Genomic DNA, 112,410 nt, shown 5'->3' on the forward strand with positions numbered 1-112,410 from the left:
AGATTAAAAGTGATTATTCTGTCCCAGAAGAATTGTTGCACAAAGTAACAATTGAAGATATAAAAGCGTGTAAAAGATCAAGTATTATAGAATTAGTCAAAAATATTTATAAAAAAAAGAATGAGTCAGTCGATATTGATAACAAAATTAGTGAGTCATCACTCTTGCCATCGTTATATTTCTCTGTAGGTTTAACTCCTAAAAATGGTGGGACATTGAGCGATATCAGCCTTAGAGAAATGGATTATAACGCTAGTATTAGTGTGAATGTGCCGTTGAGCGATTTTTTTTCATCATTCAACAGTAAAAAAACAAATGCAATTAATTCAATGAAAAACAATATTGATAACCTTAATGATTTTAGAGAGCTTGAATTGTTACGTTTTGATATCAATAACAAACTTCATATCATAAAGAATAAAATTCCGATTCTTAAAAATAATTTATATATAAAAAACAAAGAGCTAAACTATATTTCTGAAAGAGTAAAAAATAAGAAAGAAAGTGTACTTACGTATTACTCACTACAGGATGATATTTATGAAATTGAGCTTAATATCAAAAGAAATGAAAATGAACTTATGTATTATGAACTTTATCTTGATTTTCTTGGTTAGTTTTTTTTCTCCACAAGCCTTTTGTGATGTTTACTATGGCGTCTTACATGGGAATAAAATCATGCATTTTAAGAGCCCATACTCTGGAATTGTGAAATTATCGGATATGGAAGAAGGCGAAATAAAACAGAACGTCACATTATTTGATGTGTTGAATTATGAGTATAATTCCAAGATTCTTTTAATTGAAAAAAAACTACAGGCTGAATGTAAAAAAAAACGTAGACTTCATAATGACTATAAAGAGAGTAAGCATTCCTATGAGTTGGGATATATATCCAAAGATGAATTACTTGACATAGAAGATAAAATAAATGATTCGAACATGGCTATTATAAATCTGAATATAGAGAAAAATAATATTACTAATATATTAAAACTTGCAAAACCGTTGGTATCATCGCCTTTTATCATAAGGAATATTGCTGTAAGCAATGAGCAATATGTCAATTCAGGAGACGATATCGTAGATATTGAACTTCTGGATAAGTTTTTCATTGATGTTAAAATTGATCCTGTGTCTGAACAAGGAAATATCAAAGAAAAAAAGATAAGATATCGCTCTTTGGTCAATGGATTATCCGGTTTAGCATCTGTAGTCCGCATCACCCGTACCTTCGAAAATGGCCAGGATGATAAAAGTTCTGGTTTGAGGGTTGTAACATTGGCCATTGATGGTGATCATAAAAAACTCGCTGAATTACTCGATACTGCTTTTGAGATTGAAATAAAGTGATTAAATTAGATATTTATGAAAAACAGTTCAAGGATAAAAAAATCCTTAGTTCTATATCTGTTAATGTTGAAAAAGGTTCATTTCATGTTATTACAGGGCCTTCCGGGGTCGGAAAGAGTTCACTGTTAAACATACTTGGTTTGTTGGATAGTGAATTTGATGGGAATTATGAGTTTTGTGGTAAAAATATTAATCCGAAGGATTACAATAAAACTTCTAGTATAAGGAAGGAGTATTTTGGTTTTATATTTCAAGATTCTCTCATTAATGAAAAACAAAGTGTACTACGTAACATTCTATGCTCCGTAGATTATCCTTATTTAAAATTCGCAGAGAAAAATGCGCATACCATGCTTGAAATCGTTGGACTCCCTATGCCTGATATGAAGGTTATGAACCTTTCAGGGGGAGAAAAACAGCGTCTTGCTCTTGCAAGAGCTTTAATAAAAAAACCTAAAATTCTTTTGGCCGATGAACCCACCGCGAGTCTGGATAAAAATAATAAAAGGATTATTATGAATATTTTATCCGAATATAATAAAGATGGTGGAAGTGTCGTCATGGTGACACATGATCTTGAACTAATCACAAGCGACATGAGTTTAATTAAATTAGAGAACAACTAGCCAACAAGATGTTTTTGCATATTTTATTATTTATCTTCTTGCTTTGTTATTATCTGATTTCTAAAGGTAATATTAAGTTATTTTTATTTTTCGTATTAATATATTCTTTTGGTTTGTCATTTGAAATGGTTAATGAATATTTTTTTTCGTTAACTCCAACAGTTTATTTCAATTCGATTATTTTATTATATGTTGCTTTATGTAATATCCTGATATTTACCCTATATTACAAGTTATCAAAGAACGGTATTTTGGGATGTGCGATATACGCCGCTGCGATTACCGCTATTTCAGCGATAAAAATATCAATCCCATTAAACCCAATAATATTATATTATAAATACAACCTATTTATTCTACCGCAAACAAATTCTCCCTTGCTTAATCTGTATGTTATAAATTTATTACCAGCATTATTTTTTTGTTGTGATTTTAAAAAAATAATGCTGGTAATTCTATGCTATTTGGCTATGATATTACCCTGTCGCATGCTAATTTCAGATAAAATACCAAAGAGTAATATCGCTGTTATTCAAGTTGGTCTTTATTATAAAAATGGAGGAACACCTGAAAGGTTTTATAATGACATGGCGAAATTTATAAAAGAAAACAGTGTTGACCTTATTGTTTTTTCTGAGAATGTTTACTTTGGTTATAAAAATGAAGTTATTAAAAAAAATACGGATGATTTGTTACTAAAGATTAAAACTGATTCAACACTTAAGCAAAAAGCATTTTTATTTAATTTTTTTGGATACAAAAAGTTTAATAATGTTATATCCATGTTCTTGCATGTGGATAATTTGCAATTACATCAGAAAACAGCATTAATTCCTTTTATAGAAAAAAGAGGCGTATTCAATGCTCCAGAAAAGCTTTCATCAGAATATCTAAATATCGATAAAAAAATAAAAAATAATAATACATTTAAGCTTCATGGCTTAAGTTATAGCATATATATATGCTATGAAGCACTGTTTCCTGAAAAATATGTACACAACGGGGTCGTAATAACACAATCTGATTACATAAGACTTAATAACGGTAGGGGATATAAGACTACATTGGTTAACGGTAGCTTACTTGCAAAGTTTTCCGTTGCACCAAACACCAAGTTAATAAATGTCCAGAATTATGGTGGAACTATTGTTTTTAATAATGATTGGGAAATTGACTGGGATATTTATAACAAATCCAAAAAAGAACATTTTTTTGTGGTTACTTTATAATACAGCGAGGGAGTGTTGTTGAAATTTTTGTGAGCTATTTACGCGCCCACATATTATTCAAGTCTTGCATATATATGCTGAGTAATTAAATTCCCCTGTGCTATGCCAGTTACTCCATTCGCTTCTAAGTAGCTGATCCTAATACCGCTACACTTTAGCCAGCCCATGCTTTCCACCGGGGAATGGGCTGACGGTATCCATAAAGTGACGAACCTTTTTCAACAGTTGCCACATTGAACGGCACTGGTGATTTCGGGTTATTGTTTCATGAAGCGCCTGCCACAACCGTTCGACATGATTGACCCATGGCGAGTAAATTGGCTGATAAATCACCCTGAACTTTGGGTTTGCTTTCAGCCAGCGCAACGTTTCACAGCTTTTGTGGGTGATGTAGTTATCGACAATGAGCGTAATCTTTTTTGCCCGTCAGTATGTCTCCTTCAGATGTTTTAACAGCCTGATAAATAAGGATGAACCTTTACTGTTTCCACCCACGTAGCTGACTTTGCCCGTACCACTGTGCAGCGCACCGGCAAGATAGTACTTTTCATTCCGGCCCGGCGTAACAACGCGCTTTTGCTGCCCGCGTAACTGCCAGTCTGCGCCGATTTTGGGATTGAGGTGGATCTCCACTTCATCTTCGTAAAACACAGGGTGTTCTATGCTACAACTGGCTAACGCTACATTAATCGCTGCCATTTTTTCTTCCTTATTCGGGCCCCGGATACGCAGTGTTGGTGCTGCTCTGCGCCATACCAGTTCGGCTGCAGGTAACCATCGCCGGGAGAATGCTTAACAAGCTCACGCAGCAATGCGCAAATATGCTCGAACGGCCAGCGCCTCTCACGTCCTGACGGCAATGACTTCAGGCCTTCAACACCCGACAGCGTGAACCAGTTAATCCAGCGACCAATCGATGAGCGAGCACAGCAGAGTGTTCTGGCAGCATGACTGACGGTGTCACCACGATGCAGCATCAGCATGGCTGTGAGCCGCCGGGCGTGGTTTTTTGTCCTTTGTTTTATGGATCGTTTTCTGGATCAGGCGTCGTTCAGTTCTGGGTATTGGTGCTATGATCGGCACTGCTCCGTCCGGTTGGTGATTTGGGATATTCAGCGATTGATCAGATCGCATAATCGACTCTGTAACAGCCTGAACGGTGTCGGGGTGGTAACATAGATTAGGAAACAGGGTGCGGATGCCATCATGGCGCGGGTCATCAGTCCACTAACGACGCCGGATATATGGCAGCAAATCAGTGGTTGTATATTGAACAACTATAATAGCGTCAGATCTCACCATTATAACGGTGGGCTGACACCGAAAAAATTAGAGAACAGATAACGTTCTTAGCGTAAAACGGTGGTCAATATTACTTGACTACTACAAGCAATGGTTGCTGGCTAACCACAGTAAGGGTTATCCATTAATCGTGTTGACAAAGCGTTATGAGTTGTTTTCCTCTTATCTGCCATTGCACAGCAAATATCTCGTTCTCCCAACAAATAATGATCCGCTGTTTATTCCAGTTCACTATCTGATAATCCAGAAAACCTTGATCTGTCTGTAACTTGCTTGCCTTAAACGCACTCTCTTTCGCTGAAAACGCCAGTGTAAGCACCACAGAAAAGGGTAAATTGCTGACCACAAGCAGCTCGTATTCTGCTGGTGTCATAATGCTGTCTTTCAACTCTTCCGCTGCTTGTGCAGAGAAGATCTCTTCGATATCAATACCCATTGGTTGATGGGATACCACCGCTAATGCCGTAGCCTGGCAGTGACTAATACTGCCGTATAACCCGGCAGGCCAAAGTGGCTGGCGACGTTCACCGACAGGGGGGACGTACTTAAAGCCAAATTCCCGTAAAGCATGAACAGCAGCAATCCGTCCGGCTAAATGTTCGGCTTTGCGTTTCCGTCCGGCATGTTGCAGTTGCGCATAATGCGGCAGCCAGAGTAAATCCTGCTCGCGAAAACTCACCGGATCGAACTCAACAAAATGCAGCGTATGTCCGGCAAAGGGGAGGGAGGTATGCGTAGTTTTCATGTCGACCATATTAGAGACTGATGACAAACGCAAAACTGCCTGATGCGCTACGCTTATCAGGCCTACGTGATCCTGCAATATATTGAATTGGCAAGATTTTGTAGGCCGGATAAGGCGTTCACGCCGCATCCGGCATGAACGACGCGCACTTTGTCAACAATCTGACGTTAGCATCAGAAGTGAGTGTTTACGCTCATATACCACGTACGTCCCGGTTCGTTATAGGTATACGCCCCGGCACCGGCAATATAGTTGGCTCCTGCCAAATCACCTGTGGTCTGGGCATTACCCGCACGCCACAAACGCTTGTCGAACAGGTTGTCCACGCCGCCGGTCAGACTGACGTTCTTCGTCACATCCCAGGTCGCGCTCAGGCCAACAATGCTGTACGGACTGATTTCTTTGGTTTCCGGCCCAACCGCTGGCTGGCCTTTGTAGTTGTACTTCTTCGGTTGCTGCTTGCCGTACCAGGTGAAGGTTGTTTGCATCGACAAATCTTCCCGCGCCTGCCAGCTCAGCGTTGAGTTCAACGTATATTCCGGGATGATCGACAAACGGTCGCCCGTGGTTTTGTTTTCACTCTTCAGCATATAAGTGATGTTGTTGGTCCACATCACCGTTTCGCTAACCGGTACGTTTAACGATCCTTCCAGACCTTCAACCACCGCTTTCGGCACGTTATCCCACTGATAGAGATCGGTGCCGACTGCGTTTTGCCCTACAGCCACATAGCCCGCTTCAATCTTATTGCGATAATCGTTACGGAACCAGGTGACGCCCGCCAGCCAGCCGTCGCGTTTGAACTCCAGACCAATCTCTTTGTTGATGCTGGTTTCCGCTTTCAGGTCATCATTACCTTGCAGATAGCAGCCGCCCGCGCTGGCATAGCAGCCCTGACCTTTACTGTAGAGAATGTAGTTCGGGTTAGTCTGGTACAGGCTCGGCGCTTTATAAGCACGGGCAATGCCCATTTTCAGCGTGAAGTCATCGCCTAAACCTTGCGATATGTTCAGCGCCGGGCTCCAGTTATTGCCGACAATACTGTGATGATCGAAACGCAGCCCCGGCGTTACGATGGTGCTGTCAGTCAGCTCCATGTTGTTTTCGGCAAACAGCGAGAAAATTTCTGCTTTTGAATACGGGCTACGGTCGGTGGCACTCACGCCATCAATAGCGCCACCGGTATTCGTTCCGGTCAGTGCCTGGGTGTTGGAACTTAAGTCCTTCATCCGTTGCTGATTCCACTCCGTACCCAGCGTCAGCGTTTGGTTAACGAGGAAATCAATCGGCAGGTTAACTTCGCTGTGCAGCATCACGTCATCAAGATCGATATCGACGAAATCCTGTGTCGCTTTTTCGTTAAATTTCCCTTCGGTACCACCCGCCAGACCTTCCGGAATACGCGAGTTACGGGTGTGTTCGTACTGCACCCAGTTGCTGGTGGTCACGCCGTTATCCCAGCCACCGTTCCAGGTCAGCGAGTAGTTCTGGCGATACAGACGGTTGGTTTCATCGCCGTATTTAGAGCGGGTATAAGCGTCGGAGTTGGTGTTCTGGGTATCGCCTGCATACAGGTTGCCCTGGCGGCTGTAACCCGCTTCCAGTTCCAGCGATTGCAGAGGCGCGAAGTCCCAACGAACTACGCCGTTAATATCTTTGTTGATCACCCCTTCGCGCCCGGCTGGTAGGGTAGTTGCATAGGTTCCGGCACGCGCGGACTGATGACCCTGGTTAATATCCCACGCATCGGCCTGGGTTTTGTCGAGATTGCCATACAAGCGGAAGCTGAATTCGTCGCCCAGCGGACCGGTCAGGCTGAAGTTGGTGCGTTTGGTGGCACCTTCCTCTTTATGTTCTGGCGCATTGAAATAAGCGTCCCAGGAACCGTGCCACTCACCACTGCCTTTTTTGGTAATGATGTTAACCACGCCGCCCGCCGCGCCGTTGCCATAACGTGCAGCCGCCGGACCACGCAGAACTTCAATTCGTTCAATCATCTCCGGCGGCACCCAGGAGGTATCACCACGGGTATCGCGCTCGCCGCGCCAGCCCTGACGCACCGAGTTACGGCTGCTGACCGGTTTGCCGTCAATTAAAATCAGCGTGTTTTCCGGCCCCATGCCGCGAATATCAATCTGGCGGTTATTACCGCGCTGACCACTGGTGGAGTTACCGGTCAGGTTAACGCCTGGCATGGTACGGATGATCTCCGATACATCGCGGGCAACCGGATTTTTGCGGATTTCATCTGCGGTGATGGTCGAAACGCCAGGCGCCTGCAAGTTCTGCTCGGCGGCGGTAACGACAATGGTATCGTCATGTGAAACAGGGGGATCGTTTGGCTCTTGTGCCTGCGCTACCCCATAAATCCCCAGGTTGACCAACAAGGCCAGGGAATGAATCTTCTTGTTCATTGTTTTATTCCTGCATTTTTGCCACGAATTGCAACTGTCGGGCATGGTCGTCATCAGCATGACGCATCCCGCTACCGCGAAAACCTTTGATCCTGAAAGACACGCAGTGCAGTTGGTTAATTAATGTCCGCGCTTGACATGGCGCGCCAATACGCTATTGCAAATGCAAATAGTTATCAATAATATTATCAATATATTTCTGCAATCAATGAAAAATTGCACAGTAAACATGGGGTTATGGTGTGACGGTGTTAAATGTGGGAAATGAGAGCTGGTGGCAGTCGAAACATGGCCCGGAATGGCAGCGTCTGAATGACGAAATGTTTGAGGTCACTTTCTGGTGGCGTGATCCCCAAGGTTCTGAAGACCGCTCGACGGTGAAGCGCGTATGGGTTTACATCACTGGCGTTACCGATCACCATCAGAACAGCCAGCCCCAGTCGATGCAGCGCATTGCAGGCACCGACGTCTGGCAGTGGACGACACAACTCAATGCTAACTGGCGCGGCAGTTACTGTTTTATTCCCACCGAACGCGATGACATTTTTTCTGCACCATCACCCGATCGCCTCGAATTACGCGAAGGTTGGCGAAAACTATTACCCCAGGCGATAGCCGATCCGCTGAATCCGCAAAGCTGGAAAGGAGGGCGAGGGCACGCTGTTTCCGCACTCGAAATGCCGCAAGCGCCGCAGCAACCCGGCTGGGATTGTCCGCAAGCCCCCGCTAACTCAGCGAAAGAAATAACCTGGAAAAGTGAACGGTTGGGAAATTCACGTCGTGTATGGATTTTTACCACCGGCGATACGCCAGTCGAGGAGCGTCCGTTAGCTATTCTGCTCGATGGTGAATTTTGGGCGCAAAGTATGCCCGTCTGGCCTGCGTTGACTTCGCTGACCCGTCGTCAGCAGCTTCCTCCCGCCGTGTATGTGTTGATTGACGCCATCGACACCGCGCACCGTGCCCGCGAACTGCCGTGTAATGCGGATTTCTGGCTGGCAGTACAGCAAGAGTTACTGCCGCTGGTGAAAACGATCGCCCCTTTTAGCGATCGCGCCGATCGCACCGTGGTCGCCGGGCAGAGTTTTGGTGGGCTTTCCGCGCTGTATGCCGGACTGCACTGGCCTGAACGCTTTGGCTGTGTATTAAGCCAGTCAGGATCGTACTGGTGGCCGCATCGGGGCGGGCAGCAAGAGGGCGTGTTACTTGAAAAGCTAAAAGCTGGTGGAGTTAGCGCCGAAGGTCTGCGCATTGTTCTGGAGGCGGGGATTCGTGAGCCGCTGATCATGCGAGCCAATCAGGCGCTGTATGCGCAACTATATCCCATAAAAGAATCCATTTTCTGGCGTCAGGTTGACGGCGGACATGATGCGCTTTGTTGGCGCGGTGGCTTGATGCAGGGGCTAATTGACCTCTGGCAACCGCTTTTCCATGACAGGAGTTGAATATGGCATTCAGTAATCCCTTCGATGATCCGCAGGGCGTGTTTTACATTTTGCGCAATGCGCAGGGGCAATTCAGTCTGTGGCCGCAACAGTGCGCGTTACCGGCAGGCTGGGACGTTGTGTGTCAGCCGCAGTCACAGGCGTCCTGCCAGCAGTGGCTGGAAGCCCACTGGCGTACTCTGACACCGGCGAATTTTACCCAGCAGCAGGAGGCGCAATGAGCCAACATTTACCTTTGGTCGCCGCACAGCCCGGCATCTGGATGGCAGAAAAACTGTCAGATTTACCTTCCAGCTGGAGCGTGGCGCATTACGTTGAGTTAACCGGAGAGGTTGATGCGCCATTACTGGCTCGCGCGGTGGTTGCCGGATTAGCACAAGCGGATACGCTACGGATGCGTTTTACGGAAGATAACGGCGAAGTCTGGCAATGGGTCGATGATGCGTTGACGTTCGAACAGCCAGAAATTATCGACCTGCGTACCAACATTGATCCACACGGAACTGCGCAGGCATTAATGCAAACTGATTTGCAACAAAATCTGCGTGTCGATAACGGTAACCCACTGGTCTTTCATCAGCTGATACAGGTGGCGGATAACCGCTGGTACTGGTATCAGCGTTATCATCATTTGCTGGTTGATGGTTTCAGTTTTCCGGCAATTACCCGCCAGATCGCCAATATTTACTGTGCATGGCTGCGTGGCGAACCAACGCCTGCTTCGCCGTTTACGCCTTTCGCTGAAGTGGTGGAAGAGTACCAGCAGTATCGGGAAAGCGAGGCCTGGCAGCGTGATGCGGCATTCTGGGCGGAACAGCGTCGCCAACTGCCGCCGCCTGCGTCACTTTCTTCTGCACCTTTAGCGGGGCGCGGCGCCTCGGCAGATATTCTGCGCCTGAAACTGGAATTTACCGATGGGGAATTTCGGCAGTTGGCAGCACAACTGCCGACCGTACAACGTACCGATTTAGCTCTCGCGCTGGCGACCTTATGGCTGGGGCGATTGTGCAACCGCATGGACTACGCTGCCGGATTTATCTTTATGCGTCGAATGGGGTCGGCGGCGCTTACGGCGACCGGTCCCGTGCTCAATGTTTTGCCGTTGGGTATTCACATTGAGGCGCAAGAGACGCTGCCTCAGTTGGCAATCCGCCTGGCGGCTCAACTAAAAAAAATGCGCCGTCATCAACGCTACGATGCCGAACAGATTGTCCGTGACAGCGGGCGAGCGGCAGGTGATGAACCGCTGTTTGGTCCGGTACTCAATATCAAGGTATTTGATTACCAACTGGATATTCCTGGTGTTCAGGCGCAAACCCATACACTGGCAACCGGTCCGGTTAATGACCTTGAACTGGCGCTGTTCCCGGATGAACACGGTGGTTTGAGTATTGAGATTCTCGCCAATAAACAGCGTTACGATGAGCCAACGTTAATTCAGCACGCCGAACGGCTGAAAATGCTGATTGCGCAGTTCGCCGCGAATCCGGCGCTGTTGTGCGGCGATGTCGATATTATGCTGCCAGGTGAGTATGCACAGTTGGCGCAGATCAACGCCACACAGGTAGAAATCCCTGAAACCACGCTGAGCGCGCTGGTGGCAGAACAAGCGGCAAAAGCACCGGATGCACCGGCGCTGGCAGATGCGCATTACCAGTTCAGCTATCGGGAAATGCGCGAGCAGGTGGTGGCGCTGGCGAATCTGCTGCGTGAGCGCGGCGTTAAACCTGGCGACAGCGTGGCGGTGGCGCTACCGCGCTCGGTCTTTTTGACCCTGGCACTACATGCGATTGTTGAAGCAGGTGCGGCCTGGCTACCACTGGATACGGGTTATCCGGACGATCGTCTGAAAATGATGCTGGAAGATGCGCGTCCGTCGCTGTTAATCACCACCGACGATCAACTGCCGCGCTTTAGCGATGTTCCCAATTTAATAAGCCTTTGCTATAACGCCCCGCTTACTCCACAGGGCAGTGCGCCGCTGCAACTTTCACAACCGCACCATACGGCTTATATCATCTTCACCTCTGGTTCCACCGGCAGGCCGAAAGGGGTGATGGTCGGGCAGACGGCTATCGTTAACCGCCTGCTGTGGATGCAAAATCATTATCCGCTTACAGGCGAAGATGTCGTTGCCCAAAAAACACCGTGCAGTTTTGATGTCTCGGTGTGGGAGTTTTTCTGGCCATTTATTGCGGGGGCGAAACTGGTGATGGCTGAACCAGAGGCGCACCGCGATCCGCTCGCTATGCAGCAATTCTTTGCCGAATATGGCGTAACGACCACGCACTTTGTTCCCTCAATGCTGGCGGCATTTGTTGCTTCGCTGACGCCGGAAACCGCTCGCCAGAGTTGCGCGACGTTGAAACAGGTTTTCTGTAGTGGTGAGGCCTTACCGGCTGATTTATGCCGCGAATGGCAACAGTTAACCGGTGCGCCGTTACATAATCTGTATGGCCCGACGGAAGCTGCGGTGGACGTTAGCTGGTATCCGGCTTTTGGCGAGGAACTGGCACAGGTACGCGGCAGCAGTGTGCCGATTGGCTACCCGGTGTGGAACACGGGGCTGCGTATTCTTGATGCGATGATGCATCCGGTGCCGCTGGGGGTGGCGGGTGATCTCTATCTCACCGGCATTCAACTGGCGCAGGGGTATCTGGGACGACCCGATCTGACAGCCAGCCGCTTTATTGCCGACCCTTTCGCCCCCGGTGAGCGGATGTACCGTACCGGAGACGTTGCCCGCTGGCTGGATAACGGCGCGGTGGAGTACCTCGGGCGCAGTGACGATCAGCTAAAAATTCGCGGGCAGCGTATCGAACTGGGCGAAATCGATCGCGTGATGCAGGCGCTGCCGGATGTCGAACAAGCCGTTACCCATGCCTGTGTGATTAACCAGGCGGCAGCAACCGGCGGCGACGCTCGCCAGTTGGTAGGATATCTGGTGTCGCAATCAGGCTTACCGCTGGATACCAGCGCATTGCAGGCGCAGTTGCGCGAAACCTTGCCACCGCATATGGTGCCCGTGGTTCTGCTACAACTTCCACAGTTGCCACTTAGCGCCAATGGTAAGTTGGATCGCAAAGCCTTACCGTTGCCTGAACTGAAGACACAAGCGCCGGGGCGTGCGCCGAAAGCGGGCAGCGAAATGATTATCGCCAGGGCGTTCTCGTCATTGCTGGGCTGTGATGTGCAGGATGCCGACGCTGATTTCTTCGCTCTTGGCGGTCATTCGCTACTGGCAATGAAACTGGCAGCGCAGTTAAGTCGGCAGTTTGCCCGCCAGGTGACGCCGGGGCAGGTGATGGTTGCGTCAACCGTCGCCAAACTGGCAACGATTATTGATGGTAAAGAAGACAGCACCCGGCGCATGGGATTCGAAACCATTCTGCCGTTGCGTGAAGGCAATGGCCCGACGCTGTTTTGTTTCCATCCGGCGTCCGGTTTTGCCTGGCAGTTTAGCGTGCTCTCGCGTTATCTCGATCCACAATGGTCGATTATTGGCATTCAGTCGCCGCGCCCTCATGGAGCTATGCAGACGGCGGCAAACCTGGATGAAGTCTGTGAAGCGCATCTGGCCACGTTACTTGAACAACAACCTCACGGCCCTTATTACCTGCTGGGTTATTCGCTGGGCGGTACGCTGGCGCAGGGGATTGCGGCGCGGTTGCGTGCCCGTGGCGAACAGGTGGCATTTCTTGGCTTGCTGGATACCTGGCCGCCAGAAACGCAAAACTGGCAGGAAAAAGAAGCTAACGGTCTGGACCCGGAAGTGCTGGCGGAGATTAACCGCGAGCGCGAAGCCTTCCTGGCGGCTCAGCAAGGGAGTGCGTCGACGGAGCTGTTTACCACTATTGAAGGCAACTACGCTGATGCAGTGCGCTTGTTGACCACTGCCCATAGCGTACCGTTTGATGGCAAAGCGACGCTGTTTGTTGCCGAACGTACACTTCAGGAAGGTATGAGTCCTGAACGCGCCTGGTCGCCATGGATAGCTGAGCTGGATATTTATCGTTTAGATTGTGCGCATGTGGATATTATCTCGCCGATGGCGTTTGAAAAAATCGGGCCAATTATTTTGGCGACGCTAAATAAATAACTTTATCTTAAATAAAATCCATAATTACTGTAAATGATTGTGGATTTTATTATTTATTATTATGATGAATCCTCAGTTGCTTCTCTGAAAACACGCTTAATGTTGTGTTCGGTGAGGGGAATTTACAAAGTTCAGCTTCGGATAATTCTTGCTAACTGATAAAGTGAGCGCCGTGGAGATTTAATCTTATTGGACTCATTTCAGGTCATATCGCATGTCATCACTGAATATTAAGCAGGGAAGCGATTCTCATTTTCCCGATTATCATCTGGCGTCGCCCAGTAATAATGAAATTGATTTACTTAAACTTATCGAAGTTTTGTGGTACGCAAAAACGCGGGTAATAGCGGTGGCTTTAGCCTTTGCCTGTATTGGGTTACTGGTGTCTTTCATTTTGCCGCAAAAATGGACCAGCTCGGCAGTTATCACGCCCGCAGAGGCTGTCCAGTGGCAAGATCTGGAGAAGGTCTTCACCAAACTCCGCGTGCTGGATCTGGATGCCAATATCGATCGCAACGGTGTGTTTAACCTGTTTATCAAGAAATTTCAGTCTGTGAGTTTATTGGAAGACTATCTGCGTTCATCACCTTATGTCATGGATCAATTAAAAGAGGCGAAGATTGATGAACAGGAGCTGCATCGCGCTATTGTTACATTGAGCGAAAAAATGAAAGCGGTTGATGACAACGCCAGTAAGAAAAAAGATGAGCCTGCGTTGTATACCTCCTGGACATTAAGTTTCACCGCACCCACCAGTGAAGAAGCGCAGACAGTATTGGCAGGGTATATCGATTATATCTCTGCTATCGTGGTGAAAGAGTCGATTGAAAATGTGCGTAATAAACTGGAAATCAGAACCCAGTTTGAAAAAGAAAAACTGGCTCAGGATCGTATTAAAACGAAAAACCAGCTTGATGCAAATATTCAGCGCCTCAATTATTCACTGGATATTGCCAATGCGGCAGGAATTAAAAAGCCTGTTTACAGTAATGGTCAGGCCGTTAAAGACGACCCTGATTTTTCTATTTCTCTCGGCGCAGACGGTATTGAACGCAAACTTGAAATTGAAAAAGCGGTCACCGATGTTGCGGAACTGAACGGTGAGTTACGTAATCGTCAATATTTTGTCAATCAGTTAACAAAAGCAAATGTCAACGATGTAAATTTTACGCCGTTTAAATATCAGTTGCGTCCGACTTTGCCGGTGAAAAAAGACGGTCCGGGCAAAGCAATTATCGTGATCCTTTCCGCGTTGATCGGCGGTATGGTTGCTTGTGGCAGTGTGCTCTTGCATCATGCAATGGCATCCAGAAAACAGGATGCCATGATGGAAGATCGGTTAGTTTAAATCACGGCGGTTGACGGTGCCGTTCGTCCGAGCGGCACCACTAACGGTGTTCCTGCTACCGGATCATCAATAATCATGCAGCGCAAACCGTAAATACGCTCGATCAGTTCAGCAGTGACAATCTCTTTCGGCGCTCCCTGAGCGACAATTTTTCCTTCCCGCAGCGCAATCAAATGGCTGGCGTAGCGACAGGCCTGATTAAGATCGTGCAGCACCGCCGCCAGCGTATAGCCTTTCTCGCGGTTCAGTTCGCTCAATAATTCCAGTAGATCAATCTGATGACTGATATCCAGCCAGGTGGTCGGCTCGTCGAGCAGCATAATTGCCGTTTCCTGTGCCAGCACCATGGCAATCCACGCTCGCTGCCGTTGCCCACCGGAAAGGGTGTCCACGCTTTGATTCGCCAGATGAGTAATGCCCGTGGCCTGCATCGCTTTCATTACCGCTTCTTCATCTTCTTTGCGCCAGCGGGTAAACAGCGGTTGATGCGGGTAACGCCCACGCGCCACCAGCTCCTGCACGGTGATATCGCCCGGCGTGGTGGCATTTTGCGCCAGCAAGCCAATCCGGCGTGCGACCTCTTTACTGGCGTAATGTTGAATGTGCTCGCCATCCAGCCAGACATGCCCGTGAGCAGGCGTCATCAGGCGGCTTAAGGTACGCAGTAACGTGGATTTACCGCAGCCATTTGGCCCGATAATTGCCGTGAAGTGACCGTCAGGAATTTCTACAGTAAGATTTTCCGCGACGGTATATTTGCCATATCCCAGGGTTAACTGTTCGCCGCGCAAACGGGCTACTGATTCGGTCATTTTTTGCGAGACTCCTGAATTAACAAGACGATAAGGTAAATACCGCCGAGACTGACGGTAACGACGCCAACCGGAAGTTGATACGGCATAAACAGTTGCTGAGCGCAGAGATCGGCCACCAGCAGTAACAACGCCCCGCACAGCGCCGCCTGAGTTAGCCCCCAGCGAGCAGTGCCGCTAATGCGTCGGGCAATGTGCGGTGCAACCAGCGCGATAAAGGAAATTGGCCCCGCCAGGGCAGTGGCAGCTGCGGTAAGTATTACGGCGACCAGCATCATTAACAGACGCGAGCGTTCGACGCTGACGCCCAGTGCGCAGGCGGTGTCATCGCCCATCTCCAGCAAGCGCATCCGCCTTACCAGCAAGGCGGCGGCAATGAGCATCAATATAATAATGGGTGCGGAGGGCGAGGTTTTTGCCCACGTCAGGCCATTGAGCGATCCGGCATTCCACAACCCCGCTGTTAGCGCCGTTTCTAAAGACGCTTTCAGCAGCAGCCAGGTATTAAAGGCCACCAGCATGGCGCGAACGCCGATGCCGATAATAATCAATCGAAAGGTGTCGATGCCGTTACGCCAGGCAAGCAGCCAGACCAGTAGAGAAGTGGCAATGCCGCCCGCCATTGCTGCCAGCGCGATAGCTGTCAGATCCTGACCAAACAGTACCATCGCCACCAGTACGCCGCTCCACGCCCCGGTGTTAAAGCCCATCACATCCGGACTGCCGAGCGGGTTACGCATCAGCGACTGAAAAATCGCGCCGCTGACGCCCAGCGCCGCGCCAATCAACAGCGCCATCAGCACGCGTGGTAAACGCCATTCGGTGACCACCATCGTCATACTGCGCGGCGCATCGCCCATCAGCGCGGCGAATACCTGCGAGGTTTCCAGCGTGACGGCACCGCTGCGTAATCCCCAGATACCTGCAACCACACAGGTGGAAATCAGCAGCAAACAGGTGATGAGTAATCGGCGAGAGACGTAAATCATGCGGCACCTCGCATTTTACGTCGGACAAGAAAGATCAACACTGGTGCGCCAATAAAGGCGCTGACCACAGAAACGCGCAGCTCGCCGGGCACAATCACACGCCCGATGATATCGGCAAACAGCAGCAGGGCAGGGGTAGCAAGTAGCGTGACGGGGAGTGACCAGCGATGATCGGCACCCACCAGCCAGCGCGCCATGTGCGGCATCATCAGGCCAATAAAGGCAATTGGGCCAACTACCGCCGTCGCACTTCCGCAAAGCACGGTAATCGCCAGCAGACCAATTAACTGTGTGCGCGCCACGCGACTGCCCAGCGCCGTCGCGGTGTCGCTACCGAGGCTTAAACTGTTCAGTGCGCGGCTCAGTAATAGCGCGGTTGCTCCGGCGATCAGCACCGGGATCAGCACCACTTTTAAGGTATGTAGATTGCGAATATCCAGCGAACCGGCTTGCCAGAAACGCAGTTGATCGTAGACGTCAGGATTAAGCAGGGCGATGCCGCTGGTCAGCCCTTCCAGCACCGCCGCCAGCGCCACGCCCGCCAGGGTTAAACGCACCGGACTTAACTGCCCGCCGCCCTGGCTGCCGGTAAAGGCAACAATCAACGAGGCCACCAGCGCCCCGGCGAAGGCCATCGCCAGTTGTTCCTGTGCGGAAGAGTAACCAAACAGCGCCGCACCCAGCACAATGGCAAAGCTGGCTCCGGCGTTCACGCCAAGCAAGCCGGGGTCGGCAAGTGGATTTCGGGTGAGGGTTTGCATCAACGCCCCGGCAAGGCCAAGCGCGCCGCCTGCAAGTAAACCGGCAAGGGTGCGCGGCAGTCGCGCGTCGAGCACGATGGTGCAGTCGGCGCTCTGACAGGTGCCGGAGAGGGCCTCCAGCACTACGGAAGCGGGGAGTGATTTTGCCCCAATGAGCAGGCTTAATGCCGTCGCGATAATCAGTAATAACAGCAATCCGGGCACGGCAATGGCGCGTGTCACGGCAACAGAACCAGACATACGAACTTCCATGATAATGAAATTAATTATCGTTATCGATCTTATTTGGATATGTTAGCATGTGCAGCCTAAGAATAGGTATTTAAAATATTTGATGGCAAGGCATTGTAATGAATAAACAATCCTGGCTGCTTAACCTCAGCCTGTTGAAAACGCACCCGGCGTTTCGCGCAGTATTCCTCGCTCGTTTTATCTCAATTGTGTCTCTGGGTTTGCTCGGCGTCGCGGTGCCGGTGCAGATCCAGATGATGACGCATTCTACCTGGCAGGTGGGGCTTTCGGTGACGCTGACCGGCGGCGCGATGTTTGTTGGCCTGATGGTTGGCGGCGTGCTGGCGGATCGCTATGAGCGCAAAAAAGTGATTTTGCTGGCGCGCGGCACCTGTGGCATTGGCTTCATTGGACTGTGCCTGAACGCGCTGCTGCCGGAGCCGTCATTGCTGGCAATCTATTTACTTGGTTTATGGGATGGTTTTTTCGCATCGCTTGGCGTTACGGCGCTACTGGCGGCGACACCTGCACTGGTAGGGCGTGAAAACCTAATGCAGGCCGGGGCGATCACCATGTTGACCGTGCGTCTGGGATCGGTGATTTCGCCCATGATTGGCGGTTTACTGCTGGCGACTGGCGGCGTAGCCTGGAACTACGGGCTGGCGGCGGCGGGCACGTTTATTACCTTGCTACCGTTGTTAAGCCTTCCGGCGTTGCCACCGCCACCGCAGCCGCGTGAGCATCCGTTGAAATCATTACTGGCAGGATTTCGTTTTCTGCTCGCCAGCCCGCTGGTAGGAGGGATTGCGCTGCTGGGTGGTTTATTGACGATGGCGAGCGCGGTGCGGGTACTGTATCCGGCGCTGGCTGACAACTGGCAGATGTCGGCGGCACAGATTGGTTTTCTCTATGCGGCGATCCCGCTCGGTGCGGCTATTGGCGCGTTAACCAGCGGGAAGCTGGCACATAGCGCGCGACCAGGGTTATTGATGCTGCTCTCCACGCTGGGATCGTTCCTCGCCATTGGTCTGTTTGGCCTGATGCCGATGTGGATTTTAGGCGTGGTTTGTCTGGCGCTGTTCGGCTGGCTGAGCGCGGTTAGTTCGTTGCTGCAATATACAATGCTGCAAACGCAAACCCCGGAAGCGATGTTAGGGCGGATTAACGGTTTGTGGACGGCGCAAAACGTGACGGGAGATGCCATAGGCGCGGCGCTGCTGGGCGGTTTGGGAGCGATGATGACACCGGTTGCTTCCGCAAGCGCGAGCGGTTTTGGTTTGTTGATTATCGGCGTGTTGTTGTTGCTGGTGCTGGTGGAGTTGCGACGTTTTCGCCAGACGCCGCCGCAGGTGACAGCGTCCGACAGTTAGCTAAAGGTGCATTTTCCCCTCACCCTAACCCTCTCCCCAAAGGGGCGAGGGGACTGTTAGTGCTCTAATTGTATGTTTTATCAATCTTTTTTAAACAGCGCCTTAAGTCGTTCCAGCACTTGCATGGCGCTGTAGTAATCCAGACGGAACGTCTCGGTTCCCAGCGCATAAACCTGCTTGTTTTGTACTGCGGGCAGGTGCGCGAGCAGCGGATTAGCATAAATAGCATCGGCATCTTTCTGATCACCGGCAAACAGGAATAGTGACTCGCCATTTAACCCTGCAGCCAGATTTTCCCCACCAAGCTGAATGATGTCATGGCGTTTGCCCTGGCTTTGGCTGGCGTTTAAGCCTGCGGGCAACTTCGCCAGCGTAAAGCCGAGTTGTTCCAGCATTTGCCCTTGTGCTGATTCCGGCGTCCAGAGATTGGCACTGTGTGCAGCGGCAGTATAGACAATGGCAGTGACCGGCTGCGGCGGTAATTTGATTTGCTCTTTCGCCGCCGCCAGTTGCTTATCAAACTGTGCAATCCGCTCTGCCGCTTGTTTCTCATGCCCGGTAATTTCGCCAAGCTGCGTTAACAGCGACTGCCAGCTTTTGTCGTCGTAATTGATGATTAATGTCGGGGCGATGGTGGAAAGCTGATCGTACAGCGCCAGCGCCGAATCACCGCCGGTTGCGCTAATTAAAATCAGATCCGGCATTTGCGCGGCAACGGCTTCGGCGCTCGGTTCGCCGATATAGAGCCGTTGCAGTTTGCGTTCTTTCGCCACCTTGCTCCACTGGCGTAAAAAGCCCTGGTCATCCGCTACGCGGTTATTCGGCGTGGTCGCGCCGCTGGCAATCACTGGAGCATCGATCGCCAGCAGTGAGCCGGTCAGGGTGACGCTGGTGGAAACAATACGCTGCGGCTGGCTTTCCAGGGTATGAGTGCCACGGCTGTCAGTAATCTGACGCGGCCAGTTGGCGGCCTGAACTGCGGCTATTCCTGAAAGCAAAAAACCTGAAAGCAAAAGTCCTGTTAATAGAAGGGCGTTGCGGTAGAGCGGGGCGAGTCTCACAAATCAGCTTCCTGTTATTAATAAGGTTAAGGGCGTAATGACAAATTCGACAAAGCGCACAATCCGTCCCCTCGCCCCTTTGGGGCGAGGGTTAGGGTGAGGGGAACAGCCAGCACTGGTGCGAACACTGACCCTCACCCCAGCCCTCTCCCTGGAAGGGAGAGGGGGCAGAACGGCGCAGGACATCACATTGCGCTTATGCGAATCCATCAATAATGCTTCTCATTTTCATTGTAACCACAACCAGATGCAACCCCGAGTTGTAGATTGCGTTGCCTCAAGAGTTGACATAGTGCGCGTTTGCTTTTAGGTTAGCGACCGAAAATATAAATGATAATCATTATTAAAGCCTTTATCATTTTATGGAGGATGATATGGATACGTCACTGGCTGAGGAAGTACAGCAGACCATGGCAACACTTGCGCCCAATCGCTTTTTCTTTATGTCGCCGTACCGCAGTTTTACGACGTCAGGATGTTTCGCCCGCTTCGATGAACCTGCTGTGAACGGGGATTCGCCCGACAGTCCCTTCCAGCAAAAACTCGCCGCGCTGTTTGCTGATGCCAAAGCGCAGGGCATCAAAAATCCGGTGATGGTCGGGGCGATTCCCTTCGATCCACGTCAGCCTTCGTCGCTGTATATTCCCGAATCCTGGCAGCCATTCTCCCGTAAAGAAAAACAAGCTTCCGCGCGCCGTTTCACCCGCAGCCAGGCGCTGAACGTGGTAGAACGTCAGGCAATTCCGGAGCAAGCTACTTTTGAACAGATGGTCGCCCGCGCCGCTGCACTCACTGCCACGCCGCAGGTCGACAAAGTGGTGTTATCACGGTTGATTGATATCACCACCGACGCCGCCATTGACAGCGGTGTACTACTGGAACGGTTGATCGCGCAAAATCCGGTTAGTTACAACTTCCATGTCCCGCTGTCCGATGGTGGAGTTCTGCTCGGTGCCAGCCCGGAACTGCTGCTGCGCAAAGACGGCGAGCGTTTTAGCTCCATTCCGTTAGCCGGTTCCGCGCGCCGTCAGCCGGATGAAGTGCTCGATCGCGAAGCAGGTAATCGTCTACTGGCGTCAGAAAAAGACCGCCATGAACATGAACTGGTGACTCAGGCGATGAAAGAGGTACTGCGCGAACGCAGTAGTGAGTTACACGTTCCTTCCTCCCCACAATTGATCACCACGCCGACGCTGTGGCATCTCGCAACACCCTTTGAAGGTAAAGCTAATTCGCAAGAAAACGCACTGACACTGGCCTGCCTGCTGCATCCGACCCCCGCGCTGAGCGGTTTCCCGCATCAGGCCGCGACCCAGGTTATTGCTGAACTGGAGCCGTTCGACCGCGAACTGTTTGGCGGCATTGTCGGCTGGTGCGACAGCGAAGGTAACGGTGAGTGGGTAGTGACCATCCGCTGCGCAAAATTGCGGAAAAATCAGGTGCGTCTGTTTGCCGGGGCGGGGATTGTGCCTGCGTCGTCACCGTTGGGTGAGTGGCGCGAAACAGGCGTCAAACTTTCTACCATGTTGAACGTTTTTGGATTGCATTAAGGAGCGAGGATGAGCATTCCATTCACCCGCTGGCCGGAAGAGTTTGCCCGTCGCTATCGGGAAAAAGGCTACTGGCAGGATTTGCCGCTAACCGACATTCTGAACCGCCACGCCGCGAGTGACAGTATCGCGGTTATCGACGGCGAGCGGCAGTTGAGTTACCGGGAGCTGAATCAGGCGGCGGATAATCTCGCCTGTAGCTTGCGCCGTCAGGGCATTAAACCCGGCGAAACCGCGCTGGTACAGTTGGGCAATGTCGCTGAACTGTACATTACCTTTTTTGCCCTGCTGAAACTGGGCGTTGCGCCGGTTCTGGCGCTGTTCAGCCATCAGCGTAGTGAACTGAACGCCTATGCCAGCCAGATTGAACCCGCATTGCTGATTGCCGATCGCCAACATGCGCTGTTTAGCGGGGATGATTTCCTCAATACTTTCGTCACAGAACATTCCTCTATTCGTGTGGTGCAACTGCTGAACGATAGCGGCGAGCACAATTTGCAGGATGCGATTAACCATCCGGCAGAGGATTTTACTGCCACGCCGTCACCCGCTGATGAAGTGGCCTATTTCCAGCTTTCTGGCGGCACCACCGGCACACCGAAACTGATCCCGCGCACTCATAACGACTACTACTACAGCGTGCGTCGTAGCATCGAGATTTGTCAGTTCACACAACAGACACGCTACCTGTGTGCGATCCCGGCGGCTCATAACTACGCCATGAGTTCGCCAGGATCGCTGGGCGTCTTTCTTGCCGGAGGAACGGTTGTTCTGGCGGCCGATCCCAGCGCCACGCTCTGCTTCCCATTGATTGAAAAACATCAGGTGAACGTTACTGCGCTGGTGCCGCCGGCGGTAAGCCTGTGGTTACAGGCGTTGGCTGAAGGCGAAAGCCGAGCGCAGCTTGCTTCGCTGAAACTGTTACAGGTCGGTGGCGCACGTCTTTCTGCCACGCTGGCGGCGCGTATTCCCGCAGAGATTGGCTGCCAGTTGCAGCAGGTGTTCGGCATGGCGGAAGGGCTGGTGAACTACACCCGTCTTGATGATAGTGCGGAGAAAATTATCCATACCCAGGGCTACCCAATGTGTCCGGACGATGAAGTGTGGGTTGCCGATGCTGAAGGAAATCCACTGCCGCAAGGGGAAGTCGGACGCCTGATGACGCGCGGTCCGTACACCTTCCGTGGCTATTACAAAAGCCCGCAGCACAATGCCAGCGCCTTTGATGCCAACGGTTTTTACTGTTCCGGCGATCTGATCTCCATTGATCCAGAGGGTTACATCACCGTGCAGGGGCGCGAGAAAGATCAGATCAACCGTGGCGGCGAGAAGATTGCTGCCGAAGAGATCGAAAACCTGCTGCTGCGCCATCCGGCGGTGATCTACGCCGCACTGGTGAGCATGGAAGACGAACTGATGGGCGAAAAAAGCTGCGCTTATCTGGTGGTAAAAGAGCCGCTGCGCGCGGTGCAGGTGCGTCGCTTCCTGCGTGAGCAGGGCATCGCCGAATTTAAATTACCGGATCGCGTGGAGTGTGTGGATTCACTTCCGCTGACGGCGGTCGGGAAAGTCGATAAAAAACAATTACGTCAGTGGCTGGCGTCACGCGCTTCAGCCTGAAGGAGAGAACACGATGGCTATTCCAAAATTACAGGCTTACGCACTGCCGGAGTCTCACGATATTCCGCAAAATAAAGTCGACTGGGCATTTGAACCGCAACGCGCCGCGCTGTTAATTCATGATATGCAGGACTATTTCGTCAGCTTCTGGGGCGAGAACTGTCCGATGATGGAACAGGTGATCGCGAACATTGCGGCGCTGCGTGACTACTGCAAACAGCACAATATTCCGGTTTATTACACCGCCCAGCCGAAAGAGCAGAGCGATGAAGATCGGGCGCTGTTGAATGATATGTGGGGACCGGGCCTGACCCGTTCGCCGGAACAGCAAAAGGTGGTGGATCGCCTGACGCCGGATGCCGACGATACAGTGCTGGTGAAGTGGCGCTACAGCGCGTTTCATCGTTCCCCGCTGGAGCAAATGCTGAAAGAAAGTGGACGTAACCAGCTGATTATTACCGGGGTATATGCCCACATTGGCTGTATGACCACCGCGACCGACGCATTTATGCGTGATATCAAGCCGTTTATGGTGGCGGATGCGCTGGCCGATTTCAGCCGTGACGAGCATTTGATGTCGCTGAAATATGTGGCCGGACGTTCTGGCCGGGTGGTGATGACTGAAGAGTTACTACCAGCACCGATTCCTTCCAGTAAAGCGGCGCTGCGCGAGGTGATCCTGCCGTTGCTGGACGAGTCCGATGAACCGTTCGATGATGACAACCTGATCGACTACGGTTTGGATTCGGTGCGCATGATGGCGCTGGCGGCGCGCTGGCGCAAAGTACATGGCGATATCGATTTTGTCATGCTGGCGAAAAACCCAACCATTGATGCCTGGTGGAAACTGCTCTCCCGCGAGGTGAAATAATGGATTTCAGCGGCAAAAATGTCTGGGTAACCGGTGCGGGGAAAGGTATCGGTTACGCCACGGCGCTGGCATTTGTTGAAGCGGGTGCGAAGGTCACGGGCTTTGATCGGGTGTTCGCGCAGGAGCAATATCCCTTTGCGACCGAAGTGATGGATGTTGCCGATGCTGGGCAGGTTGCGCAAGTGTGTCAGCGGCTGTTAGCGGAAACGGAACGACTGGACGTGCTGGTCAATGCAGCGGGAATTTTACGCATGGGCGCGACCGATCAGCTCAGCAAAGAAGACTGGCAGCAGACCTTTGCGGTCAACGTTGGCGGTGCGTTTAACCTGTTTCAGCAAACCATGAACCAGTTTCGCCGTCAGCGGGGCGGGGCGATTGTTACGGTAGCGTCCGACGCTGCACACACGCCGCGTATTGGTATGAGTGCTTATGGTGCGTCGAAAGCGGCGCTGAAAAGCCTGGCCTTGAGCGTCGGGCTGGAACTGGCGGGTAGTGGCGTGCGCTGTAACGTGGTTTCGCCCGGCTCCACCGACACCGATATGCAACGCACGCTGTGGGTGAGCGATGACGCCGAAGAGCTGCGTATTCGCGGCTTTGGCGAGCAGTTTAAACTCGGCATTCCGCTGGGGAAAATCGCCCGTCCACAAGAGATCGCCAACACGATTTTGTTCCTCGCCTCTGACCTCGCCAGCCATATCACCCTACAGGATATCGTGGTGGATGGCGGCTCAACGCTGGGAGCATAAGCATGATCTGGAAACGCCATTTAACGCTCGACGAACTCAACGCCACCAGCGACAACACAATGGTGGCGCATCTGGGAATTGTGTATACCCGTTTGGGCGATGATGTGCTGGAAGCCGAAATGCCGGTTGATACCCGTACTCATCAGCCGTTTGGCCTGCTGCATGGCGGCGCATCGGCGGCGCTGGCGGAAACGCTGGGATCGATGGCCGGATTTATGATGACCCGCGACGGGCAGTGTGTGGTAGGCACGGAACTTAATGCCACACATCATCGTCCGGTGTCTGAGGGAAAGGTGCGCGGCGTCTGCCAGCCGCTGCATCTTGGGCGGCAAAATCAGAGTTGGGAAATCGTCGTTTTCGATGAACAGGGGCGGCGTTGCTGCACTTGTCGGCTGGGCACGGCGGTTTTGGGATGAACCCGACAGAATTAAATGAGATTGCAGGAAAACTCGGTTAACGGAGTGATCGAGTTAACATTGTTAAGTTAAATATTGGTTTCAACTCCGATTTACATGGTTTCTGTGTTGTTAAATTATCCAGAGATGTTATAGAAACAAAATGTAACATCTCTATGGACACGCACACGGATAACAACTATGAACAAATCAGGGAAATACCTCGTCTGGACAGTGCTCTCTGTAATGGGAGCATTTGCTCTGGGATACATTGCTTTAAATCGTGGGGAACAGATCAACGCGCTGTGGATTGTGGTGGCGTCGGTCTGTATCTATCTGATCGCTTATCGTTTTTATGGTCTGTATATCGCCAAAAATGTGCTGGCGGTTGACCCGACGCGTATGACGCCAGCGGTGCGCCATAACGACGGTCTGGATTATGTGCCGACGGATAAGAAAGTGCTGTTCGGTCACCATTTTGCGGCCATTGCCGGAGCTGGTCCGTTGGTGGGGCCGGTGCTGGCAGCGCAAATGGGCTACCTGCCGGGGATGATCTGGCTGCTTGCTGGGGTGGTTCTCGCCGGTGCGGTACAGGATTTCATGGTGCTGTTTGTTTCCACGCGCCGTGACGGTCGCTCGCTGGGTGAGCTGGTCAAAGAAGAGATGGGGCCAACCGCCGGGGTGATTGCGCTGGTTGCCTGCTTTATGATCATGGTCATCATCCTTGCAGTGCTGGCGATGATCGTGGTGAAAGCCCTGACCCATAGCCCGTGGGGAACGTATACCGTTGCGTTCACCATTCCGCTGGCGCTGTTTATGGGGATCTACCTGCGTTATCTGCGTCCGGGGCGTATTGGCGAAGTGTCGGTGATTGGCCTGGTGTTCCTGATTTTCGCCATTATCTCTGGAGGTTGGGTGGCAGAAAGCCCAACCTGGGCACCGTACTTTGATTTTACCGGCGTGCAGTTGACCTGGATGCTGGTGGGTTACGGTTTTGTGGCGGCGGTGCTGCCCGTATGGCTGCTGCTGGCTCCGCGTGACTACCTCTCTACCTTCCTGAAAATCGGGACTATCGTCGGTCTGGCGGTAGGCATTTTGATCATGCGCCCGACGCTGACCATGCCTGCGCTGACCAAATTTGTCGATGGCACTGGCCCGGTATGGACCGGTAACCTGTTCCCGTTCCTGTTTATCACCATCGCTTGTGGCGCGGTGTCTGGCTTCCATGCGCTGATCTCTTCCGGCACCACGCCGAAGATGCTGGCGAACGAAGGTCAGGCGTGCTTTATCGGCTATGGCGGAATGCTGATGGAATCCTTCGTGGCGATTATGGCGTTGGTTTCTGCCTGTATCATCGATCCGGGCGTGTACTTCGCTATGAACAGCCCGATGGCGGTGCTGGCTCCGGCAGGGACGGCGGATGTGGTCGCTTCTGCGGCGCAGGTGGTGAGTAGCTGGGGCTTTGCGATAACTCCGGATACGTTAAACCAGATTGCCAGCGAAGTGGGTGAACAGTCGATCATTTCCCGTGCGGGCGGTGCGCCGACGCTGGCAGTGGGGATGGCCTACATTCTGCACGGTGCGCTGGGCGGCATGATGGATGTGGCCTTCTGGTATCACTTCGCCATTCTGTTTGAAGCACTGTTTATTTTGACGGCGGTAGATGCGGGTACGCGTGCTGCGCGCTTTATGTTGCAGGATTTGCTGGGCGTGGTGTCTCCGGGTCTGAAACGGACGGATTCTCTGCCTGCTAACTTGCTGGCAACGGCGCTGTGTGTGCTGGCGTGGGGCTACTTCCTGCATCAGGGCGTGGTCGATCCGCTGGGCGGTATTAACACCCTGTGGCCGCTGTTTGGTATTGCCAACCAGATGCTGGCAGGGATGGCGCTGATGCTCTGTGCCGTAGTGTTGTTCAAGATGAAACGTCAACGTTACGCCTGGGTGGCGCTGGTGCCAACAGCCTGGCTGCTGATTTGTACCCTGACCGCAGGCTGGCAGAAAGCGTTCAGCCCGGATGCGAAAGTGGGCTTCCTGGCCATTGCCAATAAGTTCCAGGCAATGATCGACAGCGGCAATATTCCGTCGCAGTATACCGAGTCACAACTGGCGCAACTGGTGTTCAACAACCGTCTGGATGCCGGGTTGACCATCTTCTTTATGGTGGTTGTGGTGGTTCTGGCGCTGTTCTCGATTAAAACGGCGCTGGCGGCATTGAAAGAGCCGAAGCCAACGGCGAAAGAAACGCCGTATGAGCCAATGCCGGAAAATGTCGAGGAGATCGTGGCGCAGGCGAAAGGCGCGCACTAAAGTCAGAGTGTGGGGGGATGTTGGCGAATGTTGGCATAGTGCCGAGGGTTCCCCCTCACCCTAACCCTCTCCCCGGTGGGGCGAGGGGACTGACCGAGTGCGTTGATAGCTATTAATGCACTCTCTCAGCAATCTGATTACCGGAGGTATTGATGTTTGATTCACTGGCAAAAGCCGGAAAATATTTAGGTCAGGCGGCGAAGCTGATGATTGGTATGCCTGATTACGACAACTATGTCGAACATATGCGGGTTAACCATCCCGATCAAACGCCGATGACCTACGAAGAGTTTTTCCGTGAGCGGCAGGACGCGCGCTACGGTGGAAAAGGCGGCGCGCGCTGCTGCTAAATTTGTACGTCAGGCTTTAAACGATTCCACTTTTTCGAACGCTGCACGCAACGTATCTGGTGTCAGCGTGACTGGCAGGTAATGAATGGACTCCACCGGACGTAAGGTGTGGGCAATCACTTTGTCGATCTCCGCCTGATTATTGATATCCACTTCCAGCTCCGCCAGCGTAGTCGGCAGATGAAAACGTTGATACGCCTCGGTTAATTGCGCCAGCACATCATCCTGACCCAGCAAGGCGCTTTGCACCAGAATGCCGTAGGCGACTTTGGTGCCGTGGAGAAACTTCTCGGTTTGCGGCAAAACGGTCAGACCGTTATGCACGGCATGGGCCGCCGCCACACGCGTAAAACGATCGCCCAGACCACCGACCATCCCACCACCAGCAATAATAGCATCCACCACATCGCAAAATGATTGCGTTAACTGTTGTTTTTGCTGATCGCTCAGCGCCTGTTCGCTACTGTTTAACAAGACGTCGCGAATGGCCTGCGCATTATTGATCCCCAGCCGCACGGTTAGCGGCAACGTTTCTGGTTGCGGAGCCAGCACCACCGCTTCATACCATTTCGCCAGTGTGTCGCCGATCCCCGCCAGTAGATATTGTTGTGGTGCTTTGAGGATAATCTCTGGTTCCACCAGCACCATAAAATTGGCGTCGTCGAAAATTTCATAATGTAGCGCCTGTCCGGCATCGTTATACCAGACGGAGAGCGGTGTCCAGGCGGCGCAGGTAGCGGCGATCGTTGGAACGGCAACAAACGGCAGACCGAGACGGCGAGCGAGGGCTTTCGCGGTGTCGAGCAGTGCGCCACCACCGACGCCAATCACCACGCTGCGATCGTCACCGGACTCAGCCGCCAGGTGCTGTACATCGCTTTCGCTGCAATGACCGCGAAACAAAATATGCTTTGCTCCTGGCAGTTCAAACGCTGGTGGAAGTTTGGTTTGCGCCGCAGCAATGGCGCGTTCGCCGTAGATCCACACCGCGCGAGAAAGCTGTTCATCAGTGAAAAAATCATGCAGGTGATTGAAACTTCCGGGATGTGAAAAGTAGTTAGCCGGGCCGACGACGACGCGGATAGGATTGTGAGGCATGTTGTGTTGTCCTTATTGTTTTATTTAGACATCTAAACGTCTTGATTGCCAAATACTAGCATCGTGTTATAGTGCCTTCAACACGCAACTTCGTCAGGCACAATAAAAATGACAAATAACCCTCTGATTCCACAAAGCAAACTTCCACAACTTGGCACTACCATTTTCACCCAGATGAGCGCGCTGGCGCAGCAACACCAGGCGATTAACCTGTCGCAAGGCTTTCCTGATTTTGATGGTCCGCGCTATTTACAGGAGCGGCTGGCGTACCACGTTGCCCAGGGGGCAAATCAATACGCGCCAATGACCGGCGTGCAGGCCTTGCGCGAGGCGATTGCTCAGAAAACGGAACGTTTGTATGGCTATCAACCAGATGCCGATAGCGATATCACCGTAACAGCAGGGGCGACGGAGGCGTTATACGCGGCGATTACCGCGCTGGTACGTAGTGGCGATGAAGTTATCTGTTTCGACCCCAGTTATGACAGTTATGCGCCTGCCATTACGCTATCAGGTGGGATCGTGAAACGCATTGCGCTACAGCCGCCGCATTTTCGCGTTGACTGGCAGGAATTTGCCGCATTGTTAAGCGAGCGCACCCGGCTGGTGATCCTCAACACGCCGCATAATCCCAGCGCGACCGTTTGGCAGCAGGCTGATTTTGCGGCCTTGTGGCAGGCAATTGCCGATCGCGAGATTTTTGTCATTAGTGATGAAGTTTACGAGCACATCAACTTTTCACAGCAGGGCCATGCTAGCGTGCTGGCGCATCCGCAGCTGCGTGAGCGGGCGGTGGCGGTTTCTTCATTTGGCAAGACCTATCATATGACCGGCTGGAAAGTGGGTTATTGCGTTGCGCCAGCGCCCATCAGTGCCGAAATTCGCAAGGTACATCAGTATCTGACCTTTTCGGTGAATACCCCGGCACAGCTGGCGCTTGCCGATATGCTACGTGCAGAGCCTGAGCATTATCTTGCGTTACCGGACTTTTATCGCCAGAAGCGCGATATTCTGGTAAATGCCTTAAATGAAAGCCGGCTGGAGATTTTACCGTGCGAAGGTACATATTTTTTGCTGGTGGATTACAGCGCCGTGTCTACGCTGGATGATGTTGAGTTTTGCCAGTGGTTGACGTGGGAGCATGGCGTGGCGGCGATCCCGCTATCGGTGTTTTGCGCCCATCCCTTCCCGCATAAACTGATTCGTCTCTGCTTTGCCAAGAATGAATCGACGCTGCTGGCGGCGGCTGAACGCCTGCGCCAGCTTTAGCTATTTAACCGTCCAGGCGCGGGAATATTGACGGTCGGCAAACAGTTCTTGCAGGCCGTTAATTTGCTTGAGGCGCAATACTTCGTCGCTATCCATACCCAGCTCTTTACTGATTTTATTATCGTCCCAACCTAACTGGCTGAGTTCTCGAACAATTTCTGACATTGCCGTGACCTGGTGGCGACCACGCGCCCGGTTGTGGCGAATAGTTGCAGCGATACGTTCGTTACGTGTTCCTTCCAGACAGGTGACCGGTAAATACCCTTTTAATCGCAATTTTAACGTGTTAGAGCCTTTACCAATTTCATGACGGTGAAAACCATCAACAATTTCAAGTGTGCTGGCTCGTGTATTGGTCACCACAATTGGCTGGGTAAAACCATCGATCTCAATTGATTTTTGTAGTAATCGTTTCTCTGGCGGCGCGACGTTATTCGGATTGTAATCATTAGGGGTGAGTTGGGTGTTCTTAACCCACAAAACACAATCGACCGGTTCGTCGCGAAATGGACTCACTTGATGGATCGCCGTTCTGATCTCATTGATCGCCTTAATGCGATCTTCTTCTGCCAGACTGGCGAGAAATTGAGTTAAATCCTGCGTTAATCGCTGCTGCATAGTATTCCCCATTCCTGACGTTTTCCTTTAATCCGTTCGTTATAACGTTGATAATTTTTGGCTTTTGTGGGGCTGAATGATAATGCCCGACACCAATAATCATTGTTGAGCAATACCTTGCAGATACGTCGCCAGGAAGGGACGTCTTTTGAACCAATATCTCCATGCTGCGTCTGAGGGATCTCGATGCCTTTTTTTTGATACCAGTGCAAATAAACAGCAATTTTATTGCGATAATGTTCAGCCGTTTTTTCCGGCATACTGTTAAGCAATAATAAGGCATATTCCTGCCAGTCTAGATGGTCGGGCTTAAGGATCTTCCTGTGACCATAAAATTGATTGTCATGACCTGCGTAAATTCCACCGCTTTTTACGCCACTGACCCGGGCGCACATTGCGGCCCATCGGTCAGGTTCAAGAACATGATATAGCCACAAACCTTGCCGTTGTTCTGGGCCAAAAGGTTCGCAGATTCGCATAAGACGCAGAGGGACGCCAGCCTGGTACATCAGGTTATACAAAGGGTTAGATAGAGACTGGTGTTTAGCATACCAGGTCCAGATATCGGCCACCTTCCAGTCGTAAATGGGATAAATATACCAACAATGGCCACCAGGTGCGGCGGTGGTCCACGGTTTATCGTCAGCAAAACGTTGTTTATTTAAGCTGGCAATGGCGACGAAACGATTATAAGACTCGTCGGCACGGATACCGACCATCATTGCGGCTGGGCGATGTTGTGAAAACCATTCGGCAAATTCACGCACGAAATGTTCAAAGCTCATGCCAGATTGATAAAACGAGAAAAATGCGGGATCGGTTATCGCATCTTCTGGCGGTTGACGAACCCATTCAATATCAGGCTGCCAGCACTGCCATTCGGGTTGATATTGGGATAATGAATTTTGCGTTGTTAGCGGTAGTGCCACCCAATAAAACTCTTCGATAACATCGGCATACTGCTCACGTAGCGATTGAACATAGTCAATCGTACAAGAAAACTGAGCTTCCCAGTCGATAAACAGGACGTGTATTTTTTTTCCCATTTTTCTGGCCAGATCTGCGGTCAAATGGAGCATTAAGCCAGAATCTTTACCACCAGAAAAAGAGACGCATACGCGAGGCAGAGTATTAAGTGTCCAGGTGATACGGTCTTGTGCTGCTTCCAGGATATTGAGAGGTAGCGGAATTTTATAAATGGACATCTGAAGACGCTCTCTTAACGTGACCGTGAGAAAAGTGCGATAGTTTCCTGATTATAATATTAATAAATTAAAATGAGGTATCTTATTTTATATTCATATAATAAATCTTTCTGGCGGATATTATCCATACTGGCAGATGTTTAACAAAAGTTATCATTCAAGCGGTCAATAAAACGAGAGAAGCTCAGGTTGTTTAATGATGATTTATTATAGGAAATATAAAGAGTATTAGAAGGTAGATTTTGTTCTAGTTTTATTTGTTTTAATTGAAGGTTTTTTTGATAGTTACGATATAATTCGAAGGGGACAATACCCAGTAAATCGGTTACTGCAATAGTATTGACAATAGTAAACAGTGACGAGCTACGAAATGCTATTTTTCGGTTTGCCAGAATCGCTTCTATTTCCATCTGAAAATCTTCAAGGCCAGGTGCTTTTGATGCCAGGGAGGTGAACTCTTCATCAAGAATTTCTTCGCGGCTACTGTTTTCCGTTATTCTCGGATGGGTTGCGCTACAGATAAGCGTGTTTCGTATCGACTGAAAAGGCATGCAGATCACCGAGCGACTGATGACAGGCATTAATGTGATGACCAGATCTGCTTTGCGATAAGTCAATAAATCTTCGGCGCTTTCTGCTGACATCATAATGTCATGATGTTCAATTTCTACGGCTGTATCTTGTCGTAGACATCCGATCAAAAGGCTACTGTTAGTTGAAGAGATGAGTTGCGGGCCATAAATAATAAATTTTTTCTTCAGTTCTGCTTTATTGACAATGTTGATAGTTTGTTCAAGGTTTTTAAGATTCTTCTCAAGGTGATGATGCAAATTTAACCCTGTTGTTGTTGGTGCAATACCTTTCCCGGAGCGAATAAACAAGGGGTCATTAAATTGTGCGCGTAGACGTTGTAAAGATTGGCTTACCGCAGAAGGTGTTATATATAACGATTCTGCGGCCTTGCTAATGCTAAGATGCTGATATATGCATTCAAAAATGACAAGCAAGTTTAAATCAAATTTTTTTAAGTCGTAAAGATTAGCCATGATGCACTCCATTCATATGCTTGCTCTCATAATATTCATCAAGTCAATGATATGGCTTTATGTATTTTTATATATTATGTTGTTTTACTTAATTTACGATTAAGTTTTTCTAAAATAGCATAGTTGGTATGAGTGGGGTGAACAATACTTGCGATTTTATGGATAACTGAAAAAGAGTGATCTATTCCAATTATCCATAAAATGTATGCTATTTATTTCCCATAATAATATTTAAGGTCTTTTGATCCGGTAATCCGACAGCCTGCTGCAATGTGTTCTCTTGACTCATGTAATAAATCGCAGGTGTGACATTTGCACCCAATTCGTCCATCAACGCCTCATTGGCACTTAGAATCTTCATCTGCTCCGGGCTCACGCTCCCGGAGAGGTTCAGCTTTAACTTGCCGCCTGATGCTTCATACTCTTGCCACGTTTTTGCAGGATCCTTAGACGCAAGGATTGCCGCCGCAGTGGCTGGGCTTTCGGGTTTTATCACGCCAACCAGTAGGGTACGAATTTGTACTTTACCGGCATCAACCCAGGGGCGCGCTTGTTGCCAGAATTGTTTGCAATATGGGCAGAAAGGATCGGCAAAAACATAAACCACGACGGGTGCATCTTTTTTACCGTCAAGTAACCAGCTTGATTGTTCCATGCGCTGCCACATTTCGCGTCCGGCAGGTGCGTAAATCTCTTTTTCAATAAGGGCGTTACTGAGGTTTTCTCCCTTTTCGTTGTACATATAGCCAGAGATGGCATGTTTGCCGTCAGGCGTAAGGTAGATAGTGACTCCCATGTCCTGATATTTCCCCAGATAACCTTTCATGCCACCCGGTGCATCGAACGATCTAATAATCGTAATCCCCTGTTTTTCAATCGCTTTAACGGGCGCAGGAAGCTCTTCGGCGTAAGCTAATCCTGGGAGTAGGGTTAAAAAAATTATCTTTTTTAACATTGCTTTGTCCTTTTCGTTCAGTGCAAATACACAATAAAAGGCTTAACCTATCACTGTCATAGTTAAGACCTTATGTCAGATGATTGCCCTTTGTTTATGAGGGTGTTGTAATCCCTCTCGTCGTTGCGATCATCATTGCAACACCGCAGCCTGTTGAACAGGCGCTGAAGATACCAAAGGGTAGTTCAGGTTATGCGGTCACCTGGAAAGGGGACCCTTTTTACTTTTTATCGCCGCTGGCGGTGCAAAGTTCACAAAGTTGTCTTACGAAGGTTGTAAGGTAAAACTTATCGATTTGATAATGGAAACGCATTAGCCGAATCGGCAAAAATTGGTTACCTTACATCACATCGAAAACACGGAGGAAGTATAGATGTCCTTGATTAACACCAAAATTAAACCTTTTAAAAACCAGGCATTCAAAAACGGCGAATTCATTGAAATCACCGAAAAAGATACCGAAGGCCGCTGGAGCGTCTTCTTCTTCTACCCGGCTGACTTTACTTTCGTATGCCCGACCGAACTGGGCGACGTTGCTGACCACTACGAAGAACTGCAGAAACTGGGCGTAGACGTATACGCAGTATCTACCGATACTCACTTCACCCACAAAGCATGGCACAGCAGCTCTGAAACCATCGCTAAAATCAAATATGCGATGATCGGCGACCCGACTGGCGCCCTGACCCGTAACTTCGACAACATGCGTGAAGACGAAGGTCTGGCTGACCGTGCTACCTTCGTTGTTGACCCGCAGGGTATCATCCAGGCTATCGAAGTTACCGCTGAAGGCATTGGCCGTGACGCGTCTGACCTGCTGCGTAAAATCAAAGCAGCACAGTACGTGGCTTCTCACCCAGGTGAAGTTTGCCCGGCTAAATGGAAAGAAGGTGAAGCAACTCTGGCTCCGTCCCTGGACCTGGTTGGTAAAATCTAAATTTCCTTCGTCTTTCACGCCATAGCGGCGTTGGCGTCGCCCGCTCACCCCGGTCACTTACTTGTGTAAGCTTCCGGGGATTCACAGGCTAGCCGCCTTGCTCTGGCGTGAAATACTTCGGAAATTCACCTAATTCTTCGGGTGCTGCGGCACCCGATTTTCTTCTCTACACCATGATGCAAGCTGCATCCAGGTAGCCGATGAGGCCGCTTGCATGATGATGTTTAAAGCCCAGGAGATAAACATGCTCGACACAAATATGAAAACTCAACTCAAGGCTTACCTTGAGAAATTGACAAAGCCTGTTGAGTTAATTGCCACGCTGGATGACAGCGCAAAATCGGCAGAAATCAAGGAACTGTTGGCTGAAATCGCTGAACTGTCAGACAAAGTCACCTTTAAAGAAGATAACAGCTTGCCGGTGCGTAAGCCGTCATTTCTGATCACCAATCCAGGTTCCAACCAGGGGCCGCGCTTTGCAGGTTCCCCGCTGGGTCACGAGTTTACCTCGCTGGTACTGGCGCTGTTGTGGACCGGCGGTCATCCGTCGAAAGAAGCACAATCTTTGCTGGAGCAGATTCGCCATATCGACGGTGATTTTGAATTTGAAACTTATTATTCGCTCTCCTGCCATAATTGCCCGGACGTGGTGCAGGCGCTGAACCTGATGAGCGTACTGAACCCGCGCATTAAGCACACGGCGATTGATGGCGGTACGTTCCAGAACGAAATTACCGATCGCAACGTGATGGGCGTTCCGGCTGTGTTCGTGAATGGTAAAGAGTTTGGTCAGGGTCGTATGACTATTTCCGAAATCGTTGCCAAAATCGATACGGGTGCGGAAAAACGTGCGGCAGAAGAACTGAACAAACGTGATGCTTATGACGTATTAATCGTCGGTTCCGGCCCGGCAGGTGCAGCGGCGGCCATTTATGCCGCACGTAAAGGCATTCGTACCGGTCTGATGGGCGAACGTTTTGGCGGTCAGATCCTCGATACCGTCGATATCGAAAACTACATCTCCGTACCGAAAACCGAAGGCCAGAAACTGGCTGGTGCGCTGAAAGTTCACGTTGATGAATACGATGTTGATGTAATCGACAGCCAGAGCGCGAGCAAACTGATTCCTGCGGCGGTTGAAGGCGGTCTGCATCAGATTGAAACGGCCTCCGGTGCGGTGCTGAAAGCACGCAGCATTATCGTGGCGACCGGCGCGAAATGGCGCAACATGAATGTACCAGGTGAAGATCAGTATCGCACTAAGGGCGTAACCTACTGCCCGCACTGCGATGGCCCGCTGTTTAAAGGCAAACGTGTGGCGGTGATTGGCGGCGGTAACTCCGGTGTGGAAGCGGCAATCGACCTGGCAGGTATTGTTGAACATGTAACCCTGCTTGAGTTTGCTCCGGAAATGAAGGCAGACCAGGTATTGCAGGACAAACTGCGCAGCCTGAAAAACGTCGATATCATTCTGAACGCGCAAACCACTGAAGTAAAAGGCGACGGCAGCAAAGTGACCGGCCTTGAATACCGCGACCGTGTTAGCGGCGATATTCACAACATCGAACTGGCCGGTATTTTCGTCCAGATCGGTCTGCTGCCGAACACTAACTGGCTGGAAGGCGCAGTAGAACGTAACCGCATGGGTGAAATCATCATCGATGCGAAATGCGAAACCAACGTTAAAGGTGTGTTTGCTGCTGGTGACTGTACGACTGTTCCGTACAAGCAGATCATCATCGCCACTGGCGAAGGTGCCAAAGCCTCTCTGAGCGCCTTTGACTACCTGATTCGCACCAAAACTGCATAAGAAGAAGTAAGATTCACCTGCTATTGTTTAGCCGCCGGGGTCAAATCTGGCGGCTTTTTTTCGTTATAAAAAACCTGCCGGGATTGCTCCGGGCAGGGCATCATAAATACGTTAATCTGTTAACGAACGACTAATACAGGCAGGTTGGTGTGGCGGATCACACTGGAAGCATTAGATCCTAACAGATGAGTTGAAATTGATGGATTACGTGAACCGATAACCACGACATCTGCATTCAGTTCTTTGGCTAACTCGTTCACCTCATCTCGCACGCTACCAAAACGTACATGAGTTTTGATACGGGAGGGATCAATATTGAAATGACCAACCATTGTCTGCAGGCGTTCTTCCGCCTCATGTTGCAAATGCTCTTCGAAACGACGCACATCGGCAGCAAAACGGTGCAGACTAAGGCTTGCGGCGCCAGGTAATACATGGAGTAAATGAATTACACCATCATCCTGGGCGAGAAATTCAGCATGACGAACGGCTTTGTCGCTTAATTCCATTTCAAATACGTCTACCGGCATAATGATTGTTTTGTACATAAGCATTCTCTCCTTGCTGTTGCATGAATACATAACATCACATTATTGATTGCAGTTCTGTGATTTGCGACGTTGATTTTATATCTATTAAGTATTGATTGGTAAAATATATTCACATAAACACTACCAGTGTTGCTCAAGGTATAGCACCGCGACAACAAGTATTGCCGCGATGAAAATATAAAATACTGTAATACCAAGAGCTTCACTCATAATGGAGTCCGCAGGTTGATAACCAGTTCAGATTAGAACGTAGCGGGGAAGAGCAAAATGATAAGTCTGGTTGATATTTGAACAGAAAGAGGATGCGGATGCATCCTCTGGGCAAAGCGAGTAAACGCTTGTGCAGATGGGATTAAAGCAGGTAGTCGCCAGCGGCTTCAGGCTGGTATTCGAGTTCCAGCACTTCAAGGTGGGTTGCGGTGCCGCCCGGAAGTTCCCAGTGAATGGTATCGCCAACGCGAAGTCCCAGCAGTGCGGCACCCACCGGAGCCATCACGGAAAGCTGAGTATTGCTGTCGGTCATTTTGGCCGGATACACCAGTGTGCGTACACGCACTTCGCCATCGCTAAGATTGCGGAATTTTACCCGGCTGTTCATCGTCACCACGTCGTGTGGCATCTCTTCTGGCCGACACATTTGGGCGCGATCCAACTCTGCGTTTAACGCGTCGGCGATTGGCAAACCGGCATAGGCGGGTTGCTCCAGCAGAATATCGATGCGTTCGGCATCCAGGTCGTTAATGATGATAGTTGGTCTGGACATTTTTACTCCATGTCGTCGGTACTGCGAGTGTCGCAGATAAACATACCCAAAAGAAAACCCTCACCGTCAGGCGGCGAGGGTTTAACTCATATGATGATACTGACTGTTGCTCACTCTTTGAAGTGATATACGTCACATTCAGGTAATTCCTCAATGCAGCGCATTATGTATATATATTAATCATCATGTTTTACGTAAAACGCGCGACGACGTTTTACAGATCAGATGATTAATAACCCACTTTATCAATCACAAAGGCTTTGCCACAGTTGCCAGGGTGTGGTTGTGGTAAGAATGAGTTTGCTGAGAGCGGTGCGTTGATGGCGTCAGCTTTTATCGAAATCTGGATTTCAGTCAAATACGCCGGGTTACCCTGGCACGTTAACTTGACCGCTTTGACGTTCTCTTTCCCCCAGCTTTTGGCAAAGGCCGCGTCAAAGTCACTGCGGCTTACGGTTTTACCGTAGTTATCCGCAAGGAATTTTCCGGCTGTGCTCTCTTTAATTTCTTGATTCAGACGCACCATCGTGCCGAAATAAGCGTCCGGGTCAAAACCAAAACAGGCACCATGTTTCGCGTATTCGTAACGTTCCAGACAGGAGCGTCCGCCAGCCCCTGGCATAACTTCACTCAGTTTAGCTGCGGTTTCCAGCGATAACCCGGTTTCCGGTGATGAACACATCCGGCTGGCGCGAGCTTCCGGCAAGTTCGGGATTGGACGAGTGGCGCAGCCGAAGCGCATCCAGCGGCGTTCATCAACGCCACGCGCTGCAACTGATTTTGGCAACCCCGGCCACAGACCATGTACGGTCAGAAAATCAGCTTTGTTGGTCGTTTCGGTTTGCAGGCGACATTCATCTCGTTCGTTACGATTTCGATCGTGTTGACTCTGGCAAAATCCTGTTTGCCAGGAGAGAGCCAGGACATAGCGGTCAAAATCACCATACTGTTTTGCCTGCAACGCAGCGGCGTTGACAGAAGATAAGGAGAGCAGAGAAGCCGTCAGTAAAGCGGCGTTACGCCAGAATGCTTTCATAATGGGTGTGGAACTCATACATACACTGAATACTATCTATTAAATCATAAAAAAGCCCGCCAGGTGGGGGTACCTGGCGGGCGTGATGATTTATTCAGCGTTTGACGAACGTATTAGTTCCACATGGCGAGAATCGGCCAGCCTACCAGAAGCAGCATGGCAATATAAATTACCCCGAAGATAGCGCCAAGACGCCAGTAATCTTTCGATTTCACATAGCCACAGCCGTAAATAATCACCCCAGGACCGGTTGCATACGGCGTCAGACAGCCCATGATACCGATAGACAGCACCAGCAGGATACACAGTTGTTCCATTGGTACGCCCGGAATCCCTTTACCGACGGCCAGAATGACTGGCAGCATAGTTGCGGTATGCGCAGACAGGCTGGCAAACAGGTAGTGCGCAAAGTAGAAGACCAGAACCAGTACAATCACTGTTGCGTTTGGTGAGAAACCTTCCAGGTGCGTACTCATGGTGCTGGCGAACCAGTCGATAAAGCCAGAACGGGTCAGGCCATTAGCCATGACAACCAGCGTTGCCAGGTTAACCAGCGTGTTCCATGCGCTGTTATAGCGGGTAATGTCTTTCCACGGCACAACGTGCAGCGCCAGCATCAGCGAAACTGCCAGCAGGCCAACCGCAGTGGCGTTAATCACTTCGCTGCCAAATACCCACAAACCTAAGCTGAGCAGTACCAGGCCAATCAGCGTCCACTCTCTGCGTGTTAGCGCACCCATGGTTTTTAGTTCATCACCCGCCCAGGTTGCCACTTCTTCACTGTGTGTGATTTCCGGTTTGTACAGCACGTAGGAAAGCCACGGTGCAATGATAAGTAAGATAACCCCAACAGGCAGGAAGCAGAGGAACCACTGCAACCAGCTAATCTGGATACCGGCAATTTTGCTGACGAACTCCAGACCCAGCACGTTCGGTGCCGCACCGGTGACAAACATGGAGGAACTCAGACTGGTACTGATGACCATCATCCACATTAAATAGCCGCCAATACGACGCGCGGACGGATCGTTCGGGAATGATTTAAACAGCGGCGGCAGGTTTTTAATGACCGGGAAAACCGTACCCCCGGTACGTGCGGTGTTAGACGGTGTAAACGGAGCCAGCAGAATGTCGATAATGACAATTGCATAACCCAACGTCAGCGTGCGTTTGCCCATGAATTTCACCAGGAAAAGGGCAATACGACGGCCTAATCCGGAAACTTCATACCCTAATGCAAAGATAAATGCGCCAAATACCAGCCAGACAGTGGTACTGGAAAAGCCAGCCAGTCCCCATTTCAGTGCCTGTTTTTGGGCATTAAAAGCGGGGTCAGCTAATTCTTTGGCGTCAAAGAGCAGGTAATTACTGCCAATAACGCAAATAGTCACTGCAATAAAACTGATCGCCGTTGCCGGAATTGGCTCGAGGATCATGCCGACAATCATTGCCACAAACACGGCGAAGTAATGCCATGCCTGCGGCGGCATACCGTCGGGTACAGGGATAAGAAACATGACGCCCATCACCACCAGTGGGGCCAATAATTTCCATATCTTATCTTTTGCTAAAGACATACGGGTTCTCCGAAAATTAATATTTCCAAATTTATCAAGTGTTTAAATAATTAAATCTGTGCTAAAAACCAGGTAAGAATCAGCAGGTCGGCGCTGCCGCCTGGACTGAGATTTCGTTCGATACACTCCCTGTCGAACTGCCGGAGATAATCGAGATCGGCGGGGGTTCGGATGCCCCCTTTTTGCAATAATGTTTGCGCCTCGCGCTGTAGCCAGCGCAGGCCCCCCTCGCCACCGCGCGATGCGACGTTGGTATCGCCGTTGATCGCCATCAGTAGCAATAAGGTATCGAGCAATGCCAGTTCAGGATCCAGCCCCTGATCCAGCAGAGTGAGGTAATGCGGGAGGGCGCGGTTGATAACCAGCGGGTAGCCCGCTTCGGCTTCACCGCGCGCACCGGTAAGACCAAGTTGCTGATATAACCGTTGGCCTGCCGTTAGTTGTGGATTATTGGTGCGCAGTTCGCGATCGGTTAGACCACGGCAGAAACTGGCTGCCGTCGCACAAACGGTTTTGGGCATTACCGGCTGGTTGAGCTGAAGCAAACGACCAATTGCCGCACACATCAGCCCTAAAGAAAAAATACTGCCTTTATGGGTGTTTACACCAGCGGTAGCGCGGAACATATCGCCTTCGCAGGCCATACCAATTGGGCGTAATCCGCTGAGTACTGATTCTGGTGCCATTTCTGCACTACAGGCACCAAATTCAATGAAACGTGGTAGCCAGCCCTGAATCGCCAGCGCGCTACGGTGGAAATCTTCCAGCGACATATCTTTGTGCGCACCGCAGTTAATGCGATCCACGAGACCGGGTTTCGGTGACAGATTGACTTCAGTCAGCATGGCGCGCCAGCCCAGCAGGGCGTAGTCATTGATTAATGACGTCGCAAGCTTTGTGGTTTTAGTTGACGTTGCAGGTATCGACATCGTTCAGCAGCGCCTCCATACGGTTGAGTAAATCGGTCAGTTGGTGGGTTTTCCCACGCGCACAAACTGCCGCACTTTGCTCGCACAACAGGCAGCGGCGAGGCGGCAGTGAATAATTGCGGCGGGAGAGAATTTCGCCTTCGGGCGTCAGGACATCGATATCCCACAAACGTCCAAGAGCATGACTATGTTCAAGCTCAATGGTGGCGAGCTTGAGGTCGCGAGCCGGTGCGGCAATGCTCAACATGCCCTCCGGCCCGCTGGCGGAAACCAGTGCAGCCTGCTCCTGAATTTGCCAGCCCTGTTTTGCGGCTAAAGCACGCAGGGCAGTCACGCCATGATTAAAAATCCGGCGTGTGACCTCGCTGTCTTTAATCGGCCCAGGCGCAACCACGGTAAAGGAGACCAGTGGAACAGGATGGCGCTTGAGCCAGGCGTGTTGCCGTGCTTGCCTTTCATCCCGGCTGATGAGCAACTCGGGAATCGAAACCGCATGGTGGCTGGCGAGTTCAGGGAGCAGGTGCATGGCTTATTCCTTCACCTGATGTACAACATCAATCACTGAGCCATCGCGGTAACGCACGACGGCAACGACGCGGTCGGTGAATTCAATCGGCTGTGGTTCACCGGTCAACAGACGCGCACGTTCGCGCAGCCACTCAATGGAAACCACTTTAATGCCCGCTTCCTGCAGACGTTCTGCCAGTTCAGGACGTGCCGGGTTAACAGCGATACCGTGGTCGGTAACCAGGATATCGACGCTGGAACCCGGGGTGATGCAGGTCAGCACGTTATCCACCAGAGTCGGAATACGACCGCGCACCAGCGGTGCGACGATGATGGAAAGGGCGGATGCAATCGCGGTATCGCAGTGACCGCCGGAAGCGCCACGCAGTACGCCGTCAGAGCCAGTCAGCACGTTGACGTTGAACTGGGTGTCAATTTCCAGCGCGCTCAGTACCACCACGTCGAGACGATCAACCGATGCACCTTTCGAACCCCAGTTGGCGTACTGGTTGGCGCTGATTTCGATATGATTCGGGTTACGAGCCAGCGATTGCGCAGCGTGGCTGTCAAAGCTCTGCACATCCAGCAGTTTGCGGATCAGCCCTTTTTCGTGCAGATCAACCATCGTTGCGGTAATGCCGCCGAGGGCGAAGTCGGCGCGAATATCGCGGCTACGCATTTTGTCTTCCAGAAAACGGGTTACCGCAAGCGAAGCGCCGCCGGTGCCTGTCTGCATGGAAAAACCTTCTTTGAAGTAGCCAGAGTTGACAATCACATCTGCTGCGCTGCGGGCAATCAGCAGTTCGCGCGGGTTAGTGGTCATACGGGTCGCGCCTGCGCCGATTTTTGCGGCATCGCCAACGCGATCAACTTTGACGATCAGATCAACCTGATCCTGTTCAATACTGGCCGGGTTATGCGGATAAGGCAGCAGTTCCTCGGTGAGCATGACTACTTGTTTCGCATTGTCGGCATCGACCATCGCATAGCCAAGGGAACCGCAGCAGGCTTTACCGGTGTAACCGTTGGCATTACCGAATTCATCACAGGACGGGACGCCGAGAAAAGCCACGTCGATATTCAGTTCACCGCTCTGTACCAGATGTACACGACCGCCGTGAGAGTGGATTTGTACCGGTTCAGCCAGCAGACCACGGGAGATTTCTTCCGCCAGTGGGCCGCGCAGACCAGAGGTATAAATGCGGGTGACCACACCCTGACGAATATGTTCTACCAGCGGTGCATGGCAGTCGCTCAAAGAGCTGGACGCCAGTGTCAGGTTTTTAAAGCCCATCTTCGCGATGACGTCCATCACCATATTGACGGTCAGGTCACCGCCACGGAAAGCGTGGTGGAAGGAGACGGTCATGCCGTCCTTTAAACCAGAACGACGAATAGCGTCTTCCAGGTTGGTGCACAGTTTGCGATCGCGCGCTTTTTCAGCCTGGTAGGTTTGCTTTGGCGAGTTCTGGAAAGCGGCAAGATCGCATTCAGCGCGACGATTCCAGGCCGCTACCCGTTCTTGTCGTTGAGATTGTTCAATTTTCTGCGTCATTTTGATTGCCTTATTCTTCGCGGATGCCGGAAAGTTCTGCGCGGGAGAGCACCAGACGGGCACGATCGATAACCGGACCGTCAACCATCTTGCCGTTCAGGGAAACCACACCGAGGCCTTCGCGAGCGGCGGCTTCAGCGGCTTCTACGACGCGGCGTGCGTGATCCACTTCTTTCTGGGTTGGTGCGTAGAGGTTGTGGAGCAGATCAATCTGACGCGGGTTGATCAGCGATTTGCCGTCAAAGCCCAGCTGTTTGATGTGTGCGGCTTCTTGCAGGAATCCGGCTTCGTTGTTGGCGTCGGAATAGACGGTATCGAACGCCTGGATACCGGCAGAGCGCGCGGCTTGCAAAATGGAGCAGCGAGCGAACAGCAGTTCCGTACCTTCCGGTGAGCGTTCAGTGCGCAGGTTACGCACGTAGTCTTCCGCGCCCAGCGCGATACCGATTAAACGTTCAGATGCGTGAGCGATTTCTACCGCGCGGGTAATACCCAGCGGAGATTCAATTGCCGCCAGCAAACCGGTGCTGCCCGGTTCGCGTCCACAGGCTTTTTCAATACGCAGGATCTCTTTTTCGATATCCAGCACATCCTGAGCGGTATCAGTTTTCGGCAGACGCACAACGTCTGCACCGCCGCGAACGACAGCTTCCAGGTCGTTAACACCCCATTCGGAATCCAGCGCGTTTACACGCACAATGGTTTCAATGTCGCGATACAGAGGATGTTGCAGTGCGTGGTAGACCATGCGGCGAGCGGTGTCTTTTTCACGCAGCGCCACGGAGTCTTCGAGGTCAAACATCAAGGCATCAGCCGGGTAGATGAAAGAGTTGCTGACCATCGCGGCATTAGCGCCAGGCACAAACAACATGCTGCGGCGAGTGCGGGTTTTACGTTGTTGCAGCGAAGCGGAAATCATTGGCAATCCTCCCATGGCAGAGCCGGGATACCGCTGGCGCGCGCCAGCAGGGCTTCCAGTCGTGCACGTAAAATGCAATCCAGTGCGCCTTTGTCATCGACATTCAGCTGTACGCCGCGCACGTTATAGCGGGCGAGAACGTCCAGGATGGTGGTGCGAATCGCATCACCAAACTGTTTCTCAACGCTGCTGTTGATTTGCAGGTCGATATCCTGCGTATCGAGCGGGGCGATGCGTATCATCACATCCCCAGACTCAAGGGTGCCTGCAACGGCGGGCTGGTTTATTTTCATTTTTCACCTGTTTCTCATGCGGGGGTCTTTTGACGAGCTGCCGCGTCCTGACGGGAGTGTTCAAGCAGATTCTGCAAGTAATGCAGCGTGGCTGCCGGAACCAGCGGCGCGATAGCCGTGAGATCGTTTTTCACCAGCAGTTGGCGTACCCGGGAAGCGGATATCGGCATCTCCTGGTAACGCAGCCGCTCAATTTCAACCAGTTCAATGGGCGGTGCGGAGATAGTCGGTGTTTCCAGCCAGTAGCGCATATCCTGGTTGTACTGGGCGGTCACGCGGCAATAAGGTTCAGTACCGACAAAGCGATGGGTAACGCCCAATGCTGGAGCGAGGTACTGACGGAAAATCTTCAGATCAATTTCGGTGTAGCAATGGTTAATGACGCTCTGTTCTTTAATGAAGTAGCAGGGGAACGTGGCGCGGGAGATGATGTATTCGGAGCCGCGATGCACGGTCAGGCGCGGAATATCGGCGGTGCCTTTCAACACCAGATCCAGCCGGTCTTCATAGGGAAAGCGCGAAGAATCTTCTTTGACTAAAAACAGATGCAGCCAGTCACACTGTGCCGCTGCCTGTTGAATCAGATAACGGTGACCGTTAGTAAAGGGATTGGCGTTCATCACAATGCAGCCAATTTTGTTCCCTTCATGACGAAATTTTTTTAGTGACTCGGCATAGCGTTTCAGACGTGTGGCACTGTTTTCCATCAACACCATCACGCCTGGTACGCTGGTCAGCGTGTAAAAACCGCACTGGCGGAACAGCGCCTCGTATTCGATTTTTGTATAAATAAACAGATGCGTGCTGTGCCGTTCATAGGCGAGGTTTATCAGTTCGGTGGCTAATGTCAGCGCCAGTCCTTCACCGCGAACAGATTCGCTGATAGCGACGCACTTAATAATATTTCCGGCGATTCCACCGCAAGCGATAAGCTTTTCATTGCGGGTTACGGTAATAAATACTTCGACTGTTGTGTCAACGCTCAAATCATTGTCATGCAGAAATTGGGTAATTTCTGCCATTTTTTTATTTTCTGAACGTTTTACCCGGGTGAAAATATCATTGCCGAACATAATAAGTCATATCCTGAAGGTATGTGTTGTTATCAATTTGCAATGAATGTTAGTCAGTGTTGCAAACTGATAACCTTTTATTTTCAGTTGGGAGAAAGGGCAGCGAGCGAGGTATATCTGTTTCTCCTTTTGCCATACATCCTAAGGAGTATTGCGGCGTGAAATTTTGATTTATTTCACATAGAGTTAGTGGTTTTTTATTTATTTAATGGTTTTAAGTTTTTTAATTAATGTAATTGCGGATTAGTGCGTGGTTTTAAGTTATTTAATTGATTTAATGAATGAATTTTGCCACGATCATATTTGATTTTTATATATCGAGATTCAACATTTTAATTACATTCACCAAAAGACAGGGTTTACCCCGCAAGGAAAACAATGTTGCAGTTTAATGAGAATAAACAGTTTGCTTTTTTCGAACGACTGGCATTTCCGTTGCGTATCTTCCTGCTGATTCTGGTGTTCTCAATATTTGTCATCGCAGCACTGGCGCAATATTTTACGGCCAGTTTTGAGGACTATTTAACGCTTCATGTGCGCGATATGGCAATGAATCAGGCGAAAATTATTGCCTCCAATGACAGCATCATCACGGCGGTTAAAGCGCGTAATTACAAACGGCTGGCGACCATTGCCGATAAATTACAAAGAGATACTGATTTTGACTATGTGGTGATAGGTGACCGCAACTCGATCCGCCTTTACCATCCTAATCCCGAGAAAATTGGTTATCCTATGCAATTCACCAAACCCGGCGCGCTGGAGAAAGGGGAGAGCTACTTCATCACGGGTAAAGGGTCGATAGGTATGGCGATGCGTGCCAAAACACCGATCTTTGATGATGATGGCAAAGTCATCGGCGTGGTGTCGGTGGGTTATCTGGTCAGTAAAATCGATAGCTGGCGCGCCGAATTTTTATTACCAATGGCCGGCGTATTTGTCGTGCTACTGGGTATTCTGATGCTGTTGTCGTGGTTCTTAGCCGCACATATCCGCCGCCAGATGATGGGGATGGAACCGAAGCAAATTGCGCGGGTTGTTCGTCAGCAAGAGGCGCTGTTTAGTTCGGTTTATGAAGGGCTGATTGCAGTGGATCCGCACGGTGACATAACCGCCATCAACCGTAACGCAAGAAAAATGCTGGGGCTGAGTTCCCCTGGGCGGCAGTGGCTGGGCAAACCCATTGCAGAGGTGGTCAGACCCGCCGATTTCTTCACCGAGCAGATTGATGAAAAACGCCAGGATGTGGTGACAAATTTTAACGGCCTGAGCGTCATTGCTAATCGGGAGGCTATTCGTTCTGGTGACGATTTGCTGGGGGCAATTATCAGCTTTCGTAGTAAAGACGAAATTTCCACCCTCAATGCACAACTGACGCAAATTAAACAATATGTCGAAAGCCTGCGCACATTGCGTCATGAACATCTCAATTGGATGTCTACGCTCAATGGTCTGTTGCAGATGAAAGAGTATGATCGCGTGCTGGCGATGGTTCAGGGGGAGTCCCAGGCTCAGCAACAGCTTATTGACAATCTGCGCGAAGCCTTTGCCGATCGCCAGGTGGCGGGGCTGTTGTTTGGTAAAGTACAGCGCGCCCGCGAACTGGGGCTAAAAATGACAATCGTCCCCGGCAGCCAGCTTTCTCAACTGCCGCCAGGGCTGGACAGCACTGAGTTTGCGGCGATTGTGGGTAACTTACTCGATAACGCTTTCGAAGCCAGTTTGCGCAGCGATGAAGGGAATAAGATAGTCGAGTTATATTTGAGTGATGAAGGCGATGATGTGGTGATAGAAGTCGCCGATCAGGGTTGCGGTGTCCCAGAGGCTCTGCGCGACAAAATATTTGAGCAGGGCGTCAGTACGCGTGCTGATGAACCCGGTGAGCATGGCATTGGGTTGTATCTTATTGCCAGCTATGTAACGCGCTGCGGTGGAGTTATCACTCTTGAAGAGAATGACCCCTGCGGTACTTTATTTTCAATCTATATTCCGAAAGTGAAACCTAATGACAGCTCCATTAACTCTATTGATCGTTGAGGACGAAACGCCGCTGGCAGAGATGCATGCGGAATATATTCGTCATATTCCCGGATTCAGTCAGATATTGCTGGCGGGAAACCTGGCGCAGGCCCGAATGATGATCGAGCGTTTTAAGCCGGGGCTTATCCTGCTGGATAACTATCTCCCTGACGGTAGAGGTATTAATTTACTGCATGAACTAGTGCAGGCGCATTATCCCGGTGACGTGGTGTTTACTACTGCTGCCAGCGATATGGAAACGGTATCTGAAGCAGTACGCTGTGGTGTGTTTGATTATCTGATCAAGCCAATTGCTTATGAGCGTCTGGGACAGACATTGACCCGTTTTCGCCAGCGTAAACATATGCTGGAAAGTATTGATAGTGCCAGTCAGAAGCAAATTGATGAGATGTTTAACGCTTATGCGCGTGGCGAACCGAAGGACGATCTTCCGACTGGTATTGATGCGTTGACACTTAACGCAGTGCGGAAACTTTTCAAAGAGCCAGGTGTGCAACATACGGCGGAGACGGTAGCGCAGGCATTGACCATCAGTCGCACTACCGCCAGACGTTATCTTGAATATTGCGCCAGCCGCCATCTTGTTATTGCTGAAATTGTTCACGGTAAAGTTGGCAGGCCGCAGCGCATTTACCACAGTGGCTGAAGAGAGTGCCGGAGGAAGCATACCTCCGGCAAGGAGAATTATTTACCTGTAACTGCGGCGGCTGTTCCGGGTACAATCAACTCTGTAGCCACGATGACAATCACCAGCCCAACAAGCACCGGCACCGAGGTGCGTTTAACCACTTCAAAAGGCGAAATTTTTGCCATCCCGGCAACCGCAACCACAACGCCAGAGACAGGCGAAATCGTGCGACCCAGGTTTGACGCCTGTAGCATTGGAATAGTCAGGTATGCCGGGTTAATGCCTGAAGAGTGCGCCAGTTTCGGGATCATCTCAACGAATGCATAGAATGGCGCATTGCCGGAACCCGTAGTCACCGCCGCCAGCATCGTCAGGATAACCAACACCAGCATGAGGATAATGCTCGCTGAACCAAACGAGGTAGCGATTGAGATCAGGCTCTGGATAAAACCGATGGTGCTAAGTCCCTGGGCAAATACCCCCGCAGCAACTAATAGCATTACCACGTTAGCGAAGGCATCAGCCATGCCGCGATAAGCCACTTCGAGGCCAGAAAAGACTTTTTGTGTATTAAAGCTGCGAATAAATTCCAGAACGGAGGCAATCAGCATACATATCACCAGAATGGTGATGATGTGCAATTGCGGACCCCATTTGCCGTCAAAAAATAGCACGCCAATGATCGGTGTGAACGGCAGAATGGCGTAAAACGCGGGGGCGGTGGTAGTGATTTCGCTGACATCTAACATTTCATGAGAGATGTGCTCTTTTTTATCCAGATAACGCTGCCAGAAAAAATGGGCTATCGCCATGCCGATAATTGCGGCAATTGAGATAGGCAGCGTCGTTTTGAAGGCGAAGTCAATTAACGGCATTTCGGAAGCCTGCGCCGCCAGCACCACATCACCAGAAGTTGGTGCGAGAATAATTGCCGCCGGTGAGGCGCAAATGGCAGCAGCCGCGCCGCGACTAATACCTACGTTCACCATGACCGGGAACAACGTTGCCATCAGTAAAACGCCCAGGCCCGTTGCGGAGGAAACTGCCAGTGACATCAGGCAGGCAACAAAATAGGCGGCAATCATCAGCAGGTAAGGGGAGTTTATGTACTGCAGCGGTTTTGACGCCAGCTTGACGACCATATCGTTCGCGCCGATATGGGTCATATAAGCGGCAAAACCACACAGCATCATGATCATCATGCCAAGGTCGCCACCGCGACTCATCAGCAATATTTTAATGTATTCAACGATATCCGTGGCACTATAGCCCGTTGAAGTCTGGCTGGCAGGTAAAACTTTGTGCCCCATAATGGCACTGATAATCAGCAATAACAGACCACCTGCAAATAATACCCCGGTGGCGGAATACCCTTTAATGATGTAGCGAGCTACACCCACAATAACCATAACTCCAATAAGGAGCTCAATGAATGTCAGCATAATTTTTCCTGTTCCAGACTCCAAGGTAAATAATAACAAATTCCTAAGACTAAAGAAAAAATATGCCGAATAAATGGGTGGCGAATGCTGATTAAAATCAAGAAAAGCTACCATTAATACATTGATGTTTTTGTTTTTTATACCTGAATAACAAAATGCGTTTTTATGACCGGTATTTATCAATGTGATTATGTATGCTAATTGATAAGTAATTGATGCAGTTTTGTTAATCGCTTGATGGGAGAACCTTTTCTTACTTAAAAAATGATTTTCTGTATACGCGTGATGAGAGTGTAGGAGATGTTTATTTGCTGACTTATTATTTCATCTGGTTAAAAAATAAGGTTTTTTTTCTGTTGTAGATTGCGAACCGTGCTGGGATGAATTTTGTGATTAAGCAGCTATATGAAAGAAAAATACAACTTAAGTCTCCGGAATAATTTGATGATATTTTCTTGTATAACGCTATTAAATATTAAGTTTGTTCTTTAGGTTGAAGTAATTAAGGTTTGTTTATTTTAGTTTAGCTATGCTGACAGTGGATTTCTGATAAATATTTTATGGCCACTAATGGGCGCAAGTAAATGTATTGCCGTAATTCCCCTTGTTTTTATTGAGCGAATCCGTGTTGACTAAGTTTCTGCTGGTACGGATCTATGGATTACTACATTTAGATAGAATCTCGGTAAAACCTGGCATTCACTTTTCGCTTATAACAAAGAAAAAACGATCGCTATAACGAAAAATCGTGGGGCAGCGGTTTGGGTCAGTTGCGTTGGGATGAGAAAAGTAACGGGTACGGTTTGTACGTAACGACGCGTGATAACGGGAACGACATACCTGTCCCGGTGTACTGCCATTGGTTTGTGTGGGCTATGAGCTGGCTACTTTTCAGATGACCTATATTCCTGGCACCTACAACAATGGCAATGTTTACTTTGCCTGGATGCGGTTTCAGTTTTAGACAAGTTATGTTTTTACAAAACCTTTAAAAATCATAGCGTAAGGCAAGTATCACCAAAAATAACGCGACTTTTATCACTTTTTAGCAAAGTTGCACTGGACAAAGCGTACCACAATTGGTGTACTGGTAACCGACACAGCATTTGTGTCTATTTTTCATGTAAAGGTAATTTTGATGTCTAAGATTAAAGGTAACGTTAAGTGGTTTAATGAGTCCAAAGGATTCGGTTTCATTACTCCGGAAGACGGCAGCAAAGATGTGTTCGTACACTTCTCTGCAATCCAGACTAATGGTTTTAAAACTCTTGCTGAAGGTCAGCGCGTAGAGTTCGAAATCACTAACGGTGCCAAAGGCCCTTCTGCTGCAAACGTAATCGCTCTGTAAGATACGTCAGCAAGAATTCAAAACCCGCTTAATCAGCGGGTTTTTTTTGGTCTTTAGTGTGCGGTTGATGCTGAAAACAACCAGAAAGCCAGTGCAGTCATGGCAAAAGAACCTAACAGGTTTACGAAGACGTTCAGTAATGCCCAACCAAAACGCCCTTCCTGCAACAAAAACACCACTTCTGCTGAAAATGTTGAGAAGGTTGTCAACCCGCCACAAAATCCGGTGGTGATTAATACTTTCCACACTGGATCAATGTTTGTCATCCGACTGAACCAGGCAAATCCCATACCTATGATGAATGCGCCGATCAGGTTTGCTGCCAATGTACCCAAAGGAATCGCCTGATGCAGCGGGTTAAATCGCATACTTAACAGCCATCTCGCCACGCTTCCCGTACCACCGCCAATAAAAACTGCTAAAAGGAGTTGTAACACTGCAAAATCCTGCTATTTGATTTGTATGAGTGATAAGTGTAACGCCGAATAATCATCGTTGGCGAATTTTACGACTTTGGCAGGAGGTGGTAATGCTGGTTGCCGCAGGACAATTTGCTGTTACATCCGTGTGGGAAAAGAACGCTGAAATTTGCGCCTCGTTGATGGCGCAGGCGGCGGAAAACGACGTCTCGTTGTTTGTCCTGCCGGAAGCCTTGCTGGCGCGGGACGATCATGATCCGGATCTATCTGTTAAATCAGCGCAGCTGCTGGAAGGCCAATTTATCGGGCGTTTATTGCGGGAAAGTAAACGTAACATGATGACGACGATTCTGACGATTCATGTTCCCTCTACGCCGGGGCGAGCATGGAATATGCTGGTGGCTCTTCAGGCAGGAAAAATTGTCGCTCGTTATGCCAAATTGCATCTTTATGATGCGTTTTCCATTCAGGAGTCGCGTCATGTTGATGCAGGTAATGAAATAGCCCAGTTACTGGAGGTCGAAGGCATGAAGGTCGGTCTTATGACCTGCTATGACTTACGCTTTCCGGAGCTGGCGCTGGCACAGGCTATACAGGGAGCAGAAATCCTGGTCCTTCCGGCAGCCTGGGTTCGCGGACCGCTCAAAGAGCACCACTGGTCAACGTTGCTTGCTGCTCGTGCTCTGGATACCACCTGTTATATGGTGGCGGCAGGGGAGTGCGGGAACAAAAATATCGGGCAAAGCCGGATTATCGATCCCTTTGGCGTCACCATTGCGGCGGCGGCAGAAATGCCGGCCTTAATCATGGCGGAAGTGACACCTGAACGCGTGCGTCAGGTACGTGCACAACTCCCCGTCTTAAACAACCGACGGTTTGCGCCACCGCAATTATTATGATGTTTTTTTATTCGGCGCTTGATTCACCTTGTTACAGATTGCTATTGTGTGCGCGCGTCGAATGACCGTTAATATTCTCTGGTTTTTAAGGCGCGTTCTGTTGCCGGTTTTATGTCAAGAAGGTATCTATGGGTGAGATTAGTATTACCAAACTGCTGGTCGTTGCGGCACTGGTCGTTCTGCTGTTTGGGACTAAGAAGTTACGTACGCTGGGCGGAGACCTTGGAGCGGCTATCAAAGGATTCAAGAAAGCGATGAATGATGACGATGCTGCGGCGAAGAAAGGCGCAGACGTTGATCTTCAGGCTGAAAAGCTCTCTCATAAAGAGTGACGTGGCGAGCAGGACGCTCCCTCTATATCTTGTTCGATAAAAAAACCCGCTTCAGATAGCGGGTTTTTATCAGACAGATGTAAGTAATTATTACTGGATTACTTAACTTCCATCCCTTTCGCCTGCAAATCAGCGTGGTAGGAAGAACGGACAAACGGACCACATGCAGCATGGGTAAAGCCCATCGCCAGTGCCTCGGCTTTCATTTCGTCGAACTCATCCGGGCTAACGTAACGTTGAACTGGCAGGTGATGGCGGCTTGGCTGCAAATATTGCCCCAGCGTTAACATGGTCACACCATGACGACGCAGATCTCGCATCACTTCAATAATTTCTTCATTGGTTTCGCCCAGACCCACCATTAAACCCGATTTGGTCGGGATTTCCGGATGCGCTTCTTTAAAGCGTTCTAAAAGTTTCAGCGACCAGTTGTAATCCGCGCCTGGGCGTACCTGACGGTAAATACGCGGCACGTTTTCCAGGTTGTGGTTGAACACGTCTGGCGGCGTGGCGGTCAGAATATCCAGCGCGCGATCCATACGACCACGGAAATCCGGCACCAGAGTTTCAATTTTGATTTCCGGGCTTTTTTCCCGAATGGCAGTAATGCAATCCGCAAAGTGCTGGGCACCGCCATCGCGCAGGTCGTCACGGTCAACGGAGGTGATAACCACATAACGCAGTGCCATATCGGCAATGGTCTGCGCCAGTTTCACCGGCTCATTGGCATCCGGAGCTACCGGGCGACCGTGGGCAACGTCACAGAACGGACAACGGCGGGTACAAATAGCGCCGAGGATCATAAACGTTGCTGTACCGTGGTTGAAGCATTCTGCCAGGTTAGGGCAGGAGGCTTCCTCGCAGACAGAATGCAGGCCATTTTTGCGCATTGCGGCTTTGATGCCCTGGATACGTGTAGAGTCTGCAGGAAGCTTGATTTTCATCCATTCCGGCTTGCGCAGCAGGGCTTCGCGCTCTGTTGCCACGTTTTTAACCGGGATAAGGGCCATCTTATCGGCATCGCGGTATTTTACACCGCGTTCCATCACAATGGGTTTACTCATAGCGTGCGTGTTCCAGTTGCGAATTACGAAGGAAAGCGTTCAACTCAATAGATTGTTGTAATTATCAACTATTTTTGAATTAACGACTGGCAGTATATCATTGAAACGGTCCAGAAAGCAGCCAAAGCGGTCGCGAAAATGTAAAATTGTTGTTGGTTTGTGCCATTTTGTCGTTTATCTCTGTGATCTGGCTGTAACAATAATTTTTTCAAATGACGTTGTCGGTAACATCAATCACTCATGAAGTCTGAGCACGCTGGATGAATGTGTTGTAATAGACAGCAAAATCCATTTGCCCCTCATTTAATGCTGAAAAGAGCTATTTCTCCAGAGGCCTGCAACGGTTAAAGAGGACATAAATGTGGGCATGAGTAATGACCCAGTACAAGTTGGGTCATTTATGAGCGTCGTTAAGCAGATATATATTCTACGGCAGGATTATTTAGCAGGGCTAAAATATTTCTCAGCAAGCGTGGCGCAACATTGTCGGTTGTTGCATCAGGTCTCCATTGCGATATTTTAGCCATTTCCATTCCCGCATACCCACAAGGGTTAATGCGTAAAAATGGCGAAAGATCCATATTGACGTTTAATGCCAGGCCGTGGAATGAACAACCGCGACGAATACGTAAGCCGAGCGAGCAAATTTTCTTTTCCCCGACATAGACACCCGGAGCATCTGCACGAGGATGTGCATCAATATCCAGTTCAGCCAGGGTATTTACAACCGTTTGTTCGAGTAAGGTCACCAACTCACGCACACCCAGTTTGCGGCGTTTAAGATTAAACAAAACGTACATTACCTGCTGACCTGGGCCGTGATAAGTCACCTGACCGCCACGGTCGCTCTGGATCACCGGAATATCACCCGGCATTAAAATATGCTCCGCTTTTCCTGCTTGTCCCTGCGTGAATACCGGATAGTGCTCGACCAGCCAGATCTCATCAAGGGTACTTTCATCGCGGGTATCGGTGAATTCATGCATAGCCTGGGAGATTGGCTCGTAAGGCTGAAGACCGAGCTGGCGGACAAGAATTTTATCCTGATACAAAACGGCATCTCCGTGGAGAATGAGTAAAAGTGGAGAAAAAGTATATCACAGAGGAGGGAGGGGAGTTACCCGACCAGGAGGCCGGGTAATGGTAAAGCGAGTTACAGAACCATGCGGACAATATCGATTTTGCCCAGTTCTTCATACAGTGTTTCAACCTGCTCGATATGAGTGGCGTTGATAGTGATAGATACCGAGTGGTAGTTGCCTTTGCTGCTTGGTTTTACCGTTGGGGTGTAGTCACCTGGCGCATGGCGCTGTACCACTTCAACCACCTGATCAACCAGCTCAGGTAACGCCTGCCCCATAACTTTGTAAGTAAAAGGAGTAGGGAATTCAAGCAGTTCGTTAAGTTTGGTTTTCATGTCAGCTCCGGCGTAACGTAATTAAATAGCAACTCCCGCCAGAAGGCGGGAGTTTTTACTGATGCTTAGTATATGGGGGCGGAAATCACACTTTCAAGTGTTCAATTTTTAACCAAACCAGTGATGGAACATTAATTTAATGTAATCAATGATTTTGCCGAAGAAGTTGCCTTCCGGGATTTCCTGCAACACCACCAGCGGACGTTGCTCAATGGTTTTACCGTCAAGCTGGAAGTTAATAGTACCAACGACCTGATTCTTTTGCAGCGGCGCATGAAGCTCACTGCTGTTCAGCACGTAGCTGGCTTTCAGGTCTTTCATGCGGCCACGTGGGATGGTCAGGTAAACGTCTTTATCAACACCTAACGAAGCGCGATCAGAATCACCAAACCAAACCGGTTCAGAGGCGAACTCTTTGCCTACTTTCAGCGGGTTAACGGTTTCGAAGAAACGGAAGCCCCAGGTCAGCAGTTTTTTACTTTCGGCTTCACGGCCTTTGAAAGTGCGTCCGCCCATGACTGCGGAGATCAGACGCATCTGACCTTCTGTCGCAGAAGCAACAAGGTTGTAACCTGCCTTGTCAGTATGACCGGTTTTGATACCGTCAACATTCAGGCTGTTATCCCACAGCAGGCCGTTACGGTTGAGCTGACGAATACCGTTAAAGGTGAACTCTTTCTCTTTATAGATAGAGTATTCATTTGGTACGTCACGAATCAGCGCCTGACCGATCAGCGCCATATCTCGTGCAGAGCTGTACTGACCGTCAGCGTCGAGACCGTGTACGGTCTGGAAATGGGTATTTTTCAGACCCAGCGCGTTAACGTAGCTGTTCATCAGGCCAACAAAAGCATCCTGACTACCGGCGGCAAAGTCTGCCATAGCAACACAAGCATCGTTACCGGATTGCAGGTTAATACCACGGATAAGCTGCGAAACTGGAACCTGCATACCCGGTTTGAGGAACATCAGCGAAGAACCTTTAAACACCGGGTTACCGGTAGCCCAGGCGTCGTTGCCGATGGTCACTAAATCAGTTTCTTTAAATTTACCGGCTTTCATTGCCTGGCCGATAACGTAGCTGGTCATCATTTTGGTCAGGCTGGCAGGATCGCGGCGGACATCTGCGTTCTGTTCGGCGAGCACTTTGCCGGAGTTATAGTCGATCAGGATGTAGGACTCCGCGTCGATCTGCGGTACACCCGGGATCATAGTTTTGATATTCAGGTCATCGGCATGTGCAGCAGAGATAAAGGCTGTGCAAAGAGCCGTGGTGAGCGCCAGGCGCTTCATGATACGAGCGGAAGAAATGGTATTCATGGTCTGAACTACGACATCCGTGATGGAATTAAAAAAAGTGCCCTACTATAGCAAATGCACTACCGACAGGCATCTGACTTTCCGCGTGACTTTGTTAACGTCATTTACAGAAATTGACACTTCAGTTGCCTGCTTTACGCTATTGCGCGGTGGTAATAAATGACTGTAATTGGGCTTCGGTTTGTAAACGTTGCTGCAAGGTACTGGCTTCGGCTTTGCTGGCAAATGGGCCAAGCTGGATCCGCCAGACTGCGCCGTTTTGGGTCACTCGACCGGGGACGCCGAACTTCTGTCCTAACTGCTGTTGATACTGTTGAGCGCGAGCCTGATCGCTAACAGCACCGACTTGCACCATAAAGTTACCGCTGGCATTTTGCGAAGCAGCTTGCGGTGTCACCATTGCAGGTGTTGTTGCAGGCGTTGAAGCCGGTGCTGTGACCACTGGCTGTGGTGTCGGCGTCGGTTCACTGCCTTCCAGTACACCAGGCGCTAAGGTGGTTGGTGCGCCGAGGAAACCGCTGCTGGTGACAGGCGCGCCGGTCGGATCTTCACTTTTCAGCGTCGAATTGCTGACCGGAAGAATATCACCCTGCGGGCCAGATACTGAATTTGTTCCCGCTCCGCCGCTTAAGTCGGGGGGCGCTGGCAGGGCATAAGTCTGTTTGGCGACAGTGGTACAAGCCATGCCTGGACCAGAAAGAGAACCATCCTGGGCGACGATAATCGGATCGATACGAACTTTGGTGTTGTTCGAGGTGTTAAGACGGTCGGCTGCCGCGCGGGAAAGTGAAATTACGCGATCGTTGCCGTAGGGACCACGATCGTTAATGCGCACCACAATCATCCGACCATTAGCCAGGTTCGTGATTCGCGCGTAGCTGGGGATCGGCAGAGTCGGATGTGCCGCTGTTAGCTGCATCGGATCGAACGCTTCACCTGAGGCCGTCAGATTGCTGCCCGGTTCGGCATCATAAATAGCCGCCAGGCCAGCCTGACTAAAGCGTGAGGGATCCTGCACGATTTTGTAGCTTTTTCCATCGCGCTGGTAATCCTGATTCGCTGTCGCGTTCAGTGGTTCGAAACGCGGTTCTGCCCCGCCAATCTCAACTATTGGGCCGTTACATACCGCAGGCTGCGGTACACTTACCGTCTGTTGCTGACCATCATCGCTTGTACATGCCGCGAGCATTCCTGCCGCGATGCAGATCACGAGCCACTGCTTACGCATTGCGCACCTCTTACACGCTTTTCGACAACATTTTCCTGTGGGTGTGGATTGACATTACAATCCCAAACCCAGCCATCAGCACAATTAGCGCCGATCCTCCATAACTGACCAGTGGGAGCGGAACCCCTACAACCGGCAGAATACCGCTTACCATACCAATATTTACGAAGACATAAACGAATAATATCAGCATTAAACCGCCAGCCATGACGCGACCAAAGGTGGTTTGCGCTCTGGCGGCTATCCACAGCCCGCGCATGATCAGCAGAATGTAGAGAGCGAGCAGAATCAAAATGCCCACTAATCCCAGCTCTTCCGCCAGTACCGCGAAGATAAAGTCGGTATGGCGTTCGGGGAGAAATTCAAGCTGTGACTGAGTACCATGCAGCCAGCCTTTGCCGCGTAATCCGCCGGAGCCAATAGCTATTTTAGACTGAATAATGTGATAGCCCGCGCCAAGAGGGTCTGATTCTGGGTCGAGGAGCATCATTACGCGCTGGCGCTGGTAATCATGCATCAGGAAGAACCACAGAATCGGAATGAACGCTGCTACCAGCACCACTGCAACGCCGATCAGGCGCCAGCTAAGGCCAGAGAGGAACAGTACGAACAGACCGGAAAGCGCAACGAGAATTGACGTCCCCAGGTCAGGCTGCGCTGCGACCAGCAGCGTGGGCATAAATATCAGCACCAGGGCGATGGCGGTATTTTTTAACGACGGAGGACAAACGTCGCGGTTGATAAAGCGTGCCACCATCAGCGGCACAGCTATTTTGGCAATTTCCGACGGCTGGAAACGAACGATACCGAGATCCAGCCAGCGTTGAGCACCTTTGGAGATGGCGCCAAAGGCATCTACTGCTACCAGCAAAATAATACAGATGATATAGAGATAGGGCGCCCAGCCCTCATAAACGCGCGGAGGGATTTGCGCCATTACCACCATAATGACCAGACCCATTGCGATCTGACCGATTTTACGCTCCATCATGCCGATATCCTGGCCGCTGGCACTCCAGATTACCAGAGCACTGTAGACCAGCAATGCCAGTAAAATCAGCAGCATCGTGGGATCAAGATGGACTTTATCCCAGAATGTTTTTTTATTCGGATTATCCGTCATGATTAATGGTCCTCCGCTGCGGTAACCGCTGGGTTTTCCGCAGGCAGATCGGTGTTGTTATCGCCCAGCATAATGTGGTCGAGGATCTGGCGCATCAGCGTACCGACCGCCGGACCCGCGCCGCCGTTCTCCAGAATCATGGCGACAGCCACTTGCGGATTGTTATACGGCGCAAAGGCGGTCATTAATTTGTGGTCACGCAGACGCTCAGCAATTTTGTGCGCATTATAGGTTTCGTTCGCTTTCAGACCGAATACCTGAGCCGTACCAGATTTCGCCGCAATTTTGTACGGTGCGCTGGCAAAGTATTTATGCGCCGTACCGTTAGGGCGGTTAGCAACCCCGTACATACCGTCTTTCGCCAGCTCCCAGTAACCGGAATGAATATCGCCAACTGGCGGTTCATGCGGTTGTACCCATGGCACCTGTTTGCCGTCTTCGGCGGTGCTCATCAGCAAATGCGGAACTTTCACGACACCGTCATTAATCAGGATCATCAGTGCCTTACTCATCTGGATTGGGGTCGCTGTCCAGTAACCCTGACCGATACCGACCGGAATGGTGTCACCCTGATACCACGGTTTTTTAAAGCGTTTCTGTTTCCATTCGCGGGTAGGCATGTTGCCGGAACGTTCTTCTGCCAGGTCGATACCGGTGTAATGGCCATAACCGAATTTCCCCATCCATTCGGAAAGACGATCGATCCCCATATCGTAGGCCACCTGATAGAAGAAGGTATCCGCAGATTCTTCCAGCGATCTTGTGACATTCAGGCGTCCGTGACCCCATTTTTTCCAGTCACGGTAACGTTTTTCCGAACCAGGCAGCTGCCACCAGCCTGGGTCAAACAGCGTAGTATTGCGCGTGATCACCCCAGCACTTAATGCTGAAACTGCTACATAAGGTTTAACCGTAGACGCCGGTGGATAAACCCCCTGCGTGGCTCGGTTCACCAGCGGTGTGTTCGGGTCGTTCAGCAATGCGGAATAATCTTTGCTGGATATACCGTCAACAAACAAGTTTGGGTCATAGCTTGGCGTGGAAACCAGCGCCAGCACACCACCTGTGCGCGGATCGGTGACTACCACAGCCGCGCGGCTGCCTGCCAGTAGTGTTTCAATATACTGCTGGAGTTTGAGATCTATCGTCAGGTAAATATCGTGCCCGGCTTGTGGCGGTACTTCTTTTAACTGGCGGATGACGCGACCACGGTTGTTAACTTCAACCTCTTCATAACCGGTCTGACCGTGCAACACATCTTCATAGTAACGCTCAATGCCTAGCTTACCGATATCATGCGTTGCCGCATAATTGGCTAGTTTGCCGTCATTATTCAGGCGTTCGACATCTTTATCGTTGATTTTCGACACATAGCCGATGACGTGGGTCAGCGCCGAACCGTAAGGATAGTAACGGCGTTTATAGCCTTTAACTTCGACACCCGGAAAACGGTACTGATTGACGGCAAAGCGCGCCACCTGTACTTCAGTCAGGTTAGTTTTCACTGGAATCGAGGTGAAACGGTGTGAACGTGCGCGCTCTTTTCTGAATGCAGCGATATCATCATCGGTCAGATCGACCACGCTGCGCAAAGCGTCCAGCGTTTGCTGCACGTTATCGACTTTCTCCGGCATCATCTCTACCTGATAGATAGTGCGGTTGAGTGCCAGAGGGATGCCGTTACGATCGTAGATAATGCCGCGACTGGGGGCGATAGGCACCAGTTTGATGCGGTTTTCATTAGAACGGGTCTGATAATCGGTAAAACGAACAATTTGCAGATTATACAGGTTGGCGATAAGCACGCCGGTCAGCAGCAAAATTCCCAAAAAGGCGACCAGTGCCCGGCGCACAAACAGTGCGGACTCTGCCGTATAGTCGCGAAAAGAGTTCTGTAGTTTCATCCGCTGCGTTTTCTACTCAAAGCTTTCTTATCACTCACGGTGATAAGGATGGTTGGTGGTAATGCTCCACGCCCGGTACAGACTCTCTGCGACCAGTACGCGAACCAGCGGATGGGGGAGGGTCAGCGCGGAAAGCGACCAGCTTTGTTCTGCCGCTGCTTTACAGGCAGGTGATAACCCTTCAGGCCCGCCAATAAGCAGGCTGACGTCGCGGCCATCAAGCTTCCATCGTTCCAGTTCAGCGGCTAACTGCGGTGTGTCCCAGGGCTTGCCTGGAATGTCGAGGGTGACAATGCGGTTTTTGCCTGCGGCTGCCAGCATCTGCTCACCCTCTTTGTCGAGTATGCGCTTGATGTCCGCGTTCTTGCCGCGTTTCCCGGCCGGAATTTCAATCAGCTCAAAAGGCATATCTTTCGGAAAACGACGCAGGTACTCGGTAAAACCGGTTTGTACCCAGTCCGGCATTTTCGTTCCCACGGCCACAAGTTGCAGCTTCACACATTAACTCCAGAGTTTTTCCAGTTCATACAGGCGACGGCTCTCTTCCTGCATGACATGGACAATAACTTCGCCCAAATCAACGACAATCCAGTCGGCGCTGTTTTCACCTTCTACGCCGAGCGGCAATAGACCAGCAGCACGAGACTCCTGCACAACGTGGTCAGCAATGGACATAACATGACGGCTGGACGTACCCGTACAGATGATCATGCAGTCGGTGATGCTGGATTTGCCCTGAACGTCTAAGGCGATGATGTCCTGACCTTTGAGGTCATCAATTTTGTCGATAACAAAATCCTGGAGTGCTTTACCCTGCAAGTTTTCCCCCTGGGTGAATTAAAAAGATAAAAAACGGTCTGCCAGTATACCTGAACCAGAGGCGATTTCGGGACAATTGTCGCCGAATCGGCTTTCGAAAGTGGGCTATCATCCCACCCTGCGCCGCAGATTGCATCGCCATTTTTGTAAAACAATTTCTACAAAGTCGTGTTTAGCGGAAAAAGTCCGGCTGCGGAGAATATCAGCCTGTCCGGGGCTGTCAATGGGCGCTGCACCTTACATGCAAAAAAACAGAAAAGTCATGCATCCCTGTGCCATATAGCACGGCTATTGAGGACACGTAGAGTTGCGAATGCGTCATTGATTTCAATGGCGCTCCAGCAGCCCTGGTCTACACGAAAATGCCACATCGCCCCGGCTGGCATACCAAGTAAGCGTGCAATTAACAGACTCAACACGCCCTGATGGCTGATGACTAATATATTTTTGTGGTGCTGATATTCAACAAATCCGGCAATAAACCTTTCTACCCGTTGCGAAAACGCCTGAAAACCTTCGCCGTTAGTTGGGACGGCATACTGCCAGTCATTGCACCATGCGCTATAGTTTTCGGCATCTTCTTGCATCAAATCGCGATGATGCCGCATCTCCCAGTCACCAAAAAACATTTCATTAAGCTCAGGGACGGTTTGTACAGGGAGCTGGCGGTCACTGAGAACCAGCCGCGCGGTATGCTGCGCGCGTTCCAGCTCACTACATAAAACCATATCGAAGGGAACATCACGCAACAGGGTATTCAGGCTTTGAGCTTGCTCGATACCGCGTGCAGTCAGTGGCGTCGGCGCATGACCGCTGTACAATCCATCGACATTTGCCTGCGTTTCGCCGTGACGAATTAACCACAGTCGCATCATTCCCTCCGTGATGACAGGTATCAGCGATACAAGCCTTGTTGGTTAATGTAGGTCAATACCGATTCCGGTAACAAATCTTCACATGATTCGCCGTTTTGCAAGCGTTCGCGGATGATGGTCGCCGAGATGTTAAACCACGGCGTTTCAGCGAGGTAAATTTTACCGGCAGACTGAAGGTGCAGATCTTCTGGATTATGCGTCAAATGATCTTCCAGCCACTGCTGGTATTGTGGTTGCGCCATTTCAAGCGGGTAACCGGGACGCCGACAGACAATTAAATGCGCATTGTCGAGAATTGTTTCGTATTCGTACCAGGTGGGAAAAGTCAGCAGTGAATCCTGACCAATAATAAACGCCAGTGGCACATCGTCACCTTGTTCCTGTCGCCACTCTTTGAGTGTTTGCGCAGTGTAAGAGGGGGCATTGCGCTTTAACTCACGTTCATCAAGGGTAAACAGTGGTTTGTCGGCAATAGCCAGTTCAAGCATGTGTTTTCGCTGCGCGCTGTTTGCTTCCGGCTGTGGACGATGCGGAGGAACATTGTTAGGGATGATAGTCACTTGCGTCAGACCAATCAGATTCGCCAGCGTTTCCACGGGTTTAAGATGACCATAGTGCACCGGATCGAAGGTGCCGCCAAACAGAGCCTGTAAAGATTTCATATCAACCATCGATAAATACGTCTGCCAGTGGTTTATGGCACAACAGAAGAGATAATCCCTCCAGATCTGCCCAAACCGACTGGCCGTAATCTTGTTTGAGGGTGAGTTCCGTTCGTGTGAGAAGTTGCACGGCCTGACGTAACTGCGGCTGGCTTAAGCGATTTAATGCCTCGCCCATCATGCCCCGCCGGTTCTGCCAAACGCGATGCTTATCAAACAACGCGCGTAACGGCATATGGGCAGACTGACGTTTCAAATTAACCAGTAACAACAGTTCACGTTGTAATGTGCGCAACAAAATAACCGGCTCGCTGCCTTCCAGACGCAGTTGCTGAAGAATGTGCAATGCGCGCTTGCTTTTGCCCATCAACAAAGCATCGACCCAATGAAAAGGGGTGAAATGCGCGGCATCATTCACTGCCTGCTCAACGCGCGGTAATGTCAGTTTGCCGTCCGGCCAGAGAAGCGATAAACGCTCCAGCGCCTGTGCCAGCGCCAGCAGGTTACCTTCATAACAATAGCAGAGCATCTGATTTGCAGCGTCATCCAGTTCTAAGTTGAGCTGTTTTGCACGCGCAGCAACCCAGCGAGGAAGCTGAGCCTGCTCCGGTGTCTGACAGGTTACCTGCACGCTTCGATTAGCAAGAGCAGTAAACCAGGCAGCATTTTCCTGCGCTTTGCTTAATTTATTGCCGCGCACGATCAGCAGCAAATCGTCATGCAGCAGTCCGGTCAGTGTCAGAAGTTGGTCATTGATCGCCGCATTTGGTCCGTTTTCTGGTAACAGCAGCAATAGCGTTTGTCGACTGGCGAACAGGCTCATGGCCTGGCATAGCGAAAATATCGCATTCCAGTCGGTGTTGGGATCAATGGAAAAAGTGTGGTGTTCTGCAAATCCTTGTGCTGCAGCTACCTGACGAACAGCGTCCTGGCTTTCCTGCAACAACAGAGGATCGTTACCAAGCAAAAGATACGCCGCGCGCAGCCCTTCATTGAGCTGCGCGCGGAGTTGTTCCGGGTACAACCGAATCATCAGTTACCCAGCGTAGTAGAGACGCGTGCAGGCGTTGCTGCAGTATCCGTTGTTTTCGACGTATCTTCGTCGGAACGGATATCCGCAGCGCGGATGCTTGGCAGCTTACGTATCAGCTGTTCGGCAGCACGGTCGTACATCTCTTGAATGATCATGCTTTGCTCATTATCTTTCGCTAACGCCATTTGCGGGTTATCGAAGAACGAACGGAAGACTTTGGCGCTAATCGGGTAGATGTCACGGCCAGGGATCAATACTGACGCGCTGACAGTCATCACCATTTGATATTCAGCGGTTTGACCATTACGGAAAACTGAGGCGGTATCCTGGGAGATTGATACAGCACCCAAACGCAGGGATGGAACATCCTTACGCGTGGTTTCTTTATCAAGCAACTCAACACCGTTCAGACGCAACTGATTACGCACCGCACGGCTTAACGGCCCGTTCGGGTCGCCAGAGTCCAGGATCATGACCTTCATAGTGGAAGGAACCTGCGTGGTATCACGCAGATGCCAGCCACACCCGGCGGTGATTAACACCGCCAGAGATAACAACAATGTTGCCAGATATCGCACGCTTCCTCCCGCGCTTAGCCAACGACCAGATTGAGGAGTTTACCCGGTACGTAAATCACTTTACGCACGGTAACGCCATCAAGATATTTTGCTACCAGATGTTCCTGGCCAGCACGTTCGCGAACCTGTTCTTCCGTTGCATCTACCGGAACGGTGATTTTGGCACGGACTTTACCGTTAACCTGCACCACCACCAGCGTGGAATCTTCCACCATCGCTTTCTCGTCTGCAACCGGCCACGGCGCGTTGTCGATATCGCCTTCGCCTTTCAGTTCCTGCCACAGCGTGAAGCAGATGTGCGGGGTGAACGGGTTAAGCATACGGACAACGGCCAGCAGGGCTTCCTGCATCAGAGCGCGATCCTGCTCGCCATCGGTCGGTGCTTTCGCCAGTTTGTTCATCAGCTCCATAATCGCCGCAATTGCGGTGTTGAAGGTCTGACGACGACCGATATCATCGGTCACTTTAGCGATAGTTTTATGAACATCACGACGTAGAGCTTTCTGATCTTCAGTCAGTGCGTCAACGTTCAGCGCCGCAACATCACCTTTCGCAGTGTGCTCGTACACCAGTTTCCAGACACGTTTCAGGAAGCGGTTAGCCCCTTCAACGCCGGACTCCTGCCATTCGAGAGTCATATCCGCCGGAGAAGCGAACATCATAAACAGACGAACGGTGTCCGCGCCGTAACGTTCAACCATCACCTGCGGGTCGATACCGTTGTTCTTCGACTTGGACATTTTGCTCATGCCGGTATACACCAGTTCATGGCCTGCCGCGTCTTTCGCTTTCACGATACGGCCTTTCTCGTCGCGCTCAACGATAGCATCAACCGGGGAAACCCAGTTACGTTCGCCGTTTTCGCCTACATAGTAGAAGGCATCTGCCAGCACCATACCCTGACACAGCAGCTGTTTCGCTGGCTCGTCAGAGTTCACCATGCCTGCATCACGCATCAGTTTGTGGAAGAAGCGGAAGTAGAGCAGGTGCATGATGGCGTGTTCGATACCACCAATGTAGATATCTACCGGCAGCCAGTAGTTAGCTGCTTTGGAATCCAGCATACCCTCTTTGTACTCCGGGCAAGTGTAGCGCGCATAGTACCAGGAGGACTCCATAAAGGTGTCGAAAGTATCGGTTTCACGCAGTGCCGGCATACCGTTAACGGTGGTTTTCGCCCACTCAGGATCTGCTTTGATCGGGCTGGTAATACCATCCATTACCACATCTTCCGGCAGGATCACCGGCAACTGGTCGTCCGGAGTAGGCATCACAGTGCCGTCCTCCAGCGTCACCATCGGAATCGGTGCGCCCCAGTAACGCTGACGGGAAACACCCCAGTCGCGCAGGCGATAGTTTACTTTACGCTCGCCAACGCCCATTGCCGTCAATTTGTCGGCAATGGCGTTAAAGGCCGCTTCATGGTCAAGACCGTTGAACTCACCAGAGTTGAACAGCACGCCTTTTTCAGTCAGGGCTTGCTGAGAAAGATCTGGCTCAGAGCCGTCAGCAGCCAGGATCACCGGTTTGATGTTCAGGCCGTATTTAGAGGCAAACTCGTAGTCGCGCTGGTCGTGACCCGGAACCGCCATGACTGCGCCAGTGCCGTACTCCATCAATACGAAGTTTGCTGCCCAAACCGGAATTTCTTCGCCCGTTAATGGGTGAACCGCTTTAAAGCCGGTATCGACACCTTTTTTCTCCATTGTCGCCATTTCAGCTTCGGCAACTTTGGTGTTACGGCATTCGTCGATAAAGGACGCCAGTTCAGGATTATTTTCTGCCGCTTTCTGTGCCAGCGGATGACCCGCCGCTACCGCCAGATAAGTACAACCCATAAAGGTGTCCGGGCGGGTAGTGTAAACGGTCAGCGTGTTGTCATAGTCGTTAACGTTGAAGGTGATTTCCACGCCTTCGGAACGACCGATCCAGTTACGCTGCATGGTTTTAACGGTGTCTGGCCAGTGATCCAGTTTATCCAGATCGTTGAGCAGTTCGTCAGCGTAAGCGGTGATTTTGATAAACCACTGCGGGATCTCTTTACGTTCAACTTTGGTATCGCAGCGCCAGCAGCAGCCGTCGATAACCTGTTCGTTCGCCAGTACGGTCTGGTCGTTCGGACACCAGTTGACCGCAGAAGTCTTCTTATATACCAGGCCTTTTTTATACAGCTCGGTGAAGAATTTCTGTTCCCAACGGTAGTATTCCGGCGTACAGGTTGCCAGCTCGCGGCTCCAGTCATAACCAAAGCCCAGCATTTTGAGCTGGTTTTTCATATACGCGATGTTGTCGTACGTCCACGGTGCCGGAGCGGTGTTGTTTTTCACCGCCGCGCCTTCCGCAGGCAGACCAAACGCGTCCCAGCCGATCGGCTGCAGGACGTTTTTGCCCAGCATACGCTGGTAGCGGGCGATCACGTCACCGATGGTGTAGTTACGTACGTGGCCCATGTGTAGTCGACCAGAAGGATAGGGAAGCATAGACAGGCAGTAATACTTCTCTTTGCTCTCGTCTTCGGTTACTTCAAATGTGCGCTTCTCATCCCAATGAAGCTGTACTTTGGATTCTATCTCTTCCGGGCGGTATTGCTCTTGCATGGCAGCCAGTGGTCCTGTTTTCAATACGGCTACAAATGTAGCGTTGAGGTGGTTTTTCAGATCCGCATAGCATAGCCCAAACGTCCGCGTCAAAACAGCCTTTCGCGCACTCGACGTTGAAATGATGCCCGGATTATTCATACATTAATTTACAGAGTTTGTGGGCGTATTAGCAAAGCAAGGAACAAAGAACGTCTATTATTATAGTCAGTTAACGACCCGGGAGATGAAACGATGAACAAGGTTGCTCAATATTACCGTGAACTGGTCGCGTCACTGAGCGAACGCCTGCGTAATGGCGAACGTGATATCGACGCACTGGTGGAACAGGCGCGGGAGCGCGTAATAAAAACAGGGGAGTTAACGCGAACCGAGGTCGATGAGTTGACGCGAGCTGTCAGACGTGACCTGGAAGAGTTCGCCATGAGCTATGAAGAGAGCCTGAAAGAAGAATCTGACAGCGTCTTTATGCGGGTGATAAAAGAAAGCTTGTGGCAGGAGCTGGCAGACATCACCGATAAAACGCAGCTTGAATGGCGCGAAGTTTTCCAGGATCTCAACCATCACGGGGTTTATCACAGCGGAGAAGTGGTAGGGCTGGGGAATCTGGTCTGCGAGAAATGTCACTTCCATCTCCCGATCTACACGCCGGAAGTCCTAACGCTATGCCCGAAATGTGGTCATGACCAGTTCCAGAGACGCCCGTTCGAGCCGTAATGGTAGTGCCGGATGACGTGATACCATCCGGCGAGTTATTAAGCGTAAAATTTAAGCCGTTCAGCCAGTAAATCAACAAAGCCCTGACGATCAACATCGACCATTACAGTGGCATTCGGTTTATTGCCAGTCAGATAATAATAATCAACCACCGTCATACCCTGGGTATATTTCCCCTGTGTTTCCACGCCGACCCAGCGTTCAACGGTGGTGAACAGTTCAGGTTTCAGTAGCCAGGCGATGGTGCATGGGTCATGCAGTGGTGCGCCGACAAAGCCCCATTTTTCGTCTTTATGATATTCGAGGAAGAAATCCAGCAGTTCGGCAACAATGGTTGAAACAGGGTTGCCAATCGCGCGGAAACGCTCGGTGTCCTCAACGTGGATTTGTGCTTTGTGAGTAACATCCAGACCGGCCATCACCACCGGGATCCCTGACTGGAAGACAATTTCTGCCGCTTCCGGGTCAACGTAAATATTAAATTCCGCCGCTGGCGTCCAGTTACCAAGCCCCATTGCACCGCCCATAATCACGATACGGGCGATTTTGCTATGCAGTTCCGGATGGCTATTGAGCAGCAAGGCGACGTTAGTTTGTGGTCCGGTAGAAACAATGGTGACGGGGTCAGCACTTTCGCGCAGCGTTTTCGCCATCAGCTCCACCGCCGTGCAATTTTGCGGCGCAAATGCGGGTTCCGGTAATGCCGGACCGTCCAGCCCACTTTCGCCGTGCACGTTGTCCGCGATAATCAACTCACGCATTAACGGTTTCACCGCGCCGCCTGCTACCGGAATATCGGTGCGATTAAGCAAGGTCAGCATACGCAGAACATTACGTAAGGTTTTTTCTGGTGTCTGGTTTCCGGCGGAGGAAGTAATCGCTTTGACATCAAGCTCTGGCGAGGCGAGGGCGAGAACTATTGCGATAGCGTCATCATGACCTGGGTCGCAATCTAACAGAATTGGCAGTGCCATTGTTGCTCCTTGTTGTGTGCTTCTTTGCGACAAGGGTAACGCCAGGATGTAACAGATACGAGGAGCGAAACGATAAAGCGTGAGATGGCGCGCACTTGGCTATGCGCGCCAGAGGGATTAATGCAGGATTTTCGCGAGGAAGTCTTTCGCGCGGTCCGATTTCGGATCATCGAAGAAAGCGTCTTTCGGCGAGTCTTCGACAATTTTACCCTCATCCATAAAGATCACCCGATTCGCCACTTTGCGGGCAAAGCCCATTTCGTGGGTCACCACCATCATGGTCATTCCTTCGTTCGCCAGTTCGACCATCACGTCCAGTACTTCGTTGATCATCTCCGGATCGAGTGCCGACGTCGGTTCGTCGAACAACATCGCAATAGGATCCATGCACAACGCGCGAGCGATTGCCACACGCTGCTGCTGACCGCCGGAAAGCTGCGCCGGGAACTTATTGGCGTGAGCAGAAAGCCCGACTCGCTCCAGCAATTTCAGTGCTTTTTCACGAGCCGGTGCTTTATCGCGTTTAAGCACTTTCACCTGAGCCAGCGTCAGGTTTTCGATAATCGACAGATGGGGGAACAGTTCAAAATGCTGGAACACCATGCCGACGCGGGATCGCAGCTTTGCCAGATCGGTTTTCTTGTCATTAACCACGATGCCATCCACGGTGATTTCGCCTTGCTGCACCGGTTCGAGGCCGTTGACGGTTTTTATCAGCGTTGATTTACCGGAGCCGGACGGGCCACAAACCACCACCACTTCGCCTTTTTTCACTTCGGTTGAGCAGTCGGTCAGCACCTGAAAGTGACCATACCATTTTGAAACATTTTTCAGGGAAATCATTATGCTGTCCTTCTTTTCAAGTAGCTGACCAACAACGATGCGCTAAGGCTAATAACGAAATAAACAAATCCGGCAAACAGGATCATCTCAACCTGCGTACCATCACGTTCACCAATGGTTGAGGCGGTACGGAAGAAATCGGCCAGAGATAACACATACACCAGCGAGGTATCCTGAAACAGTACGATGCCCTGAGTGAGCAGTAGCGGCACCATTGCACGGAATGCCTGCGGCAGAATAATCAGTTTCATCGACTGCCAGTGGGTCATGCCGAGTGCCAGCGCGGCGCTCGACTGCCCACGGGAGATACTTTGAATACCGGCGCGGATAATCTCGGAATAGTAGGCCGCTTCAAACATCGAAAACGCCACCATGGCAGAAATTAAGCGGATATCTGTTTTTGGTGATAATCCCAGCACGTTTTGCAGAAAACCCGGCACGATCAGGTAAAACCATAGCAGAACCATTACTAATGGGATTGAACGGAACACGTTAACGTAGGCTTTGGCAAACCACGCCACGGGCGCAAAGCTGGACAGGCGCATCACCGCCAGCATGGTGCCCCATAAAATACCAATCACGACTGCCGTGATGGTAATTTTCAGGGTGATCACCAGCCCGTCCAGCAGATACGGCAGGGAAGGAACTATGGAACTCCAGTCAAACTCGTACATTACTTGCCTCCCATGTTGCCGGGCAGGCGAACTTTACGTTCAACCAGCGTCATCACCAGCATGATAACCGCGTTAATCAATACATACGCCAGCGTAATGGCGGTAAACGATTCCCAGGCGTGGGCGGAGTAATCGAGCAATTTACCGGCCTGCGCCGCCATATCCACCAGCCCGATGGTCGAGGCGATGGCGGAGTTTTTCACCAGGTTCATCATCTCGGACGTCATCGGCGGGACGATAACGCGATAAGCGTTAGGCAACAGCACGTAGCGATAAGCCTGTGGTAGCGTCAACCCCATCGCCAGCGCGGCATTTTTTTGCCCACGTGGCAGCGACTGGATCGCGGCGCGCACCTGTTCGCAAACACGAGCGGCGGTAAACAGCCCCAGACAGAGCATGGATGAAAGGAAAAACTGAATATTGGGATCCAGCTCGGCCTTAAACCACATGCCGATCTTCTCCGGCAGTAGCTCCGGGATCACCAGATACCAGGTAAAGAACTGCACAATCAGTGGCACGTTGCGGAACAGTTCGACATACAACGTACCCAGACCGGAGAGAAAACGGTTAGGAACGGTACGCAAAATGCCGAATAACGAGCCGACGAGGAAAGCGATAATCCAGGCGCAGATCGACAGAGCGATCGTCACCTGAAAGCCGCTCCAGATCCAGCCGAGATAGGTGGTGTTGCCGAACGGGGCTTGTTGTAAAAAAATACCCCAGTTCCAGTCTATAGACATAAATCTACTCCAGAAAAAAGAGGGTAGCAGCGTTAACTGCTACCCTCGAAGATTGTTACCCAGCGTATTGCGGTTTTCAGGCCCGATGGGGAACGACCATCAGGCGTATAGTCTGTCCGTGCTACGTAACAATCGAGAGGGCTGGAATTTCCGCCCCTGGTTCTTGTAATTAGTTCAGTGCCTTGTCATTCGGTTCTTTGAACAGTGCTTTCATTTCGTCTGACAGTTCGAAATTCATGTTCAGGTTTTTTGGCGGAATTGGATTTTTGAACCACTTATCAAACCATTTTTCCGCTTCACCGGAGGTCTGCACCTGAGCGATGGTGTCATCCATCAGCTTTTTGAACTGCGGATCATCTTTACGCAACATGCAACCGTAAGCTTCCTGAGACTGCGGTTTGCCGACGATATCCCAGTTGTCTGGTTTCTTCGCTTTCGCACGTTCACCGGCCAGCAAGGCGTCATCCATCATAAAGGCAACGGCACGACCGCTTTCCAGGGTGCGGAAAGAGTCACCGTGATCTTTGGCGCTGATAATGCGCATATTCATTTTTTGCTCTTCATTCAGTTTGTTGAGCAAAACTTCAGAGGTGGTGCCGGAAGTGACGACTACGGCTTTATCTTTCAGATCGGCAAAATCTTTAACATCGCCACCTTTTTTGGTCAGCAGGCGCGTACCGACCACGAAAATGGTGTCAGAGAAAGCCGCCTGTTTCTGGCGTTCGAGGTTGTTGGTGGTAGAACCACATTCAAAATCGAAAGTGCCGTTTTGCAGCAGTGGAATACGGTTTTGTGAGGTGATCGGAATCAGTTTCACCTGCAAGTCCGGTTTGTTGAGTTTCTTTTTCACTGCTTCAACAATGGCGTTGGAGTAATCCTGCGAGTAACCCACCACTTTTTGCTGATTGTCGTAATAAGAGAAAGGTACTGAAGATTCACGGTGACCGACGACAATCACGCCGTTTTTGGCGATTTTGTCCAGCGTACTGCCCGCTGCCGGGGCAGCGTCTTCTGCCTGTGCCAGTCCAGCAGAAAGCGCCAGGGCCAGGATTGCTGTGGCAGGTTTACGTAATTGCATATCCAACTCCTTTATCTCCTGCGTTAAGAACGCATGGATACCCGTTGTGAGTGTTTGTGTTGTTATCGTCTGCAACTTTATTGTGCAGTGTTGTGCCTGTTAGGTAACATTTAGTTTGGCTAAATGTAAAGATATTGCTGTTTTATTGTTTGTTTTTGCGAGATGTACCGCACCATTCCGAAGCAAAATTCTTAAAATGCACCTTTTTGGTGCTATTGCTGTATTGCTGTGGTGCAACCGGGTTGCGCTAATGCCGGTTCAGGGTTTGCCTTGTATAACAAAGCAATAGATGTGCCAAAGTTGGATAGGGGAATTTTGTTATCCGGATAACGCACTGATGCCGCATCCGGCGAGCGTGCCGAAATACGGGATGTATTCCGGCACGATAAGAAGGGGTTATTTACGTCGCTGACGCAGGCTCATCAACACAGCGGCAAAACCAAACAGTGCCGTCAGCACCCACAGCGGCCAGTTGCCGGTACGTGCGTAAGGTGTGAGTCCGGTGGTCGGCGTCACGTGAGTGGTTAACACCTCGCGGGTGAACTGCGGGATCATCGCCTGAATCTCACCCTGCGGGCCAATCACCGCTGTAATGCCGTTGTTGGTGCTGCGCAACAGTGGGCGCGCCAGCTCCAGCGCACGCATTCGCGCCATCTGGAAGTGCTGCCACGGGCCAATAGACTTGCCGAACCACGCATCGTTGGAGATAGTCAGCAGATAGTCGGTATCCGGGCGGAAGTTATCGCGCACTTGCTCGCCGAGAATGATCTCGTAGCAAATAGCCGCAGTAAGCTCAATACCATTCACCGACAGCGGCGGCTGGATATATGGTCCACGGCTGAATGAGGACATCGGCAGATCAAAGAACGGCGCTAACGGACGCAGAATCGACTCCAGCGGGACAAACTCGCCAAACGGCACCAGATGGTTTTTGTTATAGCGATCGGCTGATTCGTAGCTGTACGGTGCACCTTTACCCAGCGTGATGATGGTGTTGTAGGTATCGTAGCGGTTCTGTTTATTGAGACGCGCGTCAACAATCCCGGTTACCAGCGAGCTACCTTTATCGCGCAACTCACCGTCCAGTGCTTTGAGGAACTGTTGCTGATTAATTTCCAGATCGGTTATCGCCGACTCCGGCCAGATAATCAACGATGATTTGCCCATCAGCGGTGCCGTTGCGTTGTAGTAAATCTTCAGCGTATTAAGAAGCTGGCCTTCGTCCCATTTCAGCGATTGCGGAATATCGCCCTGAACCATCGAAACCTGAATGGTTTTCTCCGGTTGCGGGGTAAACCACAGGATGTAACGCAGCGGGAAGGGAAGTGCGAACAGCACGACGGCCACCACCAGCGGACGCCAGTTGCGTTTGACCAACGCCAGCGCCAGCAGGCCGCTTACCATCATCAGCAGGAAGTTAATGGCTTCCACGCCCATTATCGGTGCCAGTCCTTTTAACGGGCCGTCAATCTGGCTATAGCCGAACTGTAACCACGGGAAGCCGGTCAGCACCCAACCGCGCAGAAACTCGGTCACTTGCCAGAGAGCAGGGGCGGCAATCGCCACGCGCAGCCAGGTTGTTTTTGGCCACAGACGCGACAGCACGCCAGCAAATAGTCCGGTATACAGCGACAAATACGCCGCCAGCAGCACCACCAGGAAGATGTTAACCGGGCCAGGCATTCCACCAAAGGTCGCGATGCTGACATAGACCCAGTTAATACCGCTGCCAAAGAGGCCAAATCCCCAGCAAAAGCCAATAGCGGCAGACTGGAGTGGACGGCGGTTAAAGGTCAACGTCTGAAGCCCCATCAGCGAAACAATCGCCGCAGGCCAGACGTCGTAAGGAGAGAAGGCCAGCGTTCCGCAGGCACCGAATAATAACGCCAGCAGCAGGCGAATGCGCTGGCGTTCAATTAATGAGGCAAAAGCCATGTAGTTATCTATCCAGTTTCGGTTTTATTCATCCAGCTTCGGCTGGGGTGAGTCATCCGGGATTTTGACATGAACCTGAATAATACGCCGACTGTCAGCCATCGCCACTTTGAACTGGTAACCGTCGATGTCGATGGTTTCACCACGTGCCGGAAGATGCCCAAACGCCTGCATCACCAGACCACCGATAGTGTCGACCTCTTCATCGCTAAAGTGAGTGCCGAACGCTTCGTTGAAGTCTTCAATGGAAGCCAACGCGCGCACGGTCCAGGTATGACGACTCAGCTGACGGAAGTCGATATCATCTTCTTCGTCATACTCGTCTTCAATCTCACCAACAATCAGTTCCAGGATGTCTTCAATGGTCACCAGACCGGAAACCCCACCGAATTCGTCAATGACGATCGCCATGTGGTAACGCTGAGAGCGAAACTCTTTCAGCATCCGGTCTACGCGCTTACTTTCAGGAACGACAACCGCCTGACGTAACACTTTGTCCATGCTGAAGGCTTCAGCATCGCTGCGCATAAACGGCAGCAAGTCTTTCGCCATCAGAATCCCTTCAATGTGATCTTTGTCTTCGCTAATCACCGGGAAACGTGAGTGGGCGGACTCGATGATGACATCAAGGCATTCGTCCAGCGTCTGGTTGCGTTTCAGGGTAATCATCTGGGAGCGGGGGATCATGATGTCGCGGACGCGTTGGTCTGCGATGTCCATCACCCCTTCGAGCATATCGCGCGTATCTTCGTCGATAAGGTCGTTCTGCCCGGAATCACGGATCAGCGCCAGCAGTTCGTCACGGTTTTTCGGTTCACCGTGGAAAAGTTGGCTGAGTAACAGGGAGAAAAATCCCTTCTTGTTGCTTATCGTGTCACTACTGTGTGAATTGTCGTCGCTCATGGCGTCGTATGGGTTCTCATGTTAGTTAATCAAAACGCCGTCGTTAATCACCAACGGCGGGGACATCTGCCAGTCAAATGCCTGGCAAATTATTCTTTCTCGGCAATGTACGGATCCTCATAGCCCAGAGCAAGCATAATCTCTGTTTCGAGGGCTTCCATTTCTTCTGCTTCGTCATCTTCGATGTGATCGTAACCTAACAAATGCAGACTGCCGTGCACCACCATATGCGCCCAGTGCGCCTCCAGTGGTTTGCCTTGCTCCTGTGCTTCCTTCTCAACCACCTGACGGCAGATAACCAGATCGCCCAGCAGCGACATCTCCATGCCAGGCGGCACTTCAAACGGGAAGGAGAGCACGTTGGTGGGCTTATCCTTACCGCGATAGGTCAGATTCAGACTGTGGCTTTCGGCGGTATCGACCAGGCGAATAGTCACTTCCGATTCTTCCTGAAACTGCGGGATCACCGCATTCAGCCATGTTTGAAACTGGCTCTCTTCCGGTAGCCCGGAATTATCTTCACATGCCAGTTGTAAATCGAGGATCACCTGACTCATTTTTGTTCCTGTTCTTCGCGCTTGCGTTCTGCTGCCAGCGCCGCTTTACGTTTTTGTTCGGCTTCTTCCCAGGCTTCATAAGCGTTAACGATACGCGCCACCACCGGGTGACGAACCACGTCTTCGCTGTGGAAGAAGTTAAAGCTGATCTCTTCGACATCGGCCAGCACTTCGATGGCATGACGTAAGCCTGATTTAGTATTACGCGGCAGGTCGATCTGTGTGACGTCGCCGGTGATAACCGCTTTTGAGTTAAAACCGATACGGGTCAGGAACATCTTCATCTGTTCGATGGTGGTGTTCTGGCTCTCATCAAGAATGATAAACGCGTCGTTCAGCGTACGACCACGCATATAGGCCAGCGGCGCGACTTCGATAACGTTGCGCTCAATCAGCTTCTCGACTTTCTCAAAGCCCAGCATTTCAAACAGCGCGTCGTACAGCGGGCGCAGATACGGGTCTACTTTCTGGCTTAAATCGCCAGGCAGGAAGCCCAGTTTCTCACCGGCTTCGACCGCCGGACGAGTCAGCAGAATACGGCGAATTTCCTGACGCTCCAGGGCATCAACTGCCGCAGCCACTGCCAGGTAGGTTTTACCCGTACCCGCCGGGCCAACGCCGAAGGTAATGTCATGGTCGAGAATATTGGCGATGTACTGCGCCTGGTTTGGCGTGCGCGGCTTAATTACGCCGCGTTTGGTTTTGATATTGACCGCTTTGCCGTACTCCGGCACGCTCTCCGCGCTTTGCTCCAGTACCCGCGCTTCTTTAATCGCAAGGTGGATCTGTTCCGGTTCGATATCCTGAATCTGACCGCGCATCGGGGCAGTATCGACATACAGGCTACGCAGAATGTCTGCCGCAGCGGTGACGCAAATCGGACGGCCGGTCAGTTTAAAGTGGTTATCGCGGCGATTGATCTCGATGCCGAGACGGCGTTCGAGCTGCTTGATGTTGTCATCAAACGGGCCGCACAGGCTCAACAGACGCGCGTTGTCTGCTGGCTCCAGGGTGATTTCGCGAGTGTCTATGTTCAAACCGTTCCTCTTATCTGTATGCCGCCGGAAGCTGAACATTCACCGGCCTATAAGGAAATTATTCACGCCACAGGAAAAAGGCGCAAGCATTGCGGTAAAGATGGGGATAAAGAGAGAAAAAACAAGGCCCACCGGAACGGCGGGCCTGAGAATTACGGCTGATAATAACCCACGCCAAGGTCGTTTTCTTTGCGAGTACGGGCAATCACCGATTCCGGCGTTTCTGCCACACGCAGACCCATTTCATCTTCAGTTCGCACCACTTTACCGCGTAGAGAGTTCGGGTAGACGTCGGTAATTTCTACATCGACGAATTTACCGATCATATCCGGTGTGCCCTCGAAGTTGACCACGCGGTTATTTTCTGTACGTCCAGAAAGCTCCATGATGCTCTTACGTGAAGTCCCTTCTACCAGAATACGCTGGGTGGTGCCGAGCATCCGGCGGCTCCATGCCATCGCTTGCTGATTGATACGTTCTTGCAGAATATACAGACGCTGTTTCTTCTCTTCTTCCGGAACATCATCAACCATATCGGCGGCTGGTGTACCCGGACGTGCAGAGAAGATAAAGCTGTAGCTCATGTCGAAATTGACGTCGGCAATCAGCTTCATCGTTTTCTCGAAGTCTTCGGTGGTTTCGCCAGGGAAGCCAACGATGAAGTCAGAACTGATCTGAATATCCGGACGCGCCGCACGCAGTTTACGGATGATCGCTTTGTACTCCAGCGCCGTGTGGGTACGCCCCATCAGGTTCAGAATGCGATCGGAACCGCTCTGTACCGGCAGGTGCAGGAAACTCACTAGCTCCGGTGTATCGCGATACACTTCGATAATATCGTCGGTAAATTCGATCGGATGGCTGGTGGTAAAGCGAATACGATCGATCCCGTCGATGGCGGCAACCAAACGCAGCAGATCGGCAAACGATCCGGTGGTGCCGTCGTAGTTCTCACCACGCCAGGCGTTCACGTTCTGACCGAGCAGGTTGACTTCACGCACGCCCTGCGCAGCAAGCTGAGCGATCTCAAACAGAATATCGTCAGACGGACGGCTTACCTCTTCACCACGGGTGTAAGGCACCACGCAGTAGGTGCAATATTTATTGCAGCCTTCCATGATGGAGACAAACGCGGTCGGCCCTTCGGCGCGCGGTTCCGGCAGACGGTCGAACTTCTCGATTTCCGGGAAGCTGATATCTACAACCGGGCTGCGGTCGCCGCGCACGGAGTTGATCATCTCCGGCAGGCGGTGCAGCGTTTGCGGCCCAAAAATAATATCGACATAGTGGGCGCGCTGGCGAATGTGCTCGCCTTCTTGCGATGCCACGCAGCCACCGACGCCGATAATCAGGTCTGGATTCTTCTCTTTTAACAGTTTCCAGCGACCCAACTGATGGAAGACTTTTTCCTGAGCCTTCTCGCGGATTGAGCAGGTGTTCAGCAGCAGCACATCCGCTTCTTCCGCCACGTCGGTCAGTTGATAGCCGTGGGTGGCATCCAGCAGATCGGCCATCTTCGATGAATCGTACTCGTTCATCTGACAGCCCCAGGTTTTAATATGGAGTTTTTTGGTCATCGACTTGCTCTTGCGAAATAGTAGCCAGGAATGCAGGGCGCATAGTGTAATGCTTTGCTGCCGTTGTGACCAGTATGAGCGTTATCAGCCCTTGGGGGTAAAAATCCTGTAAACTTAAAGCATATTGCTAACAGGATGATTGACCATGACAAATCAACCAACGGAAATTGCCATTGTCGGCGGAGGAATGGTCGGCGGCGCACTGGCGCTGGGGCTGGCACAGCACGGATTTGCGGTAACGGTAATCGAGCACGCAGAACCCGCGCCGTTTGTGGCCGACAGCCAGCCGGACGTGCGTATTTCAGCGATTAGCGCCGCGTCGGTGTCTCTGCTTAAAGGTTTAGGCGTCTGGGATGCGGTACAGGCCATGCGTTGCCATCCTTATCGCAGACTGGAAACGTGGGAGTGGGAAACGGCGCATGTGGTGTTTGACGCAGCCGAATTAAAGCTGCCTCTGCTGGGCTATATGGTGGAAAACACCGTTCTGCAACAGGCGCTGTGGCAGGCGCTGGAAGCGCATCCGAAAGTAACGTTACGTGTGCCAGGCTCGCTGATTGCGCTGCATCGCCATAATGATCTTCAGGAGCTGGAACTGAAGGGCGGTGAAACGATCCGCGCGAAACTGGTGATTGGTGCCGACGGCGCAAATTCGCAGGTGCGGCAGATGGCGGGAATTGGCGTTCATGCCTGGCAGTATGCGCAGTCGTGTATGTTGATTAGCGTACAGTGTGAGAACGATCCCGGCGACAGCACCTGGCAGCAGTTTACCCCGGACGGCCCACGCGCGTTTCTGCCGCTGTTTGATAACTGGGCGTCGCTGGTGTGGTATGACGCTCCGGCGCGCATTCGCCAGTTGCAGAATATGAATATGACGCAGTTGCAGGCGGAAATCGCGAAGCATTTCCCGTCGCGTCTGGGTTATGTGACGCCGCTTGCCGCAGGCGCTTTTCCGCTGACGCGTCGCCATGCGTTGCAGTATGTTCAGCCGGGGCTGGCGCTGGTGGGCGATGCCGCGCACACCATCCATCCGCTGGCGGGGCAGGGGGTGAATCTTGGTTATCGTGATGTCGATGCTCTGATTGATGTTCTGGTCAACGCCCGCAGCTACGGCGAAGCATGGGCCAGTTATCCGATCCTCAAACGTTACCAGATGCGGCGCATGGCGGATAACTTCATTATGCAGAGCGGTATGGATCTGTTTTATGCCGGATTCAGCAATAATCTGCCGCCGCTGCGTTTTATGCGTAATCTTGGTTTGATGGCGGCGGAGCGTGCTGGCGTACTGAAACGTCAGGCGCTGAAATATGCGTTAGGGTTGTAGCGTAACGGTTGATATCAAAGCTACAAAAGCGTGCGGACGATCCCCTCGCCCCTCGGGGAGGGGTTAGGGTGAGGGGGAAAACCGCGCCTGAGTGTGCTTCCAGGCTGGTTTGCCCTGAACCGTGAGCCAAATTCAAATTAGCTGTATCAACATCGCATTCGACATTGAATATACACAGAAAAGCAAAAAGCTCGCCGAAGCGAGCTTTTTTAATGTGGCTGGGGTACGAGGATTCGAACCTCGGAATGCCGGAATCAGAATCCGGTGCCTTACCGCTTGGCGATACCCCAACTGGGTGCACTTACGATGTAAGCGTCTTGAATAAATTGGCTGGGGTACGAGGATTCGAACCTCGGAATGCCGGAATCAGAATCCGGTGCCTTACCGCTTGGCGATACCCCAACAAATTGGTTTTTGAATTTGCCGAACGTATTCGACACATTCAGAATTTGGTGGCTACGACGGGATTCGAACCTGTGACCCCATCATTATGAGTGATGTGCTCTAACCAACTGAGCTACGTAGCCAGATTGTTTCTTCGATGGCTGGGGTACCTGGATTCGAACCAGGGAATGCCGGTATCAAAAACCGGTGCCTTACCGCTTGGCGATACCCCAATAACCGGGCGGTGAACCGCTTACTCGAAGAAGATGGCTGGGGTACCTGGATTCGAACCAGGGAATGCCGGTATCAAAAACCGGTGCCTTACCGCTTGGCGATACCCCATCCGTACAACGCTTTCTGGTGAATGGTGCGGGAGGCGAGACTTGAACTCGCACACCTTGCGGCGCCAGAACCTAAATCTGGTGCGTCTACCAATTTCGCCACTCCCGCAAAAAAAAGATGGTGGCTACGACGGGATTCGAACCTGTGACCCCATCATTATGAGTGATGTGCTCTAACCAACTGAGCTACGTAGCCATCTTTTTTTTCGCGTTACCTTATCGGCGTTGCGGGGCGCATTATGCGTATAGAGCCTTGCAGCGTCAACCTCTTTTTCAAGGAAAATTGCTCGAAAGTGACTGTTTGGTTAGGTTGCGAACAGCGTGGCGCTATATTCGTCAATTATTGTTTACTTTGTGTTTTTTCCCCACCCTACAGCCATTCTTTTGTCGTACAGGATGAAATTCGGAATTCAACAATAGTGGTGGGAAATTAATCTATGAAGTACTGGCCTACAGTGATGAATTGTCAAACAGTGATGTGGCAAACCCGGAACATTTCCTCACTGCGTATCAGAATCAACAAGCTCCCCAGTAACTGAAATTGCCCCGGAATTCTCCGGGGCGTTAATACACTTCTTATTTATATGCCGACTGGTGAACGCCGACCGCGCGGCCAGACGGATCGTCCATTTTCTTGAACGCTTCATCCCACTCGATCGCTTTGGCAGAAGAACAGGCGACGGATGGGCCGCCCGGTACGCACTCAGCGGCGCTCGGAAGCGGGAACAATTCTTCAAAGATTTCCCGGTACAGATACGCTTCTTTTGAGGTCGGTGTGTTGTACGGGAAGCGGAAGCGGGCGGTTTCCAGTTGTTGATCAGAAACTTGCTGCGCCGCCACTTCTTTCAGGGTGTCGATCCAGCTATAACCGACGCCATCCGAGAACTGCTCTTTCTGCCGCCAGGCCACGCTTGCGGGCAAATACGATTCAAAACATTCACGCAGGATGTGTTTTTCCATTTTGCCGTTGCCGCACATTTTATCCTGTGGGTTAATGCGCATTGCCACATCGAGGAATTTCTTGTCGAGGAACGGAACGCGTGCTTCCACGCCCCAGGCTGACATCGCTTTGTTGGCGCGCGCGCAGTCATACATATGTAGAGCCAGCAGTTTACGTACTGTCTCTTCATGTAGCTCTTTGGCGTTCGGCGCTTTGTGGAAGTAAAGATAACCACCAAACACTTCGTCAGAACCTTCACCGGACAGCACCATTTTAATGCCCATCGCCTTGATCTTACGCGACATTAAATACATCGGTGTTGAAGCACGAATAGTCGTCACGTCATACGTTTCGATGTGGTAAATCACGTCGCGGATGGCATCGAGACCTTCCTGTACGGTGAAGTGAATTTCATGATGTACAGTACCCAGATAGTTTGCCACTTCCTGTGCCGCTTTCAGATCCGGTGAACCCGGCAGACCCACGGCAAAAGAGTGCAACTGCGGCCACCAGGCTTCGGAACGTTCCTGATCTTCCACGCGACGGGCGGCGTATTTCTTGGTGATAGCGGAAATAATTGAGGAATCCAGACCACCAGAGAGCAGCACACCGTAAGGCACATCAGACATCAGATGGCTTTTCACGGAATCTTCCAGTGCCTGACGTAGCTCGTTTTTGTCGGTCACGTTATCTTTCACCGCATCGTAGTCGAACCAGTCACGGTGATAATAAGAACGGATTTCGCCGTCCTGACTCCACAAATAGCTCCCCGCCGGGAACTCTTTAATCGTGCGGCAAACCGGCACGAGGGCTTTCATTTCTGAGGCCACATACAGCTGACCGTGTTCGTCATAGCCCATATACAGCGGGATGATCCCCAGATGGTCGCGACCAATCAGGTATGCATCTTTTTCGCTGTCGTACAGGGCAAAGGCAAACATGCCCTGCAAATCGTCAAGAAATTCCGCCCCTTTTTCCTGATATAGCGCGAGGATCACTTCGCAGTCAGATCCGGTCTGGAACTGGTAACGATCGCCATACTCAGCACGCAGTGCCTGGTGGTTGTAGATTTCACCGTTTACTGCCAGCACATGAGTTTTTTGTTGGTTGTAGAGAGGTTGCGCCCCCGCGTTAACGTCAACAATTGACAGACGTTCGTGAGCGAGAATGGCGTTATCGCTGGCATAAATACCGGACCAGTCCGGGCCACGATGACGCATCAGGCGTGACAGCTCGAGTGCTTTTTTACGCAGTTCAACTGCGTCTGTTTTGATATCGAATACGCCAAAAATTGAACACATAACCTTCTCCGTTAACCTGGTATTTGTTGCTTGTTGTGTTTGCTTGTTTAAAAAAATGCCGCAAAGCAGCACTGTGCGCAAGCGATTTGGCGGTGGAAAAATAAAAAACGTAATGGTGATTGCTGATTGATGAAAAAGGGTAGGGTATGGTGGCGTGTTTATTGATGAATCGATAATTTTTAGCGGGTTTTATTGAATGGTTATATTTTACGGGGGCCAAATTGCTGACAAAGTGCGATTTGTTCATGCCGGATGCGGCGTGAACGCCTTATCCGGCCTACAAAAGCATGAAAATTCAATGTATTGCAGGAGCTGCGTAGGCCTGATAAGCGTAGCGCATCAGGCAGTTTGGCGTTTGTCATCAGAGCCAACCACGTCCGCAGACGTGGGTGGTATTCAGATAACGTCGATTTCAGCGACTGACGGGTAAATCCAGCTTGGGCGGAACGGCATACTGTCGATATCGTCAAGCGACGAAACACCAGAGAGCACAAGAATCGTCTCCAGACCGGCCTGGAAGCCCGCCAGAATATCGGTACGCAAGTTATCGCCGACAATCACCGTTTCTTCCGAATGCGCCTGCATTTTGTTTAATGCCGCGCGGATGATCCACGGACTCGGCTTTCCAACATAGAACGGTTTGCGCCCGGAGATTTTCTCGATCCCTGCACACAACGCGCCACAGGCGGGATAAAAACCGCGCCCGTGGGTGTCCGGGTTGGTGGCGATAAAGCGTGCACCGTTAGCGACGAAATAGGCTGCTTTATGCATCATGTCCCAGTTGTAGGAACGCGTTTCGCCAACAATCACAAAATCAGGGTTCACATCGGTAATAGTGAAACCGGCTTTGTACAGTTCATGAATCAGTGCGCCTTCGCCCACCACATACGCTTTCTTGCCTTCCTGGCGACGCAGGAAATCGGCGGTCGCCATCGCGGAGGTATAAAACACGCTATCCGGTACATCGACACCAGCAGTGGCAAAGCGGTTCGCCAGATCTTGCCCGGTCTGCGAAGGATAGTTGGTCAGCAACACCAGCGGCAGGCCTTTATCCATAATCCCGTGCAAAAATTCCGCTGCACCCGGTACGGCGACGTTATCGTGCATCAGCACGCCGTCGATATCGCAAATTACATTTTTAATGGTCATGGACTACCCAGAATATTGACAACAATAAGCGCCACTATAAAAGCACATCAATTTTCCAGCAAATGCTGGAGCAAAATACCGTTGAGCATGGCGCGTTTTACCAGCGCAAAAGCGCCGATTGCCGAGCGGTGATCCAACTCAGAACGTACCACCGGTAGATTAGTACGAAACGCCTTCAGCGCCTGGGTATTAATGCAGCTTTCAATAGCAGGGAGCAGCACTTTATCGGCTTCGGTGATTTCTCCAGCAATAACAATTTTTTGCGGATTAAATAAGTTGATAGCAATGGCGATGGTTTTACCCAGATGACGACCGACATATTCAATCACTTCCGAGGCCAGGCTATCGCCTTTGTTCGCGGCTTTGCAGATAGTTTTGATGGTGCAGTCGTCCAGTGGCACACGGCTCTGGTAGCCCTGCTTTAATAAATTCAACACCCGTTGTTCAATGGCAGCGTTGGCAGCGATAGTTTCCAGGCAGCCGAAGTTGCCACAGTGGCAGCGTTCTCCCAGCGGTTCAACCTGAATATGACCAATTTCACCGACGTTGCCGTTGCGGCCGATAAAAATGCGCCCGTTAGAGATGATTCCAGCCCCCGTTCCGCGATGCACGCGCACCAGAATGGAGTCTTCGCAATCCTGACTTGCACCGAAGTAGTGCTCTGCCAGCGCCAGACTACGGATATCGTGGCCGACAAAACAGGTCACTTTAAAACGCTCTTCCAGTGCTTCTACCAGCCCCCAGTTTTCCACCTGAATATGCGGCATGTAATGAATTTTGCCGCTGTCCGGGTCAACAAGCCCAGGCAGGATCACGGAAATCGCGATCAGCTCGCGCAGTTTGCGCTGGTAGCTATCAATAAACTGAGCAATGGCATTCAGCAGGGCATGTTCCAGCGTCTGCTGGGTTCGTTCAGGCAGCGGGTAATGTTCTTCTGCCAGCACTTTGCTACTGAGATCAAACAGGGTGATGGTGGCATCGTGACGACCAAGTCGTACGCCGATAGCGTGGAAATTACGAGTTTCAGTGACGATGGAGATAGCGCGGCGGCCTCCGGTGGAGGCCTGCTGATCGACTTCTTTGATCAGCCCGCGCTCGATAAGCTGACGTGTAATTTTGGTTACGCTGGCGGGGGCAAGCTGGCTTTGCTCAGCAATCTGAATTCGCGAGATTGGCCCGAACTGGTCAATCAGGCGATAAACCGCCGCGCTGTTAAGCTGTTTTACGAGATCAACATTACCTATCTGAGCTTGTCCGCCTGGTGTCATACTTTCTCTTATTGAGTTACGACCTCGTTACCATTAACGATGGTCTTAGTGATTTTAAAATCAGGTGTGAATGCGGTCAGGTTGGCCACTTTGCCTGCGGCGAGCGTGCCGAGACGTTTTTCAACGCCAATTGCACGTGCCGGGTAGAGCGTCGCCATACGCAAAACTTCATCCAGTGCGATACCGCAATGTTCGACCAGATTGCGCACGCCTTCAATCATGGTTAAGGATGAACCACTTAACGTACCATTTTCATCCACACAAAGTCCGTTGCGGTAGTATATTGTTTTACCCGCAAAAATGAACTGTTCAATATTGGCGCCTGCTGGTGCAGTAGCGTCGGTGACCAGACACAGTTTGTCGCCTTTCAGACGCTTGGCGTTGCGGATGTTAGCGTAATCAACGTGCAAGCCATCGGCAATAATACCGCAATAAATGTCGGCGTCATCGAGGATCGCGCCCGCCAGACCTGGCTCGCGACCGGTAATATACGGCATCGCGTTGTACAGATGGGTGGCAAAGGTAATCCCTGCGCGGAAACCGGCTTTCGCTTCTTTCAGTGTTGCGTTGGAGTGACCGGCAGAAACTACAATCCCGGCATTTGCCAGTTTGCTGATCACTTCCGCAGGAACCATTTCCGGTGCCAGGGTAACTTTAGTAATCACATCAGCGTTTTCGCACAGGAAATCAACCAGCGCAGCATCGGGTTTACGCACGAAGTTCGGGTTATGAGTGCCTTTTTTCACCAGGTTCAGCCACGGACCTTCCAGATGCAAACCTAGCGCCTGGTTCGGATGGTTTGCCAGGTACTCACGCATTACGCGCACACCCTGTTTCATCAGGTCATCGCTGGTAGTGATAAGTGTCGGCAGATAGTTAGTACAGCCTGATTTCTCATTGGCTTTCTGCATGATTTCCAGCGTTTCAACGCTTACCGCTTCCGCAGTGTCGTTGAACTGCACGCCGCCGCAGCCGTTTAACTGCACATCAATAAAACCGGGGGAGAGAATGGCTCCGTTCAGTGAACGTTGTTCAATCTCTGGCGGCAGTTCCGCTACCGGACAGACACTTTTAATCAGGCCATCAGCGATAACAACCGCGTGGTCATCAAGAAATTCGTGACCGGTAAAGATCCGGCCCTGGGTTAATGCATACATTCCGACCCCCGATTTTAAAAATAATATTGCCCTGAGCAAGGTGTCAGGGCAGGGATAACAATTACAGACCTTTGATATTTTCTGCTTCTAATTCATTGAAATATCTTAAAGTCTTAACTTTCAGCTCCATGGTGGAAGGTTCATCGCACACCATGATCGCTTTCGGATGCAGTTGCAGACAGCTGATGGTCCACATATGGTTAACGCAACCTTCAACTGCGGCTTGCAGCGCCAGTGCTTTCTGGCTACCCAGAACCAGAATCATCACTTCTTCGGCATCCAGCAATGTACCAACACCGACAGTCAGAGCATATTTTGGCACCTGATTGACATCGTTATCAAAGAAACGAGAGTTAGCAACGCGAGTGTCATGAGTTAGGGTTTTGATACGGGTGCGAGAAGCCAGGGAGGAGGCTGGTTCGTTAAATGCGATGTGACCGTCGTTACCTACGCCGCCCATAAACAGATGAATTTTACCGTAAGAGCGGATTTTTTCTTCATACTGGCGGCACTCGGCGTCGATATCCGGGGCGTTACCGTTGAGAAGGTTGATATTTTCTGCTGGAATATCAACGTGATCGAAGAAATTACGGTGCATAAAGCTGTAGTAACTTTCCGGATGCTCTTTCGGCAGACCGACATATTCATCCATGTTGAAGGTGACAACGTGCTTAAAGCTGACCTGGCCTGCTTTATGCATTTCGACTAACGCTTTATAGGTGGTCATCGGTGTGCCGCCAGTCGGCAGACCGAGCACGAACGGACGATCGGCAGTCGGTTTGAACGCGTTGATACGATTAACGATATGGCGAGCAGCCCATTTGCCGACCTGTTCAGCGGTAGTCAGGGGGATCAGTCTCATTATTCACCTCAATAAGTAAAATGTAAGCCGTTGGCGGATTAGGCATCTTTAAGCGTAACCTGGATTTGCGCAGACAGGCGTTAATCCGACCTGATTTTTTGAATGATAAAATAAGTTTTCTGGTTTAGCCAGTAAAAGGGAGTGATGATAACGATATTTGGTGACAAAACTCACAAAAGACACGCGTTTAATTTGCGGTACGAATTAATTTTTTACACACTCTGTAGCAGATGATCTAACAATATGATTACAGAACATCGGCAGTACAGTTTGCAGCAAAATAAAAAACGGCTTTAAACGAGCCAAATAGGGTTCTCGTAGGGGGAATAAGATGAATATTTTAGGGTTTTTTCAGCGACTCGGTAGGGCGTTACAGCTCCCTATCGCAGTACTGCCGGTGGCGGCGCTGTTGCTGCGATTCGGTCAGCCAGATTTACTTAACGTTGCGTTTATTGCCCAGGCGGGCGGCGCGATTTTTGATAACCTCGCATTAATCTTCGCCATCGGCGTGGCATCCAGCTGGTCCAAAGACAGCGCAGGTGCGGCGGCGCTGGCGGGTGCGGTAGGTTACTTTGTGTTAACCAAAGCGATGGTGACCATCAACCCGGAAATCAATATGGGTGTACTGGCGGGTATCATTACCGGCCTGGTCGGTGGTGCAGCCTATAACCGTTGGTCCGATATTAAACTGCCGGACTTCCTGAGCTTTTTCGGCGGCAAACGTTTTGTGCCGATTGCCACTGGCTTCTTCTGCCTGGTATTGGCGGCTATTTTTGGTTATGTCTGGCCACCGGTGCAGCACGCTATTCATGCTGGTGGTGAATGGATCGTTTCTGCGGGCGCGCTGGGTTCCGGTATCTTTGGTTTCATCAACCGTCTGCTGATCCCAACCGGTCTGCATCAGGTGCTGAACACCATCGCCTGGTTCCAGATTGGTGAATTCACCAACGCGGCGGGTACGGTTTTCCACGGCGACATCAACCGTTTCTACGCTGGTGACGGCACCGCGGGGATGTTCATGTCCGGCTTCTTCCCGATCATGATGTTCGGTCTGCCGGGTGCGGCGCTGGCGATGTACTTTGCAGCACCGAAAGAGCGTCGTCCGATGGTTGGCGGTATGCTGCTTTCTGTTGCTGTTACTGCGTTCCTGACCGGTGTGACTGAGCCGCTGGAATTCCTGTTCATGTTCCTTGCGCCGCTGCTGTACCTCCTGCACGCACTGCTGACCGGTATCAGCCTGTTTGTGGCAACGCTGCTGGGTATCCACGCGGGCTTCTCCTTCTCTGCGGGGGCTATCGACTACGCGTTGATGTATAACCTGCCGGCCGCCAGCCAGAACGTCTGGATGCTGCTGGTGATGGGGGTTGTCTTCTTCGCTATCTACTTCGTGGTGTTCAGTTTGGTTATCCGCATGTTCAACCTGAAAACGCCGGGTCGTGAAGATAAAGAAGACGAGATCGTTACTGAAGAGGCTAACAGCAATACTGAAGAAGGTCTCAATCAACTGGCAACCAACTATATTGCTGCGGTTGGCGGTACTGACAACCTGAAAGCAATTGACGCCTGTATTACTCGTCTGCGCCTGACCGTGGTTGACTCGGCTCGCGTCAACGATGCGATGTGTAAACGTCTGGGTGCTTCTGGGGTGGTGAAACTGAACAAACAGACCATCCAGGTGATTGTTGGTGCGAAAGCGGAATCTATCGGTGATGCGATGAAGAAAGTCGTTGCTCGTGGCCCGGTAGCTGCTGCTTCTGCTGAAGCGGCTCCGGCAACTGCCGCGCCGGCAGCAAAACCACAGGCTGTACCAAATGCAGTGTCTATCGCTGAGCTGGTATCGCCGATTACTGGTGATGTTGTCGCACTGGATCAGGTGCCAGACGAAGCGTTCGCCAGCAAAGCGGTGGGCGACGGTGTGGCGGTGAAACCGACGGATAAAATCGTTGTATCACCAGCCGCAGGGACTATCGTAAAAATCTTCAACACCAACCACGCATTCTGCCTGGAAACCGAAAAAGGCGCGGAGATCGTCGTCCACATGGGTATCGACACCGTGGCGCTGGAAGGTAAAGGCTTTAAGCGTTTGGTGGAAGAGGGGGCGCAGGTAAGTGCAGGGCAACCGATTCTGGAAATGGATCTGGATTACCTGAATGCTAACGCTCGTTCGATGATTAGCCCGGTGGTTTGCAGCAATATCGACGATTTCAGCGGTCTGATCATTAAAGCCCAGGGTCATGTTGTGGCGGGTCAAACGCCGCTGTATGAAATCAAAAAGTAATCTATTTCATGCCTGATGCGACGCTTGACGCGTCTTATCAGGCCTACAAAAGCTCAGTGTAGGTTGGATAAGACGCACCAGCGTCGCATCCAACAATGACACAGGAGTGGCAAAAGCGGCGGATATCATCTTCGCCGCTTTTTTTTTCATCAATCATCCCCATAATCTCAGTGAGATTTTCTATTTTCTCTAACTAACAGTTGTCAGCCTGTCCCGCTTATAAGATCATACGCCGTTATACGTTGTTTACGCTTTGAGGAATCCACGATGAGTGAGGCAGAAGCCCGCCCGACTAACTTTATTCGTCAGATCATTGATGAAGATCTGGCCAGTGGCAAGCACACCACAGTACACACCCGTTTCCCGCCAGAACCAAATGGATATCTGCATATTGGTCATGCGAAATCTATCTGCCTGAACTTCGGGATCGCTCAGGACTATAAAGGCCAGTGCAACCTGCGTTTCGACGACACTAACCCGGTAAAAGAAGATATCGAGTACGTAGAGTCGATCAAAAACGACGTTGAATGGTTAGGTTTTCACTGGTTTGGTAACGTTCGTTACTCCTCCGACTATTTTGATCAGCTCCATGCCTATGCGATCGAATTGATCAATAAAGGCCTGGCGTATGTCGATGAACTGACGCCGGAACAGATCCGCGAATACCGTGGCACCCTGACGCAGCCGGGTAAAAACAGTCCGTACCGCGACCGCAGCGTTGAAGAGAACCTGGCGCTGTTCGAAAAAATGCGTACCGGCGGTTTTGAAGAAGGTAAAGCCTGCCTGCGTGCGAAAATCGACATGGCTTCGCCGTTTATCGTGATGCGCGATCCGGTGCTGTACCGCATTAAATTTGCTGAACACCACCAGACCGGCAACAAGTGGTGCATCTACCCGATGTACGACTTCACCCACTGCATCAGCGATGCGCTGGAAGGCATTACGCACTCTCTGTGTACGCTGGAGTTCCAGGACAACCGTCGTCTGTACGACTGGGTTCTGGACAACATCACCATTCCTGTTCATCCGCGCCAGTACGAATTCTCGCGCCTGAATCTGGAATACACCGTGATGTCCAAGCGTAAGCTGAACCAGTTGGTGACCGACAAGCACGTAGAAGGCTGGGACGATCCGCGTATGCCGACCATTTCTGGTCTGCGTCGTCGTGGTTACACTGCGGCTTCTATTCGTGAGTTCTGCAAACGCATCGGCGTGACCAAACAGGACAACACCATTGAGATGGCATCTCTGGAATCCTGTATTCGTGAAGATCTCAACGAAAACGCCCCGCGCGCTATGGCGGTTATCGATCCAGTGAAACTGGTTATCGAAAACTATCAGGGCGAAGGCGAAATGGTCACCATGCCGAACCATCCGAACAAACCGGAAATGGGTAGCCGTCAGGTGCCGTTTAGCGGTGAGATTTGGATCGATCGCGCCGATTTCCGTGAAGAAGCTAACAAGCAGTACAAACGTCTGGTGCTGGGTAAAGAAGTGCGTCTGCGTAATGCTTACGTCATTAAAGCGGAACGTGTGGAGAAAGATGCCGAAGGCAATATCACCACCATCTTCTGTACTTACGATGCCGACACCTTAAGCAAAGATCCGGCGGATGGTCGTAAAGTCAAAGGCGTTATTCACTGGGTAAGCGCGGCACATGCGCTGCCGGTTGAAATCCGCCTGTACGATCGCCTGTTCAGCGTGCCGAATCCAGGCGCTGCGGATGATTTCCTGTCGGTGATTAACCCGGAATCGCTGGTCATCAAACAGGGCTTTGCTGAACCGTCTCTGAAAGACGCGGTAGCGGGTAAAGCGTTCCAGTTTGAGCGTGAAGGTTACTTCTGCCTCGACAGCCGCCATTCTACGGCGGAAAAACCGGTATTTAACCGCACCGTTGGGCTGCGTGATACCTGGGCGAAGGTTGGTGAGTAATTTTAAGTTTCACCATGCAGGATGCGGCGTAAATGCCGCATCCTGCAAGAAACACACAAACAGTCTCAAACGCTAAATTGCCTGATGCGCTACGCTTATCAGACCTACGTGAACTCTGCAATGTATTGAATTTGCGTGGTTTTGTAGGCCGGATAAGGCGTTTACGCCACATCCGGCATGAAACATACAAAAATCCCAAACGCCGCGCTCTGCGGCGTTTTTTCTGCTTATCATCGCGAATTAATTCCGCTTCGCAATTTATCCGTAAAATAAATTTAAAAACACAAATCATAATTAAATAAAATGTAACCGCTTTCATCCTACTGGAAAGCCACATATTTTTTCTTCTACAAACTCTTCTGCTGCAAACTTAAATCCTGTAACAAAAATCATCAAAATATGTGCGGTTGCTCATGTTCTTACATTCTCGTTACAGAAAGAGATTGATAATTCGCGTCGCGAAAAATAGTCTGTTCCTGTAGTCAGCGAGACTTTTCTCAACGCTACTTTTTTAATTTTTATTTTTTTCGCTGTTCACCTGTGGTGCAGCAATTTATACGTCAAAGAGGATTAACCCATGCGTGCGTTTAGTGGCAAACGTAGTACGCTGGCGCTGGCTATCGCCGGTGTTACAGCAATGTCGGGCTTTATGGCAATGCCGGAGGCTCGCGCCGAAGGATTCATCGACGATTCAACCTTAACCGGCGGTATCTATTACTGGCAGCGTGAACGCGACCGTAAAGATGTTACCGACGGTGACAAATACAAAACCAACCTTTCTCACTCCACCTGGAACGCCAACCTCGATTTTCAGTCTGGTTATGTTGCTGATATGTTCGGCCTTGATATTGCCGCATTTACGGCGATTGAAATGGCAGAAAACGGCGATAGCTCCCACCCGAACGAAATCGCGTTTTCAAAAAGTAATAAAGCCTATGACGAAGACTGGTCCGGCGATAAAAGCGGTATAAGCCTGTATAAAGCAGCGGCCAAATTTAAATACGGTCCGGTGTGGGCGAGGGCAGGTTATATTCAGCCAACCGGTCAGACGCTGTTAGCGCCGCACTGGAGCTTTATGCCGGGTACTTATCAGGGGGCGGAAGCCGGGGCGAATTTTGATTACGGCGATGCCGGTGCGTTGAGTTTCTCCTACATGTGGACCAACGAATACAAAGCGCCGTGGCATCTGGAAATGGATGAGTTTTATCAGAACGATAAGACTACCAAAGTTGATTATCTGCACTCCCTCGGGGCGAAGTACGACTTCAAAAATAACTTCGTACTGGAAGCGGCGTTTGGTCAGGCGGAAGGGTATATCGATCAATATTTTGCCAAAGCCAGCTATAAATTTGATATCGCCGGTAGCCCGTTAACCACCAGCTACCAGTTCTACGGTACGCGCGACAAAGTTGACGATCGCAGCGTCAACGATCTTTATGACGGCACCGCCTGGCTGCAGGCGTTGACCTTTGGCTACCGGGCGGCTGACGTAGTGGATTTGCGCCTCGAAGGCACCTGGGTTAAAGCCGATGGTCAGCAGGGATACTTCCTGCAACGTATGACCCCAACCTACGCTTCCTCGAACGGTCGCCTGGATATCTGGTGGGATAACCGCTCTGACTTTAACGCCAACGGCGAAAAAGCGGTCTTCTTCGGTGCGATGTATGACCTGAAAAACTGGAATCTTCCCGGCTTCGCCATCGGCGCTTCCTACGTTTATGCATGGGATGCCAAACCAGCGACATGGCAGAGCAATCCGGATGCGTACTACGACAAAAACCGGACTATCGAAGAGTCTGCTTACAGTCTGGATGCGGTCTACACCATTCAGGACGGTCGCGCCAAGGGCACGATGTTCAAACTGCATTTCACCGAATACGACAACCACTCCGACATCCCAAGCTGGGGTGGCGGTTACGGCAACATCTTCCAGGATGAGCGTGACGTGAAATTCATGGTTATCGCGCCGTTCACTATCTTCTGATGCCCGACGCGGCAGGTATTTCGCCTGCCGCGCGTTTGAGGAATTTGCTATGAAAAAACTGATTCTCATCGCCATGATGGCATCGGGGCTGGTGGCTTGTGCGCAATCAACCGCGCCACAGGAAGACAGTCGTCTGAAAGAAGCTTACAGCGCCTGCATCAACACAGCACAAGGCTCGCCGGAAAAAATTGAGGCCTGCCAGAGCGTGTTAAACGTGCTGAAGAAAGAGAAACAACATCAGCAGTTTGCCGACCAGGAAAGTGTGCGGGTACTGGATTATCAGCAGTGTCTGCGCGCAACGCAAACCGGTAACGACCAGGCAGTGAAAGCCGATTGCGATAAAGTCTGGCAGGAAATTCGCAGTAATAACGCTACGCAGTAAAAACAAAAAAAGCGAGGGCTGTAACTCTCGCTTGTTCTTATTTCCCTGGTATAAAAAAGCCAACCCGCAGGTTGGCTTTTCTCGTTCAGGCTGACTTATTTGCCTTCGTGCGCGTGCTCATCTTCGCGGCAATCGCCTTCGGCGCAGTGACCGTAAAGATAGAGACTATGGTTAGTCAGGCGAATACCATGTTTCGCGGCGATTTCACGCTGACGCGCTTCGATAGATTCATCACTAAATTCAATAACCTTGCCGCAGTCGAGGCAGATCAGGTGATCGTGATGATGTTGCTGGGTCAGTTCAAATACGGATTTACCGCCTTCAAAATTGTGGCGGGTGACGATACCGGCATCGTCAAACTGGTTCAGTACGCGATATACCGTAGCCAGACCAATTTCTTCACCCATATCGATCAGACGTTTATATAAATCTTCCGCACTGACGTGATGGTTGTCCGGCTCCTGAAGAACTTCCAGGATTTTTAAACGAGGAAGCGTTACTTTCAGGCCAGCTTTCTTTAGGGCGGTATTGTTATCAGTCATGCGGAATCTGTCCTGTTACTAAGCGGTTCACTTCATTAGGAGAAGTGACAGAATTTGCTCTTGAGATAATGCGTATCATTATAGAATTGCCACGCCTAAATGAAAACTACAAGTCCCTGGCAAATATTGTTAATAAAAACGTGGCTTAGCTTACATTTACATCGGCAAGGCCACTTCAATACTGGAACATTGTACAGGTACTACGGCAAAAGTTACAAATTTGTAGCAATTATTTTGATTGGCATTATCTATTAATACGGCGTAGACATTAGCCTACACCGCATCACATCAGGCGTTGATAATTTCGTCGAGATGCAGCTCTTCAGAAATTTGCTTAACCCATTTTTCCACGCGTTCAGCGGTCAGTTCCGGCTGACGGTCTTCGTCAATAGCCAGGCCGACAAAGTGATCGTCATCTGCCAGACCTTTTGATGCTTCGAAATGGTAGCCCGCAGTTGGCCAGTGACCCACGATAGTCGCGCCGCGCGGTTCGATGATGTCACGGATAGTGCCTAATGCATCACAGAAATATTCGGCGTAATCTTCCTGGTCGCCACAGCCAAACAGGGCAACCAGTTTACCATTGAAATCAATCTCTTCGAGAGTCGGGAAGAAGTCGTCCCAGTCACACTGCGCTTCGCCGTAATACCAGGTTGGGATGCCGAGCAGCAGAATGTCATAAGCTTCCAGATCTTCTTTGCTGCTTTTTGCAATGTCATGGACATCGGCAACGTCTTTACCAAGCTGTTTTTGAATCATTTTTGCGATATTTTCGGTATTACCGGTGTCGCTGCCGAAAAAGATGCCAGTGATAGCCATGAGTGAAATAACCTCTTGAAACTTATTGAAATGGGGGTGGCAAATTGCCCACGGATAAAGGCAATCATAGCAGAACAGGCAGTCTTGCGGAATCAGCAAACGGGCAGGACTGCACACTGTGCTACATGAAAGTGGAAATTTAAACGATGCCCTGACTACGCAGTGCCGCCAACTGCTGCATCAAAATCTCTTCGATCAGTTCGCTACGGCTCATATTGCGCGACTCTGCCAGCTCATTCAGCGCCTCGACAGCTTCCGCGTTCAGCTTCAGTTCGACGCGCTTAAGACCACGTACTTTGTCGCGTTTTAGCTGGTTGCGTTTATTAATACGCAGCTGTTCATCGCGCGAAAGCGGATTGGTTTTCGGTCGTCCCGGTCGACGCTCGTGCGCGAACAGATCTAATGTCGTACGGTCCGTTTGTTCTTTGGCCATGATCTTGGTGACTTCGGGGGAAACAATCAGCCGGGCGTCTGCCCGGATGGATAGCGCGCCATAATACATCAGCGCGATGAGTCACGCCAACGCCCACGCGCGGAAAGCGACGCGGACGCTGGGTTTTTAATCAGTTGCGTTAATCATTGAGATAGCGACGGATGGCGCGCAGTACCGCATCAGGTTTTTCGGCGTGTACCCAGTGACCCGCACCCGCAATCACATGCGCCCGTGCCTGCGGGAATTGCGCCAGTAAATCATCACGATATTGTTCAGTGACATACGGTGAATTACCGCCGGGGATAAACAGGGCAGGGTGATCCCATGCCGGGATTTTCTCCCAGCCAACAATATGCGGATACTGATCCCACAACACTGGCACGTTAAAACGCCATTCACCATCAACGTAAGATTTCAGCAGAAACTGAATCACCCCTTCTTCATTCAGATGTTGGCGCATCACCGTTGCTGCCTGCTGTCGCGTTTGCGCGCTGGATTCGCTGACGGCGTTGATGGCGGCGAAAATCTCATCATGACGACGCACGTGATAATCAACCGGCGCAATATCGATCGCCACCAGTTTATCGATGCGATCGGGGGCCAGTGCAGTTAGCGCCATAACGGCTTTACCGCCCATAGAGTGACCGATAAACGTCGCTTTTTCGATCTGTTGTGCATCCAGCGTATCCAGCAGATCTTGCGCCATTGCTGGATAGTTCATCACAGGATCGCGCGGTGAAAGTCCGTGGTTACGCATATCGACCTGGATAATATTGTGGTCGCTCACCAGGTCGCGCGCCAGAACGCCGAGGTTGTCGAGACTACCAAACAAACCGTGGACGAGGACGATGGGAGAATTATTATGCTGGTTTTGTGCAGATTGCGCGCGGATATTCAATTTCATGGCAAAGTTCTTTTTTTCGCGAAGTCGGGTTAGGGTATTATGTTGACCATTGTGCCACAGGGCTGCAACAAATAAGGTTTAATCCGAGTTTTTCTGCAAGCCAGGCTTGACGCTATCCGCTGCCGGGATTTATTCATATACTCCTGGCGACTTGTATTCAGCTAAGACACCGCACTGGATTAAGATGAAAACGATTGAAGTTGATGATGAACTCTACAGCTATATTGCCAGCCACACTAAGCATATCGGCGAGAGCGCATCCGACATTTTACGGCGCATGTTGAAATTTTCCGCCGCATCACAGCCTGCTGCTCCGGTGACGAAAGAGGTTCGCATTGCGTCGCCTGCTATCGTCGAAGCGAAGCCGATCAAAACGATTAAAGACAAAGTACGCGCAATGCGTGAACTTCTGCTTTCCGATGAATACGCAGAGCAGAAGCGCGCGGTCAACCGCTTTATGCTGCTGTTGTCTACACTATATTCTCTTGACGCTCAGGCATTTGCCGAGGCAACGGAATCGTTGCATGGTCGCACGCGCGTTTACTTTGCGGCAGATGAACAAACGCTGCTGAAAAATGGTAATCAGACCAAGCCGAAACATGTGCCAGGCACGCCGTATTGGGTGATCACCAACACTAACACCGGCCGTAAATGCAGCATGATCGAACACATCATGCAGTCGATGCAATTCCCGGCGGAATTGATTGAGAAGGTTTGCGGAACTATCTAAAACGTTGCAGATAAAGGACAAAGCAATGGCAATCCACAATCGTGCAGGTCAACCTGCACAACAGAGTGATTTGATTAACGTCGCCCAACTGACGGCGCAATATTATGTACTGAAACCAGAAGCAGGGAATGCGGAGCATGCGGTGAAATTCGGTACTTCCGGTCACCGTGGCAGTGCAGCGCGCCACAGCTTTAACGAGCCGCACATTCTGGCGATCGCTCAGGCAATTGCTGAAGAACGTGCGAAAAACGGCATCACTGGCCCTTGCTATGTGGGTAAAGATACTCACGCCCTGTCCGAACCTGCGTTCATTTCCGTACTGGAAGTGCTGGCAGCGAACGGTGTAGACGTTATTGTGCAGGAAAACAATGGCTTCACTCCGACGCCTGCCGTTTCCAATGCCATTCTGGTTCACAACAAAAAAGGTGGCCCGCTGGCAGATGGTATCGTGATTACGCCGTCCCATAACCCGCCGGAAGATGGTGGTATCAAATACAACCCGCCAAATGGTGGCCCGGCTGATACCAACGTCACTAAAGTGGTGGAAGACAGAGCTAACGCACTGCTGGCTGATGGCCTGAAAGGCGTGAAGCGTATCTCCCTCGACGAAGCGATGGCATCCGGTCATGTGAAAGAGCAGGATCTGGTGCAGCCGTTTGTGGAAGGTCTGGCGGATATCGTTGATATGGCGGCGATTCAGAAAGCTGGCCTGACGCTGGGCGTTGATCCGCTGGGCGGTTCCGGTATCGAATACTGGAAGCGCATTGGCGAATATTACAACCTCAACCTGACCATCGTTAACGATCAGGTCGATCAAACCTTCCGCTTTATGCACCTCGATAAAGACGGCGCGATCCGTATGGACTGCTCTTCTGAGTGTGCGATGGCGGGCCTGCTGGCACTGCGTGATAAGTTCGATCTGGCGTTTGCTAACGACCCGGATTATGACCGTCACGGTATCGTCACTCCGGCAGGTTTGATGAATCCGAACCACTACCTGGCGGTGGCAATCAACTACCTGTTCCAGCATCGTCCGCAGTGGGGTAAAGATGTTGCCGTGGGTAAAACGCTGGTTTCTTCTGCGATGATCGACCGTGTGGTCAACGATTTGGGGCGCAAGCTGGTAGAAGTACCGGTAGGCTTCAAATGGTTTGTTGATGGTCTGTTCGACGGTAGCTTCGGCTTTGGCGGCGAAGAGAGCGCGGGGGCTTCCTTCCTGCGTTTCGACGGTACGCCGTGGTCAACCGATAAAGACGGCATCATCATGTGTCTGCTGGCTGCGGAAATTACCGCAGTCACCGGTAAGAACCCGCAGGAACACTACAACGAACTGGCGAAACGCTTTGGTGCGCCGAGCTACAACCGCTTGCAGGCAGCTGCGACTTCCGCACAAAAAGCGGCGCTGTCTAAGCTGTCTCCGGAAATGGTGAGCGCCAGCACTCTGGCTGGTGACCCAATTACCGCGCGCCTGACTGCTGCTCCGGGCAACGGTGCTTCTATTGGCGGTCTGAAAGTGATGACTGACAACGGCTGGTTCGCCGCGCGTCCGTCAGGCACGGAAGACGCATACAAGATCTACTGCGAAAGCTTCCTCGGTGAAGAACATCGCAAGCAGATCGAGAAAGAAGCAGTCGAGATTGTTAGCGAAGTTCTGAAAAACGCGTAAACATATTAAATAAGAAAAAGGGCGGTCGGAAGATCGCCCTTTTTACTTATGACTGCCTGATGCGCTACGCTTATCAGGCCTACGAGGATAGTGCAATCTATTGAATTTACGCTATTTTGTAGGCCGGATAAGGCGTTCACGCCGCATCCGGCATGAACAACGAGCACTTTGTTAATAATCCCAAAGGGCGATCATTCGATCGCCCTTTTTTACTTTGCTTTATTAACCGTGTTTATTTTTCAGTTCAAAGCGGGGTGATACCAGACCATACAGTGTCCAGCCGAGGAAGGTCACGATGGAGCCATACAGCATGGCCTCTTCCCCAGACGAGTACAGCGCATAGAAGCTGTACATCGCACCAATAAAGGCAACAAAGTTAGCCACTTTCGCTTTAGCAGCCGGAACATTCGCTGCTTTCTGGATGATTACCAGTGCTGCCATCGACAGAATATACGGGATGATATTGGTCACCACGGCCAGGTTAACCAGCACGTTGAACTGGCTGTTCAGCGACGGGCTAATGGTCATCAGCGATAATCCGCTCTGGATAATCACAATGGTCAACATTCCCTGAACCGGTGCATCAACTTTGGTTACACGGGAGAAAATTTTCGGGAAGTACCCTTCATCGGCAGACGATTTAAACACCTGGGCGATGGTGAACTGCCAGCCGAGCAGTGAACCGCAGCAGGACATCACCATCAACGCCATAATCACTTTACCGACTTCCGGTGTGAACATCTGCGCGAAGGCCAGACCAAACGGTGCCGTTGAATTTGCCAGCTCCATATTTGGCACAATCCCGGCAATCACGTTAGTAGAGACGATATAAATTACTGCCGCACCCAACGTACCGCCAAGAACAGCAATTGGCACGTTACGTTCCGGGTTTTCTACCACTTCAGCATTCGCACAGGCAGACTCCAGACCGAGAAAAGCCCACAATGTCATGGCGATGGAAGAACCAACCGCGCTAAAGAAGGGCGCATGATGCGGATTCCAGGAGTCAGCGTAAAGCGTCGGGCTGAACCAGAACCAGCCGATAATGCACAGGCCAATTACCGGAATAATGACACCCCACACGGTAATGCTACTGATTTGCCCGGTAATGCGTGCACCACCAAAGTTAGCCACGGTACATACCCACAGCACAGCAATAGTGGCAAGACCAATCTGAACAGGCGAAAGGGTTGTGTCAAACAACTCAGTACCGTAGCCAACGGCGGAAATAGCGATGGCGACATTGGCAATCAGTAGCGACACACCGTAGGTATAGTTCGCCATGAAGTTACCGGATTTACCGAAGGCATATTCGGCATAACCCCCCATACCACCTGGTTTACGGCTATACATACCGCATTTTGCAAAGGCCCAGGCCAGCGCCATTGATCCTACAGCCGTCACTAGCCAGGAGATAATCGAGATCGTCCCGACTTCGGCTAGTTTGGTCGGCAGCATAATGATGCCGGAACCCATCATGTTGACCATCGTCAGTATGGTTAACTGCACGACGCCCATTTTATTCGCTTTAGCCTGACTCATAATTTTTCTCCCTTCAGCAGGGCGCTTTGTGGTTCGCTTGATTTGATGACATAGCACCAGACCTGTTTGCGACCGTCATGTTCTTCGATGTAGACCCCCTGTAATTCCGGCGCAAAACCTGGCAGCAGGTTAATGCCTTCTTCCAGGGCAATGAAGTAACGCAGAACTGCACCGCCCCAGACTTCACCCGGAACAACACACAGCACGCCCGGAGGATAAGGCAGGGCACCTTCGGCTGCGATACGCCCTTCTGCATCCGGCAGACGAACCAGCTCCACCTCACCGCGTAAGTAGGCGTAGTTAGCTTCTTGTGGATTCATGCTGACGCGAGGGAAGTGTTCCTTACGGAACATCTCTTTTTGCAGTTGTTTCACGTTATGACGGGCATACAGGTCGTGCATTTCCTGGCACAACTGACGCAGGGTATAACCGGCGTAACGGGCTTCATGTTGTTTGTAAATGGAAGGCAGTACGTCCGCCAGAGGCGCATCATCTTCCAGCAGTTTTTCGAAACGTGCCAGCAGGGCGACAAGCTGTTGTAGTTTGGCCATATCTTCTGCCGGAGTAAGCAGGAAGAGGATGGAGTTAAGATCGCATTTTTCCGGCACTACGCCATTTTCGCGCAGGAAGTTAGCAAGAATCGTTGCGGGGACACCGAACGCTTCATATTCGCCGTTACGTGCATCAATGCCTGGGGTAGTCAGTAGCAGCTTGCACGGATCGACAAAATATTGGTTTTCTGCGTAGCCTTCAAAAGAGTGCCAGTGTTCTCCTGGTACAAACTGGAAGAAACGCAGGTCATTGGCAATTTCAGCGGTGGGGTATGACTGCCATGGCTTGCCATCCACCAGTTCAGGAACGAACGGACGAATATGATGACAGTTTTCAAGGATCAGTTTGCGTGCATCAATGCCATTCGCCACGCAGTCCATCCACATATTGCGACCGCTTACGCCTTCATGCATTTTAGCGTTGACGTCCAGTGCCGCGAACAACGGATAGAACGGGCTGGTAGAGGCATGCATCATAAAGGCATTGTTCATGCGTTTATGCGGTACATAACGCGGTTGCCCTTTGATATGGCGGTCTTTTTTATGAATTTGTGAAGTCTGGGAAAAACCTGCCTGCTGTTTATGGACTGATTGCGTAACCAGAATGCCCGGATCGTTTTCATTAAGCTCCAGCAGCAGCGGCGAACAGTCAGCCATCATCGGGATAAACTGCTCGTAGCCGACCCATGCGGAGTCAAACAGAATGTAGTCACACAGATGACCAATTTTATCCACTACCTGACGGGCGTTATAAATTGTACCGTCGTAGGTGCCTAACTGAATAACCGCGAGGCGGAACGGACGAGCCTCTTTTGCCCGCTGCGGTGCGACTTCTGCAATCAGTTCGCGCAGGTAATTTTCTTTGAAGCAGTGCGCATCAATGCCACCGATAAAGCCATACGGGTTGCGTGCTGTTTCCAGATAAACCGGTGTTGCACCAGCCTGTAGCAACGCCCCGTGGTGATTAGATTTATGGTTATTGCGGTCAAACAGCACCAGATCGCCCGGTGTCAGCAGTGCGTTTAATACCACTTTGTTTGAAGAGGAGGTGCCGTTTAAAACGAAGTAGGTTTTATCGGCATTAAACACTTTTGCCGCATGTTGTTGTGCGATACACGGCGCACCTTCATGAATCAACAGATCGCCCATCGCCACGTCAGCGTTGCACAAGTCGGAACGGAAAAGAGTTTCACCAAAATACTCTACAAACTGGTTACCCGCCGGATGGCGACGGAAAAACTCGCCGCCCTGATGACCGGGGCAATCAAAGGCGCTGTTACCCTGATTGACATAATCAACCAGTGCGCGGAAGAAAGGCGGGCGCAGCTGCGTTTCATAATGGCTGGCTGCGGTTTCTAACTGGCGACCATAAAACGTTTTCCGCGCTTCGCAATGTTCGAAGACACCCGAAATACGTGACAGGTATTTTGCAGGCACATGTTCTTCATTTTCCGTGGCAATAAATACAGGAATGCCATAGCCAGTAGCGTCTATTTCATCGAGTTTTCCACGTTCAACATCATCGACCGATAAAACAATGGCAGCAACGTCAATATAATTACTTTCTTCAATATTCACGCATACACGATGAGTGGAAAAGTAATTCTGGCAAGAACGACTAACGGCAATTTTTAATTCTGACATTTTTCATCTCTTTATTTCAGGTAATAGCAGGTCCTCAATTTCTCAAAAGAGAAATTGATAACGCCGGAAAAAAGCAAAACATCACCCCTGATAAATAAATCAGTAGTTTGCTTTTTGTAGATGCAATAACCCGACCAGCCCGGTAACTGGCAATACTCTACCTATACAGATTGCGGCGTAGCGATCTGAATTAATAAGGGTATAAAAGGGTTAGCAATGTATGAGCACCAGGGGATACAGGTATTAACCTGTTATGCTTAAAGACAGGGAGACCTGTATTTTGAGGTGCCCTTTAGTCAGAAGACTAGCGGGCATTAAAGAAATGAAAGTCAAAGCTATTGCGATGGGAAAACTTCATAATATGAGTTGTTCGCCTTATATGAGGCATTGCACGGTTATTATTTTCCATTTTCCTTTACCTTTTTCTGTATCAGTTGAAGGTGAAATTATTCTATCCAGGAAATGTCTCTAATCTATGAAGAAGATCAAAAAAATAATCAAATCTAAATCGCTTAATCATTAAGCATCAATGACCCAGAATAGATTGTTGTCTTGTTGTTTTGAGATTGTGAGTTCATTGTTTTTTATTTGCAGGTGCCTTAGTTCGGCCGAATAATATTTCAGCAGAACTAAGGTTAAAATTTAAAGCATGAAAAATGAATAAACATTCAAAGCATAAACCGATACCCAATACCGGTTTCAGTAATAAAATGGCGAGGCCGAGCCGGGTCTTGTTCCAGTTTTTGCCGCAGATGCCCCATATAAATCCGCAAATAGTGGCTGTGTTCAACCGCATTTGGCCCCCACACCTGGTTGAGTAACTGGCGCTGGGTGAGCACTTTCCCGGCGTTATTAAGCAGCACCGCCAGCAGGCGAAACTCAATCGGGGTGAGATGCACCTCCTCTTCACCGCGATGGATCACCCGAGCAGCTAAATCGACGGTCACATCGGAAAATTTCACCACCGGATCGGGCGCGGAGGTGGCTGAATGGCGGCGTAAAGCGACGCGCAGACGAGCCTGAAGCTCGCCAATGCCAAACGGTTTACTCAGGTAATCATCAGCTCCGGCATCCAGCGCGGCGATTTTGTCGCTCTCTTCACTACGTGCGGAAAGCACAATCACCGGCACCGCGCTCCACTGGCGCAGGTCGCGGATAAACTCAATCCCATCACCGTCGGGCAGACCGAGATCGAGAATAATTAAATCCGGCTTGCGGGTTGCCGCTTCCAGTAAGCCGCGTTGCAGCGTTTCGGCCTCAAAGACGCGCATACCATCGCCCTCCAGCGCCGTGCGCAGAAACCGACGAATAGCCTGTTCATCTTCAACAATCAGAACGTTTGTCACATATCCTCATGAAATTCTTCAAGTTCAGGGGCAGTTTGCTGGGGAAGTGTAACACGAAAACAGGCACCACCTTCCGGTCGGTTGAACGCGGTAATGGTGCCGCCGTGTACATCCACAATCGCCCGACAAATTGCCAGCCCAAGCCCTACACCCGGCACCGCCGATTCTTTATTCCCACGCGCAAACTTATCGAATATCGTCTGCTCCTGGCCTGGCGGAAGACCGGAGCCATTATCCCAGACATCCAGTTGTAGCTTCTCGCCCTCAACGTGGGCATCAATACCAATTTCGGCCTGCGCACCCGCGTATTTCACCGCGTTCTCCAGCAGATTAATCAGCACCCGTTCAAAGAGTGGTCCGTCAACGTGGATTAAAGTCAGCGGTTCTGGCAGAGAAAGGTTGATGGGCGACGATAATCCCGGTTCCAGCATTTGCAGCGCGCTGCCGACCACTTCTTCCAGCGTTAACCACTCTTTCTTCAAATTAAAGCCGCCGGACTGAATTCGCGCCATATCCAGTAGATTATTCACTAGTCGGGTAGTGTTCAGCACATGCTGGCGAATCTCGCTGGCCTGGCGGGCGTGGGGCGATCCTTCGCTTGCCAGATCGAGCGTTAAGATTTCAGCCTGACCGAACAGCACCGTAAGCGGAGTGCGTAAATCATGCGAAAGTGCCGCCAGCAGGGCGTTGCGGATCTGTTCACGTTCGCTTGCCATCCGCGCCTGTTCTTCGCTGGCGGTCAGCGTCAGGCGTTCCAGGGCATTGGCAACTAACAGCGTAAACGTCTCCAGCAGGCGCTGCTGTTCCGGGATCATCAACTGGCGCAGATTCCCCGGTTCCACCACCACCAGACCGTAGGTTTTCTCGCCGCTTTTTAACGGCAAAATCTGGTACGGCACGCCGGGTAACGTGTCGGTGCCCGCGCCCGCAGGCAGGCCTTTATCAAAACTCCACTGCGCGATGGCATCGTCCCACGGCGTCATTCCTTGCGGATGTGTCAATGGCTGCAATTTTCCATTGTCATCGGGTAACAATACCTGGCTGCGGGCATGAAACGTGGAGGCAATAAACTGTTCGCTGGTGGCGGCGATATCCTGCGAACTGCGGCCCACCGCCAGAGCTTTCGACATTTCATATAAGTGCCGTGTGCGTTGTTCGCGGTAACGGGCTACCCGCGCCTGATAACGCACGCCAGCAGTAAGGTTCCCGATCACCAGTCCGACGGTTAACATCACCGTGAAGGTCAGCAGATATTGCACATCAGAGACGGCGAGCGTGCCGCGTGGAGCGATAAAAAAGAGATCGAAACTCACTACATTAATGACGGTGGCGACCACCGAAGGCCAGCGCCCATAAAATAGCGCCACCACTACCACGCCTAACAGATACAGCATCACCAGGTTGGCGGCATCAAACGCCATCAGCCACAGCATGGCAATTAAGGTGATAACGGCGCATAACGCGGCGGCAACCACGCATCCCTGAATCTGTACCCGCCACTTGTCTTTAAAAGAGCGGCTATCCGGCTCGTTGTTAATCGTGCGGGCGGGTGGTTCATCAAGCGCGACCAGCACCTGATCGAGATCGGGGGCGATGCGCGCCAGTCGGTCAGCAAACGTTTCCCGACGCCACCAGCGGCGCGAGGCCGGGCGACCGAGAATAATCTTGCCGAGATTATGTTCACGGGCATAACGCACTACCGCTTTTTCTTCCGCTGGATCAGAAAGTGTTGCCGTCTCTGCGCCCAGCTCCTGCGCCAGACGTAAGGCGCGGAGAATTGCCCGACGTTTTTTCTCCGGTAAGCGGTGCAGGGCAGGGGTTTCAACATACACCGCGTGCCAGACGCTCCCCAGCCTTGACGCCAGCCGCGCCGCCGCGCGAACCAGTTTTTCGCTGCCGGTGTTATGGCCGATGCATAAAAGGATCGCGTCACGCGTGTGCCAGACTTTCTCTTCGCCAGGATGCCCCCGCCAGGCGCGCATTTGTTCATCTACGCGATCGGCAGTACGGCGCAGAGCCAGTTCGCGCAGGGCGATCAGATTGCCTTTGCGGAAAAAATGTTCAATGGCGCGCTCCGCCTGCCCGGCAATGTAGACTTTGCCTTCTTTCAGCCGTTGACGCAGATCGTCCGGGGGCAGGTCCACCAGCACCACGTCGTCGGCAGCATCAAAAAAAGGATCAGGCACGGTTTCCCGTACCTGAATTCCGGTGACGCCGCTGACCACATCGTTCAGACTTTCCAGATGCTGAACGTTGACGGTAGTGAAAACATCAATGCCAGCTTCCAGCAGCTCTTCGATGTCTTGCCAGCGTTTGGGATGACGGGAACCTGGCGCATTACTGTGCGCCAGTTCGTCCATTAAGATCAGCGCCGGACGGCGGGCGAGGGCGGCATCGAGATCAAACTCGCTGATGTGCCGCCCACGGTACGCCTGGCGTTTTAGCGGCAGAACAGCCAGCCCTTCCAGCATTGCGGCAGTATCTTTCCGACCGTGGGTTTCTACCACGCCAACCACAATATCCAGCCCTTGCGCCCGCAGTCGCTGTGCTTCTGCCAGCATCGCCCAGGTCTTCCCGACGCCTGCACAGGCACCGAAGAAAACTTTTAGCTTCCCCCGATGCGGCGCGGCAGTTTGTTCCAGCAGACGGTCGGGATCGGGACGTAAGGGTTCGTTATTCATCAAGCTTATCCAGCGCCAGATTGAGTTCGACAATATTGACGACCGGCTGGCCGATAAATTTCACCAGCGGTTGTTGGCTGTATTTTGCGACCAGTTGCGTGAGTTGTTCAACGCTGAGATTACGCGCTTTCGCGACGCGTGGGATCTGCCAGGCCGCCGCTTGCGGGGTAATGTTATTGTCCAGCCCGCTTGCCGACGCCGTCACCAGTTCAACCGGAACGCTCGTGCTGGCATCCGGGTTTGCTGCCCGTAAGGCGGCAACGCGAGCAGCTATCTGTTTATCCAGCTCCGGGTTACTGACCGCCAGATTGCTCCCGCCAGAAGCCTGTGGATTATAGGGCATTTCTGCCGTTGCCGATGGGCGACCATGAAAATAGCCGTTGCCGGTAAAATTCTGCCCGATTAACGCTGAGCCGCGTACCGTATCACCTTCACGAATCAACGAACCGTTGGCCTGCCAGGGAAACCACCATTGCCCCAGCGCGGTGGTCAGTAGCGGATAAACACCGCCAGTGATCAATAACAGAAAGAGAAATGTCGATAATGCCGGACGTAATCCACTCATGGTAACCCTCACACCAGACCGCAAACGGTCAGCAGTAAATCAATCACTTTGATACCGATAAACGGCACCAGCAGCCCACCCAGACCGTAAATCCATAAGTTACGGCGCAACATGGCAGAAGCGGTAAGCGGTTTATAACTCACGCCTTTTAACGCCAGAGGAATCAAAAAGACGATAATTAAGGCGTTGAAAATCACCGCACTGAGAATGGCGGAGTCGGGCGAATGCAGGCGCATAATGTTCAGCGTATTTAACTGCGGATACGTTGCCGCGAACGCCGCCGGAATAATGGCGAAGTATTTCGCTACATCGTTGGCAATGCTGAAGGTGGTCAGCGAGCCACGGGTCATCAGCATCTGTTTGCCAATGTGCACCACCTCGATCAACTTGGTCGGGTTGGAGTCGAGATCCACCATATTGCCCGCTTCTTTCGCTGCCTGGGTGCCGGAGTTCATCGCCACCGCGACATCTGCCTGCGCCAGCGCCGGAGCATCGTTGGTGCCGTCGCCGGTCATCGCCACTAAACGGCCTTCTGCCTGATACTGACGAATCAACGCCAGCTTGGCCTCCGGTGTCGCTTCGGCGAGGAAATCATCGACGCCCGCTTCCGCAGCAATCGCGGCGGCAGTCAGACGGTTATCGCCGGTAATCATCACCGTTTTAATGCCCATTTTACGCAGTTGGGCGAAACGCTCTTTAATGCCGCCTTTGACGATATCTTTCAGTGCAATAACGCCCAGCACACGGGAACCTTCCACCACCACCAGCGGCGTGGCCCCCTGACGCGCAACGTTATCAACTTTTTGATCGACATCGGCAGGGAAGTGACCACCGTTAGCCTCAACATGGCGGCGAATAGCATCGACAGAACCTTTACGGATCATACGGTTGTCGATGTTGATCCCACTCATCCGGCTTTGCGCAGTAAACGGCACAAAAGTAGCGTGAAGCGACTGCACATCGCGCTCGCGCAGGTTAAAACGCTGCTTGGCGAGGATCACAATACTGCGGCCTTCCGGCGTTTCGTCGGCCAGCGAAGCCAGTTGTGCGGCATCGGCCAGCGTTTTTTCCTCTACGCCCTGCGCGGGGATAAACTCCGACGCCTGACGGTTACCTAGCGTGATGGTGCCGGTTTTATCCAGCAGCAGAACGTCAACGTCGCCCGCCGCTTCAACGGCACGTCCGCTGGTGGCGATAACATTCGCGCCCAGCATCCGGCTCATCCCGGCGACGCCGATCGCTGAAAGCAAGCCGCCAATAGTCGTTGGGATCAGACAGACCAGCAGCGCCACCAGTACCGTTACGCTGACCGCGTTACCGCCCCAGGCAGAAAATGGCCATAGCGTTGCGGTTGCCAGTAAAAAGACGATGGTCAGGGCAATCAGCAGGATGGTCAGGGCAATCTCGTTCGGCGTTTTACGTCGCTGTGCGCCTTCCACCATTGCGATCATCCGATCCAGAAATGTCTCGCCGGGGTTAACGCTGCATTCAATCACCAGCCAGTCAGAAAGAATACGCGTTCCGCCGGTGACGGAGGCAAAATCACCGCCGGATTCACGGATCACCGGAGCCGATTCCCCGGTGATGGCGCTTTCATCGACCGATGCGCCGCCTTCAATGACTTCACCATCGCAGGGGATAATATCGCCAGCTTCTACCAGTACGATATCGCCTTTACGTAGTTGATCGGCAGGAACTTTGTCCGCCGCAGCGCCATATTTCGGCTCACGCAGCTTGCGGGCAAAGGCAGTTTTTTTCACCCCTTTCAGACTGTTGGCCTGCGCTTTACTGCGGCCTTCTGCCAGCGCCTCGGCGAAATTAGCGAACAGTACGGTGACCCACAGCCAGCCGCTAATTGCCGCGCTAAACAGCGCATTGCCAGGCATCGCACCGCTTGCCATTGCGATGCTAATACAGGTGGTCAGCAGACTGCCGATCCAGACGATAAACATCACCGGATTGCGCCATTGTGCCTGCGGGTTTAATTTTTTCACCGCTTCTTTCAGCGCCTGAACGACAAGTGTTGGTTCGAATAGCGCCAGTTGTTTACGACTCATATTCAGTGCTCACTCAAGATCATCAGGAGAGATATTCCGCCACCGGACCAAGCGCCAGGGCAGGGATAAAGGTCAGTGCGCCAACCAGCAACACGGTGCCGATTAACAGGCCAACAAACAGCGGGCCGTGCGTAGGCAGCGTGCCGGAGCTGGCGGGTTGGCTCTTTTTACTCACCAGCGAACCGGCAATCGCCATCACCGGAATAATCACCCCGAAGCGACCGAAAAACATGCAGAACGCCAGTAAACAGTTCCAGAACGGTGAGTTGGCGCTTAAGCCGGCAAAGGCGCTGCCGTTGTTATTAGCGGCGGATGACACGGCATACAGCACTTCGCTAAAACCATGCGGGCCAGGGTTGAGCATGGCGCTACGTCCGGCGTCGGTCATCATCGCCAGCGCCGCGCCCATCAACACCAGCGTCGGGGTGACCAGAATCGCCAGCGCGGTCAGTTTCATCTCGCGCACGTCGATCTTTTTACCCAGATATTCCGGTGTGCGACCAATCATCAGCCCGGCAATAAACACCGCCAGCAGGACGAACAGCATCATGCCGTAAAGGCCAGAACCAACGCCGCCGAATACCACTTCACCAATTTGCATCAACCACATCGGCACCATGCCACCAAGAGCGGTAAACGAATCATGCATCGCAATCACCGCACCGCAGGAAGCTGCTGTAGTCACGACCGCAAACAGGCTACTGACCAGCACGCCGAAACGGCTCTCTTTACCTTCCATATTGATGCTGCTGTCTGCGCCGAGTGCCAGCAGATGCGGATTACCCTGAACTTCTGCCCACATCACCACGCCTACGCAGATGACAAAAATCACCGACATCGCCCACAGCAACATGCGCCCCTGGCGGCGCTCGCCCGCCACTTCGCCAAAGGCAAAACACAGCGCCGTTGGGATCAAGAAGATTGCCAGCATTTGCACGAAGTTGGTCAGTGCTGTTGGGTTTTCAAACGGATGCGACGAGTTGGCATTAAAGAAACCGCCGCCGTTAGTGCCGAGCATCTTGATCGCTTCCTGAGAAGCTACCGGTCCCATCGGTAACAGTTGTTGTACACCTTCAACGGTCGTCACCGGCTGATAGGGCAGAAAATTTTGCAGCGCACCTTGTTGAATAAAAAACAGTGCGATCAACAACGCCACAGGGGCTAACACCCATAACGTGATGCGTAGCAGATCGACCCAGGCATTGCCGAGCGTGCTCATGCTCTGGCGGGTAAATGCGCGGATGAGGGCAAAAATCACCGCAATCCCGCTGGCGGCAGAAAGAAAGTTTTGCACTGTTAAACCCGCCATCTGGCTGAAATAGCTCAACGTGGTTTCACCGCTATAAGATTGCCAGTTGGTATTCGTGACAAAGCTGACGGCGGTATTGAGCGCCAGATCCCACGACAGCCCCGGCAACTGCTGCGGATTAAGCGGCAGATAGTGCTGACCGAGCAACATAAAAAACAGCACCGCCAGCCCCAGCATGTTCAGGCAGAGAATGGCTGAGAGATATTGCTTCCAGTTCATCTCGCGACCAGAGACGCCAAGTGCGCGAAAGAGTACGCACTCAACGCCCGCCGTACCGGGAAGAGGAATATCATTAATCAGCCGCGCCAGCCCGCTGCTTAAAGGGCGCGCCAGCACCATCAGCACCAGTAAAAACGTGGCGATCAGTAAGAACCCTTGCGCAGCCATCAGAACGCCTCCGCATTGATCAGGGCATAAACCAAATAACCCAGTAATAAAAACACCAGCAATACGCCGGCTATCACGCCTGCACTCACAGTGCACCTCCAGTGGCCTAAAAGTGATACCGGAAGGGTAGAATTCTGGCTGCAAAGATTTCGCAAAAATCTGCGGGCGGGGTGTAAAAAAAGTATAAAAATGGCAAAAGCCATGATTTAACTAATGATTAGTATTAATTTAACTTTCATGTAACTTAATTACACGGTGAATGTAAATAAACCATCAATAAGCAAAAATAAGTGGTCGGATGAGTAGTAAAATTACACAAAAGGCGGTACTATTTTCATCAGATAAACAAATTCATTTTTCCGGTGCCATTCACCGGGTAGATACAAAAAGGGGGAGAAAAGTATGGAACTCTACAGAGAATATCCTGCATGGCTTATCTTTTTACGCCGTACTTATGCGGTTGCAGCGGGCGTTCTGGCGCTGCCTTTCATGCTTTTCTGGAAAGACCGCGCCCGCTTTTACAGCTACCTGCATCGCGTCTGGTCGAAAACCAGCGAGAAACCGGTGTGGATGGATCAGGCCGAAAAGGCAACTGGTGATTTTTATTGATTGCCTGCGCGTTTAAGCCAGCCTCGTATTAGGGGGCTGGTTTAGGGGTTTTGCATCAACGGATTCCTTGGCGTTGTTCATTTCATCACTGTTTTAGCATCAAGTTTCGATAATATCCTTTCAAAGGACAGCTCGGGATGCGCTCGCCTTCATTGTCGCTCAAAGCGACTATATCGTCAGAAATCTCCAGTTAGGTTGTATCCTCCATTACACACTTTCCTGAAACTTCAGGGTAAAGTGAGAAAGTCGCTATCACTTTTGCTCATTCCAGCATCTAAATAAATTCCGAATTTTGCTATTAATATCGCTACCGCAATAAAAGCAGGTAGTAAAGAGAGTAATATATACTTTATTGATATGTTAAGAATAATTTATTGTTAACATATCTAATGCGATAAGATGTGTTGCTGTTAATAAAAAGCTTCAAGAGTTATAGTTGATAATTAAAATACACCCGATATTTCATCTTTTTCTATGCAAGATACAGTTTTATTAGAGGCCATTTTTATATGGAGGCGGTAGCGTGTCTGTTACTAGTGATTTTATTTGCAAGGTGAATATATTGGGGTTGTTAAATACATAACGATGTGTCTGTTCCGGTCGTTGTAAACATGGATAATCACTTAATATTCTTAGTGTTTATGGCTGGAAAGGTAAAATTAGCAGCAAAGCGGCGATAGATATCACCTTCATGACTGAAAAATAAATCACAACCATTATTAAATATTTTATTCAAAGGGACTCTTTCCATTATGACGGAATATTATGTAAATGAAGCCGTTCTGTCTTTCGACGGCA

Annotated in this window: 100 protein-coding genes, 7 tRNA genes and 3 pseudogenes (1 of these 110 running past the window's edge); 34 read left to right on the forward strand and 76 right to left on the reverse strand. The window is 51.0% G+C overall.

The annotated features are described in order from the left end of the window. The 4 genes in view from A7Z06_RS03325 to A7Z06_RS03340 are tightly spaced (at most 8 nt apart) and all read left to right on the forward strand, a layout consistent with a single transcriptional unit that may run on beyond the window. Window positions 1-617, forward strand: the 3' portion of a protein-coding gene (locus A7Z06_RS03325) for a TolC family protein (RefSeq protein WP_105279343.1). Its footprint begins 517 nt before the window's first position; the window shows 617 of its 1,134 coding nt (coding positions 518-1,134); its start codon lies off the left edge, out of view; its stop codon occupies window positions 615-617. Further along, entirely contained in the window at window positions 589-1,353 is a 765-nt protein-coding gene (locus A7Z06_RS03330) for an HlyD family secretion protein (protein ID WP_236582697.1), read from the forward strand. The genes A7Z06_RS03325 and A7Z06_RS03330 overlap by 29 nt, the downstream gene beginning before the upstream one ends. Next, a complete protein-coding gene (locus tag A7Z06_RS03335; RefSeq protein WP_000593048.1) occupies window positions 1,350-1,979 on the forward strand; it encodes an ABC transporter ATP-binding protein in 630 nt (209 codons plus the stop codon). Before A7Z06_RS03330 ends, A7Z06_RS03335 begins: the two co-directional genes overlap by 4 nt. Window positions 1,980-1,987: 8 nt before the next feature. Further along, window positions 1,988-3,208, forward strand: coding sequence for an apolipoprotein acyltransferase (locus tag A7Z06_RS03340; protein ID WP_105279344.1), 1,221 nt, complete (start codon window positions 1,988-1,990; stop codon window positions 3,206-3,208). Between the two features lie 147 nt (window positions 3,209-3,355). Here the strand turns inward: A7Z06_RS03340 and A7Z06_RS03345 are convergent. The 3 genes and pseudogenes from A7Z06_RS03345 to fepA form a co-directional block, all read right to left on the reverse strand. Next, a pseudogene (locus A7Z06_RS03345) lies at window positions 3,356-4,291 on the reverse strand (IS630 family transposase). 343 nt (window positions 4,292-4,634) lie between these two features. Next, a complete protein-coding gene (gene entD, locus A7Z06_RS03350) occupies window positions 4,635-5,255 on the reverse strand; it encodes an enterobactin synthase subunit EntD (RefSeq protein WP_094184987.1) in 621 nt (206 codons plus the stop codon). A gap of 173 nt (window positions 5,256-5,428) precedes the next feature. Further along, complete coding sequence (gene fepA / locus A7Z06_RS03355; protein ID WP_001034860.1) at window positions 5,429-7,669, reverse strand: siderophore enterobactin receptor FepA; 2,241 nt, start codon at window positions 7,667-7,669, stop codon at window positions 5,429-5,431. Window positions 7,670-7,911: 242 nt separating this feature from the next. On the opposite strand from fepA, the gene fes reads away from it, so the two are divergent. The 4 genes from fes (at window position 7,912) to wzz(fepE) (ending at window position 14,561) form a co-directional block, all read left to right on the forward strand. Further along, a complete protein-coding gene (gene fes / locus A7Z06_RS03360) occupies window positions 7,912-9,114 on the forward strand; it encodes an enterochelin esterase (protein WP_000217370.1) in 1,203 nt (400 codons plus the stop codon). Window positions 9,115-9,116: 2 nt separating this feature from the next. After that, window positions 9,117-9,335 carry an MbtH family protein gene (locus A7Z06_RS03365; protein WP_000885809.1) on the forward strand — a complete coding sequence of 73 codons (219 nt, stop codon included), beginning with the start codon at window positions 9,117-9,119 and terminating at the stop codon, window positions 9,333-9,335. Beyond that, window positions 9,332-13,213 carry an enterobactin non-ribosomal peptide synthetase EntF gene (entF, locus tag A7Z06_RS03370; RefSeq protein ID WP_105279345.1) on the forward strand — a complete coding sequence of 1,294 codons (3,882 nt, stop codon included), beginning with the start codon at window positions 9,332-9,334 and terminating at the stop codon, window positions 13,211-13,213. The genes A7Z06_RS03365 and entF overlap by 4 nt, the downstream gene beginning before the upstream one ends. Window positions 13,214-13,427: 214 nt before the next feature. Further along, window positions 13,428-14,561, forward strand: coding sequence for an LPS O-antigen length regulator Wzz(fepE) (wzz(fepE), locus tag A7Z06_RS03375; RefSeq protein ID WP_000096751.1), 1,134 nt, complete (start codon window positions 13,428-13,430; stop codon window positions 14,559-14,561). Here wzz(fepE) and fepC read toward each other — a convergent pair. From fepC to fepD, 3 genes are read right to left on the reverse strand one after another with little or no spacing between them, the layout of a single operon-like run. Next, window positions 14,558-15,373 (reverse strand): iron-enterobactin ABC transporter ATP-binding protein, encoded by an 816-nt coding sequence (fepC, locus tag A7Z06_RS03380; RefSeq protein ID WP_000140639.1) that lies wholly within the window; start codon window positions 15,371-15,373, stop codon window positions 14,558-14,560. The genes wzz(fepE) and fepC overlap by 4 nt on opposite strands. After that, window positions 15,370-16,362: an iron-enterobactin ABC transporter permease gene (gene fepG / locus A7Z06_RS03385; protein ID WP_000640982.1), complete on the reverse strand. Its 993-nt coding sequence runs from the start codon at window positions 16,360-16,362 to the stop codon at window positions 15,370-15,372. Before fepG ends, fepC begins: the two co-directional genes overlap by 4 nt. Beyond that, window positions 16,359-17,363, reverse strand: a complete 1,005-nt coding sequence (gene fepD, locus A7Z06_RS03390; RefSeq protein WP_010346614.1) for a Fe(3+)-siderophore ABC transporter permease — start codon at window positions 17,361-17,363, stop codon at window positions 16,359-16,361. Before fepD ends, fepG begins: the two co-directional genes overlap by 4 nt. Window positions 17,364-17,473: 110 nt before the next feature. Here fepD and entS point away from each other — a divergent pair, with 110 nt between their 5' ends. Further along, window positions 17,474-18,724: an enterobactin transporter EntS gene (entS, locus tag A7Z06_RS03395; RefSeq protein ID WP_001041789.1), complete on the forward strand. Its 1,251-nt coding sequence runs from the start codon at window positions 17,474-17,476 to the stop codon at window positions 18,722-18,724. Between the two features lie 80 nt (window positions 18,725-18,804). Here entS and fepB read toward each other — a convergent pair whose 3' ends face one another. Then, window positions 18,805-19,785, reverse strand: a complete 981-nt coding sequence (gene fepB / locus A7Z06_RS03400; protein ID WP_001234302.1) for a Fe2+-enterobactin ABC transporter substrate-binding protein — start codon at window positions 19,783-19,785, stop codon at window positions 18,805-18,807. Window positions 19,786-20,159: 374 nt separating this feature from the next. Here fepB and entC point away from each other — a divergent pair, with 374 nt between their 5' ends. The 7 genes from entC to A7Z06_RS03440 all read left to right on the forward strand — a co-directional run bounded on the left by entC (window position 20,160) and on the right by A7Z06_RS03440 (window position 27,624). Further along, window positions 20,160-21,335: an isochorismate synthase EntC gene (gene entC, locus A7Z06_RS03410; RefSeq protein ID WP_010346610.1), complete on the forward strand. Its 1,176-nt coding sequence runs from the start codon at window positions 20,160-20,162 to the stop codon at window positions 21,333-21,335. Between the two features lie 9 nt (window positions 21,336-21,344). Continuing rightward, window positions 21,345-22,955, forward strand: coding sequence for a (2,3-dihydroxybenzoyl)adenylate synthase EntE (gene entE, locus A7Z06_RS03415; RefSeq protein WP_000026759.1), 1,611 nt, complete (start codon window positions 21,345-21,347; stop codon window positions 22,953-22,955). A 13-nt stretch (window positions 22,956-22,968) separates the two neighbouring features. Further along, window positions 22,969-23,826, forward strand: a complete 858-nt coding sequence (gene entB / locus A7Z06_RS03420) for an enterobactin biosynthesis bifunctional isochorismatase/aryl carrier protein EntB (protein ID WP_001007141.1) — start codon at window positions 22,969-22,971, stop codon at window positions 23,824-23,826. Then, window positions 23,826-24,572, forward strand: a complete 747-nt coding sequence (gene entA, locus A7Z06_RS03425) for a 2,3-dihydro-2,3-dihydroxybenzoate dehydrogenase EntA (protein WP_000347667.1) — start codon at window positions 23,826-23,828, stop codon at window positions 24,570-24,572. The genes entB and entA overlap by 1 nt, the downstream gene beginning before the upstream one ends. A 2-nt stretch (window positions 24,573-24,574) precedes the next feature. Next, complete coding sequence (entH, locus tag A7Z06_RS03430) at window positions 24,575-24,988, forward strand: proofreading thioesterase EntH (RefSeq protein WP_000637953.1); 414 nt, start codon at window positions 24,575-24,577, stop codon at window positions 24,986-24,988. A 180-nt stretch (window positions 24,989-25,168) separates the two neighbouring features. Beyond that, window positions 25,169-27,274, forward strand: coding sequence for a pyruvate/proton symporter CstA (gene cstA / locus A7Z06_RS03435; protein ID WP_001043146.1), 2,106 nt, complete (start codon window positions 25,169-25,171; stop codon window positions 27,272-27,274). A gap of 152 nt (window positions 27,275-27,426) precedes the next feature. Continuing rightward, on the forward strand, window positions 27,427-27,624 hold the full coding sequence (locus A7Z06_RS03440; RefSeq protein WP_000460431.1) for a YbdD/YjiX family protein: 198 nt from the start codon (window positions 27,427-27,429) through the stop codon (window positions 27,622-27,624). Between the two features lie 9 nt (window positions 27,625-27,633). Here A7Z06_RS03440 and hcxA read toward each other — a convergent pair whose 3' ends face one another. After that, window positions 27,634-28,722 carry a hydroxycarboxylate dehydrogenase HcxA gene (gene hcxA / locus A7Z06_RS03445; protein ID WP_001120406.1) on the reverse strand — a complete coding sequence of 363 codons (1,089 nt, stop codon included), beginning with the start codon at window positions 28,720-28,722 and terminating at the stop codon, window positions 27,634-27,636. A 108-nt stretch (window positions 28,723-28,830) separates the two neighbouring features. Here hcxA and ybdL point away from each other — a divergent pair, with 108 nt between their 5' ends. Continuing rightward, window positions 28,831-29,991 carry a methionine-oxo-acid transaminase gene (gene ybdL / locus A7Z06_RS03450; protein ID WP_105279346.1) on the forward strand — a complete coding sequence of 387 codons (1,161 nt, stop codon included), beginning with the start codon at window positions 28,831-28,833 and terminating at the stop codon, window positions 29,989-29,991. On the opposite strand, the gene A7Z06_RS03455 is transcribed toward ybdL, so the two are convergent. From A7Z06_RS03455 to dsbG, 4 genes are all read right to left on the reverse strand, one after another. Beyond that, window positions 29,992-30,621 carry an IbrB-like domain-containing protein gene (locus A7Z06_RS03455; protein WP_000528559.1) on the reverse strand — a complete coding sequence of 210 codons (630 nt, stop codon included), beginning with the start codon at window positions 30,619-30,621 and terminating at the stop codon, window positions 29,992-29,994. Next, complete coding sequence (locus tag A7Z06_RS03460) at window positions 30,594-31,814, reverse strand: phosphoadenosine phosphosulfate reductase (protein ID WP_000029784.1); 1,221 nt, start codon at window positions 31,812-31,814, stop codon at window positions 30,594-30,596. Before A7Z06_RS03460 ends, A7Z06_RS03455 begins: the two co-directional genes overlap by 28 nt. A gap of 140 nt (window positions 31,815-31,954) precedes the next feature. Beyond that, on the reverse strand, window positions 31,955-32,860 hold the full coding sequence (gene citR / locus A7Z06_RS03465) for a DNA-binding transcriptional repressor CitR (RefSeq protein ID WP_000002457.1): 906 nt from the start codon (window positions 32,858-32,860) through the stop codon (window positions 31,955-31,957). A gap of 208 nt (window positions 32,861-33,068) precedes the next feature. Next, window positions 33,069-33,815 carry a thiol:disulfide interchange protein DsbG gene (gene dsbG / locus A7Z06_RS03470; protein ID WP_000913736.1) on the reverse strand — a complete coding sequence of 249 codons (747 nt, stop codon included), beginning with the start codon at window positions 33,813-33,815 and terminating at the stop codon, window positions 33,069-33,071. 373 nt (window positions 33,816-34,188) lie between these two features. Between dsbG and ahpC the strand changes: the two genes are divergently transcribed. Together ahpC and ahpF are read left to right on the forward strand one after the other, a co-directional pair. Then, window positions 34,189-34,752 (forward strand): alkyl hydroperoxide reductase subunit C, encoded by a 564-nt coding sequence (gene ahpC, locus A7Z06_RS03475; RefSeq protein ID WP_000052796.1) that lies wholly within the window; start codon window positions 34,189-34,191, stop codon window positions 34,750-34,752. Between the two features lie 244 nt (window positions 34,753-34,996). Beyond that, a complete protein-coding gene (ahpF, locus tag A7Z06_RS03480; RefSeq protein ID WP_105279347.1) occupies window positions 34,997-36,562 on the forward strand; it encodes an alkyl hydroperoxide reductase subunit F in 1,566 nt (521 codons plus the stop codon). 119 nt (window positions 36,563-36,681) lie between these two features. Here the strand turns inward: ahpF and uspG are convergent, their stop codons facing one another. From uspG to citC, 11 genes are all read right to left on the reverse strand, one after another. Continuing rightward, window positions 36,682-37,110, reverse strand: a complete 429-nt coding sequence (gene uspG / locus A7Z06_RS03485) for a universal stress protein UspG (protein ID WP_010346594.1) — start codon at window positions 37,108-37,110, stop codon at window positions 36,682-36,684. A gap of 123 nt (window positions 37,111-37,233) precedes the next feature. After that, window positions 37,234-37,323 carry a small membrane protein YldA gene (yldA, locus tag A7Z06_RS22365; protein ID WP_016159109.1) on the reverse strand — a complete coding sequence of 30 codons (90 nt, stop codon included), beginning with the start codon at window positions 37,321-37,323 and terminating at the stop codon, window positions 37,234-37,236. 142 nt (window positions 37,324-37,465) lie between these two features. Next, the gene (rnk, locus tag A7Z06_RS03490) at window positions 37,466-37,876 is read right to left on the reverse strand and encodes a nucleoside diphosphate kinase regulator (RefSeq protein ID WP_000089725.1); all 411 of its coding nucleotides are present in this window, start codon (window positions 37,874-37,876) and stop codon (window positions 37,466-37,468) included. Between the two features lie 229 nt (window positions 37,877-38,105). Beyond that, window positions 38,106-38,912, reverse strand: a complete 807-nt coding sequence (gene rna, locus A7Z06_RS03495) for a ribonuclease I (protein WP_010346591.1) — start codon at window positions 38,910-38,912, stop codon at window positions 38,106-38,108. A gap of 113 nt (window positions 38,913-39,025) precedes the next feature. Next, on the reverse strand, window positions 39,026-40,489 hold the full coding sequence (gene citT, locus A7Z06_RS03500; protein WP_000050310.1) for a citrate/succinate antiporter CitT: 1,464 nt from the start codon (window positions 40,487-40,489) through the stop codon (window positions 39,026-39,028). Between the two features lie 50 nt (window positions 40,490-40,539). After that, the gene (citG, locus tag A7Z06_RS03505; protein ID WP_000026690.1) at window positions 40,540-41,418 is read right to left on the reverse strand and encodes a triphosphoribosyl-dephospho-CoA synthase CitG; all 879 of its coding nucleotides are present in this window, start codon (window positions 41,416-41,418) and stop codon (window positions 40,540-40,542) included. Next, window positions 41,393-41,944, reverse strand: a complete 552-nt coding sequence (gene citX, locus A7Z06_RS03510) for a citrate lyase holo-[acyl-carrier protein] synthase (protein WP_000550394.1) — start codon at window positions 41,942-41,944, stop codon at window positions 41,393-41,395. The genes citG and citX overlap by 26 nt, the downstream gene beginning before the upstream one ends. Before the next feature lie 3 nt (window positions 41,945-41,947). Next, the gene (gene citF, locus A7Z06_RS03515; RefSeq protein ID WP_000192248.1) at window positions 41,948-43,480 is read right to left on the reverse strand and encodes a citrate lyase subunit alpha; all 1,533 of its coding nucleotides are present in this window, start codon (window positions 43,478-43,480) and stop codon (window positions 41,948-41,950) included. Between the two features lie 10 nt (window positions 43,481-43,490). Then, window positions 43,491-44,399: a citrate (pro-3S)-lyase subunit beta gene (gene citE / locus A7Z06_RS03520; RefSeq protein ID WP_000622357.1), complete on the reverse strand. Its 909-nt coding sequence runs from the start codon at window positions 44,397-44,399 to the stop codon at window positions 43,491-43,493. Then, window positions 44,396-44,692: a citrate lyase acyl carrier protein gene (gene citD / locus A7Z06_RS03525; protein WP_000700703.1), complete on the reverse strand. Its 297-nt coding sequence runs from the start codon at window positions 44,690-44,692 to the stop codon at window positions 44,396-44,398. Before citD ends, citE begins: the two co-directional genes overlap by 4 nt. Window positions 44,693-44,706: 14 nt before the next feature. Then, a complete protein-coding gene (citC, locus tag A7Z06_RS03530) occupies window positions 44,707-45,765 on the reverse strand; it encodes a [citrate (pro-3S)-lyase] ligase (RefSeq protein ID WP_000467721.1) in 1,059 nt (352 codons plus the stop codon). Between the two features lie 378 nt (window positions 45,766-46,143). On the opposite strand from citC, the gene dpiB reads away from it, so the two are divergent. After that, on the forward strand, window positions 46,144-47,802 hold the full coding sequence (dpiB, locus tag A7Z06_RS03535; protein WP_000938910.1) for a sensor histidine kinase DpiB: 1,659 nt from the start codon (window positions 46,144-46,146) through the stop codon (window positions 47,800-47,802). Beyond that, window positions 47,771-48,451: a two-component response regulator DpiA gene (dpiA, locus tag A7Z06_RS03540; RefSeq protein WP_000126493.1), complete on the forward strand. Its 681-nt coding sequence runs from the start codon at window positions 47,771-47,773 to the stop codon at window positions 48,449-48,451. The genes dpiB and dpiA overlap by 32 nt, the downstream gene beginning before the upstream one ends. 38 nt (window positions 48,452-48,489) lie before the next feature. Here dpiA and dcuC read toward each other — a convergent pair whose 3' ends face one another. Beyond that, window positions 48,490-49,875, reverse strand: a complete 1,386-nt coding sequence (dcuC, locus tag A7Z06_RS03545; RefSeq protein WP_000955045.1) for an anaerobic C4-dicarboxylate transporter DcuC — start codon at window positions 49,873-49,875, stop codon at window positions 48,490-48,492. Between the two features lie 690 nt (window positions 49,876-50,565). Here dcuC and pagP point away from each other — a divergent pair. Next, window positions 50,566-50,839, forward strand: a pseudogene (gene pagP, locus A7Z06_RS22205) (lipid IV(A) palmitoyltransferase PagP); the annotation flags it as partial. A gap of 174 nt (window positions 50,840-51,013) precedes the next feature. Continuing rightward, a complete protein-coding gene (gene cspE, locus A7Z06_RS03555) occupies window positions 51,014-51,223 on the forward strand; it encodes a transcription antiterminator/RNA stability regulator CspE (protein WP_000034825.1) in 210 nt (69 codons plus the stop codon). 53 nt (window positions 51,224-51,276) lie between these two features. Here the strand turns inward: cspE and crcB are convergent, their stop codons facing one another. Next, window positions 51,277-51,660, reverse strand: coding sequence for a fluoride efflux transporter CrcB (gene crcB, locus A7Z06_RS03560; RefSeq protein WP_000939738.1), 384 nt, complete (start codon window positions 51,658-51,660; stop codon window positions 51,277-51,279). 92 nt (window positions 51,661-51,752) lie between these two features. Here crcB and A7Z06_RS03565 point away from each other — a divergent pair, with 92 nt between their 5' ends. Beyond that, window positions 51,753-52,541: a deaminated glutathione amidase gene (locus tag A7Z06_RS03565; protein WP_010346575.1), complete on the forward strand. Its 789-nt coding sequence runs from the start codon at window positions 51,753-51,755 to the stop codon at window positions 52,539-52,541. Window positions 52,542-52,669: 128 nt separating this feature from the next. Next, a complete protein-coding gene (gene tatE, locus A7Z06_RS03570; protein WP_000503931.1) occupies window positions 52,670-52,873 on the forward strand; it encodes a twin-arginine translocase subunit TatE in 204 nt (67 codons plus the stop codon). A gap of 98 nt (window positions 52,874-52,971) precedes the next feature. Here tatE and lipA read toward each other — a convergent pair whose 3' ends face one another. From lipA to leuS, 14 genes are all read right to left on the reverse strand, one after another. Beyond that, window positions 52,972-53,937, reverse strand: a complete 966-nt coding sequence (gene lipA / locus A7Z06_RS03575; RefSeq protein ID WP_000042625.1) for a lipoyl synthase — start codon at window positions 53,935-53,937, stop codon at window positions 52,972-52,974. A gap of 410 nt (window positions 53,938-54,347) precedes the next feature. Beyond that, window positions 54,348-54,989, reverse strand: a complete 642-nt coding sequence (lipB, locus tag A7Z06_RS03585; RefSeq protein ID WP_000284039.1) for a lipoyl(octanoyl) transferase LipB — start codon at window positions 54,987-54,989, stop codon at window positions 54,348-54,350. Between the two features lie 101 nt (window positions 54,990-55,090). Then, on the reverse strand, window positions 55,091-55,354 hold the full coding sequence (gene ybeD, locus A7Z06_RS03590; RefSeq protein ID WP_000850550.1) for a DUF493 family protein YbeD: 264 nt from the start codon (window positions 55,352-55,354) through the stop codon (window positions 55,091-55,093). A gap of 108 nt (window positions 55,355-55,462) precedes the next feature. Then, window positions 55,463-56,674, reverse strand: a complete 1,212-nt coding sequence (dacA, locus tag A7Z06_RS03595; RefSeq protein ID WP_001092444.1) for a D-alanyl-D-alanine carboxypeptidase DacA — start codon at window positions 56,672-56,674, stop codon at window positions 55,463-55,465. A gap of 139 nt (window positions 56,675-56,813) precedes the next feature. Beyond that, the gene (gene rlpA, locus A7Z06_RS03600) at window positions 56,814-57,902 is read right to left on the reverse strand and encodes an endolytic peptidoglycan transglycosylase RlpA (RefSeq protein ID WP_001231443.1); all 1,089 of its coding nucleotides are present in this window, start codon (window positions 57,900-57,902) and stop codon (window positions 56,814-56,816) included. A 10-nt stretch (window positions 57,903-57,912) separates the two neighbouring features. After that, entirely contained in the window at window positions 57,913-59,025 is a 1,113-nt protein-coding gene (gene mrdB / locus A7Z06_RS03605; RefSeq protein ID WP_000131717.1) for a peptidoglycan glycosyltransferase MrdB, read from the reverse strand. 2 nt (window positions 59,026-59,027) lie between these two features. Then, window positions 59,028-60,929 (reverse strand): peptidoglycan DD-transpeptidase MrdA, encoded by a 1,902-nt coding sequence (mrdA, locus tag A7Z06_RS03610; protein ID WP_000776207.1) that lies wholly within the window; start codon window positions 60,927-60,929, stop codon window positions 59,028-59,030. 30 nt (window positions 60,930-60,959) lie between these two features. Beyond that, window positions 60,960-61,427, reverse strand: coding sequence for a 23S rRNA (pseudouridine(1915)-N(3))-methyltransferase RlmH (gene rlmH / locus A7Z06_RS03615; RefSeq protein WP_000776104.1), 468 nt, complete (start codon window positions 61,425-61,427; stop codon window positions 60,960-60,962). A 3-nt stretch (window positions 61,428-61,430) separates the two neighbouring features. Then, complete coding sequence (gene rsfS, locus A7Z06_RS03620) at window positions 61,431-61,748, reverse strand: ribosome silencing factor (RefSeq protein WP_001161665.1); 318 nt, start codon at window positions 61,746-61,748, stop codon at window positions 61,431-61,433. Between the two features lie 260 nt (window positions 61,749-62,008). Next, window positions 62,009-62,620: an adenosylcobalamin/alpha-ribazole phosphatase gene (locus A7Z06_RS03630; protein ID WP_010346554.1), complete on the reverse strand. Its 612-nt coding sequence runs from the start codon at window positions 62,618-62,620 to the stop codon at window positions 62,009-62,011. A 23-nt stretch (window positions 62,621-62,643) separates the two neighbouring features. Then, a complete protein-coding gene (gene nadD, locus A7Z06_RS03635; protein ID WP_024165169.1) occupies window positions 62,644-63,285 on the reverse strand; it encodes a nicotinate-nucleotide adenylyltransferase in 642 nt (213 codons plus the stop codon). Window position 63,286: 1 nt separating this feature from the next. After that, window positions 63,287-64,318 carry a DNA polymerase III subunit delta gene (gene holA / locus A7Z06_RS03640; protein ID WP_000620515.1) on the reverse strand — a complete coding sequence of 344 codons (1,032 nt, stop codon included), beginning with the start codon at window positions 64,316-64,318 and terminating at the stop codon, window positions 63,287-63,289. Next, window positions 64,318-64,896: an LPS assembly lipoprotein LptE gene (gene lptE / locus A7Z06_RS03645; protein WP_001269667.1), complete on the reverse strand. Its 579-nt coding sequence runs from the start codon at window positions 64,894-64,896 to the stop codon at window positions 64,318-64,320. Before lptE ends, holA begins: the two co-directional genes overlap by 1 nt. Window positions 64,897-64,910: 14 nt before the next feature. Next, complete coding sequence (gene leuS, locus A7Z06_RS03650; protein WP_010346551.1) at window positions 64,911-67,493, reverse strand: leucine--tRNA ligase; 2,583 nt, start codon at window positions 67,491-67,493, stop codon at window positions 64,911-64,913. 234 nt (window positions 67,494-67,727) lie between these two features. Between leuS and A7Z06_RS03655 the strand changes: the two genes are divergently transcribed. Further along, complete coding sequence (locus A7Z06_RS03655; RefSeq protein WP_001044880.1) at window positions 67,728-68,210, forward strand: zinc ribbon-containing protein; 483 nt, start codon at window positions 67,728-67,730, stop codon at window positions 68,208-68,210. Between the two features lie 38 nt (window positions 68,211-68,248). Here A7Z06_RS03655 and rihA read toward each other — a convergent pair whose 3' ends face one another. The 10 genes from rihA to miaB form a co-directional block, all read right to left on the reverse strand. After that, a complete protein-coding gene (gene rihA / locus A7Z06_RS03660; RefSeq protein WP_001207497.1) occupies window positions 68,249-69,184 on the reverse strand; it encodes a pyrimidine-specific ribonucleoside hydrolase RihA in 936 nt (311 codons plus the stop codon). 117 nt (window positions 69,185-69,301) lie between these two features. Then, window positions 69,302-70,027 carry a glutamate/aspartate ABC transporter ATP-binding protein GltL gene (gene gltL / locus A7Z06_RS03665; protein ID WP_000624497.1) on the reverse strand — a complete coding sequence of 242 codons (726 nt, stop codon included), beginning with the start codon at window positions 70,025-70,027 and terminating at the stop codon, window positions 69,302-69,304. Beyond that, window positions 70,027-70,701 carry a glutamate/aspartate ABC transporter permease GltK gene (gene gltK, locus A7Z06_RS03670; RefSeq protein ID WP_000272809.1) on the reverse strand — a complete coding sequence of 225 codons (675 nt, stop codon included), beginning with the start codon at window positions 70,699-70,701 and terminating at the stop codon, window positions 70,027-70,029. Before gltK ends, gltL begins: the two co-directional genes overlap by 1 nt. Next, a complete protein-coding gene (gltJ, locus tag A7Z06_RS03675) occupies window positions 70,701-71,441 on the reverse strand; it encodes a glutamate/aspartate ABC transporter permease GltJ (RefSeq protein ID WP_000020950.1) in 741 nt (246 codons plus the stop codon). Before gltJ ends, gltK begins: the two co-directional genes overlap by 1 nt. 169 nt (window positions 71,442-71,610) lie before the next feature. Continuing rightward, entirely contained in the window at window positions 71,611-72,519 is a 909-nt protein-coding gene (gene gltI, locus A7Z06_RS03680; RefSeq protein WP_010346547.1) for a glutamate/aspartate ABC transporter substrate-binding protein GltI, read from the reverse strand. 396 nt (window positions 72,520-72,915) lie between these two features. Then, window positions 72,916-74,454: an apolipoprotein N-acyltransferase gene (lnt, locus tag A7Z06_RS03685; RefSeq protein WP_000853088.1), complete on the reverse strand. Its 1,539-nt coding sequence runs from the start codon at window positions 74,452-74,454 to the stop codon at window positions 72,916-72,918. A 24-nt stretch (window positions 74,455-74,478) separates the two neighbouring features. Continuing rightward, window positions 74,479-75,357, reverse strand: a complete 879-nt coding sequence (gene corC / locus A7Z06_RS03690; protein WP_001278605.1) for a CNNM family magnesium/cobalt transport protein CorC — start codon at window positions 75,355-75,357, stop codon at window positions 74,479-74,481. An 89-nt stretch (window positions 75,358-75,446) separates the two neighbouring features. Further along, on the reverse strand, window positions 75,447-75,914 hold the full coding sequence (gene ybeY, locus A7Z06_RS03695; RefSeq protein ID WP_000084457.1) for an rRNA maturation RNase YbeY: 468 nt from the start codon (window positions 75,912-75,914) through the stop codon (window positions 75,447-75,449). Next, window positions 75,911-76,951 (reverse strand): PhoH family protein, encoded by a 1,041-nt coding sequence (locus A7Z06_RS03700; protein WP_001018040.1) that lies wholly within the window; start codon window positions 76,949-76,951, stop codon window positions 75,911-75,913. Before A7Z06_RS03700 ends, ybeY begins: the two co-directional genes overlap by 4 nt. Window positions 76,952-77,103: 152 nt before the next feature. Then, entirely contained in the window at window positions 77,104-78,528 is a 1,425-nt protein-coding gene (gene miaB / locus A7Z06_RS03705) for a tRNA (N6-isopentenyl adenosine(37)-C2)-methylthiotransferase MiaB (RefSeq protein WP_000162740.1), read from the reverse strand. A gap of 145 nt (window positions 78,529-78,673) precedes the next feature. Between miaB and ubiF the strand changes: the two genes are divergently transcribed. After that, the gene (ubiF, locus tag A7Z06_RS03710; protein WP_000184545.1) at window positions 78,674-79,849 is read left to right on the forward strand and encodes a 3-demethoxyubiquinol 3-hydroxylase; all 1,176 of its coding nucleotides are present in this window, start codon (window positions 78,674-78,676) and stop codon (window positions 79,847-79,849) included. A 215-nt stretch (window positions 79,850-80,064) separates the two neighbouring features. Here the strand turns inward: ubiF and A7Z06_RS03715 are convergent. The 12 genes from A7Z06_RS03715 to nagB form a co-directional block, all read right to left on the reverse strand. Then, window positions 80,065-80,139, reverse strand: a tRNA-Gln gene (locus A7Z06_RS03715). A gap of 37 nt (window positions 80,140-80,176) precedes the next feature. Continuing rightward, window positions 80,177-80,251 (reverse strand) — tRNA-Gln (locus tag A7Z06_RS03720). 48 nt (window positions 80,252-80,299) lie between these two features. Beyond that, window positions 80,300-80,376, reverse strand: a tRNA-Met gene (locus A7Z06_RS03725). Between the two features lie 15 nt (window positions 80,377-80,391). Beyond that, window positions 80,392-80,466, reverse strand: a tRNA-Gln gene (locus tag A7Z06_RS03730). Between the two features lie 34 nt (window positions 80,467-80,500). Beyond that, window positions 80,501-80,575, reverse strand: a tRNA-Gln gene (locus A7Z06_RS03735). A gap of 23 nt (window positions 80,576-80,598) precedes the next feature. After that, window positions 80,599-80,683, reverse strand: a tRNA-Leu gene (locus A7Z06_RS03740). 10 nt (window positions 80,684-80,693) lie between these two features. Continuing rightward, window positions 80,694-80,770 (reverse strand) — tRNA-Met (locus tag A7Z06_RS03745). Window positions 80,771-81,150: 380 nt separating this feature from the next. Continuing rightward, a complete protein-coding gene (gene asnB, locus A7Z06_RS03755; protein WP_000337057.1) occupies window positions 81,151-82,815 on the reverse strand; it encodes an asparagine synthase B in 1,665 nt (554 codons plus the stop codon). 396 nt (window positions 82,816-83,211) lie between these two features. Beyond that, window positions 83,212-83,964 carry a ribonucleotide monophosphatase NagD gene (nagD, locus tag A7Z06_RS03765; RefSeq protein WP_000153129.1) on the reverse strand — a complete coding sequence of 251 codons (753 nt, stop codon included), beginning with the start codon at window positions 83,962-83,964 and terminating at the stop codon, window positions 83,212-83,214. A 47-nt stretch (window positions 83,965-84,011) separates the two neighbouring features. Beyond that, window positions 84,012-85,232: a DNA-binding transcriptional regulator NagC gene (gene nagC / locus A7Z06_RS03770; protein WP_016159085.1), complete on the reverse strand. Its 1,221-nt coding sequence runs from the start codon at window positions 85,230-85,232 to the stop codon at window positions 84,012-84,014. 8 nt (window positions 85,233-85,240) lie between these two features. After that, on the reverse strand, window positions 85,241-86,389 hold the full coding sequence (nagA, locus tag A7Z06_RS03775) for an N-acetylglucosamine-6-phosphate deacetylase (protein WP_000271146.1): 1,149 nt from the start codon (window positions 86,387-86,389) through the stop codon (window positions 85,241-85,243). A gap of 61 nt (window positions 86,390-86,450) precedes the next feature. Continuing rightward, on the reverse strand, window positions 86,451-87,251 hold the full coding sequence (gene nagB, locus A7Z06_RS03780; protein WP_001237072.1) for a glucosamine-6-phosphate deaminase: 801 nt from the start codon (window positions 87,249-87,251) through the stop codon (window positions 86,451-86,453). 331 nt (window positions 87,252-87,582) lie between these two features. On the opposite strand from nagB, the gene nagE reads away from it, so the two are divergent. From nagE to chiQ, 4 genes are all read left to right on the forward strand, one after another. Beyond that, window positions 87,583-89,529 carry a PTS N-acetyl glucosamine transporter subunit IIABC gene (nagE, locus tag A7Z06_RS03785; RefSeq protein WP_001023113.1) on the forward strand — a complete coding sequence of 649 codons (1,947 nt, stop codon included), beginning with the start codon at window positions 87,583-87,585 and terminating at the stop codon, window positions 89,527-89,529. A 267-nt stretch (window positions 89,530-89,796) separates the two neighbouring features. Further along, window positions 89,797-91,461 carry a glutamine--tRNA ligase gene (gene glnS, locus A7Z06_RS03790; protein WP_001287139.1) on the forward strand — a complete coding sequence of 555 codons (1,665 nt, stop codon included), beginning with the start codon at window positions 89,797-89,799 and terminating at the stop codon, window positions 91,459-91,461. 577 nt (window positions 91,462-92,038) lie between these two features. After that, window positions 92,039-93,445 (forward strand): chitoporin ChiP, encoded by a 1,407-nt coding sequence (gene chiP / locus A7Z06_RS03795; RefSeq protein WP_001201192.1) that lies wholly within the window; start codon window positions 92,039-92,041, stop codon window positions 93,443-93,445. 49 nt (window positions 93,446-93,494) lie between these two features. Next, entirely contained in the window at window positions 93,495-93,827 is a 333-nt protein-coding gene (chiQ, locus tag A7Z06_RS03800) for a ChiQ/YbfN family lipoprotein (RefSeq protein ID WP_000733591.1), read from the forward strand. A gap of 95 nt (window positions 93,828-93,922) precedes the next feature. Here chiQ and fur read toward each other — a convergent pair whose 3' ends face one another. The 5 genes from fur to ybfF all read right to left on the reverse strand — a co-directional run bounded on the left by fur (window position 93,923) and on the right by ybfF (window position 96,525). Further along, window positions 93,923-94,369: a ferric iron uptake transcriptional regulator gene (gene fur, locus A7Z06_RS03805; protein ID WP_000131706.1), complete on the reverse strand. Its 447-nt coding sequence runs from the start codon at window positions 94,367-94,369 to the stop codon at window positions 93,923-93,925. Further along, entirely contained in the window at window positions 94,362-94,448 is an 87-nt protein-coding gene (gene uof, locus A7Z06_RS03810) for a fur leader peptide (protein ID WP_001695552.1), read from the reverse strand. Before uof ends, fur begins: the two co-directional genes overlap by 8 nt. Window positions 94,449-94,657: 209 nt before the next feature. Beyond that, the gene (gene fldA / locus A7Z06_RS03815) at window positions 94,658-95,188 is read right to left on the reverse strand and encodes a flavodoxin FldA (protein ID WP_010346538.1); all 531 of its coding nucleotides are present in this window, start codon (window positions 95,186-95,188) and stop codon (window positions 94,658-94,660) included. A 139-nt stretch (window positions 95,189-95,327) separates the two neighbouring features. Continuing rightward, a complete protein-coding gene (gene ybfE, locus A7Z06_RS03820) occupies window positions 95,328-95,621 on the reverse strand; it encodes a LexA regulated protein (RefSeq protein ID WP_024165168.1) in 294 nt (97 codons plus the stop codon). Between the two features lie 139 nt (window positions 95,622-95,760). Then, window positions 95,761-96,525 carry an esterase gene (gene ybfF / locus A7Z06_RS03825; protein ID WP_000773260.1) on the reverse strand — a complete coding sequence of 255 codons (765 nt, stop codon included), beginning with the start codon at window positions 96,523-96,525 and terminating at the stop codon, window positions 95,761-95,763. Between the two features lie 184 nt (window positions 96,526-96,709). Here ybfF and seqA point away from each other — a divergent pair, with 184 nt between their 5' ends. Continuing rightward, complete coding sequence (gene seqA, locus A7Z06_RS03830) at window positions 96,710-97,255, forward strand: replication initiation negative regulator SeqA (RefSeq protein ID WP_001515978.1); 546 nt, start codon at window positions 96,710-96,712, stop codon at window positions 97,253-97,255. Between the two features lie 25 nt (window positions 97,256-97,280). Further along, entirely contained in the window at window positions 97,281-98,921 is a 1,641-nt protein-coding gene (pgm, locus tag A7Z06_RS03835) for a phosphoglucomutase (alpha-D-glucose-1,6-bisphosphate-dependent) (protein WP_001297249.1), read from the forward strand. Between the two features lie 222 nt (window positions 98,922-99,143). Here the strand turns inward: pgm and potE are convergent, their stop codons facing one another. The 10 genes and pseudogenes from potE to kdpF form a co-directional block, all read right to left on the reverse strand. Continuing rightward, window positions 99,144-100,463: a putrescine-ornithine antiporter gene (gene potE, locus A7Z06_RS03840; RefSeq protein ID WP_000075809.1), complete on the reverse strand. Its 1,320-nt coding sequence runs from the start codon at window positions 100,461-100,463 to the stop codon at window positions 99,144-99,146. After that, complete coding sequence (speF, locus tag A7Z06_RS03845) at window positions 100,460-102,658, reverse strand: ornithine decarboxylase SpeF (protein WP_001292419.1); 2,199 nt, start codon at window positions 102,656-102,658, stop codon at window positions 100,460-100,462. Before speF ends, potE begins: the two co-directional genes overlap by 4 nt. 304 nt (window positions 102,659-102,962) lie before the next feature. Then, the gene (gene speFL, locus A7Z06_RS21615) at window positions 102,963-103,067 is read right to left on the reverse strand and encodes a leader peptide SpeFL (RefSeq protein ID WP_107164369.1); all 105 of its coding nucleotides are present in this window, start codon (window positions 103,065-103,067) and stop codon (window positions 102,963-102,965) included. Then, window positions 103,034-103,156, reverse strand: a pseudogene (locus A7Z06_RS22370) (TonB-dependent receptor). The gene speFL and the pseudogene A7Z06_RS22370 overlap by 34 nt, the downstream one beginning before the upstream one ends. A gap of 170 nt (window positions 103,157-103,326) precedes the next feature. Further along, on the reverse strand, window positions 103,327-104,004 hold the full coding sequence (kdpE, locus tag A7Z06_RS03855; RefSeq protein ID WP_000186071.1) for a two-component system response regulator KdpE: 678 nt from the start codon (window positions 104,002-104,004) through the stop codon (window positions 103,327-103,329). Then, entirely contained in the window at window positions 104,001-106,685 is a 2,685-nt protein-coding gene (gene kdpD, locus A7Z06_RS03860) for a two-component system sensor histidine kinase KdpD (protein ID WP_010346532.1), read from the reverse strand. Before kdpD ends, kdpE begins: the two co-directional genes overlap by 4 nt. Beyond that, window positions 106,678-107,250: a K(+)-transporting ATPase subunit C gene (kdpC, locus tag A7Z06_RS03865; protein ID WP_010346531.1), complete on the reverse strand. Its 573-nt coding sequence runs from the start codon at window positions 107,248-107,250 to the stop codon at window positions 106,678-106,680. The genes kdpD and kdpC overlap by 8 nt, the downstream gene beginning before the upstream one ends. A gap of 8 nt (window positions 107,251-107,258) precedes the next feature. Further along, complete coding sequence (gene kdpB / locus A7Z06_RS03870; protein WP_000087974.1) at window positions 107,259-109,307, reverse strand: potassium-transporting ATPase subunit KdpB; 2,049 nt, start codon at window positions 109,305-109,307, stop codon at window positions 107,259-107,261. Window positions 109,308-109,329: 22 nt separating this feature from the next. Then, window positions 109,330-111,003, reverse strand: coding sequence for a potassium-transporting ATPase subunit KdpA (gene kdpA / locus A7Z06_RS03875; RefSeq protein WP_000741168.1), 1,674 nt, complete (start codon window positions 111,001-111,003; stop codon window positions 109,330-109,332). Then, window positions 111,003-111,092 carry a K(+)-transporting ATPase subunit F gene (kdpF, locus tag A7Z06_RS03880; protein ID WP_001365534.1) on the reverse strand — a complete coding sequence of 30 codons (90 nt, stop codon included), beginning with the start codon at window positions 111,090-111,092 and terminating at the stop codon, window positions 111,003-111,005. Before kdpF ends, kdpA begins: the two co-directional genes overlap by 1 nt. A 313-nt stretch (window positions 111,093-111,405) precedes the next feature. On the opposite strand from kdpF, the gene A7Z06_RS03885 reads away from it, so the two are divergent. Further along, window positions 111,406-111,612 carry a YbfA family protein gene (locus A7Z06_RS03885; protein WP_000424926.1) on the forward strand — a complete coding sequence of 69 codons (207 nt, stop codon included), beginning with the start codon at window positions 111,406-111,408 and terminating at the stop codon, window positions 111,610-111,612. The last annotated feature ends 798 nt before the right edge of the window (window positions 111,613-112,410 follow it).

Source organism: Escherichia sp. MOD1-EC6819, assembly GCF_002965765.1.
In the GTDB taxonomy this organism is placed as follows: Bacteria; Pseudomonadota; Gammaproteobacteria; order Enterobacterales; family Enterobacteriaceae; genus Escherichia; species Escherichia ruysiae.

Bases quoted from the DNA above. Each gene is read 5' to 3' on its own strand.
- A7Z06_RS03330 (WP_236582697.1), top strand. From the start codon at position 589: ATGAACTTTATCTTGATTTTCTTGGTTAGTTTTTTTTCTCCACAAGCC.
- A7Z06_RS03340 (WP_105279344.1), top strand. From the start codon at position 1,988: ATGTTTTTGCATATTTTATTATTTATCTTCTTGCTTTGTTATTATCTG.
- entD (WP_094184987.1), bottom strand. From the start codon at position 5,255: ATGAAAACTACGCATACCTCCCTCCCCTTTGCCGGACATACGCTGCAT.
- fepA (WP_001034860.1), bottom strand. From the start codon at position 7,669: ATGAACAAGAAGATTCATTCCCTGGCCTTGTTGGTCAACCTGGGGATT.
- A7Z06_RS03365 (WP_000885809.1), top strand. From the start codon at position 9,117: ATGGCATTCAGTAATCCCTTCGATGATCCGCAGGGCGTGTTTTACATT.
- entF (WP_105279345.1), top strand. From the start codon at position 9,332: ATGAGCCAACATTTACCTTTGGTCGCCGCACAGCCCGGCATCTGGATG.
- fepC (WP_000140639.1), bottom strand. From the start codon at position 15,373: ATGACCGAATCAGTAGCCCGTTTGCGCGGCGAACAGTTAACCCTGGGA.
- fepG (WP_000640982.1), bottom strand. From the start codon at position 16,362: ATGATTTACGTCTCTCGCCGATTACTCATCACCTGTTTGCTGCTGATT.
- fepD (WP_010346614.1), bottom strand. From the start codon at position 17,363: ATGTCTGGTTCTGTTGCCGTGACACGCGCCATTGCCGTGCCCGGATTG.
- entS (WP_001041789.1), top strand. From the start codon at position 17,474: ATGAATAAACAATCCTGGCTGCTTAACCTCAGCCTGTTGAAAACGCAC.
- entC (WP_010346610.1), top strand. From the start codon at position 20,160: ATGGATACGTCACTGGCTGAGGAAGTACAGCAGACCATGGCAACACTT.
- entE (WP_000026759.1), top strand. From the start codon at position 21,345: ATGAGCATTCCATTCACCCGCTGGCCGGAAGAGTTTGCCCGTCGCTAT.
- entB (WP_001007141.1), top strand. From the start codon at position 22,969: ATGGCTATTCCAAAATTACAGGCTTACGCACTGCCGGAGTCTCACGAT.
- entA (WP_000347667.1), top strand. From the start codon at position 23,826: ATGGATTTCAGCGGCAAAAATGTCTGGGTAACCGGTGCGGGGAAAGGT.
- entH (WP_000637953.1), top strand. From the start codon at position 24,575: ATGATCTGGAAACGCCATTTAACGCTCGACGAACTCAACGCCACCAGC.
- cstA (WP_001043146.1), top strand. From the start codon at position 25,169: ATGAACAAATCAGGGAAATACCTCGTCTGGACAGTGCTCTCTGTAATG.
- A7Z06_RS03440 (WP_000460431.1), top strand. From the start codon at position 27,427: ATGTTTGATTCACTGGCAAAAGCCGGAAAATATTTAGGTCAGGCGGCG.
- hcxA (WP_001120406.1), bottom strand. From the start codon at position 28,722: ATGCCTCACAATCCTATCCGCGTCGTCGTCGGCCCGGCTAACTACTTT.
- ybdL (WP_105279346.1), top strand. From the start codon at position 28,831: ATGACAAATAACCCTCTGATTCCACAAAGCAAACTTCCACAACTTGGC.
- A7Z06_RS03455 (WP_000528559.1), bottom strand. From the start codon at position 30,621: ATGGGGAATACTATGCAGCAGCGATTAACGCAGGATTTAACTCAATTT.
- A7Z06_RS03460 (WP_000029784.1), bottom strand. From the start codon at position 31,814: ATGTCCATTTATAAAATTCCGCTACCTCTCAATATCCTGGAAGCAGCA.
- citR (WP_000002457.1), bottom strand. From the start codon at position 32,860: ATGGCTAATCTTTACGACTTAAAAAAATTTGATTTAAACTTGCTTGTC.
- dsbG (WP_000913736.1), bottom strand. From the start codon at position 33,815: ATGTTAAAAAAGATAATTTTTTTAACCCTACTCCCAGGATTAGCTTAC.
- ahpC (WP_000052796.1), top strand. From the start codon at position 34,189: ATGTCCTTGATTAACACCAAAATTAAACCTTTTAAAAACCAGGCATTC.
- ahpF (WP_105279347.1), top strand. From the start codon at position 34,997: ATGCTCGACACAAATATGAAAACTCAACTCAAGGCTTACCTTGAGAAA.
- uspG (WP_010346594.1), bottom strand. From the start codon at position 37,110: ATGTACAAAACAATCATTATGCCGGTAGACGTATTTGAAATGGAATTA.
- yldA (WP_016159109.1), bottom strand. From the start codon at position 37,323: ATGAGTGAAGCTCTTGGTATTACAGTATTTTATATTTTCATCGCGGCA.
- rnk (WP_000089725.1), bottom strand. From the start codon at position 37,876: ATGTCCAGACCAACTATCATCATTAACGACCTGGATGCCGAACGCATC.
- rna (WP_010346591.1), bottom strand. From the start codon at position 38,912: ATGAAAGCATTCTGGCGTAACGCCGCTTTACTGACGGCTTCTCTGCTC.
- citT (WP_000050310.1), bottom strand. From the start codon at position 40,489: ATGTCTTTAGCAAAAGATAAGATATGGAAATTATTGGCCCCACTGGTG.
- citG (WP_000026690.1), bottom strand. From the start codon at position 41,418: ATGTCGATACCTGCAACGTCAACTAAAACCACAAAGCTTGCGACGTCA.
- citX (WP_000550394.1), bottom strand. From the start codon at position 41,944: ATGCACCTGCTCCCTGAACTCGCCAGCCACCATGCGGTTTCGATTCCC.
- citF (WP_000192248.1), bottom strand. From the start codon at position 43,480: ATGACGCAGAAAATTGAACAATCTCAACGACAAGAACGGGTAGCGGCC.
- citE (WP_000622357.1), bottom strand. From the start codon at position 44,399: ATGATTTCCGCTTCGCTGCAACAACGTAAAACCCGCACTCGCCGCAGC.
- citD (WP_000700703.1), bottom strand. From the start codon at position 44,692: ATGAAAATAAACCAGCCCGCCGTTGCAGGCACCCTTGAGTCTGGGGAT.
- citC (WP_000467721.1), bottom strand. From the start codon at position 45,765: ATGTTCGGCAATGATATTTTCACCCGGGTAAAACGTTCAGAAAATAAA.
- dpiB (WP_000938910.1), top strand. From the start codon at position 46,144: ATGTTGCAGTTTAATGAGAATAAACAGTTTGCTTTTTTCGAACGACTG.
- dpiA (WP_000126493.1), top strand. From the start codon at position 47,771: ATGACAGCTCCATTAACTCTATTGATCGTTGAGGACGAAACGCCGCTG.
- dcuC (WP_000955045.1), bottom strand. From the start codon at position 49,875: ATGCTGACATTCATTGAGCTCCTTATTGGAGTTATGGTTATTGTGGGT.
- cspE (WP_000034825.1), top strand. From the start codon at position 51,014: ATGTCTAAGATTAAAGGTAACGTTAAGTGGTTTAATGAGTCCAAAGGA.
- A7Z06_RS03565 (WP_010346575.1), top strand. From the start codon at position 51,753: ATGCTGGTTGCCGCAGGACAATTTGCTGTTACATCCGTGTGGGAAAAG.
- tatE (WP_000503931.1), top strand. From the start codon at position 52,670: ATGGGTGAGATTAGTATTACCAAACTGCTGGTCGTTGCGGCACTGGTC.
- lipA (WP_000042625.1), bottom strand. From the start codon at position 53,937: ATGAGTAAACCCATTGTGATGGAACGCGGTGTAAAATACCGCGATGCC.
- ybeD (WP_000850550.1), bottom strand. From the start codon at position 55,354: ATGAAAACCAAACTTAACGAACTGCTTGAATTCCCTACTCCTTTTACT.
- dacA (WP_001092444.1), bottom strand. From the start codon at position 56,674: ATGAATACCATTTCTTCCGCTCGTATCATGAAGCGCCTGGCGCTCACC.
- rlpA (WP_001231443.1), bottom strand. From the start codon at position 57,902: ATGCGTAAGCAGTGGCTCGTGATCTGCATCGCGGCAGGAATGCTCGCG.
- mrdB (WP_000131717.1), bottom strand. From the start codon at position 59,025: ATGACGGATAATCCGAATAAAAAAACATTCTGGGATAAAGTCCATCTT.
- mrdA (WP_000776207.1), bottom strand. From the start codon at position 60,929: ATGAAACTACAGAACTCTTTTCGCGACTATACGGCAGAGTCCGCACTG.
- A7Z06_RS03630 (WP_010346554.1), bottom strand. From the start codon at position 62,620: ATGCGACTGTGGTTAATTCGTCACGGCGAAACGCAGGCAAATGTCGAT.
- nadD (WP_024165169.1), bottom strand. From the start codon at position 63,285: ATGAAATCTTTACAGGCTCTGTTTGGCGGCACCTTCGATCCGGTGCAC.
- holA (WP_000620515.1), bottom strand. From the start codon at position 64,318: ATGATTCGGTTGTACCCGGAACAACTCCGCGCGCAGCTCAATGAAGGG.
- leuS (WP_010346551.1), bottom strand. From the start codon at position 67,493: ATGCAAGAGCAATACCGCCCGGAAGAGATAGAATCCAAAGTACAGCTT.
- A7Z06_RS03655 (WP_001044880.1), top strand. From the start codon at position 67,728: ATGAACAAGGTTGCTCAATATTACCGTGAACTGGTCGCGTCACTGAGC.
- rihA (WP_001207497.1), bottom strand. From the start codon at position 69,184: ATGGCACTGCCAATTCTGTTAGATTGCGACCCAGGTCATGATGACGCT.
- gltL (WP_000624497.1), bottom strand. From the start codon at position 70,027: ATGATTTCCCTGAAAAATGTTTCAAAATGGTATGGTCACTTTCAGGTG.
- gltK (WP_000272809.1), bottom strand. From the start codon at position 70,701: ATGTACGAGTTTGACTGGAGTTCCATAGTTCCTTCCCTGCCGTATCTG.
- gltJ (WP_000020950.1), bottom strand. From the start codon at position 71,441: ATGTCTATAGACTGGAACTGGGGTATTTTTTTACAACAAGCCCCGTTC.
- gltI (WP_010346547.1), bottom strand. From the start codon at position 72,519: ATGCAATTACGTAAACCTGCCACAGCAATCCTGGCCCTGGCGCTTTCT.
- lnt (WP_000853088.1), bottom strand. From the start codon at position 74,454: ATGGCTTTTGCCTCATTAATTGAACGCCAGCGCATTCGCCTGCTGCTG.
- corC (WP_001278605.1), bottom strand. From the start codon at position 75,357: ATGAGCGACGACAATTCACACAGTAGTGACACGATAAGCAACAAGAAG.
- ybeY (WP_000084457.1), bottom strand. From the start codon at position 75,914: ATGAGTCAGGTGATCCTCGATTTACAACTGGCATGTGAAGATAATTCC.
- miaB (WP_000162740.1), bottom strand. From the start codon at position 78,528: ATGACCAAAAAACTCCATATTAAAACCTGGGGCTGTCAGATGAACGAG.
- ubiF (WP_000184545.1), top strand. From the start codon at position 78,674: ATGACAAATCAACCAACGGAAATTGCCATTGTCGGCGGAGGAATGGTC.
- asnB (WP_000337057.1), bottom strand. From the start codon at position 82,815: ATGTGTTCAATTTTTGGCGTATTCGATATCAAAACAGACGCAGTTGAA.
- nagD (WP_000153129.1), bottom strand. From the start codon at position 83,964: ATGACCATTAAAAATGTAATTTGCGATATCGACGGCGTGCTGATGCAC.
- nagC (WP_016159085.1), bottom strand. From the start codon at position 85,232: ATGACACCAGGCGGACAAGCTCAGATAGGTAATGTTGATCTCGTAAAA.
- nagA (WP_000271146.1), bottom strand. From the start codon at position 86,389: ATGTATGCATTAACCCAGGGCCGGATCTTTACCGGTCACGAATTTCTT.
- nagB (WP_001237072.1), bottom strand. From the start codon at position 87,251: ATGAGACTGATCCCCCTGACTACCGCTGAACAGGTCGGCAAATGGGCT.
- nagE (WP_001023113.1), top strand. From the start codon at position 87,583: ATGAATATTTTAGGGTTTTTTCAGCGACTCGGTAGGGCGTTACAGCTC.
- glnS (WP_001287139.1), top strand. From the start codon at position 89,797: ATGAGTGAGGCAGAAGCCCGCCCGACTAACTTTATTCGTCAGATCATT.
- chiP (WP_001201192.1), top strand. From the start codon at position 92,039: ATGCGTGCGTTTAGTGGCAAACGTAGTACGCTGGCGCTGGCTATCGCC.
- chiQ (WP_000733591.1), top strand. From the start codon at position 93,495: ATGAAAAAACTGATTCTCATCGCCATGATGGCATCGGGGCTGGTGGCT.
- fur (WP_000131706.1), bottom strand. From the start codon at position 94,369: ATGACTGATAACAATACCGCCCTAAAGAAAGCTGGCCTGAAAGTAACG.
- uof (WP_001695552.1), bottom strand. From the start codon at position 94,448: ATGATACGCATTATCTCAAGAGCAAATTCTGTCACTTCTCCTAATGAA.
- fldA (WP_010346538.1), bottom strand. From the start codon at position 95,188: ATGGCTATCACTGGCATCTTTTTCGGCAGCGACACCGGTAATACCGAA.
- ybfE (WP_024165168.1), bottom strand. From the start codon at position 95,621: ATGGCCAAAGAACAAACGGACCGTACGACATTAGATCTGTTCGCGCAC.
- ybfF (WP_000773260.1), bottom strand. From the start codon at position 96,525: ATGAAATTGAATATCCGCGCGCAATCTGCACAAAACCAGCATAATAAT.
- seqA (WP_001515978.1), top strand. From the start codon at position 96,710: ATGAAAACGATTGAAGTTGATGATGAACTCTACAGCTATATTGCCAGC.
- pgm (WP_001297249.1), top strand. From the start codon at position 97,281: ATGGCAATCCACAATCGTGCAGGTCAACCTGCACAACAGAGTGATTTG.
- potE (WP_000075809.1), bottom strand. From the start codon at position 100,463: ATGAGTCAGGCTAAAGCGAATAAAATGGGCGTCGTGCAGTTAACCATA.
- speF (WP_001292419.1), bottom strand. From the start codon at position 102,658: ATGTCAGAATTAAAAATTGCCGTTAGTCGTTCTTGCCAGAATTACTTT.
- speFL (WP_107164369.1), bottom strand. From the start codon at position 103,067: ATGGAAAATAATAACCGTGCAATGCCTCATATAAGGCGAACAACTCAT.
- kdpD (WP_010346532.1), bottom strand. From the start codon at position 106,685: ATGAATAACGAACCCTTACGTCCCGATCCCGACCGTCTGCTGGAACAA.
- kdpC (WP_010346531.1), bottom strand. From the start codon at position 107,250: ATGAGTGGATTACGTCCGGCATTATCGACATTTCTCTTTCTGTTATTG.
- kdpB (WP_000087974.1), bottom strand. From the start codon at position 109,307: ATGAGTCGTAAACAACTGGCGCTATTCGAACCAACACTTGTCGTTCAG.
- kdpA (WP_000741168.1), bottom strand. From the start codon at position 111,003: ATGGCTGCGCAAGGGTTCTTACTGATCGCCACGTTTTTACTGGTGCTG.
- A7Z06_RS03885 (WP_000424926.1), top strand. From the start codon at position 111,406: ATGGAACTCTACAGAGAATATCCTGCATGGCTTATCTTTTTACGCCGT.